The organism is Listeria goaensis, assembly GCF_900186125.1.
GTDB classification, from domain to species: domain Bacteria; phylum Bacillota; class Bacilli; order Lactobacillales; family Listeriaceae; genus Listeria; species Listeria goaensis.
Genome location: NZ_FYBQ01000001.1, coordinates 288,357 through 403,699, shown reverse-complemented (window position 1 = coordinate 403,699; position 115,343 = coordinate 288,357). Strand labels below are relative to the sequence as shown.

110 protein-coding genes and 6 other annotated features (2 of these 116 cut by a window edge) are annotated in these 115,343 nt (G+C 40.4%); of the genes, 14 read left to right on the top strand and 96 right to left on the bottom strand.

Going from position 1 to position 115,343, the window contains the following annotated elements; all coding sequences use genetic code 11:
• The 47 genes from mutL to CFT42_RS01715 form a co-directional block, all read right to left on the bottom strand.
• A protein-coding gene (gene mutL, locus CFT42_RS01945; RefSeq protein WP_088808917.1) for a DNA mismatch repair endonuclease MutL crosses the window boundary here: on the bottom strand, positions 1 to 229 show its 5' end (the start). The gene continues 1,574 nt to the left of window position 1, outside the view; the window shows 229 of its 1,803 coding nt (coding positions 1-229); it begins with the start codon at positions 227 to 229; its stop codon lies beyond the left edge, outside the window.
• A 14-nt stretch (positions 230 to 243) separates the two neighbouring features.
• Positions 244 to 2,829, bottom strand: a complete 2,586-nt coding sequence (mutS, locus tag CFT42_RS01940; RefSeq protein WP_088808916.1) for a DNA mismatch repair protein MutS — start codon at positions 2,827 to 2,829, stop codon at positions 244 to 246.
• 103 nt (positions 2,830 to 2,932) lie between these two features.
• Complete coding sequence (locus tag CFT42_RS01935) at positions 2,933 to 3,286, bottom strand: YlbF/YmcA family competence regulator (RefSeq protein WP_088808915.1); 354 nt, start codon at positions 3,284 to 3,286, stop codon at positions 2,933 to 2,935.
• 15 nt (positions 3,287 to 3,301) lie between these two features.
• Positions 3,302 to 4,102, bottom strand: coding sequence for a TIGR00282 family metallophosphoesterase (locus CFT42_RS01930; protein ID WP_088808914.1), 801 nt, complete (start codon positions 4,100 to 4,102; stop codon positions 3,302 to 3,304).
• A 32-nt stretch (positions 4,103 to 4,134) separates the two neighbouring features.
• Positions 4,135 to 4,623, bottom strand: a complete 489-nt coding sequence (locus tag CFT42_RS01925) for a GNAT family N-acetyltransferase (RefSeq protein ID WP_240310276.1) — start codon at positions 4,621 to 4,623, stop codon at positions 4,135 to 4,137.
• Positions 4,624 to 4,639: 16 nt separating this feature from the next.
• Positions 4,640 to 5,485 (bottom strand): prephenate dehydratase, encoded by an 846-nt coding sequence (gene pheA, locus CFT42_RS01920; protein WP_088808913.1) that lies wholly within the window; start codon positions 5,483 to 5,485, stop codon positions 4,640 to 4,642.
• A gap of 88 nt (positions 5,486 to 5,573) precedes the next feature.
• Complete coding sequence (obgE, locus tag CFT42_RS01915) at positions 5,574 to 6,863, bottom strand: GTPase ObgE (RefSeq protein ID WP_088808912.1); 1,290 nt, start codon at positions 6,861 to 6,863, stop codon at positions 5,574 to 5,576.
• 127 nt (positions 6,864 to 6,990) lie between these two features.
• The gene (gene glpK, locus CFT42_RS01910) at positions 6,991 to 8,484 is read right to left on the bottom strand and encodes a glycerol kinase GlpK (RefSeq protein WP_088808911.1); all 1,494 of its coding nucleotides are present in this window, start codon (positions 8,482 to 8,484) and stop codon (positions 6,991 to 6,993) included.
• A 60-nt stretch (positions 8,485 to 8,544) separates the two neighbouring features.
• Entirely contained in the window at positions 8,545 to 9,363 is an 819-nt protein-coding gene (locus tag CFT42_RS01905) for an MIP/aquaporin family protein (RefSeq protein WP_088808910.1), read from the bottom strand.
• 332 nt (positions 9,364 to 9,695) lie between these two features.
• Positions 9,696 to 9,986: a 50S ribosomal protein L27 gene (rpmA, locus tag CFT42_RS01900; RefSeq protein WP_007475125.1), complete on the bottom strand. Its 291-nt coding sequence runs from the start codon at positions 9,984 to 9,986 to the stop codon at positions 9,696 to 9,698.
• Positions 9,987 to 9,998: 12 nt separating this feature from the next.
• Entirely contained in the window at positions 9,999 to 10,316 is a 318-nt protein-coding gene (locus CFT42_RS01895) for a ribosomal-processing cysteine protease Prp (RefSeq protein WP_088808909.1), read from the bottom strand.
• A gap of 17 nt (positions 10,317 to 10,333) precedes the next feature.
• Positions 10,334 to 10,642 carry a 50S ribosomal protein L21 gene (gene rplU / locus CFT42_RS01890; protein WP_088808908.1) on the bottom strand — a complete coding sequence of 103 codons (309 nt, stop codon included), beginning with the start codon at positions 10,640 to 10,642 and terminating at the stop codon, positions 10,334 to 10,336.
• 10 nt (positions 10,643 to 10,652) lie between these two features.
• Positions 10,653 to 10,724 (bottom strand) — a sequence feature (ribosomal protein L21 leader region).
• A 54-nt stretch (positions 10,725 to 10,778) separates the two neighbouring features.
• Positions 10,779 to 12,110, bottom strand: a complete 1,332-nt coding sequence (locus CFT42_RS01885; RefSeq protein WP_088815256.1) for a ribonuclease E/G — start codon at positions 12,108 to 12,110, stop codon at positions 10,779 to 10,781.
• Between the two features lie 56 nt (positions 12,111 to 12,166).
• Complete coding sequence (gene minD, locus CFT42_RS01880) at positions 12,167 to 12,967, bottom strand: septum site-determining protein MinD (protein ID WP_088808906.1); 801 nt, start codon at positions 12,965 to 12,967, stop codon at positions 12,167 to 12,169.
• 2 nt (positions 12,968 to 12,969) lie between these two features.
• Positions 12,970 to 13,644 carry a septum site-determining protein MinC gene (gene minC, locus CFT42_RS01875; RefSeq protein ID WP_088815255.1) on the bottom strand — a complete coding sequence of 225 codons (675 nt, stop codon included), beginning with the start codon at positions 13,642 to 13,644 and terminating at the stop codon, positions 12,970 to 12,972.
• Between the two features lie 160 nt (positions 13,645 to 13,804).
• Entirely contained in the window at positions 13,805 to 14,326 is a 522-nt protein-coding gene (gene mreD, locus CFT42_RS01870; RefSeq protein ID WP_088815254.1) for a rod shape-determining protein MreD, read from the bottom strand.
• Between the two features lie 2 nt (positions 14,327 to 14,328).
• Positions 14,329 to 15,210 (bottom strand): rod shape-determining protein MreC, encoded by an 882-nt coding sequence (mreC, locus tag CFT42_RS01865; RefSeq protein WP_088808903.1) that lies wholly within the window; start codon positions 15,208 to 15,210, stop codon positions 14,329 to 14,331.
• Positions 15,211 to 15,289: 79 nt separating this feature from the next.
• On the bottom strand, positions 15,290 to 16,303 hold the full coding sequence (locus CFT42_RS01860) for a rod shape-determining protein (protein ID WP_088808902.1): 1,014 nt from the start codon (positions 16,301 to 16,303) through the stop codon (positions 15,290 to 15,292).
• A gap of 205 nt (positions 16,304 to 16,508) precedes the next feature.
• Positions 16,509 to 17,174 (bottom strand): RadC family protein, encoded by a 666-nt coding sequence (radC, locus tag CFT42_RS01855; RefSeq protein ID WP_088808901.1) that lies wholly within the window; start codon positions 17,172 to 17,174, stop codon positions 16,509 to 16,511.
• On the bottom strand, positions 17,171 to 17,881 hold the full coding sequence (locus CFT42_RS01850) for a prepilin peptidase (RefSeq protein WP_088815253.1): 711 nt from the start codon (positions 17,879 to 17,881) through the stop codon (positions 17,171 to 17,173). Before CFT42_RS01850 ends, radC begins: the two co-directional genes overlap by 4 nt.
• A 241-nt stretch (positions 17,882 to 18,122) precedes the next feature.
• Positions 18,123 to 19,403, bottom strand: coding sequence for a bifunctional folylpolyglutamate synthase/dihydrofolate synthase (locus CFT42_RS01845; protein ID WP_088815252.1), 1,281 nt, complete (start codon positions 19,401 to 19,403; stop codon positions 18,123 to 18,125).
• Between the two features lie 57 nt (positions 19,404 to 19,460).
• On the bottom strand, positions 19,461 to 22,112 hold the full coding sequence (locus CFT42_RS01840) for a valine--tRNA ligase (RefSeq protein WP_088815251.1): 2,652 nt from the start codon (positions 22,110 to 22,112) through the stop codon (positions 19,461 to 19,463).
• A 48-nt stretch (positions 22,113 to 22,160) separates the two neighbouring features.
• Positions 22,161 to 22,380 (bottom strand) — a binding site (T-box leader).
• 40 nt (positions 22,381 to 22,420) lie between these two features.
• Positions 22,421 to 23,710 carry a glutamate-1-semialdehyde 2,1-aminomutase gene (gene hemL, locus CFT42_RS01835; RefSeq protein ID WP_088808897.1) on the bottom strand — a complete coding sequence of 430 codons (1,290 nt, stop codon included), beginning with the start codon at positions 23,708 to 23,710 and terminating at the stop codon, positions 22,421 to 22,423.
• A gap of 2 nt (positions 23,711 to 23,712) precedes the next feature.
• Positions 23,713 to 24,690 carry a porphobilinogen synthase gene (gene hemB, locus CFT42_RS01830; protein ID WP_369821457.1) on the bottom strand — a complete coding sequence of 326 codons (978 nt, stop codon included), beginning with the start codon at positions 24,688 to 24,690 and terminating at the stop codon, positions 23,713 to 23,715.
• On the bottom strand, positions 24,680 to 25,396 hold the full coding sequence (locus tag CFT42_RS01825; protein WP_088815250.1) for a uroporphyrinogen-III synthase: 717 nt from the start codon (positions 25,394 to 25,396) through the stop codon (positions 24,680 to 24,682). Before CFT42_RS01825 ends, hemB begins: the two co-directional genes overlap by 11 nt.
• The gene (gene hemC, locus CFT42_RS01820) at positions 25,393 to 26,325 is read right to left on the bottom strand and encodes a hydroxymethylbilane synthase (protein ID WP_088815249.1); all 933 of its coding nucleotides are present in this window, start codon (positions 26,323 to 26,325) and stop codon (positions 25,393 to 25,395) included. Before hemC ends, CFT42_RS01825 begins: the two co-directional genes overlap by 4 nt.
• Positions 26,315 to 27,625 (bottom strand): glutamyl-tRNA reductase, encoded by a 1,311-nt coding sequence (gene hemA, locus CFT42_RS01815; RefSeq protein WP_088815248.1) that lies wholly within the window; start codon positions 27,623 to 27,625, stop codon positions 26,315 to 26,317. Before hemA ends, hemC begins: the two co-directional genes overlap by 11 nt.
• A 120-nt stretch (positions 27,626 to 27,745) precedes the next feature.
• Complete coding sequence (gene yihA, locus CFT42_RS01810; RefSeq protein WP_088808892.1) at positions 27,746 to 28,330, bottom strand: ribosome biogenesis GTP-binding protein YihA/YsxC; 585 nt, start codon at positions 28,328 to 28,330, stop codon at positions 27,746 to 27,748.
• Positions 28,331 to 28,418: 88 nt separating this feature from the next.
• Positions 28,419 to 30,341: a threonine--tRNA ligase gene (thrS, locus tag CFT42_RS01805; RefSeq protein ID WP_088808891.1), complete on the bottom strand. Its 1,923-nt coding sequence runs from the start codon at positions 30,339 to 30,341 to the stop codon at positions 28,419 to 28,421.
• A 67-nt stretch (positions 30,342 to 30,408) separates the two neighbouring features.
• Positions 30,409 to 30,634, bottom strand: a binding site (T-box leader).
• A gap of 59 nt (positions 30,635 to 30,693) precedes the next feature.
• Entirely contained in the window at positions 30,694 to 31,614 is a 921-nt protein-coding gene (gene dnaI, locus CFT42_RS01800) for a primosomal protein DnaI (RefSeq protein ID WP_088808890.1), read from the bottom strand.
• 9 nt (positions 31,615 to 31,623) lie between these two features.
• Positions 31,624 to 32,988 (bottom strand): replication initiation and membrane attachment family protein, encoded by a 1,365-nt coding sequence (locus CFT42_RS01795; protein WP_088815247.1) that lies wholly within the window; start codon positions 32,986 to 32,988, stop codon positions 31,624 to 31,626.
• A 6-nt stretch (positions 32,989 to 32,994) separates the two neighbouring features.
• Positions 32,995 to 33,459 (bottom strand): transcriptional regulator NrdR, encoded by a 465-nt coding sequence (gene nrdR / locus CFT42_RS01790; protein WP_088808888.1) that lies wholly within the window; start codon positions 33,457 to 33,459, stop codon positions 32,995 to 32,997.
• Positions 33,460 to 33,492: 33 nt separating this feature from the next.
• Entirely contained in the window at positions 33,493 to 34,101 is a 609-nt protein-coding gene (gene coaE, locus CFT42_RS01785; protein ID WP_088808887.1) for a dephospho-CoA kinase, read from the bottom strand.
• Between the two features lie 9 nt (positions 34,102 to 34,110).
• The gene (gene mutM, locus CFT42_RS01780) at positions 34,111 to 34,932 is read right to left on the bottom strand and encodes a DNA-formamidopyrimidine glycosylase (RefSeq protein WP_088808886.1); all 822 of its coding nucleotides are present in this window, start codon (positions 34,930 to 34,932) and stop codon (positions 34,111 to 34,113) included.
• A 9-nt stretch (positions 34,933 to 34,941) separates the two neighbouring features.
• A complete protein-coding gene (gene polA / locus CFT42_RS01775; protein WP_088815246.1) occupies positions 34,942 to 37,569 on the bottom strand; it encodes a DNA polymerase I in 2,628 nt (875 codons plus the stop codon).
• Positions 37,570 to 37,713: 144 nt separating this feature from the next.
• Positions 37,714 to 38,976: an NADP-dependent isocitrate dehydrogenase gene (gene icd, locus CFT42_RS01770; RefSeq protein ID WP_088815245.1), complete on the bottom strand. Its 1,263-nt coding sequence runs from the start codon at positions 38,974 to 38,976 to the stop codon at positions 37,714 to 37,716.
• 13 nt (positions 38,977 to 38,989) lie between these two features.
• Positions 38,990 to 40,114 carry a citrate synthase gene (citZ, locus tag CFT42_RS01765; RefSeq protein ID WP_088808883.1) on the bottom strand — a complete coding sequence of 375 codons (1,125 nt, stop codon included), beginning with the start codon at positions 40,112 to 40,114 and terminating at the stop codon, positions 38,990 to 38,992.
• Between the two features lie 21 nt (positions 40,115 to 40,135).
• Positions 40,136 to 40,600, bottom strand: coding sequence for a DUF441 domain-containing protein (locus CFT42_RS01760; protein ID WP_088808882.1), 465 nt, complete (start codon positions 40,598 to 40,600; stop codon positions 40,136 to 40,138).
• Positions 40,601 to 40,764: 164 nt separating this feature from the next.
• Positions 40,765 to 41,139, bottom strand: a complete 375-nt coding sequence (locus CFT42_RS01755; protein ID WP_088809076.1) for an FxsA family protein — start codon at positions 41,137 to 41,139, stop codon at positions 40,765 to 40,767.
• Between the two features lie 122 nt (positions 41,140 to 41,261).
• Complete coding sequence (gene pyk / locus CFT42_RS01750) at positions 41,262 to 43,019, bottom strand: pyruvate kinase (protein ID WP_088808881.1); 1,758 nt, start codon at positions 43,017 to 43,019, stop codon at positions 41,262 to 41,264.
• 230 nt (positions 43,020 to 43,249) lie between these two features.
• Positions 43,250 to 44,209: a 6-phosphofructokinase gene (gene pfkA, locus CFT42_RS01745; RefSeq protein ID WP_088808880.1), complete on the bottom strand. Its 960-nt coding sequence runs from the start codon at positions 44,207 to 44,209 to the stop codon at positions 43,250 to 43,252.
• A 255-nt stretch (positions 44,210 to 44,464) separates the two neighbouring features.
• Positions 44,465 to 45,421, bottom strand: a complete 957-nt coding sequence (accA, locus tag CFT42_RS01740; RefSeq protein ID WP_088808879.1) for an acetyl-CoA carboxylase carboxyl transferase subunit alpha — start codon at positions 45,419 to 45,421, stop codon at positions 44,465 to 44,467.
• Positions 45,411 to 46,295, bottom strand: a complete 885-nt coding sequence (gene accD / locus CFT42_RS01735; protein ID WP_088808878.1) for an acetyl-CoA carboxylase, carboxyltransferase subunit beta — start codon at positions 46,293 to 46,295, stop codon at positions 45,411 to 45,413. Before accD ends, accA begins: the two co-directional genes overlap by 11 nt.
• A gap of 207 nt (positions 46,296 to 46,502) precedes the next feature.
• Positions 46,503 to 49,832: a DNA polymerase III subunit alpha gene (gene dnaE / locus CFT42_RS01730; RefSeq protein WP_088815244.1), complete on the bottom strand. Its 3,330-nt coding sequence runs from the start codon at positions 49,830 to 49,832 to the stop codon at positions 46,503 to 46,505.
• A 107-nt stretch (positions 49,833 to 49,939) separates the two neighbouring features.
• Positions 49,940 to 50,875: a DHH family phosphoesterase gene (locus CFT42_RS01725; protein ID WP_088815243.1), complete on the bottom strand. Its 936-nt coding sequence runs from the start codon at positions 50,873 to 50,875 to the stop codon at positions 49,940 to 49,942.
• 18 nt (positions 50,876 to 50,893) lie between these two features.
• Entirely contained in the window at positions 50,894 to 52,207 is a 1,314-nt protein-coding gene (gene ytoI, locus CFT42_RS01720; protein ID WP_088809075.1) for a CBS-HotDog domain-containing transcription factor YtoI, read from the bottom strand.
• Positions 52,208 to 52,224: 17 nt separating this feature from the next.
• The gene (locus CFT42_RS01715) at positions 52,225 to 52,908 is read right to left on the bottom strand and encodes a metal-dependent hydrolase (RefSeq protein WP_088815242.1); all 684 of its coding nucleotides are present in this window, start codon (positions 52,906 to 52,908) and stop codon (positions 52,225 to 52,227) included.
• Between the two features lie 215 nt (positions 52,909 to 53,123).
• Here CFT42_RS01715 and CFT42_RS01710 point away from each other — a divergent pair, with 215 nt between their 5' ends.
• Positions 53,124 to 54,221, top strand: coding sequence for a M24 family metallopeptidase (locus CFT42_RS01710; RefSeq protein ID WP_088815241.1), 1,098 nt, complete (start codon positions 53,124 to 53,126; stop codon positions 54,219 to 54,221).
• A gap of 50 nt (positions 54,222 to 54,271) precedes the next feature.
• Here CFT42_RS01710 and ald read toward each other — a convergent pair whose 3' ends face one another.
• Complete coding sequence (gene ald, locus CFT42_RS01705) at positions 54,272 to 55,402, bottom strand: alanine dehydrogenase (protein WP_088815240.1); 1,131 nt, start codon at positions 55,400 to 55,402, stop codon at positions 54,272 to 54,274.
• A gap of 286 nt (positions 55,403 to 55,688) precedes the next feature.
• Here ald and CFT42_RS01700 point away from each other — a divergent pair, with 286 nt between their 5' ends.
• Complete coding sequence (locus tag CFT42_RS01700) at positions 55,689 to 56,147, top strand: universal stress protein (RefSeq protein WP_088808872.1); 459 nt, start codon at positions 55,689 to 55,691, stop codon at positions 56,145 to 56,147.
• Between the two features lie 63 nt (positions 56,148 to 56,210).
• Here the strand turns inward: CFT42_RS01700 and CFT42_RS01695 are convergent, their stop codons facing one another.
• From CFT42_RS01695 to sppA, 6 genes are all read right to left on the bottom strand, one after another.
• A complete protein-coding gene (locus CFT42_RS01695) occupies positions 56,211 to 57,779 on the bottom strand; it encodes a restriction endonuclease (RefSeq protein WP_088815239.1) in 1,569 nt (522 codons plus the stop codon).
• 148 nt (positions 57,780 to 57,927) lie between these two features.
• Positions 57,928 to 59,124 (bottom strand): acetate kinase, encoded by a 1,197-nt coding sequence (locus tag CFT42_RS01690; protein ID WP_088809074.1) that lies wholly within the window; start codon positions 59,122 to 59,124, stop codon positions 57,928 to 57,930.
• Positions 59,125 to 59,134: 10 nt separating this feature from the next.
• Positions 59,135 to 60,145, bottom strand: a complete 1,011-nt coding sequence (locus CFT42_RS01685) for a class I SAM-dependent methyltransferase (RefSeq protein ID WP_088808870.1) — start codon at positions 60,143 to 60,145, stop codon at positions 59,135 to 59,137.
• A 208-nt stretch (positions 60,146 to 60,353) separates the two neighbouring features.
• A complete protein-coding gene (tpx, locus tag CFT42_RS01680; protein WP_088815238.1) occupies positions 60,354 to 60,851 on the bottom strand; it encodes a thiol peroxidase in 498 nt (165 codons plus the stop codon).
• Between the two features lie 53 nt (positions 60,852 to 60,904).
• Positions 60,905 to 61,420, bottom strand: coding sequence for an RDD family protein (locus CFT42_RS01675; protein ID WP_244169918.1), 516 nt, complete (start codon positions 61,418 to 61,420; stop codon positions 60,905 to 60,907).
• Between the two features lie 7 nt (positions 61,421 to 61,427).
• Entirely contained in the window at positions 61,428 to 62,444 is a 1,017-nt protein-coding gene (sppA, locus tag CFT42_RS01670) for a signal peptide peptidase SppA (protein WP_088815236.1), read from the bottom strand.
• 165 nt (positions 62,445 to 62,609) lie between these two features.
• Between sppA and CFT42_RS01665 the strand changes: the two genes are divergently transcribed.
• Positions 62,610 to 63,410, top strand: a complete 801-nt coding sequence (locus CFT42_RS01665; RefSeq protein WP_088808866.1) for an NAD kinase — start codon at positions 62,610 to 62,612, stop codon at positions 63,408 to 63,410.
• A gap of 46 nt (positions 63,411 to 63,456) precedes the next feature.
• Here the strand turns inward: CFT42_RS01665 and argF are convergent, their stop codons facing one another.
• The 9 genes from argF to CFT42_RS01620 all read right to left on the bottom strand — a co-directional run bounded on the left by argF (position 63,457) and on the right by CFT42_RS01620 (position 73,338).
• Positions 63,457 to 64,413 carry an ornithine carbamoyltransferase gene (gene argF / locus CFT42_RS01660; RefSeq protein ID WP_088815235.1) on the bottom strand — a complete coding sequence of 319 codons (957 nt, stop codon included), beginning with the start codon at positions 64,411 to 64,413 and terminating at the stop codon, positions 63,457 to 63,459.
• A gap of 4 nt (positions 64,414 to 64,417) precedes the next feature.
• Positions 64,418 to 65,554 carry an acetylornithine transaminase gene (locus CFT42_RS01655; protein WP_088815234.1) on the bottom strand — a complete coding sequence of 379 codons (1,137 nt, stop codon included), beginning with the start codon at positions 65,552 to 65,554 and terminating at the stop codon, positions 64,418 to 64,420.
• Positions 65,551 to 66,303, bottom strand: a complete 753-nt coding sequence (argB, locus tag CFT42_RS01650) for an acetylglutamate kinase (RefSeq protein ID WP_088808863.1) — start codon at positions 66,301 to 66,303, stop codon at positions 65,551 to 65,553. The genes CFT42_RS01655 and argB overlap by 4 nt, the downstream gene beginning before the upstream one ends.
• A 13-nt stretch (positions 66,304 to 66,316) precedes the next feature.
• Positions 66,317 to 67,516, bottom strand: coding sequence for a bifunctional glutamate N-acetyltransferase/amino-acid acetyltransferase ArgJ (gene argJ / locus CFT42_RS01645; protein WP_088815233.1), 1,200 nt, complete (start codon positions 67,514 to 67,516; stop codon positions 66,317 to 66,319).
• 16 nt (positions 67,517 to 67,532) lie between these two features.
• Positions 67,533 to 68,555: an N-acetyl-gamma-glutamyl-phosphate reductase gene (gene argC, locus CFT42_RS01640; protein ID WP_088815232.1), complete on the bottom strand. Its 1,023-nt coding sequence runs from the start codon at positions 68,553 to 68,555 to the stop codon at positions 67,533 to 67,535.
• 135 nt (positions 68,556 to 68,690) lie between these two features.
• Positions 68,691 to 69,137: a GtrA family protein gene (locus tag CFT42_RS01635; RefSeq protein ID WP_088808860.1), complete on the bottom strand. Its 447-nt coding sequence runs from the start codon at positions 69,135 to 69,137 to the stop codon at positions 68,691 to 68,693.
• A 20-nt stretch (positions 69,138 to 69,157) separates the two neighbouring features.
• Positions 69,158 to 70,369: a tRNA uracil 4-sulfurtransferase ThiI gene (gene thiI / locus CFT42_RS01630; protein WP_088815231.1), complete on the bottom strand. Its 1,212-nt coding sequence runs from the start codon at positions 70,367 to 70,369 to the stop codon at positions 69,158 to 69,160.
• The gene (locus tag CFT42_RS01625) at positions 70,369 to 71,505 is read right to left on the bottom strand and encodes a cysteine desulfurase family protein (RefSeq protein ID WP_088815230.1); all 1,137 of its coding nucleotides are present in this window, start codon (positions 71,503 to 71,505) and stop codon (positions 70,369 to 70,371) included. The genes thiI and CFT42_RS01625 overlap by 1 nt, the downstream gene beginning before the upstream one ends.
• 135 nt (positions 71,506 to 71,640) lie before the next feature.
• On the bottom strand, positions 71,641 to 73,338 hold the full coding sequence (locus CFT42_RS01620; protein ID WP_088815229.1) for a septation ring formation regulator EzrA: 1,698 nt from the start codon (positions 73,336 to 73,338) through the stop codon (positions 71,641 to 71,643).
• A gap of 218 nt (positions 73,339 to 73,556) precedes the next feature.
• On the opposite strand from CFT42_RS01620, the gene CFT42_RS01615 reads away from it, so the two are divergent.
• The 3 genes from CFT42_RS01615 to CFT42_RS01605 all read left to right on the top strand — a co-directional run bounded on the left by CFT42_RS01615 (position 73,557) and on the right by CFT42_RS01605 (position 75,384).
• Positions 73,557 to 74,045: a GAF domain-containing protein gene (locus tag CFT42_RS01615; RefSeq protein WP_088808856.1), complete on the top strand. Its 489-nt coding sequence runs from the start codon at positions 73,557 to 73,559 to the stop codon at positions 74,043 to 74,045.
• 209 nt (positions 74,046 to 74,254) lie between these two features.
• Entirely contained in the window at positions 74,255 to 74,857 is a 603-nt protein-coding gene (rpsD, locus tag CFT42_RS01610; RefSeq protein ID WP_088808855.1) for a 30S ribosomal protein S4, read from the top strand.
• A gap of 179 nt (positions 74,858 to 75,036) precedes the next feature.
• Positions 75,037 to 75,384 (top strand): YxeA family protein, encoded by a 348-nt coding sequence (locus CFT42_RS01605; RefSeq protein WP_088815228.1) that lies wholly within the window; start codon positions 75,037 to 75,039, stop codon positions 75,382 to 75,384.
• A gap of 43 nt (positions 75,385 to 75,427) precedes the next feature.
• Here CFT42_RS01605 and tyrS read toward each other — a convergent pair whose 3' ends face one another.
• The 5 genes from tyrS to CFT42_RS01580 form a co-directional block, all read right to left on the bottom strand.
• Positions 75,428 to 76,687 carry a tyrosine--tRNA ligase gene (gene tyrS / locus CFT42_RS01600; RefSeq protein ID WP_088815309.1) on the bottom strand — a complete coding sequence of 420 codons (1,260 nt, stop codon included), beginning with the start codon at positions 76,685 to 76,687 and terminating at the stop codon, positions 75,428 to 75,430.
• A gap of 55 nt (positions 76,688 to 76,742) precedes the next feature.
• Positions 76,743 to 76,927 (bottom strand) — a binding site (T-box leader).
• Between the two features lie 58 nt (positions 76,928 to 76,985).
• Entirely contained in the window at positions 76,986 to 77,984 is a 999-nt protein-coding gene (gene ccpA / locus CFT42_RS01595; protein WP_088808853.1) for a catabolite control protein A, read from the bottom strand.
• A 246-nt stretch (positions 77,985 to 78,230) separates the two neighbouring features.
• Positions 78,231 to 79,316, bottom strand: coding sequence for a bifunctional 3-deoxy-7-phosphoheptulonate synthase/chorismate mutase (locus CFT42_RS01590; protein ID WP_088808852.1), 1,086 nt, complete (start codon positions 79,314 to 79,316; stop codon positions 78,231 to 78,233).
• Positions 79,317 to 79,516: 200 nt separating this feature from the next.
• Positions 79,517 to 80,023 carry a YtxH domain-containing protein gene (locus CFT42_RS01585; protein WP_088808851.1) on the bottom strand — a complete coding sequence of 169 codons (507 nt, stop codon included), beginning with the start codon at positions 80,021 to 80,023 and terminating at the stop codon, positions 79,517 to 79,519.
• A gap of 14 nt (positions 80,024 to 80,037) precedes the next feature.
• Positions 80,038 to 80,493: a DUF948 domain-containing protein gene (locus tag CFT42_RS01580; RefSeq protein ID WP_088808850.1), complete on the bottom strand. Its 456-nt coding sequence runs from the start codon at positions 80,491 to 80,493 to the stop codon at positions 80,038 to 80,040.
• 188 nt (positions 80,494 to 80,681) lie between these two features.
• Between CFT42_RS01580 and CFT42_RS01575 the strand changes: the two genes are divergently transcribed.
• Positions 80,682 to 81,794, top strand: coding sequence for an aminopeptidase (locus CFT42_RS01575; protein ID WP_088815227.1), 1,113 nt, complete (start codon positions 80,682 to 80,684; stop codon positions 81,792 to 81,794).
• A 109-nt stretch (positions 81,795 to 81,903) separates the two neighbouring features.
• On the opposite strand, the gene CFT42_RS01570 is transcribed toward CFT42_RS01575, so the two are convergent.
• The 6 genes from CFT42_RS01570 to CFT42_RS01545 all read right to left on the bottom strand — a co-directional run bounded on the left by CFT42_RS01570 (position 81,904) and on the right by CFT42_RS01545 (position 88,368).
• Entirely contained in the window at positions 81,904 to 82,425 is a 522-nt protein-coding gene (locus CFT42_RS01570; protein WP_088808848.1) for a peroxiredoxin, read from the bottom strand.
• Between the two features lie 80 nt (positions 82,426 to 82,505).
• Positions 82,506 to 83,852 (bottom strand): UDP-N-acetylmuramate--L-alanine ligase, encoded by a 1,347-nt coding sequence (gene murC / locus CFT42_RS01565; protein WP_088808847.1) that lies wholly within the window; start codon positions 83,850 to 83,852, stop codon positions 82,506 to 82,508.
• Between the two features lie 258 nt (positions 83,853 to 84,110).
• Positions 84,111 to 86,303 carry a DNA translocase FtsK gene (locus CFT42_RS01560; protein WP_088815226.1) on the bottom strand — a complete coding sequence of 731 codons (2,193 nt, stop codon included), beginning with the start codon at positions 86,301 to 86,303 and terminating at the stop codon, positions 84,111 to 84,113.
• A 254-nt stretch (positions 86,304 to 86,557) separates the two neighbouring features.
• Complete coding sequence (gene ytpR, locus CFT42_RS01555; protein ID WP_088808845.1) at positions 86,558 to 87,175, bottom strand: YtpR family tRNA-binding protein; 618 nt, start codon at positions 87,173 to 87,175, stop codon at positions 86,558 to 86,560.
• 6 nt (positions 87,176 to 87,181) lie between these two features.
• Positions 87,182 to 87,958 carry a DUF1444 domain-containing protein gene (locus CFT42_RS01550; RefSeq protein WP_088809072.1) on the bottom strand — a complete coding sequence of 259 codons (777 nt, stop codon included), beginning with the start codon at positions 87,956 to 87,958 and terminating at the stop codon, positions 87,182 to 87,184.
• Positions 87,959 to 87,993: 35 nt separating this feature from the next.
• Positions 87,994 to 88,368, bottom strand: coding sequence for a thioredoxin family protein (locus tag CFT42_RS01545; RefSeq protein ID WP_088808844.1), 375 nt, complete (start codon positions 88,366 to 88,368; stop codon positions 87,994 to 87,996).
• A 75-nt stretch (positions 88,369 to 88,443) separates the two neighbouring features.
• On the opposite strand from CFT42_RS01545, the gene CFT42_RS01540 reads away from it, so the two are divergent.
• Positions 88,444 to 88,887, top strand: a complete 444-nt coding sequence (locus CFT42_RS01540) for a YtoQ family protein (protein ID WP_088808843.1) — start codon at positions 88,444 to 88,446, stop codon at positions 88,885 to 88,887.
• Between the two features lie 19 nt (positions 88,888 to 88,906).
• Here CFT42_RS01540 and CFT42_RS01535 read toward each other — a convergent pair whose 3' ends face one another.
• Positions 88,907 to 89,107 carry a hypothetical protein gene (locus tag CFT42_RS01535; protein ID WP_240310277.1) on the bottom strand — a complete coding sequence of 67 codons (201 nt, stop codon included), beginning with the start codon at positions 89,105 to 89,107 and terminating at the stop codon, positions 88,907 to 88,909.
• 4 nt (positions 89,108 to 89,111) lie between these two features.
• Positions 89,112 to 90,185: a M42 family metallopeptidase gene (locus CFT42_RS01530; RefSeq protein WP_088808841.1), complete on the bottom strand. Its 1,074-nt coding sequence runs from the start codon at positions 90,183 to 90,185 to the stop codon at positions 89,112 to 89,114.
• 156 nt (positions 90,186 to 90,341) lie between these two features.
• On the opposite strand from CFT42_RS01530, the gene CFT42_RS01525 reads away from it, so the two are divergent.
• Positions 90,342 to 90,653, top strand: coding sequence for a PepSY domain-containing protein (locus CFT42_RS01525; RefSeq protein ID WP_088808840.1), 312 nt, complete (start codon positions 90,342 to 90,344; stop codon positions 90,651 to 90,653).
• A 123-nt stretch (positions 90,654 to 90,776) separates the two neighbouring features.
• On the opposite strand, the gene CFT42_RS01520 is transcribed toward CFT42_RS01525, so the two are convergent.
• The 8 genes from CFT42_RS01520 to CFT42_RS01485 form a co-directional block, all read right to left on the bottom strand.
• A complete protein-coding gene (locus CFT42_RS01520; protein WP_088815225.1) occupies positions 90,777 to 91,616 on the bottom strand; it encodes a YtnP family quorum-quenching lactonase in 840 nt (279 codons plus the stop codon).
• Positions 91,617 to 91,684: 68 nt separating this feature from the next.
• Complete coding sequence (gene trmB, locus CFT42_RS01515; RefSeq protein WP_088808838.1) at positions 91,685 to 92,323, bottom strand: tRNA (guanosine(46)-N7)-methyltransferase TrmB; 639 nt, start codon at positions 92,321 to 92,323, stop codon at positions 91,685 to 91,687.
• Between the two features lie 7 nt (positions 92,324 to 92,330).
• Positions 92,331 to 93,107: a phosphotransferase family protein gene (locus tag CFT42_RS01510; RefSeq protein ID WP_088815224.1), complete on the bottom strand. Its 777-nt coding sequence runs from the start codon at positions 93,105 to 93,107 to the stop codon at positions 92,331 to 92,333.
• A gap of 164 nt (positions 93,108 to 93,271) precedes the next feature.
• Positions 93,272 to 94,732: a multidrug efflux MFS transporter MdrM gene (mdrM, locus tag CFT42_RS01505; protein ID WP_088808836.1), complete on the bottom strand. Its 1,461-nt coding sequence runs from the start codon at positions 94,730 to 94,732 to the stop codon at positions 93,272 to 93,274.
• Positions 94,729 to 95,166, bottom strand: coding sequence for a MarR family winged helix-turn-helix transcriptional regulator (locus tag CFT42_RS01500; RefSeq protein ID WP_088808835.1), 438 nt, complete (start codon positions 95,164 to 95,166; stop codon positions 94,729 to 94,731). The genes mdrM and CFT42_RS01500 overlap by 4 nt, the downstream gene beginning before the upstream one ends.
• Before the next feature lie 213 nt (positions 95,167 to 95,379).
• On the bottom strand, positions 95,380 to 96,252 hold the full coding sequence (gene dat, locus CFT42_RS01495) for a D-amino-acid transaminase (protein ID WP_088815223.1): 873 nt from the start codon (positions 96,250 to 96,252) through the stop codon (positions 95,380 to 95,382).
• A gap of 75 nt (positions 96,253 to 96,327) precedes the next feature.
• A complete protein-coding gene (pepV, locus tag CFT42_RS01490) occupies positions 96,328 to 97,740 on the bottom strand; it encodes a dipeptidase PepV (RefSeq protein ID WP_088815222.1) in 1,413 nt (470 codons plus the stop codon).
• A gap of 92 nt (positions 97,741 to 97,832) precedes the next feature.
• A complete protein-coding gene (locus CFT42_RS01485; protein ID WP_088808832.1) occupies positions 97,833 to 98,240 on the bottom strand; it encodes an NUDIX hydrolase in 408 nt (135 codons plus the stop codon).
• Positions 98,241 to 98,346: 106 nt separating this feature from the next.
• Between CFT42_RS01485 and CFT42_RS01480 the strand changes: the two genes are divergently transcribed.
• A complete protein-coding gene (locus CFT42_RS01480) occupies positions 98,347 to 99,177 on the top strand; it encodes an NAD(P)H-hydrate dehydratase (RefSeq protein ID WP_088815221.1) in 831 nt (276 codons plus the stop codon).
• Positions 99,178 to 99,244: 67 nt separating this feature from the next.
• Positions 99,245 to 99,766: a P-loop NTPase family protein gene (locus tag CFT42_RS01475; RefSeq protein ID WP_088815220.1), complete on the top strand. Its 522-nt coding sequence runs from the start codon at positions 99,245 to 99,247 to the stop codon at positions 99,764 to 99,766.
• Positions 99,767 to 99,783: 17 nt separating this feature from the next.
• Here the strand turns inward: CFT42_RS01475 and CFT42_RS01470 are convergent, their stop codons facing one another.
• From CFT42_RS01470 to trpE, 9 genes are all read right to left on the bottom strand, one after another.
• Positions 99,784 to 101,397 (bottom strand): putative polysaccharide biosynthesis protein, encoded by a 1,614-nt coding sequence (locus CFT42_RS01470; RefSeq protein WP_088815219.1) that lies wholly within the window; start codon positions 101,395 to 101,397, stop codon positions 99,784 to 99,786.
• Between the two features lie 172 nt (positions 101,398 to 101,569).
• A complete protein-coding gene (locus CFT42_RS01465) occupies positions 101,570 to 101,995 on the bottom strand; it encodes a hypothetical protein (RefSeq protein WP_088808828.1) in 426 nt (141 codons plus the stop codon).
• Between the two features lie 58 nt (positions 101,996 to 102,053).
• Positions 102,054 to 102,821 carry a tryptophan synthase subunit alpha gene (gene trpA / locus CFT42_RS01460; protein WP_088808827.1) on the bottom strand — a complete coding sequence of 256 codons (768 nt, stop codon included), beginning with the start codon at positions 102,819 to 102,821 and terminating at the stop codon, positions 102,054 to 102,056.
• Positions 102,818 to 104,017 carry a tryptophan synthase subunit beta gene (trpB, locus tag CFT42_RS01455; RefSeq protein WP_088815218.1) on the bottom strand — a complete coding sequence of 400 codons (1,200 nt, stop codon included), beginning with the start codon at positions 104,015 to 104,017 and terminating at the stop codon, positions 102,818 to 102,820. Before trpB ends, trpA begins: the two co-directional genes overlap by 4 nt.
• Positions 103,995 to 104,624 carry a phosphoribosylanthranilate isomerase gene (locus CFT42_RS01450; protein ID WP_088815217.1) on the bottom strand — a complete coding sequence of 210 codons (630 nt, stop codon included), beginning with the start codon at positions 104,622 to 104,624 and terminating at the stop codon, positions 103,995 to 103,997. The genes trpB and CFT42_RS01450 overlap by 23 nt, the downstream gene beginning before the upstream one ends.
• Positions 104,621 to 105,385: an indole-3-glycerol phosphate synthase TrpC gene (trpC, locus tag CFT42_RS01445; RefSeq protein WP_088808824.1), complete on the bottom strand. Its 765-nt coding sequence runs from the start codon at positions 105,383 to 105,385 to the stop codon at positions 104,621 to 104,623. The genes CFT42_RS01450 and trpC overlap by 4 nt, the downstream gene beginning before the upstream one ends.
• The gene (trpD, locus tag CFT42_RS01440; protein ID WP_088815216.1) at positions 105,382 to 106,401 is read right to left on the bottom strand and encodes an anthranilate phosphoribosyltransferase; all 1,020 of its coding nucleotides are present in this window, start codon (positions 106,399 to 106,401) and stop codon (positions 105,382 to 105,384) included. The genes trpC and trpD overlap by 4 nt, the downstream gene beginning before the upstream one ends.
• Positions 106,394 to 106,984 carry an anthranilate synthase component II gene (locus CFT42_RS01435; RefSeq protein ID WP_088808822.1) on the bottom strand — a complete coding sequence of 197 codons (591 nt, stop codon included), beginning with the start codon at positions 106,982 to 106,984 and terminating at the stop codon, positions 106,394 to 106,396. Before CFT42_RS01435 ends, trpD begins: the two co-directional genes overlap by 8 nt.
• Entirely contained in the window at positions 106,981 to 108,339 is a 1,359-nt protein-coding gene (gene trpE / locus CFT42_RS01430) for an anthranilate synthase component I (RefSeq protein ID WP_088815215.1), read from the bottom strand. The genes CFT42_RS01435 and trpE overlap by 4 nt, the downstream gene beginning before the upstream one ends.
• Before the next feature lie 53 nt (positions 108,340 to 108,392).
• Positions 108,393 to 108,604: a binding site (T-box leader), on the bottom strand.
• A 41-nt stretch (positions 108,605 to 108,645) separates the two neighbouring features.
• Positions 108,646 to 108,895, bottom strand: a binding site (T-box leader).
• 312 nt (positions 108,896 to 109,207) lie between these two features.
• Here trpE and adhE point away from each other — a divergent pair.
• The 3 genes from adhE (at position 109,208) to CFT42_RS01415 (ending at position 114,000) form a co-directional block, all read left to right on the top strand.
• Positions 109,208 to 111,808 (top strand): bifunctional acetaldehyde-CoA/alcohol dehydrogenase, encoded by a 2,601-nt coding sequence (adhE, locus tag CFT42_RS01425; protein WP_088815214.1) that lies wholly within the window; start codon positions 109,208 to 109,210, stop codon positions 111,806 to 111,808.
• Positions 111,809 to 112,033: 225 nt separating this feature from the next.
• Positions 112,034 to 112,948, top strand: coding sequence for an ABC transporter ATP-binding protein (locus CFT42_RS01420; protein WP_088808819.1), 915 nt, complete (start codon positions 112,034 to 112,036; stop codon positions 112,946 to 112,948).
• The gene (locus tag CFT42_RS01415) at positions 112,948 to 114,000 is read left to right on the top strand and encodes an ABC transporter permease subunit (protein ID WP_088815213.1); all 1,053 of its coding nucleotides are present in this window, start codon (positions 112,948 to 112,950) and stop codon (positions 113,998 to 114,000) included. Before CFT42_RS01420 ends, CFT42_RS01415 begins: the two co-directional genes overlap by 1 nt.
• Before the next feature lie 97 nt (positions 114,001 to 114,097).
• Here the strand turns inward: CFT42_RS01415 and CFT42_RS01410 are convergent, their stop codons facing one another.
• From CFT42_RS01410 to acnA, 3 genes are all read right to left on the bottom strand, one after another.
• Positions 114,098 to 114,664, bottom strand: coding sequence for a DNA-3-methyladenine glycosylase I (locus tag CFT42_RS01410; RefSeq protein WP_088815212.1), 567 nt, complete (start codon positions 114,662 to 114,664; stop codon positions 114,098 to 114,100).
• A 6-nt stretch (positions 114,665 to 114,670) separates the two neighbouring features.
• Complete coding sequence (locus tag CFT42_RS01405) at positions 114,671 to 114,901, bottom strand: hypothetical protein (protein ID WP_240310278.1); 231 nt, start codon at positions 114,899 to 114,901, stop codon at positions 114,671 to 114,673.
• 88 nt (positions 114,902 to 114,989) lie between these two features.
• Positions 114,990 to 115,343, bottom strand: the 3' portion of a protein-coding gene (gene acnA, locus CFT42_RS01400; protein WP_088808815.1) for an aconitate hydratase AcnA. It continues 2,343 nt past the right edge of the window; 354 of the gene's 2,697 nt are visible here — the last part of the coding sequence; its start codon lies beyond the right edge, outside the window; its stop codon occupies positions 114,990 to 114,992.

Here is a 115,343-nt window from a genome sequence, read left to right as displayed (position 1 = left end):
CATGGCGCAAAAAGGCTGTTGAAACGTCTTCTGGATCAATGCCTGCACCGTTATCGATGACCGTCATTTTTGTCAGACCAGCTTCTTCTATTAAGATGTCAATGACAGTGCTTCCCGCATCAATCGCGTTTTCTACGAGTTCCTTGATGACCGAAGCAGGTCGTTCAACCACTTCACCTGCAGCAATTTTGTTCGATAGGTCGTCTGTTAATTCAATAATTTTGGCCATAAAATCACAACCCTTTATAATTTGCTTTGTAGTTCATACAATTTGTTCATTGCGTCCATTGGCGTCATCTGCATCAAATTCAATTTTTTAATTTCTTTTTCAACCAAACTACTTGCTGCCTGCTGCTTAACCGGCGTTTCCATTTCAAACAGCGGCAACTGCATATCGTCAGATACATCAGTCTTAGTTTCTTCTTTTGGAGCAGCGACCAGTTGATTCCCTTCCGCTTCAAGCGTTGCCAAAATCTCGGAAGCACGCTTAATTAAAGGGGCCGGCAATTCCGCAAGCTCCGCTACATGAATCCCGTAACTCTTATCTGCTGGACCTTCATTAATCTTATGAAGAAAAACGACTTTTCCATTTTCCTCTACCGCACTAACATGAATATTGCGCAGTTTTGGTAATTCGTCATCTAAAACCGTCAGTTCGTGGTAGTGGGTTGAAAATAACGTTTTGGCATGGACTTCACTGTGAATGTACTCAATAATCGCCTGAGCGAGCGCCATACCATCGTAAGTTGCCGTCCCGCGACCAATTTCATCGAATAAAATTAAGCTATTTGCTGTTGCATGCACAATCGCATTGCGCGCTTCAAGCATTTCCACCATAAAGGTACTCTGGCCAGCGATTAAATCGTCTGCCGCCCCAATTCGTGTGAAGACTTGATCGAAAATAGGAAGTGTCGCACGCTCTGCAGGAACAAAACAGCCAATTTGCGCGCAGATTGCCGTTAGCGCGACTTGACGCATATACGTACTTTTCCCCGACATGTTCGGTCCTGTAATGAGCAGGATTTCGCGATTCTCGTTCATCAGGCAATCATTGGCGACATAGCTCTGTGCACCCATTACTTTTTCAACGACCGGATGGCGACCTTGAACAATTTCGAGCTTGCCGTCTGCGCTTAACTCCGGGCGAATAAAGCGATTTTTTTCGCTAATTTCAGCAAAGCTTTGCAAGCAATCAATTTCACTTACCGCCTTTGCAAGCGCTTGAAGCCGCTCGATGTAGTCTTTGACAAATTCCCGAACTTCCGTAAACAATTTGTACTCAAGCTCAACACTTTTTTCTTCCGCATCTAAAATCAGTTTTTCCTTCTCTTTTAGCTCTGGAGTAATATAACGTTCGGCATTCGTCAGCGTTTGTTTTCGCTCATAACGCCCCTCTTGTAATAAATGCGTATTGGCGCGAGTCACTTCAATATAGTAGCCGAACACCCGATTGAAGCCCACTTTAAGCGATTTAATCCCCGTGAGTTCGCGCTCCTGCCGTTCCAGTTCAGCAATCCAAGTCTTCCCGTTTCGGCTGGCATCGCGGTATGTATCAAGTTCATCGTTGTAGCCATCGCGAATAATGCCCCCTTCACGAATCGAAATCGGCGGGGAATCAATTACAGCTTTTTCAAGTAAGTCAGTAAGGTCCTCACATGGATCAAGTTTTTCACCTAAACTATTTAAATGTTTGGCGCCTTCCATGTTCGTAAGTACAGCTTTAATCTTCGGAATTTGAAACAGTGAATTGCGGAGCTGAACTAGGTCGCGAGCATTGACATTTCCGTATGCAACCCGGCCAGATAAGCGTTCCAAGTCATAGACATTTTTTAAGTTTTCAACAAGTTCAACGCGCTCGAAGAAATGTTTCATCAATTCTTCTACATCATTTTGACGCCCAGTAATCATTTCATGATCAATAAGCGGGCGGTCAATCCATTGTTTGAGTAAGCGTCCGCCCATTGCTGTTTTTGTATGGTCTAGCAACCATAAAAGCGTCCCCACGCGTCCTTTGCCACGAATCGATTCCGAGAGTTCCAAGTTGCGCTTAGAATAGTAGTCCATTTTCATGAAGTGGCTCGTTTCGTAGTGAACAGCTTTTTGAAGGTGCCCTAAATCGCGTTTTTGTGTATCAGAAAGGTAGTTCAGTAATAAGGCAATCGCTTTTTTCTCCGAAAGAGCAGTGATGCGGTCAATAAGTTTATTCGCGAGCTCACAGCCTTCCGTTTCTTCATGATTTGAGATAAGCAGCCCCATTTGTTTAGTCAGTTCCTCAGATAAAAGGAGCGCGTCATCTTTACGAGCCACAAGTTCTTTTGCAGAAAGCGTTGTGAGTTCATTTAATAAACGATCTTCGCGTGATTCTAAAACGGTCGATTTGAGTTCCCCGGTTGATAGGTCACAGTAGGCAAAGCCAAATTCTTTATCCTCGTATAAATAAAAAGCCGCGATGTAGTTGTTTTCCTTCTCTTTCAACCCTTTTTCGTCCATCACGGTCCCGGGAGAAATCAGCTGAACAACTTCTCGTTTTACCATGCCTTTTGTCGTTTTTGGGTCTTCTACTTGTTCGCATATCGCTACTTTATAACCTTTTTCAATCAATGTATCAATATAGCCACTTGCTGAATGATAAGGTACACCACACATTGGGATTTTACCTTCTCCTCCGCCTTCACGCCCAGTTAGTGTAATTTCTAAAATTTGCGACGCATTTAACGCATCTTCAAAAAACATTTCATAAAAATCACCTAAGCGAAAGAAAAGGAAAGCATCTTGATAGTTCTCCTTAATACTCAAGTATTGTTGCATCATTGGTGTGTACGTTGTCATTTTCTACATCATCCCTTACTTCATCGCGTTTTTTTCATCTTTATATTATACCATAAATTTTTTATCGATTAAAAAATAAACAGACTGATGACGTTTTTTATCATCAGTCTAGATCTTTTTTCAATTCACTGTAAATCGAATCCGTAATCGTTTGGAGCAAATCATTGGCGTCGCTTTGGGCACGTCTAAATTCCCTCACAACAGGCAAATCATCAATTTCTTTTTTTAACTCTTCAATTTTTGCTTCTGACTGTTTCATTGCTTCATACTTTCCGTAATGTTCAAGGTTGACGGATTGCTTTTGCAGCTGTTTAATCTCCGCGATTTTAGCCTGCACTTTTTGGTTCGCATTAATTTGCTCTTCCGCTTTTTTATAAAATTCGATTTCCTCTGTATGTTCAAGCGCTTCTTTTAATTCCGCCGCTTTTTTCAAAATGTCTTCTTTCTTATACGGCATGCTTACACCCCTCTTTTATTCATAAAATGGATGATCATCATTGATTAAAATACGTTCAATTTTGGAAGCACGTCCTGTTTTTTCGTCTAAAGTTATTAAGCAACCAGATAATACGCCGCGTCCTTCTTTTGGTACTTCAAATCGCGTTGGCAGCTGTGTTTTAAAGCGGCGCAGCACAGCTTCTTTATTCATACCAAGAATCGCATCATACGGTCCAGTCATTCCCGCATCTGTTAAATAGGCCGTGCCTTCTGGCAAAATGCGATTATCCGCAGTTTGCACATGCGTATGTGTACCAACAACAGCTGAAACACGTCCATCTAAATGCCAACCCATCGCTTCTTTTTCACTCGTTGTTTCCGCGTGGAAATCAACAAAAATGACATTCGTTTTTTTAGTGGCTTCAGTAACGAGCGTATCAATCATTTCAAATGGATCTTTCAAATCTTGCCCCATAAACGTGCGCCCCTGCAAGTTAATCACCGCAACAAGCGTTTCATTTACTTTTACATACACAATGCCCGTTCCAGGCGTACCTGCCGGGTAGTTTGCTGGGCGCGCTAAATATTTCGCCTCATCAATAAACTCAAACACATCACGATTATCAAAACCATGATTGCCAAGCGTAACGGCATTCGCCCCTTGCTCTAAAAAGGTTTTATAAATTTTTTCTGTGATACCACGACCAGATGCAGAATTTTCACCATTCACAATCGTCACAGTAGGTTTGTATTTCTGCTTTAATTTCGGCAAATATTCCGTAATCATCTCACGACCAATCGAACCGACACAATCACCTATGAATAAAATTTTCATTTTTTGTTTCTCCGTTTCCTTCAAAAATTCGCTTAAAAAGCTTGATTTCGGCGTTCTAAAAGAGCAACATCCCGAAAAACACCATCCATCTTCCCTAAATTCTTATGTATACAAAGAGTTTCAAAACCAAATTTGTGATGGAGCGCAATGCTCGCCTGATTCTCCGGAAAAACAAGCGATGTCAGCGTCCAAAAGCCCGCTTTTTCACTCTCCGTAATCAAGCTTCTCATAAGCGCCTTGCCAACGCCCATTCCTTGTGCAGCCTTCGCAATATAAATACTTATTTCAGCAACACCACGGTAACTTGGCATGCTTGAAAAAGGCAAAAGTGCTGCCCAGCCAATGACTTCCCCCGCTTTTTTCGCAACGAAGCGGCAGTCCTTGAGGTATTTTGCATCCCATTCATAAAAGGTGAGCGGCTCAGTGAGAAACGTGGCATTTTTTGATTTAATGCCTTCTAAATGAATGGCCGCAACCTCTACATAATCATCTTGCTGCATCTTCTCAATTAAAATTTCCATCTCACATTGCCTCCCTTCAATTTAAAATCCGATACACGTTATAAATCCCCAAAACACTTGCCTTCCCGCCTAGCAAGCGAATTTCTTCGAGTGCATTTTGAACGAGCTCCGCCTTGTCTTCCGATAACAAGTCAATTAAAAAGAAATATTCCCCAAGCGCCGTTTTCAACGGACGCGATTCGATTTTGCTCATATCAATATTCCGCCAAGCAAACGTCGATAAAATTTTATGTAAGGCACCGGGAATATTGTTTGGTAGAAGAACGCTCACGGACGTTTTTTCCTCTTCTTTTTTTAAAGGAATCGACATCTTTTCCCTACTTAAAACGACAAAACGCGTTTGGTTTAACTCGATATCTTGCGCATTTTCCTTCACAATTTGAAGTCCGTATTCTAAAGCCGCCATACGCGGTGCAATAGCCGCCACAAGCTCATTTTCATGTTCACTCACCCATTTAGCAGCATAAGCCGTAGAAGGAGTTGCTTCGCGCACCGCGCCGTATAATTCTTCTTTCAAAAAAGTCTCACATTGTGCGAGCCCTTGTGGGTGACTCATGACTTTTTGAACAGACTGCCAAGAAGCCGCATTCATTTTATGTACCATAATATGTTGGGCAATGGGCAAAACAAGTTCCGCCTGAATAGGCACATTTGAAAAGTGAAACAAGTAATCAAGCGTAATATTTACGCCACCTTCAATCGTGTTTTCAACAGGAACGACAGCCGCATCGACTTCGTTATTTTGAATCGTCATAATGCACTCTGGAATAGAGGTAGCAGGAATTAAATCAGCCGTAGGAAAAGCACTCTTCGCCGCACTATGCGTAAAAGAAGCCGCAGGTCCAAGATAAGCAATTTTCATAAGGTAAACGCTCCTTTCTAACCAAGTATCAGGCTGATAAACATGTTTATCAGCCTGATTTTAGTTTTCTACGCCAAAACGGCGCCGGTTACTCTTGGAATTCGAATTCAAAATCAAGCAGGCGAACCGTGTCGCCATCTTCCGCACCGCGCTTACGGAGTTCCTCATCAACGCCCATCGCACGGAGCTGTCTTGCAAAGCGATTAATCGAAGCATCTCTTTCGAAGTTTGTCATCGCAAATAGTCGCTCTACTTTTTCACCACTTAACACAAAAGCGCCGTCTGGGTCACGTGAAATGACAAAATCAGGTTCTTCTGCTTCAAATTTATATAACACCGTATTTTCTTCTTCTTTTTCGAGCAGTTCATCGAGCGGGAATTCAGGCGTTGTTTCCAGCTTGTCAGCGATAGCGAGTAGGAGAGCATTCAACCCTGTTTTAGTTAAAGCTGAGATTGGAAAAACGGGAATATCCTCGTCTAGTTTTTCTTTGAATTTTTGCAAATTAAGTTCAGCATCCGGCATATCCATCTTGTTCGCCACGACGATTTGCGGACGCTCTAAAAGGCGTAAATTGTATTCTTCAAGCTCCTTATTTATCGTCACGAAATCTTCATAAGGTTCGCGGCCTTCCGCACCAGACATATCTACGACGTGTACAATGACACGCGTCCGTTCAATGTGGCGTAAAAATTGGTGTCCTAAACCAACACCTTGGCTCGCGCCTTCAATGAGCCCCGGCAAGTCAGCCATTACAAAACTACGACCATCGCCTGTATCCACCATACCTAAGTTTGGAACAAGCGTCGTAAAATGATACGCAGCAATTTTTGGGCGCGCCGCAGAAACAATTGAAAGTAGTGTTGATTTCCCAACGCTTGGGAATCCAACTAGCCCCACATCAGCAAGCACTTTTAATTCAAGCTGAATATTGCGTTCTTGTCCCGGTTCTCCGTTTTCAGATAGCTCTGGTGCAGGATTCGCTGGTGTTGCAAAACGTTTATTTCCGCGTCCCCCGCGTCCCCCTTTGGCGATAATAGCACGCTGTCCGTGTGCCACTAAATCTGCAATCGTTTCGTCCGTATCAAGATCTTTCACAAGCGTACCAGGCGGGACAGGAATAACTAAATCGCTTGCACCACGTCCATGCATACTTTTACTCATTCCGTTTTCTCCGTGCTCCGCTTTAAATTTACGTTTAAAACGAAAATCGACTAAAGTACGCAATCCTTCATCTACTTGAAAAACAACATTGGCCCCTTTGCCACCGTCGCCACCAGCAGGTCCACCATTTGGAACGAATTTCTCGCGACGAAAAGCAACCATACCATCGCCGCCATTCCCTGCTTTTACATTTATCTTAACCTGATCTACAAACATATCGTTTTAATCTCCCGTTCTTTAAAAGTCTTATTTAACATTATATCAATAAAATTGCCAATCACACAACATTTTATTTACGCGCACAAAAAAAGGTGCTAGAAACATCCTAACACCTCTTCTTTTTTTATTTAAATGCTTGCGCCGCTTTAACAGCTTTGTGCCAGCCTTCATATAGCGTTTCGCGTTCATCGTCCTTCATTTCAACTTCAAATTTCTTGTCGAGTTTCCAACGTTTGACGATTTCGTTTTTGTCTTCCCAAACACCAACCGCAAGACCCGCCAAATACGCAGCGCCTAAAACGGTCGTCTCCAAATTGTCTGGCCGCTCAACTGGAACATTCAAAATGTCCGCCTGGAACTGCATCAGAAAATCGTTTGCGGAAGCACCTCCGTCAACACGAAGGGCTTTAAGCTTAATCTTCGAGTCTTCCTCCATCGCATGAAGCACATCACGTGTTTGATACGCCAGTGATTCAAGAGTCGCCCGAACAAATTGCTCTTTCTCTGTGCCGCGCGTTAAGCCGAAAACAGCACCACGCACATCTGAATCCCAATATGGTGCGCCTAGTCCAACAAACGCCGGTACGACATAAACACCATCAGAGGACTCAATCTTTTCTGCATAGCCTTGTGAGTCGCTTGATTGACGTAACATACGTAAACCATCGCGTAACCACTGAATAGCTGATCCAGCAACGAAAATACTACCTTCTAGCGCATACTCCACTTTTCCATCTAATCCCCATGCAAGTGTTGTCAGCAAGCCATTTTCAGACCGAACTGCCTTTTCTCCAGTATTCATGAGCAAGAAGCAACCCGTTCCATACGTATTTTTCGCCATACCACTTTCAAAACAACCTTGTCCGAATAAAGCAGATTGCTGGTCACCGGCAATGCCTGCCACTGGGACTTCCTCGCCAAAGAAATGGTAAGGTACGGTTGTTTCATAAACCTCAGAAGAAGGACGAACTTCAGGAAGCATCGATTTTGGAATATTTAACATATCCAGTAGTTCATCGTCCCATTTCAAATCATAAATATTGTAGAGCAGTGTACGTGATGCGTTAGAATAATCTGTGACATGAGCTTTTCCGCCAGTTAATTTCCAAACAAGCCAACTATCAATCGTTCCAAATAGTAATTCCCCATTTTCAGCGCGTTCTTGTGCGCCTTCCACATTGTCTAAAATCCACCGAACTTTCGTACCTGAAAAATAAGCGTCAATTAAAAGACCCGTTTTTTCACGAACCATATCTTCCTTGCCTGCTTCTTTTAGCTCCTTACAAATGTCTGCCGTTTGGCGCGATTGCCAAACAATTGCATTATAGATTGGATTTCCAGTTTCCTTATCCCAAACAACAGCTGTTTCACGTTGGTTAGTAATCCCGATACCCGCAATTTGTTTAGAGGAAATATTCGTTTTCAACAGAACGCCTGCAATGACGGCTAGTATGGAAGCCCAAATTTCGTTTGCATTATGTTCCACCCAACCTGGCTTTGGGAAAATTTGTTCAAATTCTTCTTGTTCTACCCCAATAACTTCGCCGTCACTATCAATAATCATTGCCCGTGAACTGGTTGTCCCTTGATCGAGCGCTAAAATGTATTTTTTTTCCACTACAATTGCCTCCTTTAAGTATTTTGGGGATACGCTCATCCCCAGATTATCTTATGTGTATTATACTAAATCTTTTTTCTTGTCGATTGTCATTGCAAAAATTAAAACGAGTACGAATAATGCCGCAAAAACCCATAACCAGACACCCATGTCTTTATTTACGACAGCGTTATAAACAAGTGCTCCAAGTCCTCCGCCTAAAATTGGTCCAAGGACTGGGACCCAAGAATAAGACCAATCTGAGCCACCTTTTCCCGAAATTGGCCAAACAAAGTGAGCAATACGCGGTCCTAAATCACGAGCGGGATTAATGGCATAACCTGTCGTTCCACCTAGACTCATACCAATTACAACGATTAGTCCGCCAACAGCAAGTGGATTCAAGCCGTTAGCAAATTGGTTCGCTCCTAAAGATAATAACCCAAAAACTAAAATAAAAGTACCTAATGCTTCACCAAAAAAGTTAGATGTATAATGCCGAATTGCTGGTGCAGTTGAGAAAACGCCTAATTTTGTCGCTTTATCTTCTGTTTTTTTCCAGTGCGGGTAGTAGTGTAACCAGACGAGTGTTGCCCCAATAAATGCGCCGATAAACTGAGCGGCAATATACGGGAGAACATAGTCCCAAGGGAATGCTCCTGCAAGCGCCATTCCAACGGTTACAGCAGGATTTAAGTGCGCCATGCTCATGTAACCGGAAACATAAACGCCCATTGTAACGGCGAGTCCCCAGGCAATCGCAACAACGACCCAGCCTGCATTCTCAGCTTTAGACCATTTGAGTGAAACGCCAGCTACAACGCCTCCCCCAAAAAGTACCAGTACAGCAGTCCCCAGTAACTCTCCTAAGAACTGTGTGCCTAAACTAGTGTCAATCATTTAGAACATCTCCTTTTTATCCTTAAGTTTGGTCCGTCTTTCTTTTATTCCCCTTAACGAACAAGCCAAACTTCATTTTATTTCAAAAAAAGAATGACAACCAAAACATTGGCAAATTATGAAAATTGCCGTTCTGATTGTCATCTCTTCTCCTGACAAGTTGATTAACTTGGTTCTATTAAATCACACTAGGAAAGCGCTGTCAACGAATGAACTTGCTATATTTTTCACATGTGGGAAGGATATATTTCATTCTTATGTAACGATTTTCAGCTATGACAGAAATATTTTCACATAAAAAAACCAAGGTGATAAACACCTCGGTTTTGATTTTACGCTTCTTGCGCAGCAGGATAAACACTAACTTTTTTCTTGTCACGACCCATACGTTCAAAACGTACGACGCCGTCAGTTTTAGCGAAAAGTGTATCATCGCCTCCACGACCAACGTTAGTTCCTGGATAAATTTTTGTTCCACGTTGACGATAAAGGATGGAACCGCCAGTAACGAATTGACCGTCTGCACGTTTCGCTCCTAGACGTTTAGACTCGGAATCACGACCATTGGAAGTGGAACCACCGCCTTTTTTGTGGGCAAAATGTTGAATATCAAATTTTAACATGAAATACACCTCCTATTTGGAGTTTATTTTAATATGATCAGGATAGCTGTACGCTAATGACCTAAGTTGATTCACCATTCCATTTAATAGGATTTGAACATTACTGTTTGCTACAAATTCTTCTGGAACTGTGTAAAAAAGATAACCGGATTCCTCTTCAAAAATCGGGGGAACACCTTCCATATCTTCTAAAGCACCAATCATTCCAAAAACAATGGATGACGCCCCTGCACAAACAAGATCTCTCCCATTTTCCGCAAAATCAGCATGTCCACTCATTGTAAACGAAACAATTTGTTCATTTTTCCAATTAATATTGACTTGAATCATGGTTTCGTCCTTTCAAATTAAGCATTGATTGCATCAATCGTTAATTTTGTGTAAGGTTGACGATGACCTTGTTTTTTGTGGTAGTTCTTCTTAGGTTTATATTTATAAACCGTAAGTTTCTTAGCGCGACCTTGTTTTGTAAGCTTAGCCGTAACAGTTGCTCCTTCAACAAAAGGAACACCCACCTTAGCTGCATCGCCGCCTACGAAAAGAACTTTATCAAAAGTTACCACATCACCAACTTCTCCTGCTAATTTCTCAACATAGATTTCTTGGCCAGCTTCAACTTTGATTTGTTTCCCACCAGTTTCAATAATTGCGTACATACTTGCACCTCCTCATACTCAGACTCGCCATCGTTGGGGGCAAAAATGCACTTGACCCAATTCTGTGCGGTTGTAGCGTGGTGCGCTACAAACATAACAGTAAAATAATATCATACAGAGTCTCTAGTGTCAATCTTTATTCTACTCGCGCAATTTGATAAAAAGGTACCGTTTCATCTGCAATTTCCCAGTCAATTGGTGCGTCAGCTAAAACGCCTAGATCTAAAAAAGCAGATAAAACAGCTTCCGTTGTGATGATTAAAATAAAATTAAGCGAACTAAGGTTATATGTTTTGAGCTCTCGTTCGAGTTCATACGCAAGTGAATTGGCAGATTTCACATGCCCTATCCCTTTGCAACTTGGACAGACATCAGAAGTGATTTCAAGAAGAGAGGCCTCTTTTTTTCGCCGTGTTAGTTGCATAAGCCCTGTTTTCGAAAAACCAGCAACTTGTGTTGTCACGAGCTCTTCTCTCACCAAACGTTCCATTTCCTCCAAAAGTTTTGCATGATCAACATCAGACATACCACCAATAAAGTCAATCACAATAAACCCACTAATTTGTCGCAGGCGCATTTGACGTAAAATTTCAGGAATAGCTTCAAAATTCACTTTTGATACTGTTTTTTCCTTCGTGAAATCACCTGAAAAGCTCCCTGAATTCACATCAATCACCCACATTGCTTCGGTTTTTTCAATAAACAAGGAAGACCCGTTTTTTAGATGAACGATAGGCTGCAACAATTTGACAAGGCTCCCGCTCAGCTTAAACGTATCGAAAATATCATCGTCTGCCACTAACTTTGTAGCAAACGGAAAGGAAACATCAGAAAAAACTTCTTTCACCTGATAAGCCTCGATAAAACGTGTGATTTTTTCAAAAAATAAATCTTCTGATGCATGAATAAGTCCCGGACGCTTTTGTTTCGCCGCTTTCTGCTCAAGCAAAGCGAATTCCCCGCGCAATTCTTCCAAGTGCGAAAAAAGCTCCGCTTCCGCCAAATTTTCCGCATCAGAACGGATAATAACCGCTTCTTCTGGCTTTAAAATATTGGTCACTGTGTCCCGTAACCTCGTTTTCTCATTTTCAGTTATGCGCTTTGAAACCGATACATATGATTTTCCTTTCATATAAACCAAATAAGAATTTGAAACCTCGACAATCCCCGTAACAAGAGGCAATTTTGTTTTCGACCCCATTCGAACAACTTGTACAAGCAAACGTGCGCCTTGCGTTGCGGCAACGTATTCAGGCAAGTCTTTTAAATGTAGGAAGCCCTTTTCAAACCCAAGATTCAAAAAAGCAGCATCTAATTTTTTATCAATCTTTTCAATTTGCGCTAAAAAAATATGACCTACTTGAGCATTTTGGCTCGGCCGAAAAAGTTGAAAATCAACCAATTGTTTATTATGAGTGACAGCAATTCGTTTTTCCGTATTTTTTGCATTAATAATAAGTTGCGGCATTAAAATCCCCACCTTCTTTAAAAAAAGCCCCCTTTTCAGAGGGCCTGTCTCATCTATTATTTACCACTAAAAAGTTTTTTTAACCGTGCAAAAAAGCCTTCTTTTTTAGTTTCAATCGACATAAGTGGAATGGATTCGCCTAAAATGCGGCGTACAATGTTTCTATAGCCTTGTGATGCCCGATTATTCGGTAACATTGCAACTGGATCGCCACTATTTGAAGAACGAATAACCTCATCGTCATCAATAATAATACCTAGAAGTTCGATGGACAAATGCGTTGTAATTTCATCAATATCCATAACATCCCCATTTTGCATCATTTGTGTACGGATACGATTAATAATTAATTTTGGTGGCTCGATATCTTCATTTTCGAGTAAACCAATAATTCTATCTGCATCACGAACCGCAGAAATTTCAGGTGTTGTAACAACAATGGCTTTATCAGCTCCAGCTACAGCATTTTTATATCCAGTTTCTATACCTGCAGGTGAATCAATTAAAATATATTCGTAATCCGGTTTTAGCTCATCGATTAACGTTTTCATTTGATCAGCACTTACAGCTGTTTTATCCGTAGTTTGCGCAGCTGGTAAAAGAAACAGTAAATCATCAAAACGCTTATCTTTAATTAAAGCTTGATGAATCTTGCATCTCCCTTCAATTACATCTACTAAATCGTAAATAATTCGGTTTTCCAGTCCAAGTACTACATCTAAGTTTCGAAGGCCAATATCCATATCAACCAAGCAGACTTTTTTGCCTTGAAGTGCAAGTGCTGTTCCTAGATTGGCAGTTGAAGTTGTTTTTCCAACGCCACCTTTCCCAGAAGTAATGACTATAGCCTCACCCATGTTTATCGTCCTCCCTCAAAATTCGAAATTTCAGGTCTAATTTTTCTAATTTTATGTATGTCATCAATTATGATTTCATCTTCGCGAATATAGGCTGAAAATAGTTCCGTATCCGCGATATCCTTATAATCTTCACTATCAAAGCCAAAAAACTTTTCCGCAATACGCACTTGCGAAGGATATAAGAATTTACCAGCAATGACCGAATCTTTAGCGCCTTCAAAACCAGCGTGTACAATTCCTTTAATCTGCCCTAAGACAAAAATATTTCCAGTTGACCGTATTTGCCCACCAGGATTAATGTCACCAATAAGAAGCACATCACCTGTAACTTGAATAACCTGCCCAGACCGAATGATTGTTGCGAGCGAATAGATTTGATCTGCTTCTTTCCACTTTTTCGCATCCGCCTTCGTCATCACGTTACTATAAAAAGCACCAATCTTCATTTGGCTATTTTGAACAATAATTTTCGCAATTCTAGCCTCTTCCTCTTCTGAAAAAAGCCGGTTCCCAATTTGGACTTGGACCGAAAGTTTCTCGCCAGAATAAGGTGCTGTTTTTTGTTCTTTTAAAAGGCTAATCAATTCTGCTTCTAGTTCGTTAATACTTGCAGTGTCGCTTAAGAAAATTTGAATACCTTCTTTTGTTCCTTTCATTTGGACATTCTTTTTCATTCCCATATCACCCCGCTAAACTCATTTTCTTAAAACCGATTGCTTGTTTTATTATAGCAGAACTTTTATCTCTTTAACATAAAAAACAGCTTAATCGTGCTTATCAAGCATAGCAACCTTCCATACTTGATAATGACTCACACGATTTTAGCTGTTTTTATTAGGATTCAGATTTTTTTAATTTGAATAAGAAATATCGGAACGGAAAGAAAACAACTAAATAAAAAGCAAAATTCAATATAAGCGTTGTCCACAATCTATAATCAATGAATTCCGGGAAACTCATTGTCGTTGTTCCAATTAAATAATAAAACGCATAAACAAGTACTTCACATAATATAACATTAAAAACAGCTATCAAGCCAACTAGAACGATATTATTCTGCAAAACCTTCAAGAACTTATCTGTTATATAAACGATGAATGGGAAAATAGCAAAGTAAATACCCATAACACCCGTATAATAAATATCAAATAAAATCCCTAAAGTAAATGCATAAATAAGCGTCATATTTCGTCTGTAAAAAGCTGTCATAATGACTAACATAATAAGAAGAAAATGAGGAATAAACAATCTCTCTTCTCCAAATAATACGTGTCCAAATTGAAGACTAACGACACCTTCTAAAATAAAAGTACCAATCATGATTGCCGGAAGCCAAATGATTTTCTTGACATTCATGACTAATTGCCTCCAGACGAATCAGTATTTTCATCACCAGACGTAGAAGTTTCCGCAGTACGTTTTAAAATCGTCACATGATTTAAATCATACATATCAGCACCTGGCTTTACATAAGCAGTTTGTGACAATCCCATTTTATCTGTTTCAACTTTTTCAATGGTTCCAATAAAAATGCCAGATGGGAATTTCCCACCAAGTCCCGACGTCACAATCTTTTGGCCTTTCGTAAACTTCATATCATAAGGTAATTGTTTTAATTCCAATAACTTATCATCACTATTATAACCATTAATAATCCCATAAGCCGAGGCGCTACCTTGAACCATCGCCGAAACACGATTACGCGTGTCAGACGATGTCAATAGCTCAACAGTTGATGACTTTGCACCAGTTGTCGTTATTCGCCCAACTAGCCCACCTGATGTAACAACCGCCATATCAGGTTTCACGCCATCTCTTGAACCTTTATCAATCTCAACTTGCTCATTCCAATTTGTCGGATTACGTGAAATGACAGAACCGTTTATAGGATCATAATCGCTTAAACTCGATTGAATATTAAGTGAGTCCTTTAATTCTTTATTCTCTTTTCGTAAATCTGCAACATCACTTTCCAGTTGCGCCAATTCTTCTAAACGTTCTTTTAAATGCTCATTCTCTGTATAAGTATTTTTTAAATCTTGCGCGCCACTTATAACACCAGAAACAAAGCTTGCTGGTTTCGAAACAACATTTTCTCCAAAACCAACAACATCTTTTACAAATTGTTCAGGCCACGATGCATTTTCTCTGTCTCTGAGAGAAAAACCGACAAGGGCCACAAGAACAATGATAGCTATCAGCATAATAATTAAACGCTTATTTAAAAAAAATTGTGGCATAATGAACACCTCATCTCGTTAATCCTCTTTTTTCGATTTGAAGCTAACACTTTCTAGTTGAAATAAATGAGTGTTCCATTTAGTTCATTTTTTTCTTTTTATACAAGTCCATATTTTCAAGTGCTTTCCCTGTCCCAATTGCCACACAATCAAGCGGCTCATCCGCAATAATTACAGGCATTTTTGTTTCTTCAGAAATGACAGAGTCTAAATTGCGCAGTAACGCACCTCCGCCAGTAAGTACAATACCTTTATCCATAATATCAGCTGACAATTCAGGTGGTGTATTTTCAAGTGTACTCTTAACTGCATCAATAATAGCTGAAATGGTATCGGATAGTGCTTCGCTAACTTCTTCAGGTGTTACTTCGATTGTTTTTGGTAAGCCTGTTACCAAATCACGACCACGTATACTGAAAGGTTCTAAATTGAGATTTGTAGCATCGGCAGAACCAATTTCCATTTTAATGGACTCAGCAGTACGATCGCCAATAAGTAAGTTATATTTTTTACGAATGTAATTAATAATAGATTCATCAAGGTCATCACCTGCAGTACGTACTGAACGGCTTGTGACAATACCTCCTAGAGAAATAACAGCAACTTCAGTAGTTCCCCCACCAATATCGACAACCATGCTACCAGTCGGATCCCATACAGGAAGCCCAGCACCAATTGCTGCAGCGAATGGTTCTTCAATTGTATAAGCATCTTTTGCCCCAGCTTGTCTTGTTGCATCAATAACTGCTCGTTTTTCTACGCCAGTGATGCCAGAAGGAACACAAATCATTACAAATGGTTTGCTAGCGCTCATTCCTTTGCTAGCTTTTTGGATATAATACTTCATCATTGCTGCTGTTGTATCATAATCCGCGATTACCCCGTCCTTCATTGGACGAATAGCTACAATATTGCCTGGTGTTCTACCAATCATATTTTTAGCTTCATTACCAACTGCCACTATTTCTTGCGTGTCTTTCTTCATTGCAACAACGGAAGGCTCTCTTAAAACAATGCTCTTTCCTTTCATGTATACAAGTGTATTCGCAGTTCCTAAGTCAATGCCGATATCTTTGTTTCCAAATCCAAACATCTGTATTCTCCTTTTCTTTCAAAAATTAACTTTTGTATAAGTAATCAATGAAGCTGACACATTTGCACAGTTCAAAAATTAAGTTTACCTTATCCCTCGAGTGCCACTATTTCTATCTAAACACATATACAACCATTACATTATAACATAACTGTTTCATCACGGCATTAATTTTTAATAAGAAGAAATAAAATTAAAGTTTTCTTTAGAAATACTTTTTTTCTTTCATACTAAGATGGCTGTTTTTGCCTATAATAATGTGGTCTAGCAGGCGAATACCTAATAGCTCACCAGAATTTGCAAGCCGTTTTGTGACTCTGATATCTTCTTGTGAAGGCGTTGGATCACCAGATGGATGATTATGAAAACAAATAAGCGAAGCAGCAGATAATTTTAGTGCAATTCGAAAAACTTCACGTGGGTGCACAACACTAATGTTTAAACTACCGATAAACACTGTTTCGCGATGAATAATTTGATTTTTAACATTTAAAAAGACACAGTGAAAATGTTCTTGATATAAAAAACTAAGTTCCGGCTGCACAATTGAAACTGCATCAAACGGTGTTTTTATCACATAAGTTGTGCTTTTTTCGTTTTGATTTAGCCTTTTTCCCATTTCAAGTGCTGCAACAATTTTCGCAGCTTTTGCAATGCCGATACCATTTATTTTTTGAAATTCTTCGATTGTAGCGTGTTGAACGCTATCCAGTTCCCTAAAGCGCATAACAATCCGATTCGCCACAGAAAGGACAGACTCGTTTTTTGTTCCTGTTTCAATAATTAAAGCCATCAATTCAGAGAGAGTTAGTGCATCAGGGCCATGCCTTACTAATTTTTCCCTAGGCGGGTCGTCCAATTTTAAATTCATTCAAATCCACCGACTTTCAAACATAAATAACTTAAATACCCAAGAAATATAAATGGGACAAAAGGAATCATTTTTTTTCGCGAAATTTTATGGGTTAAACAGGCTACACCTAAAGAAATGGCAGCAATTGTCAGCGCGTAGATAAATATTTTATAACTTGTTGCAAATCCAACTGCAGTACCTAGAATAATCAATATTTTAATATCCCCTAGTCCAAATCCTTTTTTGACAAAATAATAACAGGCACTATAAGCGATAAAGCTAATTATAAGTTGTATAGTAGCGAATAAAACCGCTTGATTTAAAAATTGAAAAATGAGTATTATTGTTAGAAAAAAGCCCAATGCAAGGTTAGGAACATGCAGAAAATAAATATCTGTTAAAAGAAAATAATACAAAAAGAGAAATACAATGAAATGAACCATACCGATATGATGCATAAGATAAAATTGATACAGGACAAGCATTAAAATTGGAAAAGTAATTTCTTGCCAAAAATACATCTTGTGTAGCGCTTTTTGACAGCAAATTGTTTTCCCTTTTTGGACGATATATGAAACAATTGGAATCATGTGTTTTAATGAGATTTCCTGTTTGCAGTAATCGCAATGAGAATGGCGAAATAGAAATGGTTTCTTTTGTGGTGAATTTTGCGCGCAAACGTGTAAAAAAGAACCAAAGATCGAACTGTAAATAAAAACAAACATATAGCACAATTTATTTGAACCTCCATTTTTTCTAGATTCTATCAGTATTTTTTAAGAAAGTCATATTGATAAAAATCTATTTTGGAAATGAATTACATTTAAATTCGTAAAGTTTGCTTAGTTAAAAATGCAATTTTCTAGGCAGACTTTCTTCGTAAAATCTTTTTTTCACCGTTTGCATTTTAGTTTGCGATAAACTATATTAAAAAAACTCCCCCATCTAGGAGGAGAAAATCAAACACTACTTTCTTAATAAAAATTTTCGAACTTCCGAAATAAAATAGAGCGAGCCTGAAATATATATAGTCGTCGTCAATTTAGCCGATTGTTTTTCCTGTATAAATTCTTTCCAATCTAGTACAGCGTTTATTCCGTTTTCTTTTGAAATTCGTTTCACATCGTCCTTCGAAAGAGATCTTGGAAAATCAAAAGTTGTTAGATAGAGCTGTACATGTTGAAGTTTTTTTAGAGATTGAATCATACTCGTATAATCTTTATCACTTAAAATGCTAATTAGAAGTTCTATATTATCTTCGTGTTGTAAATTATTAATAAGCGATTGAATGCCTTCAGGGTTGTGTGCGCCGTCCAAGACAAAATTAGGCAGCCCTTGAATTTTTTCTAATCTTCCCGGCCAAAAAGCCTCTTTTAAGCCTTGATAAATAGATTTCGTAGTTAGAGAAATATCACCTATTTCCCGTAAAATGAATAACGTTTGAATGGCAACAGAAGCGTTTTGAATTTGGTGATCACCATTTAAACCTGTTTCAAGATTAGGAAGTTCTTGATTTTTTGTATGAAAAACAAAACTATTTTTTGAAACTTTTTTAGAATTAAAATCCTTGCCGTAAAAATAAATAGTAGAATTTTGCTTATTGGCTAATTTTTGCAATACATCTATCACGCTTGGTTGAACTACACCTGAAACGGTTGGGACGTTTTGCTTGATAATACCACCTTTTTCAAGCGCAATTTCTTCAATAGAATTACCTAGAAACTCCATATGATCAAGGCCTATTGTTGTAATAACAGAAATAAGTGGCGTTAACACATTCGTTGAATCAAGGCGGCCACCTAACCCAACTTCAATGATTCCAAAATCGATTTGATCATATTCTGCAAAGTAAAGAAACATCATTGTCGTGATAATTTCAAATTCTGATGGAGGGCCAAGATCGGTTTTGGCGATTTCGGAAGCTATAGGAGCAACACGATTAGCTAACGTTACAATCATCTCATCTGAAACCGGTTCATTATTGACAGAAATGCGCTCATTAAACCGTTCGATATATGGGGATGTGAAAGTCCCAATTCGATATCCTTCTGCTTCAAGAACGGAGCGAATAAATGTTAATGTAGAACCCTTTCCGTTAGTTCCAGCAACGTGAATCCATTTTGCTTTTTTCTCTGGATTTCCTAGCGTTTCTAACATTTTTTCCATTCGCGAAAGCCCTGGTTTAATTCCTAGGCGTAACGTTCCATGAATCCAATCTAAAGCTTCATCATATGAAGTGAATTTCAAATATACCAGCTCCCTTAAAAAACAGCCCTATCTTATTCAATAAGGCTGTCATTTAGATTAGTTTTTCTTCAAATTAGCAATACGTTCTTCAACGGATGCTTTTTTAGCTAAATAATCTTGTTCTTTCGCTTTTTCTTCTGCAACAACTTTTTCCGGAGCTTTTGAAATAAAGCGTTCATTGGATAGTTTGCCTTGAACTCTTGCCACTTCTTTGTTCCACTTCTCAAGTTCTTTCTCTAAGCGAGCAATTTCTTCCTCAATATTAATTAAACCTTCTAATGGTAAATAGATTTCTACACCGGATATGACTGCGGTCATTGCTGAATCAGATGGTGTCAAATCAAAAGAAATTGTCAACGTTTCTGGATTACAGAAGCGTTCAAGGTAAGAAATATTTTCTTCCAAAATGGTTTTGAATTTTTCATTGGCTGGTTTAAGTTCAATTTTAATTTGTTTACTTAAAGGTGTGTTAACTTCAGCTCGGATGTTACGCACTGCGCGAATAATATCAACCAAAGTTTTCATTGCTTCAGATGATGCACAATCAATCTGACTTTCATCTACTTGCGGCCATGCAGCAACAGTAATAGACTCGCCTTTATGCGGTAAATTTTGCCAAATTTCTTCTGTAACAAATGGCATAAATGGGTGAAGTAATCGCATTGTATTATCCAGTACAAAAGCAAGAACTGAACGAGTAGTTTTCTTCGCTTCTTGATCTTCACCGTACAAGGAAATTTTTGCAATTTCAATATACCAATCACAAAACTCATCCCAAATAAAATTGTACAATGTCCGTCCCACTTCTCCAAACTCGTATTTTTCAGAAAGTGCAGTAACAGTTTCAATGGTTTCATTTAAACGAGTTAATATCCATTTATCACTTACTTCAATAATTTTTGATAAATCAATTTCATCGTATTGTAAGCCATCCATATTAATAAGCGCAAATCGTGAAGCGTTCCAGATTTTATTAATAAAATTCCAAGATGCTTCAACTTTTTCAAAGCTAAATTTCAAATCTTGCCCTGGTGAGGTTCCTGTTGATAGTGTGTAACGCAATGAATCAGCGCCATATTTATCAATAACATCAATTGGATCTACGCCATTGCCTAGAGATTTTGACATTTTACGTCCTTCTGCATCACGTACAAGTCCATGAATAAGTGTATCTTTGAATGGACGTTCTCCTGTGAATTCCACGGATTGGAAAATCATTCGTGAAACCCAAAAATAAATGATGTCGTATCCTGTTACTAATGTGTGATTCGGGAAGAAATGCTTATAATCAGAAGCATCAGTATCTGGCCAACCCATAGTTGAAAAAGGCCAAAGTGCAGAACTAAACCACGTATCTAAGACATCTTCATCTTGTTCCCATTCAGAAATATTTTCTGGTGCTTTCTCACCAACATAAATCTCGCCAGTTTCTTTGTGATACCAAGCAGGAATGCGATGCCCCCACCATAGTTGTCTTGATACACACCAATCGTGAATGTTTTCCATCCAAGTGGTATACGTCTTCTCAAAGCGATTTGGAACGAAATTAACTTTTGTTTCTTCTTCTTTTTGTATCGCAATAGCAGCTTCTGCTAAAGGTCCCATTTTGACGAACCATTGCATAGATAAATATGGCTCTACGACAGCATCAGTACGTTCTGAATGCCCTACTGCATGCATATGAGGTTCTTGTTTAATAAATAAATCAAGCTCTTTAAAATCTTGAATGATAGCTTTACGTGCTTCAAAACGATCCATGCCGTTGTACTTACCAGAAGCTTCGTTCATTGTACCGTCTTCATTCATAATAATAATCCGTGGTAAATCATGACGGTTCCCAACTTCAAAATCATTAGGGTCATGAGCGGGTGTGATTTTAACAGCGCCAGAGCCAAAGTCGCGTTCCACATACTCATCTGCAACAATTGGGATTTCGCGATTTAAGATGGGAAGTAAAATAGTTTTCCCAATTAAATGTGTGTAGCGTTCGTCTTTTGGATGCACAGCAACCGCTGTATCGCCAGGAATGGTTTCAGGACGAGTTGTTGCCACTTCTAAAAAGCCAGAACCATCAGCTAGAGGGTATTTTAAATGGTAGAAGTTTCCTTCCACTTCTTTATGAATAACTTCAATATCGGAAAGCGCAGTTTTAGCAACCGGATCCCAGTTAATAATATATTGTCCGCGGTAGATTAAACCTTTTTCGTATAGAGAAACAAAAACTTTTTTTACAGCATCTGAAAGACCTGCGTCTAGCGTGAAGCGTTCTCTTGAATAGTCTAGACCTAACCCTAATTTTTCCCATTGTTCGCGAATAAAAGAGGCATATTCTTCTTTCCATTCCCAAGATTTCTCAAGAAATTTTTCGCGGCCAATGTCATGACGAGAAATATTTGATTCTTTTAATTTAGCTTCCACTTTTGCTTGAGTAGCGATTCCAGCATGATCCATACCCGGTAAATATAATGTATCGAAACCTTGCATGCGTTTCATACGGGTAATAATGTCTTGCAATGTAGTGTCCCAAGCGTGCCCTAAATGAAGTTTACCAGTCACGTTTGGCGGGGGAATTACAACGCTATAAGGCTCTTTTTCTAAATTCCCTTCTGCTTTAAAAAAGCCCTGTTCAAGCCACCAAGCATACTTACCTTCTTCTACGTTATTTGGTTCATATTTAGTTGGCATTTCAATTTCATTTTGGTTTTCCATCTTAAAACCTCCTATTTTTATCAAATAAAAAAACTCTTCTTGTCCTTATAAAAGGACGAAAAGAGTTTGGATTCGCGGTACCACCTTTTTACTCAAAAATTTTGAGCACTTCATTCGTTTAACGATGAGTTTCACCGGCTTCTCCTACTTTATTGTTCAGAAAAGCAGCTCCGAGGCTACCTTCAATTATTTCGAATGAAAGTTTTCACCAACCACTTTCTCTCTAAAAAAACGAAAATAATTTACTCTTCCTCTTCAAAGCTTTTTATCAATATATATTTGTAGTTTACCAAAATGAGGCTATTTCGTCAATTGGCTTTCAATGTTTTACACGTTTGTTCAAAAGCTTCAAGCGTCTTATCGATTTCCTTTTCTGTATGAGCTGTAGAAATGAAAATGCCTTCAAATTGAGATGGTGGCAAGAAAATGCCTTGATTTAACATTTCGCGATAGTAAGCATTAAAGAAATTCAAATCGCTCGTCTTAGCTTCTTCAAAATTCGTCACTTTTTTGTCTGTGAAGAAAAAGCCAAACATGGAACCCGCCTTATTGATAGATAGCGGCACTTCATATTTTGCTGAAATACTTGTGAGGCCTTCTTCCATACGTTTAATTAAGCTGCGAAACTGGTCATAGTGATGTGGCGTTAGCTGAGAAATCGTTTCATAGCCAGCGGTCATAGCTAATGGGTTACCCGACAATGTACCGGCCTGATAAATAGGCCCAGCTGGAGCAATTTGTTCCATAATTTCTCGTTTTCCGCCATAAGCGCCAACGGGCATTCCCCCGCCAATCACTTTCCCAAGACACGTTAAGTCTGGCGTCACAACATAGTAGCCTTGAGCAGAATAATAATCGACGCGGAAACCTGTCATTACTTCATCGAAAATAAGCAGACTACCATATTCAGTAGTGAGCTTGCGAAGTCCTTCTAAAAAGCCGGCAATTGGTGGAACCACACCCATATTCCCAGCAACGGGTTCAACGATGACGCATGCAATTTGCTCGCCGTAATGACTGAAAGCTAGACGCGCACTCTCTAAATCGTTATAAGGGACGGTAATAGTATCTTGTGCAAGTCCGCTCGTGACACCGGGAGAGTCAGGTAAACCAAGCGTTGCGACACCAGACCCTGCTTTAATTAAAAGAGAGTCACCATGACCGTGATAGCTGCCCTCAAATTTTAAAATCTTGTCGCGTTTTGTGTAGCCTCTTGCTAGGCGAATGGCGCTCATCGTTGCTTCCGTACCTGAAGAAACCATACGCACAATATCAATTGATGGCACACGGTCAATGACCAGTTTAGCTAATTCATTTTCAATTTCTGTGGGCGTCCCGAAACTTGTGCCCTTTTGGATAGTTTTTGTCAGGGCCTCCACCACATTTGGATTTGCATGGCCTAAAATGAGTGGCCCCCAAGATAAAACATAATCAATATAGTTGTTGCCATCGATGTCAGTTAAATAGGCACCAGTTCCGTGGTCCATAAAGACGGGTGCTGCGTCGACCGATTTAAATGCCCGAACAGGGCTGTTGACCCCACCAGGCATGAGCTTTATTGCTTCAGAAAAAGCTTTTTTTGAGTTTGAAAAATCCAATGTTATCCCTCCTGCTTGTTTAGATAAGTCGCAACATCTTTCGCAAAGTAAGTGATGATTAAGTCAGCCCCTGCGCGCTTCATGCTGAGGAGCATTTCCATCACGATTTTTTCTTCATCAATCCAACCGTTTTGGCTAGCGGCTTTAACCATTGCGTATTCGCCACTTACGTTATAGGCGACAACGGGTAGATGTGTTTCGTTTCGGACATCGCGAACAATGTCTAAATACGCTAAAGCGGGTTTGACGATAATAAAGTCTGCGCCTTCTTTTTCGTCGCTTTTAGCTTCTAAAAAGGCTTCATGGCGATTGGCTGGATCCATTTGATACGTCTTCCGGTCGCCAAATTGCGGCGCGCCATCTGCGGCATCACGAAACGGGCCATAGAAAGCTGACGCATATTTCACGGCATATGACATGATGGGGATATTTTCAAAACCTGCTTCGTCAAGGCCACGGCGGATAGCTTGGACAAAGCCGTCCATCATGTTGGACGGCGCAATAATATCAGCTCCGGCACTCGCTTGGCTGACAGCGGTTTGAACGAGAATGTCAAGCGATTCATCATTTAAGATGCGTTCACCTTGAACAAGCCCGCAATGCCCGTGGTCAGTAAATTCGCATAGGCACGTATCAGCGACTACAAGAAGATTGGGATATGTTTCTTTAATTAGTTGCGTCGCTCTTTGAATGATACCGTGCGAATGAAAGGCACCTGTTCCGATTGCATCTTTTTCAGAAGGAATTCCGAACAAAATGACTGCTTGGATACCGCACGCAACAACGCTTTCTATCTCTTGCTTTAATGCAGATAGAGGGTATTGGTACACGCCCGGCATAGAAGCAACTTCTGTCACCTCATCGCCTTCTTCTTTAATAAAAAGTGGGTATATGAAGTCGTTCATTGTTAAGGTATTTTCACGAACTAAGTCACGCATTGCGCCAGATGACCTTAGTCGGCGATGTCTATCAAAATTCATCATTTTCTATCTCCTTTAGTAAATTATCCATCGTAAATATTGTCGGCTGAACATCGACTTTAAAGCCATCTCGCTCGATTGCTTCACTTGTAACAGAGCCAATCGAAGCAATTTTAACTGATTTACAAACAGCCTTTTTTTTAATAATTTTCTTAAAATTTTCCCATGCAGAAGGGCTCGCAAAAGCGATGTAAAAGTTGTCTTCTGCTTCCATGAAAGCGCGCAACTGACTAGGTGCAACTTCCGGCATAAACGTGTCATATAAAAACACTCGGTTCACCAAAATCCCTTTTTCTTCTAGTAAAGTGGGGATAACGCTTCGCCCCTTCAAGCTTTGCGGAAAAAGGACCGCCGGATTTCCACTTATAAATTGTAACCACTCAAAAACAAAAGCCTCCGTTTCGAATTCGCTCGGAATAAAATCAGCATGCAAATTATATTTTTTTAAGGCATCTGCTGTTTTTGAACCAATGACAGCTATTTTGAGTGTAGGTGGACATTTTTTGAAACGCTTGAAAAAATAGTGCACAGCATTTTGGCTTGTAAAAAAAAGCCAGTCATACGTATCAAGAATTATTTCTTGTTCTAACGGGAGTGGGCGTGTTTCAATTAGTGGTATCGAAATAGCGCGAATAGCCTTTTTTTCTAGATTTCGAATGGCCTCGTGATTTTTCGCTACTTCACGCGTTAAAACGACCGTCTTCATAGCGAACGAAGCGCATCAATTAGTTCTTTTGCGCCCTGCTTTAAAAGGATATTGGCCGCTTCAATGCCAATTGTTTCTGGGGTGTCGCCACTTGTTTGCACGTCTAAGCGTGTCATGCCATCAACGCTTCCAACGAATCCAGTGAAGACAAGTCCGCCGTCAGCTTCTTTTTGGGCAAAACCAGCAATTGGGATTTCACAGCCGCCGTTTAGCGTTTTTAAAAAGGCGCGTTCAGCACGTACACAAAAAGCCGTTTCTGTATCATGGATTTCGCTAAGCATCGCGAGTACTTCTGCGTCATCATTTCGGCATTCAATTGCGAGGGCACCTTGTCCGACTGCCGGTAAGCAAGTTGTGGCATCGAGGGTTTGCCGTCTTAACGTTTCATCAGAAAGCCAGCCCATACGCGATAAACCAGCTTCTGCCAGAAGGATAGCATCGAAATCTTCCGCATACAATTTTTTTAAGCGCGTATCGATGTTGCCGCGAATTGACTTGATTTGAAAATCTGCGCGATAGCGTTTTAACATCGAAGCACGACGTAAACTACTCGTTCCAATGACAGCGCCTTGCGGAAGCTCATCCAAGTTGGTTTTTTCTGCAAAAACAACGCAATCATAAGGAGATTCTCTTTTTGGGATAGCGCCAATTGTTAAACCTTCTTGCAGTTCGGAAGGCACGTCTTTCATACTATGAACAGCGAAATCAATTTTTTTATCAACTAAAGCCTGCTCAACTTCTGAAACGAAAAGTCCTTTTCCACCAACTTTACTTAACGTGACGTCTAAGATTCGGTCGCCTTTTGTCACGATTTCATGAATTTTAAACGTAACATCTGGAAATTTTGCTTGCAATGCGCTGATGACATGCCCCGTCTGCGTTAAAGCTAGTTTGCTCTTTCTTGAGCCAACAATTATTTCACGTTTCATAGGTTTTCCTCATTTCTTTAGCGTTCTGCGAAGATTCAGTTACCTGCAGTCCAAAAATTTCTTTAAATAATTGGATTTTCATTTCAGAATCGGCGTCAATGGACATTTCCTTGATTTCTGAAACCGGATTTTTTAAAAGTTGGTTAATAATGCTCTTCATATGTTTGCCAATCAGCACATACTCACGCTCCGTCAAGCCCGGCAGCTTGTTCTCTAGACTTTTCATCGTTTCAGATTGAATGCATAGCGCCTTTTCTCTAAGTTCACGAATTAAAGGAACAACACCTAACTGCTTCTCCCATTCAAAAAAGGCAGCAGTTTCGGCTTCAATTTCAAATTCTAAGGCCTTAACGATTTGTTTGCGTTCTTCCGTATTTGCCGAAATAATACCGTCCAGATCATCTAAATCATATAAGAATACATTGGCTAATTGTGCGCATGCAGGTTCGACATTACGTGGCAGAGCAATATCGATAATGAGCAGTGGCTTTGACCGTTTTAAAACGGCATTTTTTGCCATGCTTTCCGTAATAACGAATTCATTTGCCCCAGTTGAAACGATAATGATGTCCGCTTGTTCCATTTCCACTTGTAATTTTTGCATCGGTGAAAACGACGCATGAAAATGACGTGCGAGCTCAAAACCAGTCTGCTCGGTTCGGTTCATAATTGTAACGTTTTGCACACCGCTGCCAGTTAAATTTTTTAATGCGAGTTCGCTCATTTTGCCAGCGCCAAGTAATAAGACGGATTGCTTATCTAAGTTTGTATGAATTGATTTTGCGACTTCAACGGCTGCGTAGCTCACTGAAACCGCATTTTCATTTATGCGTGTATCATGGTGTGTCTTTTTTGCAAATCGAATCGCTTCAGGAAAAAGCTGGTTTAATAGCGTTCCGGTTGTTCCAACTGATTGCGCCAATTGGAAAGCTTGTTTGACTTGACCTAAAATTTGCGTTTCCCCCAAAACGAGTGAATCCAGCCCGGCAGCAACTTCAAAGAGATGCTTAACGGCCTGTTTTTCCTCGTAAAAAAAGAGGTAATTCGCGAGTGTATCCATATCTTCTTGAAACCATTCTGCAAGAAAGCGTTTCATATAATAACGCGCTGTGTGAAGCTGATCCACAACAGCGAAAATTTCGGTTCGATTGCATGTTGAAATAATCACATTTTCAAGGATGCTTTTTTCCTTGTTTAATGTGCTCAGTGCCAGTTCTGCTGCTGATGTTTGGAAGACGAGCTTCTCCCTAATCTCGATGGGTGCCGTTTTATGGTTAAGCCCGACAGACAATATGTACATCTAAAAGTCCCCCTACAATTGAGATAATTTTATTTTAGCATTTTACTAGGTCGAAGTTCAATTAGCTAGTTTGTAAAAATTATAATCTGCCACAAAAAAATGAGCTTGAATGGTCGTCATTCAGCTCATCTTTTGTTCAATGAATTCCCATGCCTCTTCTTTCCCCATACCTGTTTCCGAAGAGAACATGACGAAATTATCATCTTTATCAAAATCGAGTGTTTCGCGTACGATTTTAGCATGTTTCTGCCATTTACTACGCGGGATTTTATCTGCCTTTGTCGCAATAATAATGACAGGAATTTGATAGTATTTAAGAAATTCGTACATCATTACATCATCATTTGTTGGTTTGTGTCTTAAATCAACAATTTGAATGACTGCCCGCAATTGTTCGCGTGAAGTAATATACGTTTCAATCATTTCGCCCCACTTTTCACGCTCACGCTTAGAAACTTTAGCAAAACCGTAGCCTGGAACATCGACAAAATAAAATTTTTCTTCTATTTTATAAAAATTAAGTGTCTGCGTTTTGCCAGGTTTTTGTGAGATTCGCGCCATGCTTTTTCTGCGAATCATTTTATTGATAAATGAAGATTTCCCAACGTTAGAGCGTCCTGCTAGCGCAAATTCAGGCAAAGAGTCTGCCGGATATTGCTCTTGCCAAACCGCACTAATGACAAGTTCTACATGATTTACATCCATAATTTAAGCCCTCGCTTTTCTAATCTCGTTCTAGTATAACGGAAAAACGCTTTTCTCACAACAACTATTGCAAGAAAAGCGCATTTGCTTAATATTTATTCACTTCTTGAAGCACTTTTTGGATAAAGTCTTCTAGTTTTATTGTTTCGGAGTCTTTTGAACCGTACTTACGGACATTTACTTCGCCGCTTTCTGCTTCCTGATCCCCAAGAACGAGTGCGTAAGGGATTTTTTGAGTTTGCGCTTCGCGGATTTTATACCCGAGTTTCTCATTGCGGTCATCAATTTCTACACGTAGACCAGCGCGTTGCAATTTGTCTTGCACATCTTTTGCATAGGCTAAATGTGCATCTGCATTAACTGGGATAATTTCCATTTGCACGGGCGCAAGCCAAGTTGGGAAAGCCCCTTTATACTCTTCAATTAGGTAGGCAACAAAACGTTCCATCGTCGAAACTACACCGCGGTGAATCACGACTGGGCGATGTTTTTCCCCGTCTTCCCCGATATAAGTTAAATCAAAGCGTTCAGGGAGCAAGAAGTCCAGTTGTACTGTCGAAAGTGTTTCTTCCTTGCCAATCGCAGTTTTAACTTGCACGTCGAGTTTCGGTCCGTAGAAAGCAGCTTCACCTTCTGCTTCGAAATAATCCATGCCCATTTCGTCCATCGCTTCTTTTAACATAGTTTGCGCTTTTTCCCACATCGCATCATCATCAAAGTATTTTTCAGTGTTTTCAGGATCGCGGTAGCTTAGACGGAAATTAAAGTCGTTGATATTGAAGTCTTTATACACTTCTAAAATAAGTTCCAACACGCGTTTAAACTCATCTTTAATTTGGTCAGGACGAACGAAAACGTGTGCGTCGTTTAAAGTCATGCCTCGAACACGTTGTAAGCCAGAAAGTGCGCCACTCATTTCGTAGCGGTGCATAAGACCAAGTTCCGCGATACGAATTGGTAATTCTCTGTAACTATGAATGTCATTTTTATAAATCATCATGTGGTGCGGGCAGTTCATTGGGCGAAGAACTAGCTCTTCATTATCCATTTTCATAGTTGGGAACATATCTTCATGATAGTGATCCCAGTGACCACTTGTTTTATACAACTCAACATTCGCCATTACTGGAGTGTAGACGTGATTATAACCTAAACGTTCTTCTTTATCTACAATGTAACGCTCAATCACGCGGCGAATTGTTGCGCCTTTCGGTAACCATAGTGGCAACCCTTGACCAACTTCAGCTGAGTTTGCAAATAAATCGAGCTCTTTTCCAAGTTTACGATGGTCACGTTCACGAGCTTCTTCTTGCATTTTTAAAAAGTTCGCCAAGTCTTTTTTATCGAAAAAGGCAGTTCCGTAAATCCGTTGAAGCATTTTATTATTGCTGTCACCACGCCAATATGCCCCAGCAACACTCAACAATTTGAAAATTTGGATTTTGCCTGTAGATGGCACGTGAATTCCGCGGCATAAGTCGAAAAACTCGCCTTGCGTATAAATTGTGACGTTCTCATCTTCAGGAATGGCATCAATTAATTCAATTTTATAAGGATCATTGATAGCCTTAAACCGTTTAATTGCTTCGTCACGAGAAACCACTTCGCGAGAAATAGGTAAGTTTTCGCGCACAATACTTTGCATTTCTTTTTCAATCGCAGCAAATGATTCTTCACTAATCACGCTGTCTGTATCAATGTCATAGTAAAATCCTGTGTCAATCGCTGGTCCAACGCCAAATTTAGCATCTGGATATAATCGTTTTACCGCTTGAGCTAAAAGGTGAGCGGAGCTGTGACGTAAAATGCCAAGCGCATCCGCGTGGTCAGGAGTCACAATTTCAATTGCCCCGTCTTCTTCAATTGGTGTCACTAAGTCAACCAATGTGCCATTTATTTTTCCTGCTAATGCTTTCTTTTTAAGACTTGGGCTGATTGATTCTGCGATGTCTGCAGTTGAAACGCCCTTATCAAATTCTTTTACTGCGCCATCTGGGAATGAAATTTTCATGTGATCTACTCCTTTATTTAGATTACAACTAATGAATAAAGAACAACAAAAAAACTCGCCCCTCTAAACAAGGGACGAGTTTGTATACTCGTGGTTCCACCCAAGATTTGGAATAAGACGAGCTTACTCCCTCTTGTCGCCGTTAACGTGAGCGAATCGTCTATCTTTACTAGCTAAGCGTTCCAGATAGAAGTTCAAAGGTGGTCCAACTTAATTTACTGTTAGGAGGTTCTCAGCTACCCCTCCATCTCTGAAACATGCCATTAAGCGGTTGTCCTTATCATTACTTGTGATTTATTAGTACTCATTATACGCATAAAGAAATTTTTTTGCAAGCTTTTCTTTAAAAATTTTAATTTCGGCGATTGGTGCCGTTCAATTCGATTTCTTTGGCTAAAAAGCGAATGCGCTCCATGATGCGTCGTGCTTTTAGCTGCTCTTCCATCCCGTTTTGTGAAAAAGTAAGGTGGTTTTCGAGTTGTGCCATGTTGTAGTTCGATGAGAAAAATGTTGGCAGTTGCTCTTGCATGCGGAATTGTAAAATCGCGCCGAGCACTTCATCGCGCGTCCAAGCTGTCATCGCTTCTGCCCCAATATCATCGAGCATAAGGACTTCTGTTTCTTTGGCAAACTGGATTTTTTCGCCTACGGTATTATCGGAAATCGATTGCTTAATTTCACGCATGAACTCAGGTAAATAAACAAGCGTTGTCGAAACGCCGCGTAGCGCGAGTTCTCTTGCAATGGCTCCTAGCAAATAGGACTTTCCTGTACCAAAACTACCATGAATATATAAGCCTTTTACCATGCCAGCATCAGCTTCATATTCTTTCAAAAAATTAAAAGCTTCCACGAGCGCATATTGCCGCGCATCCTCATCTGTGTAAAATTGGTCGAGCGAGGCTTCGACAACTTGTTTCGGCATATAAAGCGAGCGAATCCGTCTTTCTACAGCACGGCGCTTGTCTTGTTCGATTTTTTCTGGTGTTGGATAGTATGTCACCGTCATAAATTCACCGTTTAAAACAAGTTTTGGCGCGTATCCAGGCATAAGCGTTTCTTTCTTTTCTTTAAAATTTCGGTCTTGCGTCATAAATTCATAAAGGTTAGAAATATTTTGATTGATCATTTGTTCGGAAATATCCGTCTTGTTTTCCGCCAAAAATGCGCGAATAGGTTCATACGACAGGACTTGTTCTTTCACTTGTTGGTATTCCTTTTCAAAGTCCCGTCCTTCAAATAACTGGCCTAGCGTACGTTCGATTTTATCCACTTGTTTCACCTACCTTTTCAATTGTTCTTTTATTTTTTGAACTTGCTCTTCAAGTGCTGTTTTCTCTTTATCCGAGAGCTTACTGTCTGCTGGTTTGGTTTCTTCTTTATCGAACCAATCTGGCAGCACTTCTTTTCTTTTATTTTGGGAAAAATGACGATTTCGTTTTGTGTTATTTTCCGGTTCTTCCTTCAAACGTTTATATTTCTCATGTTCAGAAAGCGCCAGCTCCATTGCTTCCTTTGCCGTCTTCACATTTTTACGCTTCCAATGAGCCGCAATCGTCATCATGTAGTTCTTCGAAAGCTTGCGGTCAAGCCGTAAAAGGACGTATTCAATGAGCACATTCATGACGGGTTCTGGTAAATTTTGTTGTGTCATCACGTCCTCGACAACGCGTAAATCCGTTTCAGCAGGCGTTGCTCCGTCCGCAATATCGACTAAAAGTTGGAACGGGGTCACACGTTCAAGGTAGAGTTGTAACGCTGTTTCGTCATTCATTTCGAGCGGAGGCGCTGCGTCTACATTTTCCTGCTTCGTCTGCAAAGTCGGCAGAGCGCGGTGCTCAATTTGATAGCTGTCCCGAATGATTTTCCGCAAAAGTTCGCAATTGATGGAGCCGTCTGTATTTAATGCGCGATATAAAAAGCTCGTCATTTCCTTTTCAGCGGTGCCGTAAATGCTATTCATATTTAAAATCGTCTGCTCCACTTCTTTTGTGATGGCAGAACGGCGAATTAAATTCGGCGACAAAATTTGGTAGAACGTCTTGAAATCAAAATTTTTCGCGTCCAGTTCAATTTCTTTCGGCCGATTTTTAGCAAACAACTCTTCGTTTTCCACTTCTGGACTCGCCACTTCATTCAAGCGAAATGCTTCAAACACGTCTTGGAAGGCACGCGTCACTTCTTGAAAATCGGACTCATGAAAGGCATCATCAGCAAAAAATTGACGTAGCCGGTTGTACTGGCGCGCCCCGATTTTACTATACAAATAAATATTTAATAAACCATCGTTGAAGAATTGCGCAGGACTTAGCGGTGGCAAGACTTCATACACATAACGACGGTCTTCATTTTCTGTCTGCACGTAGGTTTTTAGGAGTCCCAAACCTTCAAGTTTTATGCGCGCATCAAAAAAATCCTTTAAGCTTAAAGAAAGCATATTTAGAAGTTGTGTATGCGCGTGTTCTTTGCTCCACAAGCGATTCTCCTCGACTTCAGCAAGAAGCGTCTGATAAATAGCAAGACAATTCGCGCCCATAAGCGGCTGATAAAGCATTGTCGCCACTTTTTGATCGAAATGTGTGATGACGCCGTTCATTTTGACACGATAAGCATCGACGGGTCTTAGTTCCATCCAGAATTCACTCAACTGCTATCATCCTTTTTTATTTTTATCCATAAGTTCTTTTAATTCATCTACAAACACATTAATATCTTTAAACTGACGATATACCGAAGCAAAGCGCACATAGGCAACTTCATCAAGCTTCGCAAGTTTATTCATCACTTTTTCGCCGATGAGGTCAGAAGGAACTTCGCTATCTCCGATATTTCGAAGTTCGCGCTCAATTTCCGTTACAATTTCTTCTAGTTGTTCCATGCTAACAGGACGCTTTTCACAAGCGCGAATTAGACCACGGCGCACTTTCTCACGAGCAAATTCCTCGCGTGCCCCGTCTTTCTTTACGACAACAAGCGGACTTTCTTCCACTTTTTCAAAGGTTGTAAAACGAAAACCGCATTTCTCACATTCACGTCTTCTACGAATGGAGTTTCCATCATCAGCTGGTCTTGAATCCACAACACGTGTACCATTATATTTGCACGTAGGACATTTCATTCATTCGTTCAACTCCTAAGACTCATTTCTTTTTTATTCATTATACCATGACTTTAGTCGCTGTAAAAACTCATCCACTTGTTTTCTTGTTGTAGCAAGCGAATCATCATTATCAATGACGATATCTGCATAAAGTCGTTTTTCGGCGATGGGCATTTGACTTTCTATTCTAAGCCGCGCTTCTTTTTCAGTTAAATGATTGCGTTTCTTGAGCCGCGCTAACTGCGTTTCTTCGCTCGTTGCCACGACAAGCGTAATATCGACTAAATCTGTCAATTTACTTTCAAACAAGAGCGGAATATCAAACACAACCCACTTTTCCCCTTTAGAAAAAAGGATTCGTCGTTTAGCGAGCATATCGGCACGTACAAGTGGATGGACAATTTGATTCAGCAATTCTCGTTTCGCCGCGTCTTCAAAAATGATTTCGCCAAGTTTGGCGCGATTAAGCGTCCCATCTGCTTGTAAAATATCCGTCCCAAAAGCCTCAGCAATTTGCTTGAGCCCAGTTGTACCCGGCATGACGACTTCGCGCGCTGAAATATCCGCATCAACCACTGGAACACCAGCATCTTGCAGCATTTTGCTAACCGTCGATTTTCCCGTTGCAATGCTTCCCGTAAGTCCGATTGTCATTCCCATCATTTCCACCTACTTTTGGCATTTTGGACAAAAATGCGTCCCGCGTCCATTTAATTTTATTTTTTCAATTTCCGTCCCGCAAATCGGGCAAGGCTCGCCGCTTTGACCATACACAACCAGTTTTTCCTGATAACGACCGAGTTTTCCTTCTGAATTCACATAGGTGCGAATCGTGGAGCCGCCCAGTTCAACAGCCTCTGCCATAATCGTTTTTGTCGCCTCATAAATGCGCGTAATTTCAGTATTTGTCAAGGAATTCGCCGGCCGAGTTGGCATCACTTTCGCCATAAAACAAATTTCGTCCGCGTAAATATTTCCAACCCCTGCAACTAACTTTTGGTCTAAAAGCACAGTTTTAATCGCACGTGTTGTTTTCTTTAAGCCAGCCGCAAATGGCGCTTTCAAAAACTGCGCATCAAGCGGTTCAGGACCCAATTTTTGAATGGAACGCGTTTTTGCTTCACCAAATTTTTCAATCAGTTCAAGCGTGCCAAATTTACGAACATCTAAAAAGCGCAATTCCGTTTGATCAGTAAAATGGAAAATAACATGCGTATGCTTCGAAACTTCATCGGTTTCGTGATGCAATCGAAATTTCCCTTCCATGCGTAAATGTGCCAAGATGGAACAATTCGTTAAATCAAAAATGAGAAATTTGCCACGGCGTCTGACCGCTTCGAATTTTTCTCCCACAAGCAAATGAACGAATTCATCCGCTTCAGGCTGTACAATCATTTTCGGTACATTTACCGTCACTTGGTCGATTTTTTTCGAGATAATAAGGTCTGAAAGTGTACTTCGAACGTTTTCAACTTCTGGTAATTCTGGCATAATAGCTCCTTACTTCGCGTCATACCAAGTGTTTCCAAATGCCGTATCCACTTTTAGCGGAACGTTTAACAGAGCTGCATTTTCCATAACATCCGGAACTATTTTTTCTAAAATCTCAATTTCGTGTTCAGGAGCTTCAAAAATCAGTTCATCATGCACTTGAAGTAGTAAGCGCGCTTCTAATTTCTCTTTCTCTAAACGATCTTGCATCAAAATCATCGCTTTTTTAATAATATCAGCAGCACTACCTTGAATAGGCGTATTCATCGCCGTCCGTTCAGCAAAACTACGAACATTGAAGTTTCGACTCGTAATTTCAGGAATGTAGCGTCTGCGATGTAAAATCGTTTCCACGTATCCTTTTTCTTTTGCAAAACGTACGATAGAATGCATGTATTCTTGCACATCAGGATAGCTCGCAAAATAGCGGTCAATAAAATCCTTCGCTTCTTTTCGCGTAATCCCAAGATTTTGTGACAAACCATAATCGCTAATTCCGTAAACAATCCCAAAATTAACCGCCTTCGCTTGCCGACGCATGAGCGAATCCACTTCGCCCTCACTCACATGAAAAACGTCCATCGCCGTTTTCGTATGAATATCGTAATCATGCTGGAAGGCATAAATTAAGTTCTCATCACCCGAAATATGTGCCAATACACGAAGTTCCACCTGCGAATAATCGGCCGAAAAAATCTTCCAACCCGCGACACTCGGCACAAACGCCTGTCGAATTTTCCGCCCTTCCTCCAGACGAATTGGGATATTTTGAAGATTCGGATCCACCGAGCTTAAACGACCCGTTTGAGCTAAAGTCTGATTGAAACGCGTGTGCACCTTTTGCGTTTCCTTGTCGATCACTTTTAGCAAGCCTTCAATATAAGTTGACTGAATTTTTCCAAGCTGGCGATACACTAAAATTTCATCGATAATCGCATGACTGCCCGATAAAGCTTCCAAAACATCAGCAGCGGTTGAATAACCCGTTTTAGTTTTCTTAATAACAGGCAAATTCAGCTTTTCAAATAAAACGACACCAAGTTGTTTCGGTGAATTAATATTAAATTCATAACCAGCGAGCGAATGAATCGATTTTTCAAGCGTCGCAATTCGTTCGGAAAGCTCCGCCTTCATTTCCAGCAACCGCTTCGAATCCACACGAACGCCCTGCATTTCCATGTCTGCCAAAACAATTGAAAGCGGCAGTTCTAGGTCAGTCATAAGCGCTAATTGTTCATTGTTTTCAAGTTCACGAATGAGCGGCTTTTCAAGCTCAAATGTAGCAACCGCCTTATAAGCTAAATGTTTTGCGACAATTTCTTCTTCCGGAATAGCGCGCTTAGCTCCTTTACCGTAAATCGCCTCGTCCGTTTGCACATTATCATAATCATGGCGCACCACAACGCTCGCAAAATCATCAATGTTGTCTGACGGATTAAGCAAATACGAAGCAAGCATAATATCGAAAGTCAGCCCTTCCGAGAGAATTCCAAGGCGACTCGCCGCCACCTTTGTTTTTTTCGCGTCGTACACAATCTTTTGACTTTTTTCTGAGGAAAGCCAGTTTTTAAACGCTTCACTTGCTTGAGCAGTCTTTTCATTAAAGAAAAATGTCCCTTTTGACGAATGAACGGCAAAACCAACAAAACCAGCCGTATGATAATTTTCATTTTCTAATTCAATGTAAAGGGCCGTCTTATCCGCATAATGCGCGCTCGTAAACTCAGTTATCGTTTCAAATTCAATTTCAGCAAGCGGCTGTTTCTCGGTTGCTTCATCATCAAAATTTTTCAAAATGGATTTAAAATCCATCTCCTTTAAAAATGGAACTACTTTGTCCGCCTGGAATCCAGCGTATTTCGTATCAGCAAGCGACGTTTCAATCGGTGAATCCGTATTAATTGTCGCCAGTTCCTTACTTAAAATCGCCATCTCTTTATTGTCTAGCACTTTTTCTTTCAGCTTTTTGCCAGAAATTTCATCAGCGCGCGCTAAAACGCCTTCGACCGTCCCACCAAATTCATGCAGCAATTTAAGCGCCGTTTTTTCCCCAACGCCCGGAATCCCTGGAATATTATCCGAAGAATCCCCCATTAAACCTTTCATGTCAATAATTTGCTCCGGTGTAAGACCATATTTTTCCTGCAAAGTCTCCGGCGTATTTTTTTCCATATCTGTAATGCCTTTTTTAGTAATATAAACCGTTACTTTTTCGCTTGCAAGCTGTGTTAAATCCCGGTCACCTGTAATGATAACCGTTTCCATATTTTCGCTTTCTGCTTTTTTTGCAAGCGTGCCAATAATATCATCGGCTTCATAATCTTTTAGCTCATAACGTGGAATATCATAAGCATCTAAAAGCTCACGAATAAACGGAAATTGTTCCGAAAGTTCACTTGGCGTTTTTTGTCGTCCACCTTTATATTCTTTAAACGTTTTATGCCGAAAAGTTGTTTTTCCTGCATCAAAAGCAACTAACACATGGTCAGGCTTTTCATTATCGATGACATTGTTTAACATCATTGCAAAACCATACACCGCATTCGTATAAATTCCTTTGTCATTTGTTAATAATGGCAACGCATAAAATGCGCGATTTGCAATACTATTCCCGTCGATTAATACTAATTTACTCACAGGAAAACCTCCTTCTATTCAAGTTCTCACTTATGACCATTTTACCATATATATTGGCTAAAAGAAAAAGCTGGAGATTATCTCCAACTTTTCCGAACGTTTTTTTATCATTTCACAAATACAGCCCAGTAAAACTGTACATTTTTATAGATTTCCAATTAATTCATCCGCAAATTCCGAACATTTAACTTCGGTCGCGCCATCCATTAGACGAGCGAAATCGTATGTGACCGTTTTGCTAGCAATGGTTTTTTCCATGGAATCAGTAATTTTCTTAGCCGCTTCTCCCCAGCCAATATGCTCTAAAAGAAGTGTCCCTGAAAGAATAACAGAAGATGGATTTACTTTATCTAAACCAGCATATTTCGGTGCCGTCCCGTGTGTTGCTTCAAAGATGGCATGTCCTGTGTCGTAATTAATATTCGCACCAGGAGCAATTCCAATCCCACCAACTTGGGCAGCTAGCGCATCAGAAATGTAATCACCATTCAAGTTCATTGTCGCCACAACATCAAATTCAGCTGGACGCGTTAAAATTTGCTGCAAGAAAATATCCGCAATCGAATCTTTAATTAAAATTTTTCCTGCCTGAAGCGCTTCTTTTTGTTGTTTATCAGCTTCCGCCGCGCCGTGCTCTTCCTTGATGCGGTCGTATTGATTCCACGTAAACACTTGATCCTTAAACTCGCGTTCAGCAAGCTCATAACCCCAGTTTTTAAACGCCCCTTCGGTAAATTTCATAATGTTTCCTTTATGGACAAGTGTCACCGACTCGCGTTTTTCACTAATCGCATATTCAATAGCCGCACGAACAAGGCGCTCAGTCCCTTCTTTAGAAACTGGTTTAACGCCAATTCCAGACGTTTCAGGAAAACGAATTTTATCAACGCCAAATTCAGCTTTTAAGAATGAAATGAGTTTTTCAGCTTCTGCACTACCTTCTTTAAACTCAATGCCTGCATAAATGTCTTCCGTATTTTCTCGGAAAATGACCATATCAGTGTCCTCCGGTCGTTTAACAGGCGAAGGTACACCGTTAAAATAGCGAACTGGACGAAGGCAAACGTATAAGTCTAATTCTTGACGAAGTGCAACGTTTAACGAACGAATTCCGCCACCAATTGGTGTTGTAAGTGGGCCTTTAATCGCAATGAAGTATTCACGAATTGTGTCAAGCGTTTCTTGTGGCAGCCATTCGCCTGTTTGATCGAATGCTTTTTCACCAGCAAGCACTTCTTTCCATTCGATTTTACGAGTTCCTGCATAAGCTTCTTTGACAGCAGCATCGAGGACACGACGTGCAGCACGCCAAATATCTGGTCCAGTCCCGTCTCCTTCAATAAAAGGGATAATCGGTTCATTTGGTGTATTTAAAACGCCATTTTGTACAGTGATTTTTTCAGCCATTCCATTTTCCTCCTTAAACTCTCTTTTCAATTGGTTGATAAACGCGCGCTTCTGGCCCTACGTAAATCGCACGCGGGCGAATTAAGCGATTATCACGATATTGTTCAAAAATATGTGCCAGCCAGCCTGAAACTCGGCTTACTGAGAAGACAAGCGTAAATAAATCTGCATCAATTCCAAGCGCATGATAGACTGACGCCGAATAAAAGTCAACGTTTGGACGCAAATGCTTTAATTCCCAAACAGCTTCTTCTACCTGGCTAGACAGTTCAAACCATTTTTCCTCGTTTTTTTCTTTTGTAAGACGCTCAGACATTTCTTTTAAATGTTTCGCACGTGGGTCGCCGCCGCGGTAAACACGGTGCCCGAAGCCCATAATTTTTTGTTTTTGATCGATTTTATATTGAATATAGTCGCGCACATTACTAGAAGCACTATCAATTTCTACAAGCATATCAAAAACTCGTTCATTTGCTCCCCCGTGGAGAGGTCCTTTTAGAGCACCAATCGCTGCAGTAACCCCAGAGTAAACATCTGATAAGGTCGCGACGCAAACACGCGCTGTGAAAGTTGAAGCGTTAAATTCATGGTCAGCGTGTAGCACAAGCGCCTTATTCATCGCCTCAACAGATAGAGGATCAGCTTCTTCCCCTGTCATCATATACAGGAAATTAGCTGCAACACTGAGCCCAGGCTTTGGTGAAATTGGATCAAGTCCTCTACGAATGCGCGCAAAAGCAGCAACAATTGTCGGCATTTTCGCCTGTAAACGCAACCCTTTTTTATAAATGGACTCACCGTCATCAAGCTCCGATTCTGTATCAAACACACCCAGCATGGAAACCGTTGTCCGGAGCACACTCATCGGGTGTAATTTTTGATGATTTTGCATGCGTAAGCTCGTAATAATCGTGTCAGATATAGCCATATGCTCATTAATTTCATCTTTAAACTTAATCAACTCTTCCTTATTCGGAAGTCTAAGATGCCAGAGCAAGTAAACAACTTCCTCAAAGCTCACATTATTTTCGACTAAATCATCAATCGAGTAGCCCACATATTTTAATGTATCGTCTATAATCGAACTAATAGACGTTTCTGCTACGTAAACATTTTCTAATCCTTTTGAAACTGTCATAGAAATCCTCCTTCACGCTTCTTATTTTGTAAAGAAAGTAACCAGTTGCATGGCCATGTAGGCAATCCCTGCCGCAATAACAGGGCCAGCTGCAATGCCTCGAAATAACACAACAGCTAATATCGTCCCAAAAACGAGCGAAACCGTAATTTGCGGATCCGCAGCCATATAACTAACACCTTTTCTAGATAAAATGGATACTAAGATACCCGCCGATAAGCCAATCCAACCAGCTGGTGACTTAAACGATTCAATCAGGTCTTTAAAGCCAATTTGTCCTGTCGCAATCGGAATCAAGATGGCAATCGTAATAATGGTAACCCCCCAATTGATCCCTTTTGCTTGAACCACTTCCATAATCTTTGTATTTCCCGCAAAAAGTTTTAGTAAAATGACAACCGCCACGCCAATAATTAATGAGTTGTTTTTGGCGATAATCCCTAGTAATAAAAATAAGAGTAAAAATAGCATGCTTTCTGTAAACATTTTTGACACCCTTCTTGCTACCTTGAAAACACACAAGATAGAAAATATTATAGCATAAAATGGAGAAATAGTATAAAACAAACCTATCTTATTTTGAAAACAACATAAGAAAATGCTATTAAAGTTTTTTCAAAAAGAAGCGAGCTTTTCACAGCCCGCACTTTTTACATATCAAAATAGTAGTCTGTTTTATGTTTTTTAGTCGTAAACCATTTCGCGAGCCTTGGTTTTATGAGGTTCCGTATAAAAGGAATGAAAAGCAGCAAACCAAGAATCGTTGTTAAAATACCCGGAATGGTCAATAAGAGCGCAGAAATAAAGAAACAAATTGTATCTAGCAAATACGGCGCCACCGTTCGACCATCACGAATATTTCTAAAAATATTCCGCCCTACTTTTTTAAACATATAAACGCCAAGTGTCGTTGAAGCAATTTGAACAAAAACAAGCGGCCAAAAACCAATTGCCTTAAACAGCCACACATAAATAAGAAGTTCAACAAAGCCGTATAAAATCCAATATAAAAATACATTTTTCAAGCTATCAACTCCAATGATAATCATATTTTTATTATAACGCATTTTGCTTTGATAAAAAAACAAAAGGCTAAGACACTCTTAGCGTCTTAGCCTTTTGTTAGTTATTTTTAGATTATTTCATTTTAGTGTGTTGCTGTTTTACCGTTATATACGCTGCCTTGGCGTGCGTCAACTGTAACAGTTTCACCGTCGTTGATTAAAGATGTCGCATCTTTTGCACCCACAACGACTGGAATGCCTAAATTAATTCCTACAACAGCAGCATGGCTAGTTAAGCCACCTTCTTCGACGATAACTGCGGCACTCTTCTCAAATGCTGCCATCATGTCTTTATCTGTTGTCTTCACAACTAGAATTCCGCCTTCTTCAGCTTTAGCTAGCGCTTCTTCATTTGTTTTCGCTACAATCGCTTTTCCACTTACAGAACTACGTCCGATTCCGTGGCCTTTTACGACTTTTTCACCGATTAGTTGGATCTTCATCAAGTTTGTTGTACCACTTTCAGTTACTGGTACACCAGCTGTGATGATGATTAAATCGCCTTGTTGTGCTAATCCAGAAGCAATGGATTCTTTAACAGCAAGATCAAACATATCATCTGTATTTTGAACTGGTTCTGCTAGACGCGCATATACGCCCCATGAAAGTGCCAATGCACGACAAACATGTTCGTTAAATGTGACCGCTAAAATATGAGATTTTGGACGGTATTTCGAAATCATGCGTGCGGTATGACCACTTTGTGTCGCAGCAACAATTGTTTGAACATCTAAATTACGAGCAGTGTGTCCTACTGCTTGACCAATTGCTTCAGTCATATCCGTATTAGCATGCATTTTAAGCGCAAATTTGTCTTGCGCGATAAGTGCTTCTTCAGTGCGAAGTGCGATTTTTGCCATCATTTGAACGGATTCAACTGGATAATCCCCAGCAGCTGTTTCACCTGAAAGCATGATGGCATCAGTACCATCAAAGATAGCATTCGCTACGTCTGACGCTTCCGCACGTGTTGGGCGCGGGTTACGTTGCATAGAATCAAGCATTTGAGTAGCTGTTACAACTGGTTTTCCTAATTTATTACATTTACGGATTAATTCTTTTTGTACAATTGGAACTTCCTCAGCCGGAATTTCAACACCAAGGTCACCACGTGCAACCATTAAACCTTGAGAAACTTGAAGGATTTCATCGATATTGTCGACACCTTCTTGGTTTTCGATTTTAGGAATAATTTGAACGTGAGTTGCATCGTTATCTTCTAAGATTTTAGTAATTTCTAACACGTCAGAAGCACGACGAACAAATGAAGCCGCAATAAAATCAATACCTTGTTCTAAACCAAAACGGATGTCATTCGCATCTTTTTCGGTAATTCCAGGTAAGTTAATAGAAACGTTAGGAACGTTAACACCTTTTTTATTTTTTAAAACACCTGCGTTTAAAACTTTTGTAACTAATTCGCGGTTGCTTGCGTCTTTTTCTGTAACTTCTAAGCCGATTAGACCATCATCTAAAAGAATGCTAGAACCAATTTCAACATCGTCAAAAAGTTCACCGTAAGTAACAGAGAATTTTTCTTTTGTACCTTCAACTGGAGTCATGGAGATACGAACAACGTCTCCTGTTGTAAATTCAAGTTTTCCACCGACCATGTCATTCGTACGGATTTCTGGACCTTTTGTGTCAAGTAACAAAGCAACTGGTTTCCCAGTTTTTTTCGCTGCTTCACGGATATTTTGAATACGTGCGCCGTGCTCCTCGTAATCACCGTGTGAGAAATTCAAACGTGCAACGTTCATTCCTGATTCGATTAATTTTACTAGTGTTTCTACTGATTCACTAGCAGGTCCGATTGTACAAACAATTTTCGTTTTTTTCATTTTCCTATTCCTCCTAGAAACTACCATTCATACTTTTCATTATAAACACATCTTACTCATTTTACCAGTAACAGCTATAGGACACAAGCTGTTTGTGAACTTTTATGCAAGTTGCTATCATTCCTCATACTTTTTTGTGCAACTTGACAATCTCCACATTTTCATGAATTATTTTCATAAATCTTCGCGAAAAAAGGCCACCAAAGTTCGTCCCGGTGACCGAATTTCAATTAAATCGAAAGAATCGATGCCAGTTTAAACATGTCATCATCCAATTTATGTTTTTCTTTTAAAATTTCTGTAATGTCGTTTTCCACGATTTTATTTTCACGGATTCCGACTGCCAGACCACCGCGATTTTCAATCAATAAATCAACCGCACGTGACCCTAAACGGCTTGCTAAAACACGGTCAAAGGCTGTTGGGCTACCACCACGTTGTACGTGTCCAAGAACTGTTACACGTGCGTGATAATCGCCGTATTCAGCAAGGCGGTTCGCAAATTCATTACCAGACATTACGCCTTCAGCAACAACAATAATACTATGTTTTTTACCGCGTTCACGCCCTTTATTTAAGCGAGCAACAATTTCGTCCATTTTAAATTCTTCTTCTGGTACGATAATAGCTTCTGCTCCGCCTGCAAGACCAGACCAAAGTGCGATATCACCAGCATCACGGCCCATAACTTCAATAATGAAAGTACGTTCATGACTTGTCGCTGTGTCGCGAATTTTATCGAGCGCATCCAATACCGTATTAAGCGCAGTATCAAACCCAATCGTAAAATCAGTTCCAGAAATATCGTTATCAATCGTTCCAGGAATTCCAATGGTTGGGAAGCCGCGTTTTGTGAGCGCTTCAGCCCCGTGATAGGAACCATCTCCACCAATTACAACAAGACCATCAATTTGATGTTTTTTCAGTTGTTCGATTCCTTTCAACTGACCTTCTTCTGTAGCAAACTCCGGATAGCGAGCTGAATACAAGAAGGTACCACCACGTTGTACTTTATCGCCAACAGAGCCAAGTTCAAGTTTATGAATATTACCGTTCACTAAACCAAGAAAACCATAATTAATTCCGTAAACTTCTAACCCTGCATAAATAGCCTTACGAACAACAGCACGGGCTGCAGCATTCATACCTGGCGCGTCCCCGCCACTTGTTAAAATTGCAATACGTTTCATCTTTTACTACCACCTCAGAAAATGATATTTTTCCATTACACGCTCTTATTTTACATGAAAATACATAAAATGAAAAGTATGAATACAGACTTTTTACAAATCTTTTCCTGTTTGAAAAATATTGGTTAAGTATGCGCAAACAATTAGTTTCGCGATTCCAAGTTAATTGGTCTATACAAAAACAAGCTTGCTAAAAAGCTCACAACATAAAAAGAAGCATGATACGTTTTGCAACAAAACATACCACGCCCAATTTTACATATCGGCATATACGCCAATTTTTTTAAATTTTGTATAGCGTTGTTCTATTAATTGTTCTTTCGTAAAGGATGTTAATGTGCGAATTGATTTGGCTAGCGTTTCATCAATCCGTTTCGCCTGTTCCTTAACATTTTGATGCGCACCGCCTAGAACTTCTGGAATGATACCATCTGTAATGCCTAAGTCAAATAAATCTTCTGCCGTAATGCGCATCGATTCTGCCGCTTTTTTCGCCATGCTCGCATCTTTCCATAAAATCGCAGCAGCGCCTTCTGGTGAAATAACGGAAAAAACCGCATTTTCTAACATGAAAATTTGGTTACCTAAACCAAGCGCAAGCGCCCCTCCGCTACCACCTTCACCAATTACAATGGAAATAACGGGAACTTCTAAATCGCTCATTTCATAAAGATTGCGCGCAATAGCTTCACTTTGTCCGCGTTCCTCAGCAGCGCGTCCAGGATATGCCCCTTTCGTATCAATAAAACAAATAATCGGCCGCCCAAACTTATTGGCTTGCTTCATAAGACGCAGGGATTTTCTAAAACCTTCTGGGTGAGGCATACCGAAATTACGATATAAATTATCTTTCGTATCTTTCCCGCGCTGATGTCCAATGACCGTGACCGGAATGCCGCGGTATTTAGCCACGCCACCAACAATCGCTGGATCATCGCCAAAATAACGATCACCGTGCAGCTCCATAAAATCTTCAAACAAAAGATTGATATAATCAAGCGTTGTCGGACGCTCAGGATGTCTCGCTACTTGAAACTTATCCCACGCAGACATGTTGCTATAAATATCATCTTCAAGTTTCGCTAAACGATGTTCAAGTTTTTCAATTTCCTTTGTAAGGTCCACATCTGACTTTTCATTGTACTCTTTTAAGTCAGCAATTTTTGTTCGCAGTTCGAGTACTGGCTGTTCAAAATCCATTTCATTCGCCATTTGATTCGGTCGCCTCCTCACCTGGTTTTTGGTGAAACTCTAGCAGAAAACGCAGTTTCTCTCTTAGTTCCAGTCTTGAAATGACCGCATCAAGTTGCCCATGTTTTAATAAAAATTCTGCGGTTTGAAAATCTTCTGGAAGTTCTTCGCGCACTGTCTGTTCAATGACTCGTCTACCGGCAAAACCGATTAGCGCACCTGGTTCCGCAAAGTTAAAATCGCCTAGTGAGGCAAAACTTGCCGAAACGCCGCCTGTCGTCGGATGCGTCATCACCGTAATAATGAGCCCTTTATGATTGCTGAATCGTTTGAACGCCGCCGATGTTTTCGCCATTTGCATAAGGGAAAGCATTCCTTCTTGCATGCGCGCACCACCTGATGCCGTAAAGATGACAAAAGGCTCTCCTGTGCGGTCCGCTTCTTCTACCGCTAACAAAATCTTCTCCCCAACAACAGATCCCATACTCGCCATACGGAAACGTGAATCCATGACAGCAACAACAAGCGGCTGCCCATCAATTTCTGCATGCCCCGTTAAAATGGCTTCATTTAAATCGGTTGTTTCTTTATCTTTCTCGATTTTTTCCATGTAATTTTCAAACCCAAGAGGATTTGCTGCTGTTAGTTCTGGATTCAGTTCACGAAAAGAATTCTCATCTACCAACATTTCAATTCTTTTTCTGGCTCCGATAGGATGATGAAAACCACAATGACTACACACCATCAAATTTTTCTCGAGCTCTTTGGTGTACATAATTTTTTTGCATTTTGGACATTTGGTCATAATCCCTTCAGGAACATCGCGTTTCGCTCCTTCAGTAGGAATGGCCGCATATTTTTTCTTCTTTGGCTTCGTAAATAAATCTCCTAACAAAGATGAAACCTCCCCTATCTATGCTTTTTAAATTATCCATAACGAAAATAAAAATATATAAGTGCTTAAAATAACTGCTACGGATAGGAAAATTATTTCTTTTAAAGAAACAGCAGCCCACTAAAATGCGTTAGCAGACTGCAAGCATCGTTTTCCACTCTAAACTATACCATATTTTTATATCGTATAGGAAATGAAAAAATTATTTTACTTGAACACAACATTTTGTTCTCCTAGCCAATCTTTTAATTCTTTTTCTAATTTGGTTGAAAAGGTTACGTTTAATTTCGCGGGGAGCGCCATCGTTTCGCGCGTTCCTGAAAGATGGACGACAACAACCGATGGCCCTGGATTCGCTTTTGCAAGTTGACGTATTTTTTCAAGTGCTGATTTCTCTTCCACTTTTAAAAACAACCGTTTTGGAAACTCCAAAGAATCCAGTGTTTGCACGTGTTGCACAACCGCCTGAAGTTCCCCGTTCCGCTCGTCCATTTTAACTTGCAACGCAACTAAACTCCCTTTTTCAGTGAGCGCCGCAAATTGCCGATATGCTTCGGGGAATAACACAGCACTCAATTCTTTACTATCATCACTGATGGTCAAGAAGCACATGTTTTCCCCTTTTTTCGTACGAATGATTTTTTGATTTAAAATATAGGCCCCAATTGTAGCTTTCTGTCCTTTTTTTAGTTCATGAAGAGCTGGCATGTTTAGTTTCTGCATTTTATCTTGATAGCGTGAAATCGGGTGTGAGGACACATATTGCCCCGTATATTCTTTCTCAAGCTCTAGCATTTCCTGCTCAGTTAAAGGCGGCACTTCGCGGTACCGCGGCTTGATGGATTTTAGGAAATCATCATCTTCCGTAAATAAATTCATACCTTTTTCATCATTTCCAAGTAAATTCGTAAATTGAAGCGCCCCGTCAATGGACGCGATGAGCGTTGCGCGCTCTTTACCAAACTCATCAAAACAGCCCGCATAAATGAGCGCTTCTAAAATGATTCGCGTCATCATTTTGCTTGGCATGCGCTCACAAAAATCAAAGAAATCTTGGAACGGCTTTATTTTACGCTCTTCGATGAAAGCCAAAATAAATTTATTCGGCACTTTTCGAATGACGCGAAAACTATAACGAATGGCGTCTCCTTCTACTTGGAAATAATAATGACTTTTGTTGATACTAGGCGGAAGCATCGAAATGCCGTATTTTTTCACTTCCGTTACATATTGACTGATTTTCGCATCATTTCCGAAAACCGAACTAAGTAAGGCGGACATAAATTCTGCGGGGAAATGGGCCTTTAAGTAGGCAAGCTGAAACGCGATTTTGGAATAGGCTGCGGCATGACTGCGGTTAAAGCCGTAATTGGCGAAGCGCACAATCATATCGTAAACTTCATTTGCACTCGATTCCAAATAGCCTTTTTTGACGGATCCAAGCACAAAATGTTGGCGCTGCTCGTTTAAAACGTCGGCTTTCTTCTTGCTGACTGCACGGCGAAGTAAATCGGCCTCACCAAGCGAGAACCCTGCCATTTGATTCGCCACTTGAATAATTTGTTCTTGATACACGATAACGCCATACGTGACTTCTAAAATCGGCTTTAAATCGGGATGTGGGTATTGGGCGGCTTGTTTGCCATGTTTTCGCGCAATAAACGTGTCGATTTGCTCCATTGGTCCTGGACGGTAAAGCGCATCAACCGCCACAATGTCTTCAAAGGAAGTCGGCTGCAAATTGCGGAGCACACGCCTGATGCCGTCTGATTCAAATTGGAACACACCCGTTGTATCACCGCGTCTAAACAATTCAAGCGTTTTTTTATCGTCTAAAGGAATGTCTTGAATGGTTAAAGACAATTTGCGATTGTAGTTTACTGAACGCAAAACGCGATCTAATAAACTTAAGTTACGCAAACCTAGAAAATCCATTTTAAGCAAACCAATAGCTTCTAAATCATTCATCGGGTATTGCGTCAAAAGGGCATCGTTACTGCCCGCCTGTAGCGGTACTTGGCTCACTAGCGGCTTGTCCGAGATGACGATGCCGGCTGCGTGCGTTGAAATATGGCGCGGCAAGCCTTCAAGCTGACAAGCGACGTCCCATATCATTTCATTTTCTTTTGTGCTCGCAATATGTCGGTCAAGGCGGTCGTTTAGCTCACGTGCTTTCGCAAGCGTAATACCAAGCTGATTCGGAATTAATTTCGCCCACTCCGCAAGTTGTACAGTGTTTAAACCAAATGTTCGTGCCGTATCACGAATCGCCGCTTTCGCCGCAAGCGTTCCAAACGTGCCGATTTGCGCAACATGTTTCTCACCGTATTTGTGAACGACATAAGAAATAACGTCATCGCGTTTATTATCTGGGAAATCCAAGTCAATATCGGGCATCGTCACCCGCTCAGGATTTAAAAAGCGCTCAAATAGTAAATTGTACAAAATCGGATCGACATCGGTAATCTGCAAGGCATACGAAACGAGCGAACCCGCAGCAGAGCCACGCCCCGGTCCCGTTAAAATATCGTGTTCCCGTGCATATTTCATCACGTCCCACACAATCAAAAAGTAATCCGCAAAACCCATTCGAACAATGACATCAAGTTCGTAGGAAAGCCGCTCCTCGTATTCAGGACGGCCGTCAAGCCCGCGCGAGACGAGCCCAGCTCTTGCCACTTCTTGCAAAACGTCTGGCGCAAGTTCCCCTTTTTCTAAAGGAAAGCGAGGTAAAAGATGTTGGTGCATAGCGACTTCTGCGTTACACCGGTCCGCTATTTCGCCAGCCCGCATTAAGGCCTCCTGCTCAAAACTAGACGTGTAGTCGCGTGCCATTTCATCAGGACTTGCAAAATAAGTTGGCCCAACGAGTTCGAGTGATGTCCAATCGACCGTTTGATTATCGCGAATAGCCTGCAAAACCGTGGTCGCTTGTATGTCTTTTGGCCGCATGTAACGCACATTTTTCGATGCGACAACGAAAAGCCCATTGGACTGCGCAAATTCGGCAACAGCCTGTGCCATATTTGCCTGATGCTTCTGAAGCGTCAAATAAAAATTAGTCTCACCAAATATACTTTGCCATTCTGAAACAACTTCTAGTGCGGCAACTTGATTTCCGTCTAAAAGTAGCTGTTCAATCTCACCTGTTCGTCCGGGCGAAAGCGCAATAATCCCATCGCAATAAGAGCGCAGCCATTTTAGTGGCATCTCCTCGCCTTCTTCTCGCGTTTTAATTGCACTAGCTATTTTTAAAAGGTTGTAATAGCCTTCTGTCGTTTCGGCAAGTAAAACAAGTTCGTATGTGTTTCCGGGATTTATGACACCTTCAATATCAATGGTCATCCCAATTATCGGCTTAATCCCTTCTTTTTTGCAGGTCGTATAAAATTCAATCGCTCCGTAAAGCGCATTTTTATCTGTAATTGCTAACGCAGAATAATGGTAATCTTTCGCCGTTTGGACGAGTTCTGAAATTCGCGCTGTGCTCGACAGCAAATGATAGGCGCTCGCCACTTGTAAATGAACAAATCCCACTATCCTCGCTCCTTTCGAGTTGTTCTCCTTTTATTATAGCTTTTGCATGCAAAAAAAGAAAGTATGTTCGTAAAAAAAGGGGGTGTCAATTTGACAGCCCCTTTTGGTCATGCGCGTTCACAAATTTGATCAAGTTTTTGTTCCATTTCCGAAACTTCCTCTTGCGTATAAACAGTTGCACCAGATGCAAGTGGATGTCCGCCGCCCCGATATTCTTTGGCAAGCCCGTTAATAATTGGTCCTTTTGAACGGAGGCGAGCGCGAATTTCTTCACCATCCTCAACGAACATTATCCACGCCTTTAAACCTTCAATGTTTTCAATAGAACTGACTAAATCAGAAGCTTCTTTTGCGGAAACATCAAATTTCTTCAAAATTTCTTTGGAAATATAAATGGTTGCGGCCCCGTTTTGATGCATGTTGAGATTTTCGAAGATATAGCCGGATAGTTTCACGGTTTTAAGCGGTCGCTGATAAAGGTTTTGAAATAGCATGAATCGATCAAACGGAAAGGTGACAAGTTTTGCGGCTAGGCGCAAAGTCTCTTCTGTTGTACTTTGATATAAAAATCTGCCCGTATCGCCAACTATGCCAGCAAAAAGGAGTCTTGCCGCAGTTTCATTCAAAACAAGCTCTTCCGAGAAGCTTTCGTAAAAAGAAGTGATCATTTCGCTGCACGAAGAAGCGCTCGTATCAACCCATAGTAAGTCGCCGTAAGCGTCGTCGTTTGGATGGTGGTCTATTTTGATTAATTTCGCGCCGCTTGAATAACGCGCATCATCAATCCGTTCAGTATTGGCTGTATCGCAAACGATAACAAGTGCACTCGCGTATACTTCGTCTGGAATCTCGTCCAGTTCGCCTAAAAAAGATAGCGTCGGTTCAGGAGTACCAACTGCAAAAACCTTCTTTTTTGGAAAAGTAGCGCGAATGATTTCCGCTAGTCCCATTTGTGAACCGTAGGCATCTGGATCGGGGCGTACATGTCGATGTAAAATAATGGTTTCATACGCTTTGATTTCATCTAAAATTTTCTTTTTCATTTCTACACCTCTTTTAAGTTAGCGCTCCATCATTTGGCAAGCGACAATGGCTTTTCCGGTTAAAATACCTTCTAAGTATAATTCAACGTCAAGTTTCCCCGCTTTTCGTCCCATTTCAAGAACACGCGGCTTAATGGAAAGAGTCGCATCCATTTGAACCGGTTTTAAAAAGTACATCGTGACGTTTTCGATAGCGACATTTCTTTTTTTCATCGTAAATAATTTTTGTTGCACGACATCGCAAACGAGCTGCGTGAACACACCGTATGACAACGTTCCAAGTGAGTTGGTCATTTGCGGTGTCACTTTAAATTCATACGTATGTTCTTGGTCGTCCGTTTCTTTTTCATCAAGTTGTTTTGCAATGGTATCATCAATTGTTTCACCAATTTGAGGTTGTTTTTGAATCATTTGCATCGATTTTAAAATGTCTTGGCGGCTAACAATGCCAAGTAAAGTTAAATCATCTTTTACAACAGGGATAACTTCAATGCTTTCCCATACCATCATATGCGCCACAGAGGCTACGCTCATTTTTGATCCAACCGTCAGCGGGTTCTTTGTCATGACGCGTTCAATTGAGATAGCTTGATTTTTATCAATCACATCTTTATTTGTAACCATGCCAACAAGACGATTCGCTTTATTGACAACTGGAAAGCGACTGTGCCCTGTTTTTTCTTGCAATTTATGCCAATCAGCAACTTTTCCAGATGTGTCTAAATAAGCAATGTCTTCAAGCGGTGTTGAAATATCTTCCACGAGAACGACTTCTTTTTTGATTAATTGGTCATAAATGGCGCGGTTAATCATCGTTGCGACTGTAAACGTATCGTAAGAAGTTGAAAGAATCGGTAATTCTTTTTCATCTGCTAAACGTTTCACTTCATCGTTTGTATCAAAACCACCTGTAATCAAAACGGCAGCGCCTCTATGTAGTGCCAGTTCATGTGCACGTTCGCGATTTCCGACAATGACTAAATTTCCAGCGTCGGTATAGCGTTCCATCGCTTCAACCGTCATCGCACCAATGACGAATTTATTCAGTGATTTATATAAGCCTTCCCGTCCACCGAGCACTTGACCATCAATCATATTGACTATTTCAGCAAATGTTAATTTTTCAATACTATCTTTTTGCTTCCGTTCAATTCGGAGTGTTCCAACTCTTTTTATCGTTGACACGAAACCGATAATTTCTGCGTCTTTAATGGCCCGATAAGCGGTACCCTCACTAACAGATAGATTTTTTGCGATTTTTCGCACCGAAATTTTTTCGCCAACAGCAAGATTTTCAATGTATTTTAATATTTGTTCATGTTTAGTAGCCAATTTTTTCACCTATTCCTTTAAACTTCGATTTCGTCTCCTATTTCCATCACTTTTCCAGTAATATTCGCAGATAGTGAATTTACAAACGCTTCGGCATTTTGTTCGATAAGTGGAAATGTATTGTAATGTATTGGAATAACTGTTTTCGCCTGTAAAAAGTCAGCCGCAATTTTGGCATCATCTGGTCCCATCGTAAAATTATCACCAATTGGCAAAAAGGCTAATTCAAGCGAATTTCGTTCGCCAATTAGTTTCATATCGGAGAAAAGGCCCGTATCGCCAGCATGGTAAACAGATTTTCCTTCCAAAGTAAAAACAAATCCATTTGGCAAACCTAAGTTGACAATTTGACCGTCTACAACGGTAGAAGAACCATGGAAGGCTTGTGTCAATTTAACCGTTCCAAAGTCAAACTCCCTTTTTCCCCCAATGTGCATGGGTGCAATATTTTGGACGCCTTGTAAACTGAAAAAAGCAGCGAGTTCTGCGTTACAAATTATCGTTGCACCTGATTGTTTGGCGATTTCCACTGTGTCCCCAACATGATCATCATGTCCGTGAGTTACCGCGATATAATCTGGTTTTTGTTCCGCTACAACTAAATCACATGCTGGATTGCCTGAAATAAAAGGATCAACGAGTATTGTCCGTTCGCCCGTTGTCATTTTGATACATGACTGCCCGTGAAATGAAATTTTCACATTCAAAACTTCCCTTCGCATTTTTTGTGTTATAAACTGCTATAGTATAGATGACAAAGCTACAGCAAAAATAAAACGAACCACTGATATACATAGCTTTATCTGTACCACTCTAATTTTATATTTATTAGAATAGAAAAGCAACTGAAAGCGTGCGAAAAGCTAAAAATCGTGCTATGATGAAGAGGAACTCGCTTCGGAAAGAAGGTAAAAAAATGGAGAAAAATATTGATGTTTTAGAAAATTGGTTAAAAGAGCAAAATGCCTCGGCTGCCTTTATTACCGAGCCAGAAAACATTGCGTACTTCACAGGCTATCACAGCGATCCACACGAACGCGTACTCGGATTAATTGTTTTTGCAGACCATCCGCCGTTTCTATTCACGCCCGGTCTTGAAGTCGAAGATGCTAAGACGAGCGGCTGGAAACACGATGTTTACGGCTACAGCGACACCGAAGATCCTTTTAAAATCATTGCCGAACAAATTCAAGCTCGGGTTAAAAATCCGACCAAGATTGCGCTTGAGAAAAACCACATTACTTTGGACCGTTTTGAGCAACTTTCAGGCAAATTCAGCTCCACTTCTTTTGTGCCAATTGAGCATAAAATCCAAATGATTCGCCTTGTCAAAACACCAGACGAACTTAAAATTTTAAAAGAAGCCGCACTCCTTGCTGATTATGCCGTTCAAGTTGGCATTGATGAAATTGCTGAGGGGAAAACGGAAGCCGAGATTGTGGCCAAAATCGAATACGAAATGAAGAAAAAAGGCGTTTCTAAAATGAGTTTTGATACGATGGTTTTGACCGGCAAGAATGGCGCACTTCCACATGGAACACCGGGTGACACAAAAATCAAAAAAGGCGATTTAGTCCTATTTGATTTAGGGGTTGTTCATAAAGGTTATTGTTCGGATATTACGCGCACAGTTGCGTTTGGTGAGATTTCCGCGGAGCAAAAGAACATCTACGATACGGTTTTAGATGCGCAGCAAAAAGCGATTGCGAAAGTTCGCGCTGGTGCGCCGGCTAAAGAGCTCGATTTGACGGCTCGAAACACGATTCGTGACGCTGGATACGGCGATTATTTCCCGCACCGGCTTGGACACGGTTTGGGTGCTAGCGTTCATGAATTCCCTTCTATTACGGAAACAAATGATATGCCGCTTGCGGAAAATATGGTCTTTACAATCGAGCCAGGTATTTATGTTCCGGGTATTGCAGGCGTTCGGATTGAAGATGATATTGTGGTGACAAAAGAGGGATATGAAATTTTAACGGAGTTCCCGAAAGAATTATTAGTGATTCATTAAGAAACAAAAAACGAACTTTTCAAGAAACGAAAAGTTCGTTTTTTGTTTGCCTATTTCGCTGTTGTATTATTTAAGAGTGTGCTTAGCTCCTTATAATCATAGCCTAAATCGCGGGCTACTGCTTGATAAGTGACGTTTCCTTCAAAGGTATTGACACCTTTATAGAGATGGAAATCGTTCGTCACGGCTTGAATAAGACCTTGGTTCGCCAGTTTTAAGCCATATTGTAATGTTGCGTTTGTAAGTGCCATTGTTGATGTACGCGGCACGGCACCTGGCATGTTTGCTACTGCGTAATGAACAACACCATATTTTTCATAGGTTGGATTGTCATGAGTTGTCACGCGGTCGCTCGTTTCAAAGATGCCACCTTGATCGATGGCGATATCTACTAAAACAGAGCCTGGTTTCATTTGTTTAACCATATGTTCTTTCACGAGTTTCGGTGCTCTTGCTCCGGGAATTAAAACGGCGCCGATGACGAGATCGGAATTTTTCACGGACTCTTCAATGTTGAAATCGTTACTCATTAACGTCGTAACATCATTGCCAAAAATGTCGTCTAATTCGCGAAGACGATGCAAATTTAAATCTAAAATCGTGACTTTGGCACCTAAACCAATTGCAATTTTAGCAGCATTGGTTCCTGCCATACCTCCGCCAATAATGGTGACATTGCTCCGCTCAACCCCGGGCACACCGCTAAGTAAAACGCCCATGCCACCGTGGATTTTTTGGAGAAACTGCGCACCAATTTGGGTCGCCATTCGTCCTGCCACTTCACTCATTGGACTTAGAAGTGGTAACGAGCGGTCATCGAGTTCTACGGTTTCATACGCCACACTGTTTACTTTATTTTTAACTAAAGCTTCGGTTAGTTCTGGTTCGTTCGCTAAATGTAAATATGTGAAAAGAAGCAAGCCTTCACGGAAATATTGATATTCAGAAACAATCGGTTCTTTTACTTTTACGACCATTTCAGCAGCCCAAACTTCTTTTGCTGTGTCTACGATTTTCGCCCCTGCACTCGCGTAATCAGCATCATGAAAATTCGAACCTAAACCCGCATTTTTTTCGACTAAAACATGGTGTCCAGCATTAACGTAAGAAAGTACGCTAGCTGGTGTCATTGCAACTCGGTTTTCATTGTTTTTTATTTCTTTCGGTACACCTATAATCATTTAAAACCTCTCCTTTTGTAGTGAAATATACCCACAGTTAACCGCTTACATTTAAATTCTAACACAATATTCCTAAATTGAGCAATAATAAAACTTCAATTTTAACAAATTTATTCATCACGTCATGCCCTGCCTTTATGCGCTTTTTATCACAATCTTTTCCTATGCAAAAGGATGAATAAACTTACCTCTTCTTATTCAAAAATTTTCGCCATTTTTGTGGTTGTTTTTTCCAAAAAGGGGTAAAATATAAAGTATAGAAAAAATTATCTTGGGAGGTTATTTTATGTTACAACAATACAAACGAATTCTAGTAGCGGTGGATGGATCAAAAGAAGCGGAGCGCGCGTTCCAAAAAGCGATTCAAGTGGCAAAACGAAATGATGGTTCCCTTGGACTTGTTCATGTTATCGATACACGTGCTTTTTCATCAGTGGCGAATTATGACACGAGCATGGCGGATAAAGCGACAGAATATGCGGATGAACTTTTAAGTGGTTATAAAGAAGATGCTTTAAAAGCTGGCGTAACAAACGTAGAAACTTACATTGAATATGGCTCCCCGAAAACAGCGATTACTAAAGAAGCTGCAAAAGCATTCCAAGCTGATTTAATTATGTGTGGTGCAACCGGTTTGAATGCGGTTGAACGTTTACTTATTGGTAGTGTTTCTGAGTACATTATTCGTCACTCCCCTTGCGACGTGCTTGTTGTGAGAAATGATGAACCTGAGTATGTAGAGTAAAAAAAAACGACTAGGATAACCATAGTCGCCAATGACCTTAGATGAAATTGTCTAGGGTCTTTCTTATTTTTCTTTTAAATCAATTCGAATATTTTCATATCCATGCTCTGATAACATGCTTAATAAATTATTCCCATTTAACAAAGAAATAGGCTTGTTTCTAGCGAATTCATAGGAATCAGGGCCATAGTCAGAAGTTGTTACTAAAATCCCTTTTGTAGCACCTTCGTTCATGATAGTTCCATACAAATCTCTAACTGCAGAAACACCAACTAAATTTGTATACCTTTTAGCTTGAACAATAAACTTCCCACCTGTTATAGGGTCTGAATCAAACATTACTGCATCAACACCACCATCTTTAGAAGAACGAGTAGTTTTGATTTCAATTCCTTTTTCCGTAAATACTCTTTCAAACAACTCTCGAACAAGATGTTCAAATTCCTCCCAATTCATCGTAGCGAGGTTTGTACCATTAATTTTTTCTCCAATAGATTTTGATTCTACAAATCTTTCATCTTCCCGATTTAATGTAAGAATCGGAACAACTGGAACTAAATCATTTAGATTCGATTTGGCAACACCTTTTAATTTTCTAAAGCATTCTTTCGGTTCAACTCTGCTTAAGTTTAGTTCTTGAAAATCTTCCTTGTTAGTTTGTAGACTCATAAGACAAAAATTCTCTAGATTTCCTGTTGCTTGATTGATATCCTCTAACCAACCGTTTATTACAACAGAATCGATATGCGCGTTTTCATCAGCTTTATAGATAACATTTGTCACCTCTAAAATAAGGCTATATAGCAAGTTATTGTATACATCATTTATTTGTTTTTCAGAAATTTGTGATTCAGTAAACTCTTTTCTAGATTGGACATACTTCATTAACTTAAGTCTAGGAATAATTTCTCGGGTTGGTAAATAATAATCAACGAGAAGTATTTTACCTGTTTCTCTGTATTCTATGTTAGATAATGTTTCTAAATCAAAATCATATATCAAGCTTTCAAATACACGGTTATAATATAATTCAATGCTTTCCTGCTTGCCCATTATTAAACCATCTTCTAATTCTTGAATATATTTATTATGCTCATCTTGTTTTTTTAGAAATTCCTCTTCGCCTTTCAAATATACAGTTAAATCTGCTTCATATTTTTTATATAAACTTGCATTGTACTCTTCAACTTTTTTGAGCTCACTATCCCATTTAATTAATGCATTATCATAGGCTTCCTTTTTCTTTAATTGCCTATTATTCGATAATTTATCTACAAAATTATATTTTAAAACAGGTTTTTCTGGATTATTCTTAGTAACAGGTGGAACAGGTTTTTCATTTAAAAATGGTGTTACTTCTTTTAAATCTTGAAAATTCGACGCCTCACTGTCAAATTGAATCGTATCAATGACATTGTTCAACGCCTCTCTTTCAGATTGTACTTCTTCAGTGGTTGATTTTGCATATTCTATTGCACGTTCTTTTTCATAAGCTAACTGTTGTTTTTCATACTCCTTTTGCCTTTTGATTTCTTCTTTACGTCGTCGTTCTACTTCTCTAGCGTTTGCTCTCGATTGACGATCGACTTCTCTACCTATTTTCTTCATTGTACTGTAAAAGCTTTTTGCCATGTTGCTTCCTCCCCATTTGTAGTTAATTCATTTTAATATAATTATATCAAATTAACTGACTAAAAAACAAAGATATATAGGGGAAAATAAAAGAAGTGGAGTCAAGCACTAATACTCTGCTTGAATTCCACTTCTATAAATCTATTCATTATGCGCGCTCAGCTTTAATCCGTTCAACATCACGTGCAATCATTAATTCTTCATTTGTTGGGATAACAATAACTTTAACTGGCGAATGCGGGTAGTTTAGGAATGCTTCTTCGCCGTGAACTTGGTTAAGTGCTGGATCCCAGTAAACGCCCATGAATTCTAAGCCGCGTAAAACACGTTCACGAATGAAAGAACTGTTTTCACCGATTCCAGCTGTAAAGATGATAGCATCAACACCGTTCATGCGCGCTGCATAAGAACCGATATATTTATGGATACGGTCAACAAAAACTTCCAGCGCCAAATCAGCGCGTTCGTTTCCTTTTGAAGCTTCTTGCTCAAGGTCACGAAGGTCGCTTGAAATACCAGATACCCCAAGCATGCCTGATTCTTTATTCAAAACGTCTAAAACTTGTTCAGCCGTTTTTCCCGTTTTTTCCATAATGAAAGGAATAAGTGCTGGGTCAATGTTTCCTGAACGAGTTCCCATGGAAACCCCTGCAAGTGGCGTGAAGCCCATTGAAGTATCCATCGATTTACCACCTTCGATAGCAGCGATACTTGCGCCATTTCCGAGGTGACATGTTAATAGGCGTAATTCTTCTACAGGACGACCTAGAAGCTCTGCCGCACGTTCCGATACATATTTATGACTTGTACCGTGGAAACCATATTTACGAATGCCATAATCCTCATAATAGCTATACGGCAAGCTGTATAAGTAGCTCGCTTCTGGCATCGTTTGATGGAATGCTGTATCAAATACAGCAACCGAAATAATATTAGGTAAGATTTTTTTGAAAGCTTTAATTCCGGTTACGTTCGCAGGATTATGAAGCGGCGCAAGCTCGGAAAGCTCTTCAATATCTTGAATAACTTGTTCATCAATAAAAATAGAATCAGGGAATTTTTCTCCACCATGTACAACACGATGACCAACACCTGTAATTTCATCATAAGATGCGATAATGTTGTTAGAAATTAATTTTTCTAGTAGCATTTGAACGGCTACTTCATGATCCGGAATATCTGTTGTTTCGGTGATTTTCTCTCCGTCTACAGAAATCGTGAAGATTGAATCCTTTAAGCCAATACGTTCGACAATACCTTTCGTAATGACTTCCTCAGAGGGCATGTCATAAAGTTGAAATTTGAGTGATGAGCTTCCAGCGTTAATCGCAATTGTTTTTTCCATTTTGTTTTGTTCAATTCCCTTCTCGTTTATTTTCACGGAACCAATCTTCAATCTGTGCCAAGATCGGCGCAGTAATGCGCGGATCAGAAAGTGAAGATAGATTGGCCAGTAAAACTTCTTTTGGTTTACGGACATTGTCTCCGTCTTTTTGTAACATTAAAATGCTTTTTCGTGCTTCTTCTGACTTAAATAGAGAATCAGGTAACTTGATGATTCCTTGCATATAGCCATATTTTTTTACAAAGCGATCTAGTTTTGCAAAATCGGCTGTGCTAAACATGGCATCTGGCACAAGGAAAAATAAATAGCCGCCTGGTTTTGTGTAACGCATCCCTTGCTCGATAAATAAATAGTGAGCAAATGAATGTCCGTCTGTTCGGTGTAACTCAAAATCTTCCGCACGTGTATCATTCGGATAGTAGCCAATAGGCAAATCGCTGATCACAACATCTACTGGATCAACTAATAAATTGCTAAGACCATCCTGATGAATCAAATTGACTGGTACACCTTGCAAATCAGCACTCACAAGGGCAAGCGAAATAAGCAAATCATCCACTTCGACACCAGTAGCCGCAACCGAAACGTTATCTTTTAATGTCAGTTGGTTCATCATCGTTGTTAACAAGTTGGCCGTTCCAACAGCTGGATCAAGCACAGTGATTTGTTCTCTTGATTTCATAGCCTTTTCCACTAAATACGTTAAAATAAAACCAATCGAATCCGGCGTCATTTGATGATTCATTTGAATTCCATGCTTCATGCCTTTTAAAAGCGCGAGTTGAAAACTTTTACGAATATCTTCTGCGGCAAAATCCGCTAATTGAATGGTGTCATATTGCGCCATCAATTTTTTGACTTGCTCATCGGATAATTCGTCTTTTTGCAAAACTTCATGTTGAAATAAATTCTCGCTAGTTTCATAAACGGCTTCCAAATAGCTCATTTCAAGTGCATTTTGCAAAATAATTGCCGTTTCATCAAGCACTTGGAATATTTCCGGAGTTGCTGTATTTCCCAAAAATAACACCTCGAATTTTTTTCATTACTAACACCACAAAATATTATACAGCATTTCCTACCAACTTAAAAGCATTTTCTTTTAAAGAAAAATGCTCTTTTAATACAGTTTCTAGGCAAAATTGATACAGGAAAACAGCTCCCTATCACAAGACAGAGAGCTGTTAAACAAGAAGCTTTACTATTTGCCATCAAGGCGACTGGTTTTATTAGGCTTGTTTAGCACTTTCAATCGCTTTTTCATAGTTTGGATGATTCGTTCCCTCTGGCACATACTCCGCATAAACAATTTTACCTGATGCGTCTACAACAAAAACGGCACGGGCAAGCAAGCGTAACTCCTTCATAACAACCCCGTAAGCTTCTCCAAACGACAAGTCGCGGTGATCAGAAAGTGTAATCACGTCTTCAAGTCCGGAAGAAGCACACCATTTCTTTTGGGCAAAAGGTAGGTCAACCGAAATCGTTAACACAACCGTATTTTCTAACCCACTCGCCTCTTCATTAAAACGGCGAGTTTGTTGTGAGCAGACACTCGTATCAATCGATGGTATGACGCTAATGATGCGCACTTTGCCGTCAAAATCATGTAGCGTGACTGGTTCTAAATCCCGATTTAACACCGTGAAATCAGGCGCCAATACTCCAACTTTTTGTTCGCTACCTAGAAGTGTTACCGGATTCCCTTTAAATGTAACATTTGCCATAAAAATCTCCTCCTTTAGCTTTCCACTTCTCTATTGTAGGGAAAATTTGTCCTTCAAGCCATTAATCTGCTTTCAGAAAGCGCCATTAAATTTTCATGGACAACGGCTGTTTTTTCCATCAAATCTGCAACACCTTGCTTGTGCGGCGTAAAGGCAACAACGAAGTAAAGCGGCAAAATGGTTTTTTGGATAAATCTCAAGGCACCTTCGCGAAATAAAACGTTGAGCCATGTTAATTTTTCGCCGTCTTCTCGAATGACTTTTAACCCAAAAATTATTTTCCCAAGTGTTTGCGCGAAAAACTTTGTCATTAGAATAAAATACAGCAAGAAAAGAATGGTTTTGACGAAACCAACCAAACTAAAAAGTCCGCCTGACATGTCAACTTGTAATACGCGCAAAATCGGATTGACAATTATCCCATTTAAAGCGGCAATCACAATTAAATCCACGATATAGGCAAAAAAGCGAATCCAAAATCCGGCGAAATAGGGTTTTGGTATTTTCCGAAAAGGTGAACTTGGCGCTTCGTAATGATAAACTTGTCGTTCTTTTTCTTCCAAAATAATCCCCTCCTTATTCTCCGTAAAGATACATCATGCGTGGTGCTTCAAGCGTGCCGGTTTGTTTCATAATCGCGATTAAATCAGCGTTTTTTCCGCTTAGCGAAGTAGCGGCGCTTGAGAAGAAACTGCTAAAGCCTGTTGGTGTATCATATTTAAAAACCGTTGCGTCTTGTAGATCATAATCTTTTTGTAAAGCGGCGAGAGCGGTTTCTTGATAGCCGAATTCATCAATCAAGCCGTTTTCCTTTGCTTGGCGACCATCATAAATCCGACCGTCGGCGATTTTTTTCACTTCTGCTTCTGTCATGTCGCGTCCTTCTGCGACAACTTGAACGAATTCATTATAGGAATCATCAATCATACGTTGCATAATTTGCTTCTCTTCAGAGGTCATCGGTCTTGAGCCACTCATGATATCTTTATATTCACCACTTTTAATGGTATTGTCAGAAATTCCTACTTTTTTCATCAATTCACTATAATCATAGCCACGCATAATAACGCCGAGCGACCCAGTTAACGTTTCTTTACTTGCGAAAATTTTGTCGGCCGGTGCCGAAATATAATAACCGCCTGATGCGGCCATACTTCCCATCGAAACGTAAAATGGAATTTTTCGTTCAGCTTTAATTTGCAAGATTTTATCACGAATTTGTGCGGATTCCATCACTCCACCACCAGGTGAATTGACATAAAGCAATACAGCTTTCACTTTGGTGTCTTTTCGAACAGCTTCAAGCTCTTCCATAAATGTAACATGATTATAACCTGTTGAACTAAATAACGATGCGTCTTCTCCCGTGTTTTGAATGGTGCCATCTACAGATAAAATCGCTACCTTATCGGCATCTCCGGTTTTAATTTCTTCTTCTGTTAATTCATTGTTAGAAAGTAGCGAACTCACAACGCTTTTTGTACGCTGTTCTTCCTTGTCACTCGTTAAAAATGTAGAGGTGATTTTTGCAACCCCTGAGATGATGACGATAACAAAAACAAGTAACAGTGCAATCCATCGTTTAGCATTCATTATTTTCTCTCCTTTTTTATTTACAGATAATGTAAGTGTATCAAGAGAAAAACATCTCGACAACTAAAAATTTTCAGTTTTAAAAAGCAATCTTTTGAAAAGCATGATATGATAATAAAGAAGATTTTCTACTAAAATTTTGAAATTGCCACTGGAGGGACAAACATGTCAAAACAAATTTTCCACTTTTCTTACCGGAAAACCGAAGAACTGCATAAAATCGCGAAAGATTTAAAGAAAATCACAACAGATTATGGTTTTGAACTAACAGAAGACTATCAAAAAGCAACCGTTATTATTAGTATCGGTGGTGATGGTGCTTTTCTAAAATCCGTTCGTGAAACAAATTATCGTCAAGATTGCTTATACGCTGGGATTGCTCTAACTGAACAGCTTGGTCAATATTGCGACTTCCATATCCATCAATTAGATGAAATCATCAAAGCGGCTTCTGAGGAACGCTGGCTCGTTAGAAGATATCCAACGATTTACGGAACCGTGAACAATACGAAAGCTTTTTATGTACTAAATGAGTTTAACATTCGTTCTTCAATTATCCGAACGCTAACCATGGACCTTTACATTAACGGTAGCCACTTTGAAACATTCCGTGGCGATGGCATGGTTATTTCAACGCCAACTGGAAGTACGGCTTACAATAAGTCTGTTAATGGCTCTATTGTTGACCCTTTACTCCCTTCTATGCAAGTTAGTGAACTAGCATCACTCAACAACAATCGTTTCAGAACGCTCGGTTCATCGTTCATTTTAAGTCCAAAACGCAAACTTAAAATCGTCCTAGGTTCTGAAGGAAACAATGAATTCCCTCTTATCGGCATGGACAGCGAAGCACTAAGTATTCAACACGTCCACGAAATCAACTTAGAAGTCGGCGACCGTTTCATCAACATTATTAAACTTCCAGACAACTCTTTCTGGGACAAAGTAAAACGCAATTTCTTATAATGAATAAAAGAACCTGCCAAATGGTAGGTTCTTTACTTATTAAAAATCAGCGTACAGATTCTTTTAAAACGGCAACTAGCAAAGCTTTTTGCGCATGCAGCCGATTACCCGCTTGCTGATAAATAAGCGAATGCAGCGGATTATCAATGACCTCACTACTCACTTCTTCGCCGCGGTGTGCAGGTAAACAATGCAGGAAGTGATAATCTGGTTTTGCGTGGCTTGCTAGCGTTTCATTTACTTGATAATTTTCCCCAAAAGTTTGTAATCGTACTTGATTTTCCTCTTCTTGCCCCATGCTCGTCCACACATCTGTGTAGATGAAATCGGCATTGTTTACTGCTGTAACTGGATCGGCAGTGTGCTCTATACTTGCCCCACTATTTGCCGCGAGTTGCTTCGCGAGCGCCAGAATGTCAGGACTTACAGCGAAATTTTCTGGCGTTGCAAACGTCATATCAAGCCCCACCTTCGCACAGGCAAGGAGTAGCGAATGACAAACATTATTTCCGTCGCCAACATAAGCCAGCTTTACGCCATCAAACCGATCTTTCACTTCAAAAATGGTGAGTAAATCCGCTAGCGCTTGGCACGGGTGATGCAGATCGGTCAGCCCATTTATAACCGGGATTTTAGCGTGCGTCGCAAGTTCTTCAACATTTTCATGACTGAACGTTCGAATCATTATAGCGTCCAAATATTCATCAAGCACGTTAGCCGTATCGATAATCGGCTCGCCCCGCCCAATTTGAAGCTCTTTTGCGTTCATCACAATCGCTTGTCCACCAAGTTGCAAAATCCCCGCCTCAAACGAAACACGCGTCCGCGTTGAAGGCTTATCGAAAATCATGCCAAGAATTTTCCCGCTAAGCGCGTGGCTATAATCGGCAGGGTTTGTTTTCATATCAAGTGCGACCGTAAGCAAATCCAAAATCTCCTCTTTTTCCCATTCCAAAAGTGTCAATAAATCTTTCCCAACTGTTTTCTCCGCTTTTATTTGCATGTTTTCACCCTTCTTTCAAAATTTTTTGTAGAACTAAAAATGCAGCATCGAGCTCCTGCCGTGAAACCGTGAGTGGTGGCATAATTCGCACAACCTTTTCTCCCGCGCTTAAAAGCAACAAACCGTTCTTCCTTGCCTTTTGAAGGATACCTCCTGCATTCGTTTGAAGTTCAATGCCTAGCAAGAAACCTTCGCCGCGGACTTCCTTCACGACCTCGTATTCTGTAAGCGTAGCTAACTTCCCTCTGAAATAAGCTGCCTTTTCTCTAACCTCTGCTAGAAAAGCAGCATTTGAAATTTGCGTCACGACCGTTTCAGCCGCTGCCAGCACAACTTGATTCCCACCAAAAGTTGAGCCATGCGTTCCATTTGAAAAAGTAGCAAACAATTTCGCGTCACCAACTATCGCACCAATTGGTAAGCCATTCCCGAGCCCTTTTGCAAGCGTTATAATATCTGGTTCAATTCCAGCCTGTTCATACGCGTACATCGTTCCAGTGCGCCCCATTCCCGTTTGTACTTCATCTACAATGAGGAGCGTTCCGTTTTGCTTACATAACCCCGAAACTTTCTGCAAAAATTCATGACTCGCCGGGTGGACACCACCTTCACCTTGCACAATTTCAAGCATTACCGCGGCCACATCTTTATCCAATAAATTTTGAAAAGTAGCGAAGTCATTGTAAGGCGTATAAATGAAACCTTCTAGCATCTTTCCAAAACCAGTTTTCACCTTTTCTTGTCCCGTCGCCGCCATTGCGCCAAATGTTCGCCCGTGAAAAGACTGCTCAAATGTAATCATTTTCGTACGTCCTGTATGCTTTCTAGCAAGCTTGATTGCCGCTTCATTTGCCTCGGCACCACTGTTGCAGAAAAAAGCATATGTTAAATTCCCCTTCGCAAGTAGCGCCGCCACACGTTCTTGCTTTTGGTTTAAAAATAAATTAGATGTGTGCCAAATTTGGTCTAGTTGCGCGCTAACCGCCTGATGTACTAAAGGATTAACATGCCCCAGATTGCAAACCCCAATTCCACTCGTAAAATCTAAATAATGTTTGCCTTGTTCATCGTATACCACCGTACCGCTTCCTGAAACTAGCTCAATTGGCAAGCGTTGATAGGTTGGGAATAAATGTGTCATGATGTCGTTACCTCCTGTTTTATTTGCGTTCCTGCTATACCAATTTGGCTTGTGATGAAAACATTTTCGACGCCACTTTGAATAGCGAGCTTGGCACTTTCAAGTTTGGGAATCATGCCACCACTAACATCTCCATTTTCAATCAAAAAATTAATTTTATTTGTCGTCATATCGCGTAAAACAACATTATTTTGTTTAACACCCGGAACATCTGTTAGCAGGTAAAAGGTACGCGCTTGCAGAGCTGACGCTACAGCGCAAGCAGCCGAATCAGCGTTCACATTCCACCACTGTTGGTTTTCGTCAATGCCGAGCGGTGCGAGTAGGAGAACCGAATTGACCGCTAACAGTTCCATCAGCAGTCCCGCATTTACCCGCTTTATTTCGCCAACAAATCCTAGCCCCGCCTCATTTGCCGGCATCGCTTCAAGCAAACTCGCATCGCCTGCATTTAGACCAAGGAGCGGAATATTTTCTTTTTGAAACTTTGCAGAAATTTCCGGTTGTACTTGCCCAATCAACACCATTTTCGTAATCTCAAGCGTTTCTTTCGTCGTCACCCGTCGCCCATTTTTCATCTCAACCGGCATGTTTAGGCGCGCCATCATTTCGCTAATGTATTTCCCACCACCGTGAACCATCACAATTTTCTTGTTTTCCAGACGCCATTTTTGAATTTGACCAAAAAACTGTTCATCTAACGCCTGACTCGCCAGTCCACCAAGTTTCACAACAATGATATCTTCCATCAACACAACTCCTTCACGTCCGGTAACAGGCGTTAATTTTGACATATTCATAACTCAAATCACAGCCCCAAGCAAGACCCGTTTCAAGTCCCACATGCAGATCCACTTCAATCCGAATCAGCTCCGCTTCCCGCAAATAATCTTGTAGCTCCGCTTCCGAATACTTACAAGCTTCACTCTTGTTTAAAATAAGGTGTGGCCCTACGCGAATCGAAATGTAGTCAGGCGAAAACCTGCCGCCAGAATACCCAATCGCACAAATGATGCGCCCCCAGTTCGCGTCACCGCCAAACATTGCCGTCTTCACCAAACTCGAAGAAACAATTTTTTTCGCAATCATCCTCGCGTCAAGTTCGCTCGTCGCCCCATTAACAGCCACCTCAATAAGTTTCGTTGCACCTTCACCGTCACGAGCAATCGCCTTTGCCAAATGTTCAAAGACCACATATAACATATCCGAAAATTTTTTAAATTCAGGATTTTCTTCTGTCAATGCTTCGTGTTCGGCAAGACCATTCGCGAGTACAATTACCATGTCATTTGTTGATGTATCTCCATCAACTGTAATTTGATTAAACGTTTCATTCACTAATTGTTTCACTAGCACTTGCAAAATTTCACTTGAAATATTGGCGTCAGTCGTCAAAAATGCCAGCATCGTTGCCATATTCGGATGAATCATTCCAGATCCTTTCGCAACACCGCTCAGCGTCACAAGTTGTCCGCCAATCGTGTCCTGCACTACTATTTGTTTTTCTCGCGTATCTGTAGTTAAAATGGCTTCCTCGAAATCACTTGCCTGACCATGTTTTAACCGCAACATTTTAATCCCATTCGTGATTTTATCGAGCTCCAAAAACTCCCCAATTACGCCCGTTGAACAGACAGCGACCGCCTCATTCGCGACACCCAATTGCTTCGCCGCACAGTCTTGCATATAAAAAGCATCTTCGAGTCCCCGTTTTCCCGTGCATGCATTAGCATTACCGCTGTTTACGACAACCGCTTGGAGCGTGTCACTTACTTTCATCGCCTGTTTCGTCACTTGAATTGGTGCCGCCTGAATTTGATTGGTCGTATAAACAACCGCCGCACTTGCTGGAACTTCCGAAAAAATCCAACCTATATCTTTCCTCTTCCGTTTTAATCCCGCATGCTTTCCGTCTGCATAAAAGCCTTTTGGCGATGCAATGCTCCCTTTGATTACTTCCATGTAAAAGCTCCCCTTTCTAAGGAAAAATCGGCGAATGAAGGAGCCCAGTACTTTCCTCCAAACCGAACATCAAATTTAAATTTTGAACAGCCTGCCCAGAAGCCCCTTTTACTAAATTATCCAGCACAGAAACGACAGTTAAAATTCCTGTTTCAGTATTATACGCCAGCCCAATATCACAGAAATTTGAGCCAATAACATGTTTAATATTTGGCAGCTTGCCGAGCGGCTGAATCCGAACAAACTTTTTCTGTGCAAAAGTAGTTTGCAAAATCGCTTCGCAACGCCTAGCCTCCACTTCATCAAGTGCAAGATAAATCGTCGATAAAATGCCCCGCGCAACTGGCAAAAGCGACGTTGAAAATTGAATTTTAGGGCTCAACTGATTTCGCTGCTTTAAAATTCGCATGATTTCTGGAATATGCTGATGCTCGTTCAATTTATAGACACTCAGATTGTCATGAACATGAACAAAATGATTCGCCTCACTTGGCACCTTCCCCGCTCCTGAAGCGCCTGATTTCGCATCAATCACAATCGGACTAGAAAGCTTCACTTCTGAAATGAGCGGCAATAGCGGTAATAAAACAGACGTGGCATAACACCCAGGATTCGCGACCCATTTCGCCGTCAAGTTTTGCCTAAATTCCGCCAAGCCATATGCCGTTTTTTCTAAATAAACGGCATTCGCCGGCGCTTTGTTATACCATTTTTCATAGCTTTCTGCCCCTAACCGAAAGTCGCCTGATAAATCAATCACCGGAAAACCAGCTTTCATAAAAGGAATTGCTGCCGTGCTCGAAACACCAGCTGGAGTTGCAAAAAAAACGCAATCAGCTTGTGCCATAATGCGTTCTGGGATGACTTCTTCTAAAATGCCGCTGTATATCGATTTTAAATGTGGAAAAAGCGTCGTAATTTCTATACCGACATTTGAATAATTATGTATAGAAACGATATCAAAGTTCGGATGATTATGCAAAATCCGAATCAGCTCTAAACCGCTATAACCTGTTGCTCCTACAATAGAAACTTTCATTCACATCACCCCATATCTGATTTTCAAAATATTAATACTCATTATAATATTGTATATTTATAATGTCAAATGGTTTTTTATAAAAAAATAAAAAACCTTAAATCAAAGTGCTATCACTTCAATTTAAGGTTTTCGTTAATTTGGCTTTCTTATTTTAAAAATTATCCATTTGCTAAATACGTAATTCAGTACGAGAACCACGATATTTACCAATATTTTCGCCCACGTTTCGTTCATGTAGAAAACGTCAATGAACACGACCATTAGGGCCATATCGATTAGAAAAGTAATAAATCGAAATCCTACAAATGACGTAAATTCAGCTAATTTTTCTCTAAAACCAGGTGTATAGCTTTCGAATACATACTTTTTATTTGAAAAATAAGCAAACAGCACAGATAAAATCCACGCTATCGTATTGGCAAGTCGGTAATCCCACTCCAAGAAAGAAGCAAAGAACCAAAAGGAAACAACATTGATAACCGTTGCAAATCCTCCCATAACAAGATACATAAAAATACTATGAATCTTCTCCGTATACCACGGGAACGTTTGAATTAACCAATTTTTCAGCTTTTCCATCTAGCAGCCTCTCTTTCTAGTTAAAATAAGTCTGCAAACTCATCTTTGATTTCAGCCTCTTCCGCTACTTCCACAGAAAATGTTTCAATTCCTGCTAAAGCTTTGTCGATAAGCGCATCGAAATCAATGAAACTTTCATAGTGCAAGACTTTCTCTAATTTTGGCTTTGTTTTTGGTGCTGCTGGCGTAAAAATCGTACAACAGTCTTCAAACGGTTGAATGGAAAGCTCAAATGTATCAATGTCTTGCGCAATTTTAATGATTTCATTTTTATCCATCGATACAACCGGTCGAATAATCGGCGTTGTCGTCACTGCATTAATAGCTAGCATACTTTCTAGCGTTTGACTCGCCACTTGGCCCAAACTCTCGCCATTTACAATGGCAAGACCATTTCGCTTTTGCCTAAGCAGATCCGTAATTCGGAGCATCAGACGCCGCGTGACGGTCATGATATAGCTTTCCGGCACTTGTTTCTTAATGGTTTCTTGAATTTCTGTAAACGGCACCACATGCATTTGAATTTGCCCGCTATATTTCGCAATCTTACGCGCCAAATCAATCGCTTTTTGCTTCGCCTGTTCGCTCGTGTACGGTGGACTATGGAAATGCACCGCTTCTACCTCAACACCGCGTTTCATCGCCAGATAACCCGCAACAGGACTATCAATTCCACCAGATAACATGAGCATCGCACGCCCCGAAGAACTAACTGGCAAACCACCAGCCCCTAAAATCGTTTCGCAGGATAAAAACACGCCGTCTGAACGGACTTCAACGTTTAGTTTCAAGTCTGGCTTTTTGACATTAACCGATAAATCTTCTAGGTTTCGAAGCACAAAAGCACCGACTTCTTGATTGAGCTCGTTTGAATCGAGCGGGAAGTCACGAAAACTCCGTCTAGCCGCCACTTTAAACGTGCCACCCGCTTGATGATGTGCCTTCACAAGTTCGTAAGCCGCTTCGTTTATTTTAGCCACATCAAGTTCAGCTTTCACGACGGGACTAAATGATTGAATCCCAAAAATCGGCTTTAAACGTTCCATCGCAAGCTTATAATCCGCGCCGTTCAAATAGAGCTGCATCCGGTCGCGTTCGCCGTGCACTTTAATTTCTGGCATATCCTTTAAAACGCGCTTAACATTCGTCGCCAGGCGCGCCACAAATTGTTTGCGATTTTTTCCTTTTGTCGATAATTCGCCGTAACGAATTAAAATACGTTCGAATTTCATTATTTCACCACTTCATTAATTTTTTGTAAAATATCTTTTAAAATTCCAATAAATTGTTCCGCTTCATAGCTTGTGTTTTCATAAGATAAGCTTAGCCGAATGGCCCCCGTCGCCTGGTTTTCCGGGACTTTCATTGCGTGGAGCGTACTGCTTTCAAGCTTAGCGCGCGAGGAGCAGGCACTTGTGGTCGAAACGAAAACCTCCTTTTCCTCCAAAGCGTGAACAAGCACTTCGCCGCGTTGCTTTTTAACGGAAAAACAAATGATGTGCGGCGCGGAACTAGCTGCATCAGTATGAATCGTGACACCGTCAAGCTTGCTAATTTCTGCTAGTAGGAAGTCGCGTAAATTGGTCAAATTAGAAACTTTCTTCTGGAAATCTTCGAGCGATAAACGCATTGCTTTGGCGAGCGCTACTATGCCTGCTGTATTCTCTGTGCCGCTCCTTACCCCCAGCTCCTGACCACCGCCAAGCATTTCTGGTTGGAGGTTTAGCTTGTTTTTCTTGTATAAGACGCCTGTACCACGCAAACCGTGCAATTTATGCCCAGAGATGGACATCGCATCAATTTTCGCAAGGTCAAGCTCCATTTTTGCGAATCCTTGTACGTTATCAACATGGAAAAGCGGCATTTCTGTTTCTGCTAAAAGATCGGCCACTTCTTGAATGGGCTGAACCGCACCAACTTCATTATTAACATGCATAATCGACACTAAAATCGTATCTTTACGTAATGCTTTTTTTAAATCTTCAAGGCGAATTTGCCCGGTTTCTGTCACTGGTAAATAAGTCACGTTAAAGCCGTTTTGTTCGAGCTCTTGCATCACATTTTTAACCGAAGGGTGTTCGACTTGTGTTGTAATAAGATGTTTACCGCGATTTTGATATGCATGAGCAATACCTTTAATGGCTAAATTATTACTTTCTGTTCCACCTGATGTGAAAATAATTTCTTCAGTGCGAGCCGACATGAGTGTCGCAATTTGTTTCCTCGCTTCCTCGTGAAGCTCCCGCACTTTTTGTCCAAATTTATGCAAAGAAGAAGGGTTAGCGAAATAATGGCTCGCCACTTTTGTATATGTTTCAAGTGCTGCTGCATAAGGCTTTGTCGTAGCACTATTATCAAAATAAATCATTTGGGACATGCGCCTCCTAAAAGTTATCCTTCACTATTTTACCACACATGTCAAGAAAAAGAAGTACAGACTGAAGGCAAACGACGAAGAGTGCCGTTTGTCATCAGTCTGATTGTCTTTGATAAACAAAATTGATTACACCTCAGAAAATGCTTTTTCGATTTTCTTAAATGCACCGACTTCCACTTTTTCAAGTGCGGTGACAGCAATTTCAAGTGCTTTTTTGTATTGGAAATCTTCGTAGAAATGCTGTTCTGCTTTTTTGAGTTCCGCATCAAGCTCTTGACTTTCAAAGCGATAACGGTTCGCGTATTGAATAACCGACTCAACAAGCGCCGCATTTTCAATAATCTCAGCGACCTTGCCCGAAATATGTTCTAAATCTTCTTTCGCAGTTTGCCAGTTTTTCGAAACTGTTTTCATTTTAAGCGGGCGATCACTCAAACTTTCTTCCATTTTTTCAAGCGCTTCATACATATGTGCTTCAAGTTCATCATATTCAGCTGGAACACCAGGCAGGCGCGCTCGGTCAATTTGGCGCTTCAGTTGTACCGTTTGACGCTTCATACGCTCCATATCTTCACGCGCTTCAAGTTCATCTTTTCTAAGCGAGCGTAAATCCTCGCCAATTTTATCTTGCTCAACTGCAATAGTTAACAGTTTATCGTCAATCTCTTTTAATGCATCTTGAATGACAGAATAGGCCATCTTTTGCTCGCTAAGCTTCGCAAGTGTTTGGCTGAAAATCTCTTTTTGATCCGCGAGATTTGCTGAAGTGGCAAGATAAGTCGCAAGCTCTTCTTCAGAAACATGGTACGTTTCTTTCACTTCCGCAATTTGTTCAGCAAGTTTCGCTGAAAGTTCAATTTGCGCCTCAAGTTTATCAGAAACTGCAGCGCGGTTTTCACTAACAAAATTTTTCGCATGAACTTCGCCTTCAAGCGCATCATAAAACAAATTAATTTCCGTATGTATTTCAGCAATTAACGTTTCCGCATCAGAAAGTTCCCCCTTTAGCACGAGGTCATTGGCTTTCTTCACTTGATCCGTCAATCTCGCATGTTCTTTATCAAACTCAAGTTGTTCCAAAAAGTAGCCAGCCTGTATCATTTCCGCATAGCCCTCTTTAAGCTGCTCTAAATCGCCCGCTAACACTGTTTCGGTTTCATGTAGCAGTTTCGGCGTCTTCTCCATTTCTTCTTCTAAAACCTGTAAATCTTTTTTGGCTAAAATAATAATTTCGCGAGCCTCTAAATAATCCCCTTGATCCGTGTAGTCATCATAGCGGTTAATTTTTTCACCCGCTTCATTAAGTGCCGCCTCATAACGTTCAAGCGTTCCACCAAGCTTAAAACCTTGTGTTAAAATCACGCGACGCATTTCCGCTAACTTTTCCTTCGTCGCCCGGCTTTCCTGCGCATTTTTTTCCTCGCTCGTTAGAAGTTCCTTTAAGCCGTTTAAAATTTGATTCATCTGCCGGTCAATCATAACTAGCATCTGCTCTAAATCATTTTCATTTTGGGTCGCCGAGCCAAAACGGTACTTATCCGTATTCATCTCTGCTTCCATCAATACTTCTTCAACATCAGGGAAAAGTCGCGTTTCAATTTCATCCCATGACCTTCTCCAAGATTCAAATAATTCTTCCGTTTGCCCCGTCAATTTTAATTTTTTCACTTTTGAAAGCTCATCAATTACTGGACGATCCCTAAGCGCCAATTTTTGCTCCTCAAGTGAATTAATTCTCGTATAATGTTTCTTTTTTAGTAAATAGCCAGCGCCGAAAAGGGCAATAGCAACAAGTATTATCCCTATTAAAATATAAAAAAACATCCAAAATCCTCCATTTCCACAAATGCTGTCCTTAGCTTTCTTACAAAGCCCTAATTAAAGTGCTAGGCACGACCTAATTCATCCTTTATTCTACCATGATTTAGAAAATTTTACTCCCGTTAACTTCATTTTTTTGAAAAAAAGTCATTCTGCTAGAAGCTACTTTTTAAATTATGCTATACTTCTTGCATAAATGAACATAGAAATGTGGTGAAATTATGATTGAAATCCCAAAATTTCAAGGCTCAAAAGAACAAAATTACGAACTAGCCTTTAAACAAGTGGCTGCACTCATTCAAGGTGAATCAAACATGATTGCGAATTTAAGTAATGTATCCGCCCTTTTAAATCAAGCTTTAGACACTATTAATTGGGTTGGTTTTTATTTATATGAAGAAGAGAGCGATCAACTTGTTCTCGGTCCATTTCAAGGTCTCCCAGCCTGCATTCGTATTCCGAACGGTCGAGGCGTTTGTGGAAGCGCATTGAAAGACCAGAAAACGTATATCGTTGAAGATGTTAACGCCTTTCCTGGACACATTGCTTGTGATGCGGCGAGTCAATCCGAAATTGTGATTCCTCTTTCAAAAAACGGCAAAATGATTGGCGTGTTAGATATCGATAGCCCTATCACATCGCGTTTTGATGCAACTGATCAAAAATGGCTTGAGAAAATGAGAGACTTAATCATCGCTGAAATCAGTTGACAATACTGGTGTTTTTATACTATACTAGAAGGCGTGTAAAATGCAGCTTGTTTGATGAGCTCTAGTAAGTTGTTTACCCCCAGATTTCTGTGGTATATTGTGTAACCCTGCGGCTGCATAGGTGAAGATATATGAAGGTAAACTGCCCTAGCTGTGATGCAAACTCGTTTGTTTTATGCCAAAAAACAAATTAAAAGGAGGAGTCTTTAATGGCTCGATACACTGGTCCAAGCTGGAAAATTTCCCGTCGTCTTGGGATTTCACTTTCCGGTACTGGTAAAGAATTAGAGCGTCGTCCGTACGCTCCAGGACAACATGGTCCTAACCAACGTAAAAAAATGTCTGAATATGGTTTGCAACAAGCTGAAAAGCAAAAATTGCGTCATATGTATGGACTAACTGAACGTCAATTCAAAAACACGTTCAACAAAGCAGGCAAACTTCAAGGTAAACATGGTGAAAACTTCATGATTTTACTTGAACAACGCCTTGACAACTTGGTTTACCGCATGGGTCTTGCGCGCACTCGTCGTGCAGCTCGTCAACTTGTAAACCATGGTCACATTCTAGTAGACGGAAAACGTGTTGATATTCCTTCCTACCAAGTTTCTGTAGGTCAAGCAATCAGCATTCGTGAAAAATCTGCTAAAAACTCTGCAATTGCTGAAAGCTTAGAAGTATCTAGCTTCGTACCTGAGTACGTAACATTTGATGCTGATAAATTAGAAGGTTCTTTAAACCGCCTTCCTGAGCGTTCTGAACTTGCTGCTGAAATTAATGAAGCGTTTATCGTTGAGTTCTACTCTCGTTAATCGTCTAATGACACTTCAGTCAAAACCCTTTGCTTCTTGCAAAGGGTTTTTTTATATGACAATCACACTTTCAAAACTGTAAGCCAAACATTCCACTTTGTCATCTACATCGAGGGAATCCCCTACTTTCGCTTGCTATACTACATTTATACAATAACAAAAGAAAGTTGGTATTTTTTATGAAAGCATTATGGGGTACAATTATTACAGTGGCTGTTTTAGCCTTACTTATTGGTGGAGGTTACTATTTTATGAATTATAATCACATCGGGGCAGACACTTACTATACAAAAATCACGACAGATGGCGAAAAAGAAAATGAACATGCCCAATCGACACGTTATAACTACTCGCTTCCAGGCTTTAATGAAGACGGTGAGAAAAAAGAGCTTGATTTTTCTGCCATTAAAAACTTGCGCAAAGGCGCCTACTTGAAAATCTATACCAAACCGATAAAAGGCGTTACTTCCTATGAAGAAGTTCAAAAAGCAGACATTCCAAAAGAAGCACAAGAAAAAGTTAATTAAAAAAAGGAATTTCACTGGTTAAAGTGAAATTCCTTTTTTTGATTTACGCGTAACGGACTAAGAAATACTTTTTCTTTCCGCGTCTAACAATCGTAAATTGTCCTTCAATGCGGTCAGAAGCACCAATTACTTTTTCAAGGTCTTGCGTCCGCTCTCCGTTAATATAGATGGCACCATTAGAAATATCCTCGCGCGACTGGCGTTTAGAAGGCTCGATACCAAGATCAACTAGCCAATCAACTAATTTCGCTTCATCTGTTCCCGCTTCAAAAGTTGGCACATCTTTAAAACCTTGTTCAATTTCTGCTGCCGTCAAACTCGCTACATCGCCACTGAAAAGCGCCGTCGAAATTTTTATCGCCTGACTAAGAGCCGCCTCATCATGAATGAATTTTGTCATTTCTGCCGCAAGCGTTTTTTGTGCCGCACGCAAATGAGGCTCTTCTTCTACTTGACGTGCTAAATCGTTAATTTCTGTCTCAGACAAGAATGTAAAGTATTTTAAGTATTTCACGACATCACGGTCATCTGTATTAATCCAAAATTGATAAAATTCATATGGCGTTGTTTTTTCTGCGTTTAACCAAATTGCGCCGCCTTCTGTTTTCCCGAATTTCGTTCCGTCTGCTTTCGTTAAAAGTGGAATCGTTAAGCCGAATGCTTTCGCGTTTTCACCTTGTTTTTTGCGGATTAAGTCGAGGCCTGCCGTAATATTTCCCCACTGGTCGGAACCGCCGATTTGCAAGCGGCAATTGTTGTGTTCATATAGATGATTGTAATCCATCGCCTGTAAGATTTGGTAAGCAAACTCCGTAAACGAAATACCGACCTCTAGACGGCTTGCTACGATATCCTTGGCAAGCATTGTATTCACGTTAAAGTTTTTCCCGTAATCACGAAGAAAATCAAGTACGGATAAATCCTTTGTCCAGTCATAGTTATTCACCATGGTTGCAGCACTATTTCCCTCGAAGTCAAAAATTTGACCAAGTTGGGCGCGTAAACTTGCGACGTTTTGATTAATTTGTTCAAGCGATTGCAGCTTGCGCTCTTCTTTTTTGCCACTTGGGTCTCCAATCGTTCCTGTAGCGCCGCCAACTAAAATAATCGGACGGTGACCAGCGTCTTGAAAGCGACGCAAAATCATAAAGGGAATTAAATGTCCAATATGCATGGAATCTCCTGTTGGGTCAATGCCGCAATATAATGAAATGGACTCTTTTGCGGTTAATTCGCGCAAGCCAGCCTCATCTGTCTGCTGATAAATTGCTCCGCGCCATTCTAGTTCATCGATAATATTCATTTTAAAACCTTCTTTCTCGTTTTTAGTCAATAAAAAAGCCCTCCGCTAAAAATAGCGAAGGGACGTGTTAACGTGGTACCACCCAACTTTGAACTTCATTGTTTAACGGTTTTTAACCGGCTGCACTGCTGCAACGTGACTCCAGGATGTAATTCATTCCTTATTTGTACCAGTTTACAGCAACCACTGGTTCTCTTGTAACAGGGATAAGAAACTACTTCGTCCGTTCATTGTCATTTACATATTCAAATTATAGTTTTAGTTATACCATTATTAAAATCGTTCGTCAAGATTTGTTTTACTTTGTCGTACCGCGAAGTTTTTCGCTATGCGGTAAAACAACTGTTTTTTCTTCGACATCTTCATTTGTCATGAGCTTCGTTAAAAGACGCATGGCTACGGCACCAATATCATAAAGCGGTTGAACAATTGTCGATAATTGTGGGCGCGCCATAAGTGTTAGTTTCGTATTATTGCTTGTCATCACTTCTAGCTCATCAGGAACGCTGACACCAGCATCTAGTGCGGCATTTAAGACGCCGATAGCCAGTTCATCATCGGTCACGATAGCCGCATTTGGTCTCGATTTTAATCCAGAAAGTTTTTCCCAAGCTTTTACCCCAGCATCGTAGTTATAATCCGCTTCGATAACATAGGTTTCGTCGTACTTAATTTTAGCTTCTTTAAGCGCATCTTTATACCCTTCTAGCTTAAACTCGCGGTTAACTGGCTCATCTAAAGAACCCGTGATAAACGCGATTTGTTTGTGCCCGTTTGCTATAAAGCGCGCGACAGCCGATTTTGTAGCTTCCCGGTAATCAATATTGACAGAAGCAAGTTTCTGTTCCATATCGACAGCTCCAGCGAGTACTACAGGTGCTGGCGAGCGATCAAACTCCTCTTGCAATTGCGCCGTGATTTTTTCACCCATATAGATGATGCCATCCACTTGCTTTCCTAATAAAGTATTCAAAACTTGCAGTTCTTTATCTTCGTTTTCGTCCGAGCTACTTAGAATAATATTGTATTTATACATCGTCGCAATATCTTCAATCCCTCGTGCAAGCTCCGCATAAAAAACGTTGGAAATATCAGGAATAATAACGCCAACTGTTGTTGTTCGTTTGCTAGCAAGCCCTCGTGCGACAGCATTTGGACGATAGCCTAACTGATTAATGACATCTAAAACTTTTTTTCTTGTTACGGGTTTAACATTTGGATTTCCGTTCACGACACGTGATACCGTTGCCATTGACACATTCGCTTCACGTGCAACATCATAAATGGTCACATTCATCTCAATTCACACTCCAAAAAAATATTTAAAGAAGCAAGTTGCTTCCAATGTAAACGTAAACATGCTTACCTTCACTTTATCATACAGCAAACATTTGTGTTATGCAATTGTTTTCATCTCTGTTTTTCATTTATTTTCATATTAAAATAGCATGGATACACCATGAATATACATTTTCCGATATGAAAAGGCTTACTTTTTGAATGGAAAATAGTAGCTCTCCGCATGCAGAAAGCTACTCCTTTTTTATTTTACTCGATGAGCCATTAATTTTGATGCTAAAATTTCTTCCCAGAAAGCATCAAACTCTGGAATGTTCATTTGCTGTGCAGAATCAGAAAGCGCAACAGCAGGATCTGGATGAACTTCCGCCATCACACCATCCGCTTCAATCGCAAGCGCCGCCTTCGCACATGGCAAGAGTAAATCTTTACGGCCAGTGGAATGCGTCACATCAACCATAACAGGCAAATGCGTTTCTTTCTTTAAAATCGGAACAGCAGAAATGTCTAACGTATTCCGAGTTGCCTTCTCATACGTTCTAATTCCGCGCTCGCATAAAATAATTTGACCATTTCCTTGGGACATAATATATTCTGCCGCCCCAATGAATTCCTCAATTGTAGCCGACAAACCACGTTTTAAAAGAATAGGTTTATTCACACGACCAGCTTCTTTTAATAGTTCGAAGTTTTGCATGTTGCGTGCGCCAATTTGAATAACATCCACATAATCAAGTGCCGTTTCAATATCAGCAGGCGTCACAATTTCGCTAATCACGCCTAAACCATACTCATCTGAAATGCGCTTTAAAATTTGCAAGCCTTCAAGACCAAGACCTTGGAAGTCATACGGACTTGTGCGCGGTTTAAACGCTCCGCCACGAATTAATTTGAGGCCTTTATCGCGAATAGAAGCTGCCACTGCTGCCACTTGGTCGTAGGATTCAACCGAACATGGTCCAAAAACAAAAACCGGTTCCCCGTTTCCAATTGGAAGGCCATTGACATTGACAATGGTATCTTCTTTTTTATTTTTACGAGAAACAAGAAGCGCTTTGGAATGGTCCTCTTCTTGTAATTCGAGTCCAGCTTTAAAGATTTCTTTAAACAAATGTTCAATTGTTGAATCCTCAAATGGTCCATTATTGCTTTCAACAATTTGATTTAACATTTCTCTTTCGCGGAGTGGATCAAATCGTAGCGAACCTTGCACTCCTTTAATTTTACCAATTTCTTGCACTAAATTTGCGCGCTTGTTAATCACATTTAGCAATTCAAGGTTGAGCTCGTCCACTTGATTGCGAAGCGCATCTAAGTCTTTGTTCACCATCAGTATTCCACCCTTCTGTTACCTTATATAAAGATTACCATTCATTATAGAGGATAACTCGTTCTTTGTCATCATTCTTTTACGCTTAATCGCTTTTAAGTGATAAAGAGTTATACCAGTTATATTATCATTCCTCACATGATTTGGCAACCTTTTCGACAAAAAAACATTGCACCAAATTAGTGCAATGTTTTTAAGCTTTATTTTTTAATTATTTTTTCAGCTTCCTCTTTGCCTGACTCGATTGTTTTTTTAGCATCGGATTTAGCTTTATCAGCAGCTTTTTGTACGCCTTTAGAAGCGCTTTCCACTTCTTCTTTCACGTTTTCAGCAGCTTCAGACGCAGCCTCAATATCTTCTTCTTTATTTTTTAAAACGACATCTTTTACTGATTTACCTTGTTTAGCAACTGTATCTGCTAATTGCTGTGACTTGTCTCTTACCACTTCTACAAAACCACCTGCGGAATCTTTTAATTGGCTTGTTTTGTCTTTAGCAACACCGCCAATTTCAATACCTTTTTCGTAGGCAACATCTTTCCATTCGTTACCTTTTTCTTTAAGTACATCCACATGTTCATTTAAATCACTACGCAATTCTTTTCCTGACTTAGGCGCTAAAAGCAAAGCCGTTACTGAACCGACAATCCCGCCGATTAAACCACCAATTAGAAAATCTTTTACATTTAAACCATCTTTATCTGCCATTTTTTTCCCCTCCATCAAGATATTGTTTCGTTCGTAGCTTCTTTTGCGGCTTCCTTAGCTCTTTTGCTTGCTTTCATTTTGTCTTTAAAAGCAAGGATTGAGTTGCTGATCGAAACTGCTTGAGCAATTTTTTTATCGTTTGCAGAAACTTTGTTCGTCGCTAATGTTGCAAGTTCACGAACAGATTGACTTAAGCCAAGTAGAGAAGTTCCAACATCACCAATAGCATCAAAAACTGGGTCGACTTTCGCAACTTTTCCGTTCACATCTTCAAGTAAATCATTTGTTTTGTCGAGTATTTTTTGCGTTTCCCCCGAAATTCCTTGTAGCTCTGTCGCCATCTTGTCTACTGTTTTTGCTACTTCATCAAGTGTTTGTGATGTTGATTTCAACGTCTTGCTTAAGTAAATTGCAATAACAAATAAGCCAATTGCCGCGATGAGTGCTGCAATATATAGAATGACAATCATGTACTCACACCTCCATATTCTACTTCTTTACCCTATCGTTAATTATGTAAAACTAAAACGATTTCACGTGTTACATATCTATTTTAGCAATTTCAAACGAAAAAATAAAATAAAATGAATTTTTATGCGTTCCCATTCCTTCTTTTTTCATGTAAAATAAGAGAGAAAACTTTTAGGGAGGCATTTAAATGAAAGATCCACGTATCCAAAAATTAGCCTATAATCTCATCAACTATTCCATCAAACTTCAAAAAGGCGAAAAAGTATTAATTGAAAACTTTGGTTTGCAAACAGAACTTGTTCAAGCTTTGGTGAAGGAAGCCTATGACGCTGGCGGTTGCCCATTTGTTTCTATCAAAGAACCTAAAATCGACCGCGCCCTTTTACTCGGAGCAAATAAAGAGCAGTACGAACTTATGGCTTCTTTTGAAGGGGCTGTGATGAAAGAAATGGACGCTTACATCGGTCTTCGTTCCGGCGACAACATTAACGAATTATCTGACGTTCCTGCTGAAAAAATGAAAATTTCTGGTGGTACGCTTGGAAAAATGCACACGGATATTCGTGTAAAACAAACGAGGTGGGTTGTTTTACGTTATCCAACTTCTTCAATGGCGCAACTGTCCGGTATGAGTACGGAAGGTTTTGAGGACTTCTATTTTGATGTCTGTACACTCGACTACGCGAAAATGAGTGCTGCCATGGATAGTTTAGTTGCTTTAATGAATAAAACTGATAAGGTGCATCTCGTGGGCCCTGGGACTGATTTGCGTTTTTCGATTAAGCATATTCCTGCTGTTAAATGTGCAGGCGAACTAAATATTCCTGATGGCGAAGTCTATACGGCACCGGTGCGTGACTCTGTACAAGGAACATTAAGCTACAACGCGCCAAGTCCCTACCAAGGCTTTGTTTTTGAAAATGTGTCGTTTACATTTGAAAACGGTCAAATTATTGAAGCTACAGCTAATGATACCGAACGCATCAATGAAATTTTAAACACAGATGACGGAGCCCGTTTCATCGGCGAATTCGCAATTGGTGTGAATCCATTCATTCATGAACCGATGGGCGACATTTTATTTGATGAAAAAATCGAAGGTAGTTTCCATTTCACGCCGGGACAATGCTATGACGAGGCGTATAACGGCAACACTTCTGCAATTCACTGGGATTTAGTTAACATTCAGCGCAAGGAATACGGCGGCGGGGAAATTTATTTTGACGATGTTTTAATTCGTAAAGATGGTTTGTTCGTGTTACCTGAATTAGAAATTTTAAATCCCGCAAATTTAGTTTAAAAGATACAGATAATTAGATAGCGGAAAAACAAAGAAGCATAAATCCAGTAATAATGCCATCGGGCTTTACTGAGTTTATGCTTCTTTTCATTTATGTCACGGACTCTTTTTACCACTCTATTTCGCACAGTCCACCGGTTTGCAAAGTTGTAAGTACTCGTAAAATTTCATCGACTTCGCGTGATACGGTGTTCACATGAATCGTTTCGTATTGAATTTTTCCAGTTGGGTCGATAATAAAAAGTCCGCGCAAGGCTTCTTCATTTTCTTCGTCAAAAACACCATAATTCAGCGCTACAGTGCGCGATACATCTTCAAGTAAAGGATAGGTGAGTTGACCAATTCCGCCTTTTGAAATGGGCGTTTGTATCCACTCTAAGTGCGTTTGAACACTATCTGTTGAGATGCCGACAATTTCCGTGTTCAGTTTTTGGAATTCCTTTACTCTAGCCGAAATCGCGTTGATTTCTGCCGGACAAATGAACGTAAAATCTTTCGGATAAAAAAACAGCACGAGCCATTTATCAGATGTTAAAAAATCTGCTAGACTTCGCTTTTTGATGGTCGAATCCGGCATTACTGCCAGTTCACAGAAATCTGGCGCCTTATTGCCTACTAAACGAATAGCCACGTCAAAATTCCCTCCTAGTTGCTTTTTAGTGTCATATTTAGAAAAGAGCTGATACAAAAGTACCAGCTTAATCGTTCAAATTAAAATGCAGCTTTTTCTCCTAATGCTTGTGTTTTCGATTGGTTATCTAGTACTTTTTCATAAGCGGCTTGGAATTTTTGAACATCTCCAGCCCCCATAAATAAAATGACAGCATTATCGTAAGCAAGAAGTGCATCAGTATGCTCTTCTTTAATAACATGATTTCCTTTTGTTTTTTTGGCCAAATCATAGATGGTTAAATTCCCAGTTTTTTCCCGGGCTGAACCAAAAATATCGCACAGATAAACTTCATCTGCTAAATTCAAACTATCAGCAAAACCTTGTAAAAATGCTTTTGTGCGTGTAAAAGTATGTGGTTGAAAAACCGCAACTACTTGTTTATCAGGGTATTTTTGTCGCGCCGCATTCACTGTTGCACGAATTTCAGATGGGTGATGTGCATAATCATCCACTAAAATTTGATTCGCTTTTTCCGTAATGCTAAAACGTCTTTTTACACCTTCGAATGTAAGTAACTCTTTTTTCACTTCTTCCATGCTTAACTGGTCATAATGAGCAAGCGAAATAACGCTAAGAGCATTTAAAACATTATGATCCCCGTAAGTTGGAATTTCGAAGTTCCCTAAAAGTTTGTCTTCATGGTAAACATCGAATAAAGTGCCTGTTGTTTTTTTAACAACATTTTTTGCGATGTATTCATTTTCACTGCCAAAGCCAAAATAAACAACTGGAATAGTTAACACGTCTTCTAAGCGACGAAGTTGAACGTCATCACCTAAAGCAAAGACAGCTTTTTTTACCTGCTTGCCAAAAGATTCAAACGCGTTAAAAACATCATCGACACTTTTAAAGTAATCAGGATGATCCCAGTCAATATTTGTCATGATCGCATATGTAGGCTTATATGCAAGGAAATGACGTTGATATTCACATGCTTCTATAGCAAAATATTCCGCGTTTTTATCCCCTTTACCAGTACCGTCACCAATTAAATAAGACGTTGGTTTGATGGCTTCTAATACATGCGAAAGTAAACCCGTTGTTGATGTTTTGCCATGAGAACCTGTCACCGCCACACTAGTATAACCATCTAACAATTGGCCTAAGAACTTATGGTAACGAATAACTGGCAAATCCATTTCTAATGCTTTTGAAATTTCCTCATGCGTATCTGGAAAAGCATTACCAGCCACAATAGTTAAACCTTCTTTGATGTTTTCTGCACCAAATGGGAAAATTGGAATAGATTTATCTTCTAATACTTTTTGTGTAAAGAAATACTTCTCAACATCGCTGCCCTGCACTTTGTATCCTTTATCATGTAAAATTTGAGCTAACGCACTCATTCCCGCGCCTTTAATCCCAACAAAATGATAAGTTGTCATTGTTTCGAACCCCCGTATTTTCAACTTGAAGAGGGTGTCTAAAAAGATATATATCCTGTAATTTTAGACATCATCTTATTTCCTGTTCATAATAGTGTTTAATGTAAAATAGTTTATGCACTCGTTCACTCGTTATATTATAGCATTTATCGCCTGTTTAGAACAACGATTCTTCTAAATCACGGAAAAAGGCTTAGATAATCAAGTAAGAAAACGTTTTAATTTATTCATTATCTGCGCTTTCATATGAATTTAGCCCTAGTTTGCCGTATCTTTATTCCGCAACTTTTCAAGCTGCTCATGTGTGATAATTACATCTCGTGGCTTAGAACCATTCGTACCTGAAACAATATTATAGTTTTCTAATGTTTCCATCAGTCTCGCCGCGCGATTATAGCCAATTCTAAAATGACGTTGTAGAAGCGAAGTTGAAGCGGCTTTTTGATTCATCACAAAATCGCAAGCTTCATCAAAAAGTTCATCTTCCTCCTCACGTAGCGTTTCTTTCGCAAGGAGCTCTTCTTCCACAAATAAATAGCTTGGCTCTCCTTGGTTACGTACATGACTAACAACTGCATCAATTTCTTCATCACTTACAAACGTTCCTTGCAGTCTGACTGGTTTACTTACGCCACTTGGTAAAAAGAGCATATCCCCTTTTCCAAGCAACTTCTCAGCACCAGTGGCGTCAAGAATCGTTCGTGAATCAATCGAACTCGATACGGAAAAGGAAACACGTGTTGGAATATTTGCTTTAATAAGTCCCGTAATAACATCAACAGACGGACGTTGTGTCGCCACAATCATATGAATACCACAAGCTCTAGCTTTTTGAGCAATGCGGCTAATTGACTCTTCCACATCATTTGGAGCGACCATCATTAAGTCGGCTAATTCGTCAATTACGATTAAAATATACGGGAGTTTTTCCCCAGAGTGCCCTTCTGCTTCTGATAATTGATTATAACGCTCCATATTGCGAACCCCTGTATGCGAGAATAGCTGGTAGCGTCTTTCCATCTCTTCAACAGCCCATTTTAACGCTGCTGTGGCAGCTTTTGCATCAGTAATAACCGGACTCACGAGGTGTGGAATACGATTATACGGTGCTAGCTCGACCATTTTCGGATCAATTAAAAGTAGTTTTAGTTGATCTGGTCGCGCTTTATAAAGCAAGCTAACTAAGAGCGAGTTAATACACACACTTTTCCCTGAACCCGTTGCCCCTGCAATAAGTCCGTGTGGCATTTTTTGCAAATCCGTCACGATAGGCGCTCCTGAAATATCGAGCCCAAGCGCGGCGGTTAGCGGAGAATGGTTCTCTTGGAAAATCGATGTATTCATAATTTCAGAAATCATCACTGGCCGGCTAGAAGGATTGGGAATTTCAATACCGATTGTGCTTTTCCCTGGAATCGGTGCTTCAATTCGAATATCTTTTGCCGCCAAGCTCAATTTAATATCATCAGTTAAATTCGTAATTTTGCTTACTTTAACACCTTTTTCAGGTTGCACTTCAAAACGCGTCACTGATGGACCTTGCGTTCGGTTCACAACATGCGCTTCCACATTAAAGTTTTTTAGCGTTTCATTCAAAAGCTCTTCCTGATAATCAAGCCAGCCCTCATCCTTGTTCGATGAAACTGGAGGACTTAATAGGCGCAGCGAAGGAAGATAGTAAGAAGACGGTTGCTCCCCCTCTTCTCGCACTTTTTTCTCAGGAACGGTCACAACTTGCTCCGTTTGCGCCAAATAGGAATCCGCTTCCTCTTTTGACTCGTCTTTCTGATCGTTATTTACCATCATGACATTAAACGGAATATGCGATTTCGTTGCTGTTTTTTTCTGCGAAAACGTTTTTTCTGTTTTTTTCACTTGAGGTTCTTTCACTTCTTCGCTTTTTTGGAAAACTGGTTCTTCCGTGACTACAGCTGTATTTAAATCCTCAATAACTTCCGGTTTTTCCTCCACAAACTGCTCCACTTCTTCAGTAATTAACGAAATGCGTTCTTGTGTTGGCTTTTCAGATGTTTGGTCATCTAAATCAAATTCAAAATGGCTTGGCCGTTTATGGAAAGCAAAAACTGGCGACGGAACATCTGTCGGCGTGAATTTTTCTTTCGCTACAACTTTAGTTTCTACAGTAGTGTGCGTTTGTGCCACTTTATCGATTGTATTATTTCTCGTTTGCACAACTGGTACCCTTTCTGCCTGCGCTTTGTCAGGTATAACTGGAAAGCGAAAATTACCTTTTGGGTATTCATATACCATTTTCGTTGCGACTGTCCGTTTTTTTTGCCCTATATTTACTGGACGTTTTGCGGTCCTTTTCATATTCACTTTTGGTTGTTCTCGTTTTATTTTGGTTTCTACGACTGCCGTCTGCTGTTTCGGCACTTCTTCTTTTGAATCTTCAAAATCCCCAAAGAAAAAATCTTTTAACCATCCCATATCTATCACACCTAATTTTGATTTTCTTTTTTGATTCTAACAGAGAAAAATAATTAAAGCTATACATGACCATCGTAATTTCGTCATTAATATTTCAGAACCTACTTTAACCGTTGCTGTATAAAGCTTCAAAGGGGTCATAATATAATCTTATATCCCAATTCTTAGGTAAAAAAAGAACATTTCGAAGCAGTATTGTACACACTTTTATTTACAAAAAAACTAGCTAGACGATGCTAGCTAGTTTGATTGGATTAAAAAGAAACTGGAAAAGCTGCGCCGACTTCATTGTCGGCCTCTAAAACTAAAATACCTTTTTCTTGTGGCGCATCTGGAATCGCTAATTCTCGCGCAGCGCATAACATCCCGAAAGAATCGACACCACGTAAGTTAGATGGTTTGATGACCAGTCCGCTTGGCATCACTGCACCAATTTTTGCAACAACTACTTTTTGGCCTGCATCAACATTTGGTGCGCCGCAAACAATTTGTAATTGCTCGTTTTTAACACTCACTTGGCAAATGCGAAGTTTATCGGCATTTGGATGTTTTTCGATACTTTCAACGTAACCCACGACAAATTTTGGTGATAAATCGATATCTAAATTGTCAGCAAAGCCGGCGTTTTTAATCACCTCTTGCATTTTTGCGACAAATTCTTCCGTCAATTTGACTTTTCCATTTGCTTGTAGTGCGAAATAATTGGAAGCGTTGAAAATGTTAAAGCCGCTTAAATCGCCTGTTTCAGTGTCAAAAATTCGTACTACATCGCCTTTTTTCTCAAAAGAACGTGTGTATCGATTAATGTCTTTGATGGCAACAATTAGGGTGTCGCCGATTCCTTTTTCATTGTAAAATACGTTTGCTATCAAGTTCCCCTACTCCTTTGGTCTATTTTTCGCCATAATAAATATCGGTTCCAGTTTACCATTATTATACACAAATGGCAAAGAGGTAACTGGAACAATTCCTTCTGAAAAAAATTGCATCGTCATGTGTGCCAACACATCATAGCCAGTATTGTTTTTGATGTCGGCTAAAATCAGTACATCTTGATGTGGTATCGCAAGGACCATTTCACCCGTGAACTTGGCACGCATCTCCGCTAAAAAGGCGTCATTGCAAACGCGACTGGCGTCATAACCATCATTCGTTCTTAAAAAATAAAAGTCATTGCCGGAAACTGTATCCTTCTTCAGTGGCGTATCTAGTTTTCTTACATTTTGCATGGCGCTGTTACGCAAATCATTTGGTGAAATGTTCGCCGCTTCTAAATCATTTTCCGTTAAAAATTTGTAGGCTTTTCCTGTATCAAAAACATAAAAAATGTTTGTTTCGGCTGTATGTTTCTCGCAAAATAATTTTTCTCCCGCTTTTGTTTTTTGCGGAAAAGAGCCAGCACGAATGACAGGCAAAATTTTGTCGCTATTTCCACTTAAATTGACTTTTTGACGGCTCGCCTGAAAGCCTTCATTGACGTAATACACGACTTTTTGAAAGGAGGCCTCCCCTTCTTCTTCAAATCGTGCAATGATTTGCGGAACGGATAGCGTTATCGTATGCTCATTTTCTGAAACTTTTAAACGTTCTTTTTCCCTATCGAAAGAAAACGTTCTTCCATCTTTTCGTAACATGTCTTCTAATTTTGCTTTCATGGCAAGTGTCGTGATTTTCAAAGAGCTTCCTCCTTTTAAAGCGCAGCTAAAAAGTCATTGATTTCTTCTTTTGTTTTACGATCTTTGCTGACAAAGCGGCCAATTTCTTCCCCGTCTTCAAATGCTAAAAAACTTGGAATACCGAAAATCGCTAGTTCTGCGCATAAATCGATAAATTCATCACGGTCAACATGATAAAAAGCAAAGTCTTCATTTTCTGCTTCGATTTCTGGCATGACAGGCTCGATAAAACGGCAATCGCCACACCAATCCGCACTAAACATAAAAACGGTTTTTCCTTGTTCTTTTACTTGTTGAAACTGCTCAACAGATTCTAAATTTTTCATTTTAAAACGCTCCTTTAAGTTCTTCCTTGTTAAATCGTACCTAAAGTTGTGCCATTCGTCCAGAAATCCGCTTTCTGTAAAACATTTGAAGCGTTTTCTTTTTTTCGTTATGATAAATGAGAAAGGAGTGTTATAAAAATGAACTATAACATTTATTTAGCTGGCGAAATCCATTCTGATTGGCGAAACGAATTGCGTCATGCAATTAGCAACATACAAGGCGTTTCATTCACATTCACTGGTCCAGAAGAAAACCATGAAAAATCAGATTCTATCGGCGAAGTTATCCTAGGCGAGCAACCAAACGCGCTATATCGCGACATCCAAGCTTCCAAAATCAACAATCTCCGAACACAGCTTTTTTTAAATAAAGCCGATCTTGTGGTGGCCTATTTTGGGGAAGAATTTAAGCAGTGGAATACGGCATCGGACGCCTCGTTCGCTGTTGCGAGCGGAAAACCGCTCATCTTAATTCGCCCGGAAAAATTGCATCACCCGTTAAAAGAATTGTCAGAACGCGCGAACGTGACTGTTGCAACCATTGAAGCTGCGGCAAAAGTGCTTCATTATACATTTGGCTAGTCGCAAAAAAGCACGAAAATCAGCGATTTGATTTTCGTGCTTTTTTGCGTTCTGCGATATAAAATTGCAAGCCTTCATAAATGAGTATCATCACCCCTGCTACAAAAGCGGTGAGCGCCCAGCCTTGCTCGAAGTTTCCAATCTTTAGCGCACTTAAAATGAAACAGATGACGCCACTCATGAGAAGAGCCACACCGATTAAAACCGTCGCTTTTTTCAAAAACCTAAGCATTTTCACGTATGGTGTTGTATGTTGTTTGGTCGAGACTTCGAATGATGGTTGTAATCATTTCTTTGGCAGCAGCGTAGTCATCGACGTGCAAAATAGAATTGCTGGAATGAATATATCTTGATGGGATACCGATAACCGCGCTTGGAATGCCGCTTAACGAAGTATGTACTTTCCCAGCGTCTGTGCCGCCTGGTGATGTGAAATATTGATACGGAATTTGATTGCTTTCGGCTGTATCGAGTAAAAATTCGCGCATGCCTCGGTGCATAATCATCGTTCGATCAAAAATCCGCATTAAGAAGCCTTTACCAAGTTGACCAAACTGTGTTTTGTCTCCTGTTGTGTCGTTTGCAGGGCTAGCATCTAAAGCGAAGAACAAGTCTGGTTGAATCATATTAGCACTTACGCCAGCGCCTCTAAGTCCGACTTCTTCTTGGACGTTAGCTCCTGAAAACAATGTATTAGGGAGTGCTTCGCCTTTAAGCTCTTTTAAAAGTTCAATTGCGAGCCCGACACCATAACGGTTGTCCCAAGCTTTTGCTAAAATTTTCTTCGGATTTGCGAGCGGTGTAAATTCAGATACTGGCACGATAAATTGCCCCGGTTTAAGTCCGAGTTCTTTTGCTTCTTCATTGGAGTCGGCGCCAATATCAATCAGGAGGTTTTTTGGATCCGTTGGTTTATTTCGTTCTGCATCGGACATTAAATGTGGCGGTACAGACGCGATGACGCCAATGACTGGGCCGCTCTCTGTCATAACCTGAACGCGCTGCGCTTGCATGACTTGCGGATTCCAACCACCAATTGTTTGAAAGCGGAGCATACCGGCTTTTGTAATCTGTGTCACCATAAAGCCTACTTCATCCATATGTCCAGCAACTAAAATGCGCGGGCCAGCTGCGTCGCCGTGTCGCACACCAAAAATGCCGCCTAACCCGTCTTGAATGACCTCGTCTGAAACTGGTTCAATTTCTTTTCGTACAAAATCCCGCACTCGAAATTCATCACCGGATGTTCCTTGTAACTCGGTCAATGTTTTAAACAATTTTAATGTTTCTTCTTTCACTGTTAACCACCCTTTCGCTCTAACTCTTTTAGTATAGCAAGATTACGTGTGTTTTGAAAGCGTCATTAAAAATACTTTCCATTTTCCGAAAGTGTAGTATAATGAGTACGTGAGTAAATTTCGCACATAGAGGGAAATTATTGAGGGAGGAAAAACATGGACTGGAAAGCTTTTATTGCAGGTGCTGCTTTTGGCGCTGCTGCTGGTCATTTACTGAACCATTACTGTCTTTCGGATAAATCGATATCTGGTGATGTTATTTTAGAAAATGTCAAAGATGCTTTTAAAAAGGAAGGACCTATTGAAGGCTCTTGGATTCAACTAAAAAAACAGCATTATAAAAAATATGCGATTGATACTTTCGTATATCACGGCGGAATTACGGCAATTCGCGAAGGCGAAAAGAAACAGTTTGAATTTATTGCAGATGCAAAAACGGGTACGATTATTGACGTATACCTTACATAAGAGAGCATGCCCCTTTTACATGAAGGGGCATTTTTATGCAATTTTCTAATACCCCCTACAAGTATCCAGATGAACATACCCCTGCCCCCTATGTTAATTTTGAGCGCAAAAAAAAGAAGCTTATCAGCCCCTTTTCTTTTCCATTTTATTCGTTATCTCGCCAGCGCGATTGAGTTGAATCGCTTCATAAAATGCATCATGGTAAAATAAAAACCATGTTTGCTCATCCATCCATTTGGCAAACAATTTTTCTTTCGCAAAAATGCTGTCCATTGGATAGTCATCATAGGCAGTCACCCATAGTGGATTTAAATGCGCGTGTGTTGGGAAAATGTCGCCTAAATGAACGGCGTGCATCCCGTCAGAAGAAATTTCAACGATACCGTGTCCCGCACTGTGCCCCCCCGTATGGTGCATCGTTACGCCAGGAAGAACCTCCATTTTTTCCGAATAAGTATGTATTTGGGCTTCAATTTTTTGCCAATTTTCCGGCCAGTACGTCGCTTTTGAGCGAATATTTGGGGCGCGCATCTCGTCCCATTCCGTTTCAGAAGCAATAATTTTTGCATTCGGAAAAACCGATGTGAGTGTTCCGTCCTCAGCAGTTCCCGTCAACCCTGTCACATGATCGAAGTGCAAGTGCGTCATGAGCACAAAGTCAATTTCTTCAGGCGTCACACCTAAACGAGCTAAATCCTGAACGATAAAAGATTCTTCTTCTACGGAAAAATTCCTTTTTTGTTTTTCTGTAAGTCGGTTTACCCCCAGTCCTGCATCAATTAGGACATGTTTGCCTGCGACTTTTAAGTATATTGGATCGGCATATGCCGCAATTTGGTTGGCTTCATTGACCGGATATTTTTTCTTCCAAAGCGCTTTTGGTACAACGCCAAACATCGCCCCACCATCAAACGCCAATTTTCCGCCTCTTAACCAATGAATTTCAATTTTGCCAATTTTCATAAGAGCACCCCTTGTTTACATAATATTATTATAGAAAAGAAGTCGCGCTGAGCAACTTCTTGTTTCGTTTATTTAAATGATGCTTCTAAACGGTAAATTGGAAAGCCTTTTTGTGAAAATTTCTCTTCGTATTCCGTCATCACATTGTCGCTGATTTCGTCGGCATGCAAATCGAGTGACACATAGCTTAGTTGCAAGCCATAGTCAGAAAATGCAACGAGCGAATATTCAAACAATCCACGATTATCCGTTTTAAAATGGATTTCACCATCAGTTGGCAAAAGCGCTTTATAAATATCTAAAAAGGTCGGGTTCGTCAAGCGCCGCTTCGTATGCCGTTTTTTTGGCCATGGATCAGAAAAATTCAAATAAATTCGCGCCACTTCGCCCGGTTCAAAATATTCAAGTAGTGCTGCACCGTCAACAGACAATAGACGTGCGTTTGAAACGCCCGCATTTAATACTTTATCAAGCGCAACAACAAGTACGCTTTCAACGACTTCAATGCCGATATAATTGATTTCCGGATTTTGTTTAGCCATGCCGCTTACAAATTGGCCTTTTCCTGAGCCGATTTCAATGTGAATGGGATTTTGATTGCCAAAAAGCTCTTGCCACTTCCCTTTAAAGTCAGCCGGATTTGCGACGCAAACTTCAGGATGGCTTAGCAATTTATCTTTCGCCCATGGTTTATGCTTTACACGCATGAATTGGTTACACCTCATTATCTTCTAAGATTACTTTTAAAAGCTCGCTCGCTTTTGAACGTTCTTGCTCGGCTAGATTAGCCGCATAAATACGTGTTAATGCCTGACATAAACCGTACCATTTTAACTTGTGGTGCAGTTTTTCCGAGTATGCTTCTCCGTATGCACTTAGCCACTCGCCCCACTTATTTCGTGAGATATATTGATAAAGGAGCATCGCTAAATCGCTTGCGTGATCGGCAAGCATCGCGGAATCCCAATCAACTAAATAGAGCTCGTCTTTTAAGGAAATCATCCAGTTGCTATGGTTCATATCCCCGTGACAAACGACCAGCTCATCTGAATTTATTTGCTCAGCATGATCTAAAAGGTATGTATAGGCCACATTTTCTGCGTCGTTAAACTGTTCCTTAAAGCTGTTTAAATTCGCGAGCATTTTTTCAGAAGATAAAGAACTGTTCTCGATTTTCCGCAACATTTTTTTTAGTGGCTTCGAGCGATGAATTTTACTTAAAAGTTGTGCCACGCGTTTATCCATCATTTCATCTGCGTCTAAAATATGAGCTTCGACCCATTTTTGCGCTGTAATAACATCTCCATTTTCAACACGTCTTGTCCATACAAGTTTAGGAACAATGTTCTCAGCAGAGAGCGCAGCTAAAAAAGGCGAAGAATTCCTCTTTAAAAAGAATTTTTCGTCTTCCTTTCTCGCAACAAAAGCTTGACCGGTTTCTCCGCCGGCAGAACTTATTTCATATTCAGCCCCAAAAAAATAATCCTTCATCTTGAAACACACCTTTTTAGTAAATGATTCATTACTTCGCAAATAAATCATGTCTAAAATTGATTGTACTTCTCCAACGGAAGTAAGTCAAGTCAACATATGTTCGGGCTTTCATTTTTTTGAAGTGAAAAATCCGCCTACTGGTTTTTTAGGCGGATTTCAAATTAATTTTTATGGACAACTGGATTTAGTCCAGAAGGATTTTTACGAATGAATAACGTTAGAACGCACGCAATAACGCTTGAGAGTGCGGCAATCAAAAAGGCTGTATCAATCCCGTGAATCAGAACGTGATTCGCAAGCTGTTCTTTCGTCTTTCCAACGACATCAGTTGCGCTGAGTGAATTTGCGAAGCTGCTAGCACTTTTAGACATTACAGTGATGAGCGCTGCTGTTCCAATTGACCCGGCAACTTGTCGCATTGTATTAAACATTGCAGAGCCGTGTGACGCCATCTCAAGCGGAAGAGAGTTGAGCGCCGCTGTTTGAAGTGGCATCATGACCATGGCCATTCCACCCGCACGAATCGTTTGGACTATAACAATATAAGTAAGTGTTGTCGATTCACCAATGTTCGAAAACATAAACGTCGCTCCAGTCATAATAATAAGACCTACTAACGACAAATATTTCGCACCAAATCGGTCAAACATCATCCCCGTAACTGGCGATAAAACAGCCGTTATAAGCGCTCCTGGAAGCAGAACTAAACCAGAATCTAGCGGTGAAAAGCCGCGCACATTTTGCAAGAATATTGGCAGTAACAGCATGCCTCCAAAAAGACCCATAAAAACAAAGAAACTAATAATCGTGGTTAAAGCAAAGGTTGGATTTTTAAAAACCTTAAAGTTAAGAAGTGGCGTTTTGGCTCTCCCTTGGTACCAAATGAATAGCGAAAGAACAACAAGCCCAATCGCGATAAAACCAACGACTTTAAACGTAAGCCAGTCATGGTCTCCAGCATTACTAAATCCGAGTAATAAGCTCCCGAAACCAACTGTTGACATGACGACGCCAAGAACATCCAATTTAGGAAATGAACGTTTCCCAACATTTCGCAGTAAGAAAATGGCTACGATAATATCGACAATCGCAAATGGAATGATGATGAAAAATAAATCGCGCCAAGCATATTCTTGGACAATCCACCCTGAAAGCGTCGGACCAATTGCGGGTGCAAAGTTCATGGCAAGGCCAATAAGTCCCATCGCACGGCCACGTCGTTCAATTGGAAATAGATTTAAAACAACCACCGTTAAAAGTGGCATAACAATTCCGGCACCAACCGCTTGAACCATACGCCCAGCAATAAGCATCGTATAATTTTGCGCAAATCCCCCAATTGCGGTCCCAATTGCAAAGGTAATCATCGCAAATAAATAAAGCTGTCTAGTTGTAAATCGCTCTATCAAAAATGCGGTCATTGGAATCATGACACCATTTACAAGCATGAAACCTGTAGATAGCCACTGTCCTTGACTCGCTGTAATGTTAAAATCTTTCATAATACTCGGTAAAGCTACATTCATTAGTGTCTGATTTAAAATTGTTACAAAAGCACCCATCAGCATAACTATTAAAATACCGTTTCTTTTTACCGAGGTCGTCTTCGCCTGTACATTCATTCTTGCATCCCTCTTTCTAAAATTTGAATCATTTGCTGATGTGTTGCAAGCATTTCCGTAAGTTCGCGCTCACCAATTTCAAGTATTGGTTCAAGTCGTTTAAAGAAAACATCATATGTAGTGGACGCCTTCTCTTCGCCAAGTTCTGTCAAGGCTAAATTTAACGTCCGGCGGTTTAGCTCCACCCGATTTCGTGTTAAAAATCCAGCTTTAACAAGACGATCAACGATTCCTGATGTCGTACTTTTACTTAATTTCATTCGGTCTGCTAACTCACCAAGCGTAAGATGAGGCTCACGTTTTAATGAACTTAGAGCAAGTAATTGTGTCGTTGTGATACCACGTTTGTCTGCCTCTTCAGCTAGATATTGATGCGTTTTTCGAGACACTTCACGAAAAGACAAAATAACTTCTCTTACTAACTTCTCATCCACAAAATCTTACCCCCTTTTACAATTGTTTGCATAGGAATAATTCGTATGCGAACAATTAGCAAAATGAATTATACGCCTTTATTCTAATCAGGTCAAGGCGGTTTTTTCGCCTCTCCCTAAGAGAAAGCGTTATCAATCCTTATATACGAGCGTTTAGGTCATATATGTAATTTTTTACATATAAAAAACAGGGAGTGTTCCTCCCTGTCATAATTAAATATTTTCTTTCACAAAAGCGCCGCAAGCTGCGACAATTTCTTCTTCAAATAATTGATGTAACTGTGCAGTAACCGGTCCACGTTCTCCGTTTCCAATGACTGTTTCATCAATTTTTGTGATGGGGGTTACTTCAAGCGTTGTACTCGAAATGAAAACTTCGTCGGCATTCAATAATTCTTGTACTGTAAAATCGCGTTCTTCATAAGGGATTGCCCCTTTTTCTGCGGCTTTTAAAATCACTTGTCTTGTAATCCCGTTTAAAATTAAATTATCCGCGGCATGCGTAATTAATGTACCATCTTTAATAATTGAAACATTGGAAGCTGAACATTCTGTGACTAAATCACCACGATGGAGAATAGCTTCTAGCGCCCCTTTTTGATGGGCTTTATTTTTGGCTAAAATATTGCCAAGTAAGCTAATGCTCTTAATATCACAGCGTAACCAGCGTACATCTTCTTCCGTTATTGCCGTTCCGCCAGTGACAAATTGTGCTTCATTTCGTGGCACTTCTCGGGCTGCTGCCGTCAAAATTCCTTCAAGGGGAAACTCGTCGGGAATAATATGGTTTCTCGGTTGCTGTATGCCTCGTGTTACTTGTAAGTATACATTTCCTGTCGAAATTTGATTTGCTTTTGCAAGCTCTAAAAGAGAATTATAGAGCTTTTCTTTAGGGAAAGGAATGACTAAATCAATTTTTGACGCACTCGCATATAAGCGATCAATATGTTCTTCGGCGGTGAAAAATTTCCCGTTATACATACGTACCACTTCATAAACACCGTCACCAAATTGATACCCGCGGTCCTCAATATCAACGTAGGCATCTTCTCGGTCTACGATTTTATCTCCAACTAATACTTTCAAGTAACTCACTCCTTTATTAAAGTAAAAGCTGCCACGAAACTAACGCAGCAGCTAGAATTTTTTCAATTATACTCCTTATTTTGCTAATTTGTAAAGAGCTTCAGCGTAAATAGCTGTCGCTTTTAATAAATCATCAAAATAGCTAAACTCATCTTTTTGGTGCATTGTGTCTTCACGTCCTGGGAAGAGAGCTCCAAATGCGACACCTGTTTCTAAATGGCGCGCGTAAGTCCCACCACCAATAGCAAGAAGAGTTGCTTCTTCGCCTGTTTGGTTCGTGTATACTTCTTGCAGCGTTTGAATAAGCGGGTGGTCTTGTGGTACGAACAATGGTTTGGAATCATCATAGTGCGTATAGCGACCGTTATATTCAAATACAACTGTTTCCATCTTCGTTTTAAGACGGTCCATGTTTGCTGTTACTGGATAGCGGAAGTTAAGACCATAACGTCCACCTTCCTCTAAGCTGTAGCGAATGATGCCGACGTTCATCGTCAAGTCGCCACTTTCTTTATCTTCATAGTTGATACCAAGTTTAACTGCGCGCGAATCATTGTATAAATAATCGCGACCGAACGTGACAAAATCATTTGCCGTTCCAGTCAACTCGAATTTACCTAAAAAGGCAACTAGGTGGAGTCCTGCATTGACGCCGTTATTCGGTTCCATCGCATGCGCAGATTTACCTACAACGGAAAGTGTAACGGACTTCGCACTCACGTCAAATTCCCCTGTTACATCATGGCTTGAAAGGAAATTATGAAATTCTTGTTTTAACAAATCAACGTCTTTTACTTCTTCTAAAACAGCACTCGCATGATCTGGCACCATATTATAACGCGCACCTGATTCAAAGCTTACCAATTGGAAAGCTTGATAACTGTCTGATTTGCTGTCTTTAAACGAAACGTCAAGTTCAGAAATCCCTTTTTCAGCATGAATGATTGGGAACTCAGCATCTGGAACGAACGCAACAGTCGGCTGTTCTTCTGTTTCAAAATAACGCTCAACACAGCTCATACCACTTTCTTCATCTGAACCCACAATAATGCGAATTCTTTTTGAAATCGGTAAATCTAACTCTTTTAAGATTTTTAGTGCATAATAACCGGCAATTGTTGGTCCTTTATCGTCGGCTACGCCGCGTGCATAAAGTTTGCCATCTTTCAGTACTGGTTCAAAAGGTCCATTTGTCCAGCCATCTCCAACTGGTACGACGTCAACATGTCCAAGAACACCAACAAGTTCATCGCCTGCTCCGTACTCAATATGTCCAGCAACATTGCCTACTTCTTTTGTTGTAAAACCATCTTTTTCACCTAAAGCAATCATATAATCTAGTGCTTGTTTTACATCTGGTCCAAAAGGAGCTTCAGTGGTTGCTTTTGCGTCATCACGTACACTTGGAATCCGGAGTAGCCCTTCTAAATCCTTTAAGAAAGCGTCTTTTCTACTTTCTACTTCTTTTTGCCAATTGATTTCCGTCATTTTCTTCATTCCTTCCAAAATAAACTCTGCACTACCATTGTAAACCCTTTTTCCTACATAAGAAAGTAGAAACCTAGGTTTTCATAAAATAATTACATGATCCCTTTTATCGCATCAAAATCCCAACGATTCATTCGCGAACTAAAGACAACATCTAAATCTTCTATACCCGCTTTTGAAAGCGGCAACCATTTGTAAGCTTTATGTTCATCCGACAAGTTAATTTCGCCGTCATTTGGCATTGACACTAAGTAAATCACGCCTGTAATTTGGTAATCTGTATGAAAAAATTCCCACGTATCATACAAAATAAATGGTTGCACTTGTAAAGCTGTTTCTTCATAAACCTCACGAAAAAGACATTCAGCATGCGTTTCACCGTAGTTCATTCTCCCTCCTGGTAAATCGTATACCTCTTCTTCTTGCTCCGATCGTTTTAAAGCTAAAAAATGCCCGTCCTGTACGATAACGGCTTTTACGGCTGGAAATACAGGTTTCATTTTACAAACACCCCTATCCTTCGATAAAATTAAAATAAATTATCCGCCACCTATTTTATCTTCTTTGGCGAATAAAATCCAATTTTTATAAAAGGATGTGGCATTTATGAAAAAAATAACGCCAAAAGCGATTTGCAGCTTTATTCCAAAACGTGAAGATGAAGGATATAAAAATCAATACGGCAAAGTTCTCATAGTTGCTGGCAACGAAATGTACGGCGGAGCAGCCATTCTAGCAGCAGAGGGAAGCGTGTATAGCGGCGCTGGATTAACAACACTCGCCTCGCACCGCGTCAATCGTTCTAGTTTACATAGCCGCTTACCAGAATGCATGTTTTTAGATTACGCAAAATTAGTTGAATTAAAACGCTTGTTGCCAACTTTTGATACCATTCTAATTGGTCCGGGACTTGGTCTTGATGATGAAGCGTATACGCTAATGGAATTTATATTACAACATGCTGAAAATCACCAAAACATCATTATTGATGGTGACGGGATTACACTTTATGCGAAAGGCAATTTACCTAAAACAAATTGCGCGCTTTATTTCACTCCACATGCTGGTGAATGGGAGCGCTTAAAAAAACTGGCACCCCAAGAAGAAGCGACACCAGATGAAGTTCGCCATTCACTTGACGCCACGATTGTTTTAAAAGGGCATCGAACGAAAGTGCTGACTGCGGAGGAAAATTGGCAAAATATATACGGTTCGCCTGCCATGGCGACTGGTGGAATGGGCGATACGCTAAGTGGTATCATTGCCGGTTTGATGAAACAAACGACCATACCGCTACACGGTGTTTTAGCTGGCGTTTTCTTCCATAGTTATATTGGCGATATTTTAGCGAAAAAAAACTTCGTTGTGCTTCCGACACAAATTTCACGAGAGTTACCAACTTATTTGAAGATTTTTAGCGAAATGCAAGATGAATAAGAAAATTGACAGTTGTGCTGTAAAATGAGAGAATAGCTATCCATTTCAGCACTGATTGGGGGAAAATATGTATCGCATTAACATTATTGGTCCTTCTGGGGCCGGAAAATCAACATTGGCTAGAGAACTTGGTTATGCGCTCGAAATTCCCGTTATTCACTTAGATACTTTATTTTTCAAGCCTAACTGGGAGCCTATTCCTAAAGATGAATTTCTGAAACAAGTGGAAGAACTCACCTCCTTAGCGGAAAACTGGATTATCGAAGGCAATTATACGGATACATGGAAAACAAGATTTCCGCCGTCCAATTGCATCATCTTTTTAGATTATCCGAGGCGCATTTATTTTTTTCGCGTCCTAAAACGGTTAATTCAAAATTATGGCAAAACGCGACCAGATGCTGCAATTGGTTGTCCAGAACGACTAGACGGCGAATTTTTGAAATTCGTTTGGGATTTTCCGAAAAGACGCAATGAGCTTCTCAAGCGGCTTAAGCAAGAAACAACACCTGTGAAAATTTTCAAATCACCTAAGGAAATCTCTGCTTTTCTAAAAAAAAGTAAAAGAAAAACGCCTTGCATGATGTAAGCAAGACGTTTTTTCTTTTATTTAATGCCTAATTTTTGGCGCAATCTCGTTCCTCGTGGGCCAAATAATTTATCTGCAAGATGCAATTTAAAGGCAAGATAGGCATATACAACAGCTCCGATACCGCCGCAAATGATGACTAAAATAGTGGCAGTCATTTTGTGGTCCGGACTTAAAACGAATGATAGTGGGAAGTAGACTGCTAAAACGGCTGCCGACATGATGAGCGTTAAAAAGATAAATAGAATCACCCTTCGGAAGACAAGTCCGAATGAAAAACGCACGTATTTTTTAATAATAATGAGCATGAATACGCATGAAACGGCATAGCCGATACCAGTTGCTAGAATGGAACCTTTCGCTTCCCAAACCATGATAAGCGGCATTTGTAAGACTGATTTTGCGAGCAGGCCGAGAAGTAATCCTAAAACGGTGAAACGCTGTTCGTCAATCCCTTGAAGAACCGCAGCTGTTACTCCGAATAAGGAAAATAAGACGGCGATTGGCGCAAAAAATTGCAGCAAGTCAGTCCCTACTTCATTCGCTTTAAAGAAAACCGTAAATAAAGGTCTTGCAAGTAAAGCGATACCGATGCAAGCTGGAATGGTTAAAAAGAGCAAGATTTGGAAGACGTCATTTAATTGGCGTTTTACTTGTTCTTTTTCGTTGCGTACGTAAGCGGCTGTTACGAGTGGAACGAGCGCCATGGAGAAGGCTATCGCGAGTGTTCCGGGAATCATGATTAATTTTTGAACGTCGAAGTTAATAACCGCCACATATTCTTTTACTTGGTTGGCTGTTACGCCGATATATTGTAAAACTCGCCCCATCGTAAACTGATCGATTAATTGGTAAAGTGAAGTGGCTGAGCCAACAATGATAAAAGGAATCGCCGATAAAATGATTTGTTTATATAAGGTTGGAATCGATACTTTAAGCTCATTTCGGCTGTCTACTAACATGCGGTCAAGCCCAGGTTTACGTTTAAAGTAATACCAAACTAATAGGGCAAAACTAGCTAGCGCACCGACAAAGGCAGAAAACGTCGCCATACTAATGGCTGTTACGATACTGCCATCTAATACGTAAAGTACTACAAATGTGCTGGCAAGCAAGAACAAAATGCGCACAAGTTGTTCGACGACTTGCGATACTGCAGACGGTCCCATGGAATTGTATCCTTGGAAAAAACCGCGAAGTAAGCTCATGACTGGAATGATAAGAAGAGCAAAACTAACTGCTCGAATGACTTGGATACCATCTGCCAGACTGTAGCCACCTTCTAGCTGTTGTAAGCTAGCAAGAAATGGTGCAAGTGAGTACATTGCGATGAAGCAAATAATACCTGAAACAATCATTAGATAAATCCCCGTTCGGAACAAGCGGCGACCAATTTCATATTCTTCCATCGCATTATATTTCGCTATGTATTTTGCAACAGCAAGTGGAATCCCAGCAGTTGCCACACTTAAAAACAATTGGTACGGGACATAACCAAAGTTGTAAAGAAGCATCGGATCGTCGCCCCCGACAATCGCGTAAAAAGGTATGACATACAAAATCCCGAGCACCTTGGAAAGAAGCGTACCAAGTGTCAGGATAAACGTTCCTCTAAGCAGTTTTGAACCCATCTTCAAACTTCCTTTACTAAAAATTAGAATATTCTTCAAACAGATGACAGGTATTGCCAACCGTTTAGTCTCTTGTTAACTTTACCACTTTATTCTCCAAAAAAAAAGAACAAACTTAAAAAGAACTGTAAGTAGCAAGCTAAAGCCCTTTTTCAAAGTTCATTCCTTTTATTCATTCTACCTTCTCGCTCATTCCCTTACGCAGTGAAGAAATCGCAATCACGCTGAGTAGAATTAACATTCCCGGTATAAGTAAACTGCTCAAATTAAATCCGCCATTCACCATGCCAAGAATGATAGAAAGAATCATGAATACAATATAAAACATATAGAGTCTTACACGAACGAGAAGCCCTTTTCTTAAACGGCGATACGCAAGCAAGAATAAAACCGAAAAAAGCACGAAAAAGATCACGTTGATTGACGTATTCACAAGTGCCGTACGAATCACTGCTTGCGTCAGCTTTAATTCTTCCTGATTAGGAATCACGAGCACCACTGTGACTAAGCCTACGATCGCAAGAATCGCTTGCAAAATGGAAACAAGCGCAATAATAATCGTTGTCGTTTTTGCTTGTTTTAAATAAATTTCAGGCATACAAACACCACGCTTTCTCACTGACTTTACCATACCGCAAGCGACCCGTCAAACCGAGCTAAACCTCACTGACTTTGGTTAAAAAATCAGCCAATTCCGCGTGCTTCGCCTCATGGAGAAGCGACACAATTTTACTCCCGATGACAACCCCGTCCGCGACTTGCATAAATTGTTCGACATGTTCCACTTTTGATACACCGAAGCCAGCTAAAACAGGAATGTCCGTTTGCGCTTTTAAGTTTTGCAAATGAGAACCAATATTTTCTCCAAACGTTTGTCTTGTTCCTGTCGTTCCGTTCACCGTTACAGCATAAATGAAGCCTTCTGCATCTTTTACAATCTGCTCAATTCGCTGTTTGGAACTAGTTAAGGAAACGAGTGGCACGAGGGCGATATCTGCATCGTCAAGGTATGGCGTCAGTAAATCTTGATGCTCATACGGCAAATCGGGAATGATTAAGCCTTTTACGTTTGTTCCGCGCAAACTTTCGATAAATGTCGGGACACCAATTTGGAAGATGGGATTAAAATAGGTCATCATGACGAGTGGCACGTTTGATTGTGTGTGTTGCAGCGTCTTCACAATGTCTCTTAAGCTTATTTGCTCGTTTAAAGCGCGTAGTCCCGCTTGCTGTATAATTGGTCCGTCTGCAACTGGGTCGGAAAACGGGATACCAATTTCGATGGCAGCGACTCCGTTTTCCTCCAAAAAAGAAATGGTTTCAGGTAGTGTATCGAGTCCACCGTCCCCCGCCATAATGTAGGGCACAATAAGTGGTTTATGTTGAGCTTTTCGTTCGTTTAGTACGCGCGTCAAAGTTTTCATTCTGCTTCCCCCTTTAATCTCGCCTTCATTTGATCGACATCTTTGTCCCCGCGGCCTGACAAACAAACGATGATGCTTGCATCTTTTGGAAGCGTCTTTGCAAGTTTAACGGCATAACTAATTGCATGGGAACTTTCTAACGCGGGAATAATCCCTTCTGTTTGGCAAAGTAGCTGGAATGCTTGAACCGCTTCATCATCAGTAACGGACGTATAGCTCGCTCTCCCCAATTGATTAAAATAAGAATGTTCCGGTCCAATCCCTGGATAATCTAATCCGGCAGAAATCGAAAAGGCTTCTAAAATTTGGCCATTTTCATCTTGCAACACGTCCATCATCGCACCGTGTAGCACCCCTTTTTTCCCGTTTGTAATCGATGCAGCTTGGAAATTTGTTTCTAATCCTAATCCCGCGGCCTCAACGCCAATCATTGCGACAGCTTCATCTGCCACAAATGGATAGAATAATCCCATGGCGTTACTGCCGCCGCCAACACAGGCTACGACTGCATCTGGCAGTTTTCCTTCTGCCGCTAAATGTTGCGCTCGCGCTTCTTTTCCGATGACACTTTGGAAATCGCGAACAATTTGCGGAAAAGGGTGCGGTCCGAGCACAGAACCCATAATATAATGTGTATCCTCAATGTGTTCCACCCAGTAACGTAACGTTTCATTCACCGCATCTTTTAGCGTTCTACTCCCAGAAGTGACGCTCACGACTTTCGCACCTAGAAGCTCCATGCGAAACACGTTTAGTGACTGCCTTTTAATATCCTCCTCGCCCATAAAAATGGTGCATTCCATATTGAACAGCGCTGCAACCGTTGCCGTTGCGACACCATGTTGACCCGCTCCTGTTTCTGCGACCACCTTTTTCTTGCCCATCGACTTCGCAAGGAGCGCCTGCCCAATTGTATTGTTGATTTTATGCGCACCCGTGTGATTCAAATCTTCACGCTTCAAATAAATTTTCGCCCCGCCAGCATAATCCGTTAGTTGTTGGGCTAAATAAAGCGGCGTTTCGCGCCCCACATATTGTTTTAAATAATCCGCCAGTTCTTCCTTAAATTCCTTCGTTTCAGACAGCTTTTGATACGCTTCTTCTAATTCTAAAACCGCACGCATCAGTGATTCTGGAACGAAGCGTCCGCCGTAACTCCCGTAAAAACCTTTTTCATTCGGTGCCTCGTAGTGCATGATTATCCGCTCCTTTTGTATGTTTAATAAATGCTTTGATTTTCATTTGGTCTTTCACATCATTTGTTTCTACGCCAGACGAAACATCCACGCCAAACGGCTCGAAAATTTGAATGGCTTCTGTGACGTTTTGCGGGTTTAGCCCGCCGGCAATGATAAGGCGGCTTTTTGGCAAATCGCCCATACCTATTTTCTCCCAATCAAAGGTCTCGCCTGAACCGCCTTCAAATTCTTTAGGTGGTGCATCGAGCAAAATTAGGCTATCCTGATACGCAGAAACATCGCCAATTATTTCGCCGTCCCGCACTTTAAAAGCCTTGATTGTTGGGCCAACTTTCGCCGCAAATTCCGGTGTCTCACTCCCGTGAAGTTGAACGATATCGAGCGGCACATTTTCTTTTAAAAATAAAACTTCCTCCAAATCAGGATTCACAAAAACGCCTACTTTTAAAACATTATCTGGTAAGACTGCTGCCATTTTGCGTGCTTCTTCGACTTGCACTTGGCGCTTGCTTTTAGCGAAAACGAAGCCGATCATGTCTGCCCCCATTTCGGCTGCGAATTTCGCATCAGCTACTGTTTTCAAACCACAAATCTTCACTTTCATCGTAGAACACGCAACCTTTCTGCTGCCTCGCGCGGATTTTTTTCACGCATTAACGCTTCGCCAACGAGAACAGCACGATAATTTTTCCGCACGCGCTGAACGTCTTCTGCCGTCTTAAATCCTGATTCACTTATATAAAATGCGGATTGATTGACCATTTCTTTTGCAAGTGATTCACTCACCGCAATATCTACTTCAAAGGTACTTAAATTTCGATTATTCACACCAATTAATTTAGCGCCTATCCACTCAGCAATTTTTAATTCCTCGAGGTCATGCACTTCAACAAGTGGCAACAAGCCGATTTCAACAGCCTTTTCATATAAGCTTTTAAGTTGTGGCTCACTAAGCGCCGCCACAATAAGTAAAATAACTGACGCACCGCAATTTTTCGCACGAATCATCTGCTTTTCACTAATAATAAAGTCTTTGCATAAAACGGGGACAGAAACCGCCTGCGCAACAGCTTGTAAATCCGCCATGGAACCTTTAAAAAAGATTTCATCTGTTAGAACAGAAATGAGACCAGCACCCGCTTGCTCATAGGCTTTTGCTTGCTTAACTGGGTCCACGTTCAAATTAATCGCTCCCTTAGACGGTGAAGCTCGCTTCACTTCTGCAATTAGTTGCATTCTTTCAGGATTGTTCGCTAAAAACGTTAGAAAATTTGGCTTGTCAGGCTGAACTTGCAGCACTTGTTCTTCCATTTTCGCCACTTCTTTGCGTTTTTCCATTAATATTTTATCTAAAAATGTTGTCATCCTACTAAAACCTCCTTTTGTGCAGCTAACAATTCCTGCAATTTGTACTTCGCTTCACCGCTTGCAACAATTTTTCGAGCCATGAGAACACCCTCTTCTATCGTCGTGACTTTCCCGTACGCATAAAAACCAAGTCCTGCATTCAGTAAAACCGTATCCAAACAAGGTCCTTCTTCATTGTCTAAAACACGTGTTAAAATTTGGCTATTTCGTTTCGCATCGCCACCTTGAATTTGTTCACGCGTCGTCTTTTTTAATCCCACATCATCAGGCGAAAACGTCAACTCTTGGAGGCTTCCGTCCGCATACACGGCGATATGATTTTCCCCAAGTAAAGTGGCTTCGTCCATATAACCCGCGCCATTGACTACAACCGCACGCTTGCGACCAAGTTTTCCGAGCGCTAGTGCGGTTTCGCGTAAAAGATCTCGCCGGTAACTCCCCATGAGCTGCGCCTCGAGTGGTACGGGATTCGTCATCGGTCCAATTAAGTTGAAAATGGTCGGTGTTTTAAGTGTTTGGCGGACGTGCATCACGTATTTCATTGCGGGATGAATGTTTGGCGCAAACAAAAAGGCGATTCCGACATTTTCGAGCAGATAAGCCATTTTGTCAGGCGTTAAAGCAATTTCAATACCTAGCTCCGAACAAACATCAGCGCTTCCAGAGCGACTCGATACACTACGATTGCCGTGTTTGGCCATTTTGATTCCCCCTGCCGCAAGTACAAATGCGCTTGTTGTACTAATGTTAAATGTATTCGATTTATCTCCACCTGTGCCGCAATTGTCCATCGCATCGCCTTTTGCGTACGGGATTTTCATAGCCAATTTTTGCATAGTGCTTGCTAAACCGGAAATTTCATCTAGTGTCTCGCCTTTTATTTTCAAAGCCATTAAGACTGCGGAAATTTCAATCTCGGATAGTTTTCCTTGGAACATGTCTGTCGCTAAACTGCTCATTTCTAGTTCTGACAAATTTTCTTTCGCGTATAATTTTTCCATCGTCCTATCCATTTTTCACTCCACCTTCCTTTTTTGTAATTTCAATAAAATTCCCAATAATCTGTTTTCCAAAAGGCGTGCCAATTGATTCAGGGTGGAATTGCAAACCGAACACCGGCTTACCGCGAACTTGCATCGCCATCATTTCCTTGTCATCAAGTGCTTCCCCAAGCGAGCAAAGTTCTGCACCCAAACTGTTTTTTTGAACAATTAGTGAGTGATAGCGCATTACTTCAAACGTTGTTGGCAAGCCTTGAAATAGTTCCGATTCGGCGCATGTCATCTGCGAAATTTTCCCGTGGCGAATTTCATTTGCTTGGCTGACATTCGCGCCAAAAACCTCACCAATTGCCTGATGCCCTAAACAAATTCCTAAAATCGGCGTTTCATTCGCCTTCTTCTGAATAAGCGCTTCTAAATTTCCAGCAGCAGAAGGTTTTCCCGGTCCCGGTGATAAAATAATGCCACTCGCCATCTCTGCTCGTTGGAACAAGTTGTCCGCATCATTTCGAATAACTTCAACTTCGGCAAACTCCTGAATAAATTGCGCCAAGTTATACGTGAACGAATCATAATTATCGACCAAAAGAATCATTTTCCCACCTCCAGTAACGCTTTCGCCTTTTGTAACGTTTCATCATATTCACTTTCTGGGTCAGAATCATAAACAATTCCAGCCCCCGCTTGAACATAAACATGCTCTTTATGGATGACTGCCATCCGAATAGCAAGCGCAAAATCGGCGTTTCCCCGTTTCGTCACATAGCCTACCGCACCACCGTACGGGCCACGTTTCACATCTTCCCATTCATAAAGTCGCTGCATCGCTCGAATTTTCGGGGCACCGCTTACAGTTCCAGCAGGCAAAACAGATTTCAGAGCATCAAAGGCATGCAATTCCGGCAATAGTCGTCCTTCCACAACAGATACGAGATGCATCACGAAACGATAGCGTTCGATAGTTAAATAGATGGGAACTGAAACGGAGCCAACCGCGCTCACACGCCCGATATCATTTCTCCCCAAGTCGACCAACATACGGTGCTCTGCAAGCTCTTTTTCATCAGCCAACAGTTCGGCGGCTAACATTTTATCTTCAGCTGCTGACTGACCTCGTTTTCTAGTGCCAGCAATTGGATTGGTTTGCACAAAGTCGCCGTTTACGCTAACTAAGCTTTCTGGCGATGAACCAATTAGCTTCGTTTCTCCAAAGTCGATAAAAAATAAATACGGAGATGGATTAAGGAGGCGGAGCTTGCGATAAAACGAAAAGGCATCGCCCGTGAACTTTGCTTCGAGCCGCTGCGACAAGACAACTTGGAAAAAGTCCCCCGCTTCAATAAATGCTTTCGCACGCGCTACTTTTTCCATAAAAGCTGCCTTCTCAAGTCGACTTTTAAAGGCGAACGATTCAAGCTGAGCCGGATCTGCTTCCCCTTTTTTGGGGGTGAAAATTTCATGTTCCAAGTCTACAAGCGCCGCCTGCAATTCCGTGTCCTCACGCTTAGAATAGGCATTATCCTCAACTAGCGTCAAGCGCTCCAATTTATGATCATAAATGACGTAGGAATCGTATAAAAAGAAGTGCGCATCTGGCAGGTTTAAATCATCGCATTTTGGTTCTCCGATATTTTCATAAAGGCGCACCATATCATAGCCAACATAACCAATGGCCCCTGCTTCAAATGGAAGTGGTAATTTTTCTCTTTCCATAAATACAATTTGTTCGTACAATTTTTCAAGCGGATCTTCTGCCAATGTTTCGATGCCGTCCAAAATGAACGTGTTGCCAAAAATTTGAATTTCATGTACGGGATTAAACGCGATAATCGAATATCTGCCTGCCTCAGCATCTTTTGCCGTCCCTTCCAGCAAGCTTTTATTTTTTCCACTTAATCGCTTATAAATTAGCGGAATCGTCAATGTATCTGCTTCAATTGTTTTTTGCATCACACATCTCTCCTTTTTCAAAATAAAAAGCCCTCTAAAGAACAAATTGTCCTTTAGAGGGCGAACGTGTCGCGGTACCACCTCTTGTTTAAGAAAATGCTTTCTTAATCTCTTGTTTTTAACGGTAACAAACCGTCAATCCCTACTATATAGTTCAAGATTGAACGCGCAAGGCCCATTCCTTTATTTTTCCAGACAAGCTTCCACCAACCGCTTGCTCTCTATACTTTCCAAATAAAGTACTCTTCCTGCTTCGTGCTTTTTCATATAAAACGAAAAGGGTCTCCCGTCCATGTCTAATTACTAGACAAGGACGGAAGACCCGTGGTGCCACCTTGATTAACTTAAAAATTTAAGTTCACTTTATTCCATCTGCCAAAAGCTAAATGGTGCCTTGTATAACGATAAGGCTTAATCGCTAAATCCTACTTGGTTACCCCGTTCAGTTTAGAGCTAGAAAGTCCATTCACACTAATCATTGTTACCGGCTCACACCAACCGCAGGCTCTCTTGAAACAATTTTTTAGGTTACTTACTCTTTCATTCACGCTGTTATTTTAAGTTGTTCTCATCTTAACAAAATTAAATTTAAATTGCAAGCCTAATTTTTCATTCCCCTTTTTTCTAAAACAAAAGAACCAGAAAACGCTTTCGAAATAGACCTTAAGACTTAATTTTAATATTTTGTGAATCTTTTCACGTGAAACTATTTACAAACTTTTTATGCTGAGGTATACTAACGGTGTAATCAAGTCACACCTTAAAAAAGCTGGTAAAAGTCGACTGCCAAATTTTTTTAAACACATAGGGACGTTTTAAGTCTTTGTTGGACATTTTAAGTCCCTTATAATTCTAGGAGGTTGTAAAAATGGCAATTAAAGAAGAAGCTACTCGCGAAGTTTTAGAAGTTCAAAAAGTGATTGATAAGTTAGCAAACAACGGTGCAGAAGCGCTAAAAGCCTTTGAAAATTACACGCAGGAACAAATTGATTCCATCGTGCATGCAATGGCTGTTGCAGGACTTGACCAACATATGCCACTTGCAAAAATGGCTGTAGAAGAAACTGGTCGTGGATTATATGAAGATAAATGTATCAAAAATATTTTCGCAACGGAATATATTTGGAATAACATTAAAGCAAATAAAACGGTAGGCATCATTAACGAAGATAAACAAACTGGTGTTATCGAAATTGCTGAGCCAGTTGGCGTTGTTGCTGGTGTTACACCCGTAACCAATCCAACTTCAACAACTTTATTTAAAGCGATTATTGCCATTAAAACGCGTAATCCTATTATCTTTGCTTTCCACCCAAGTGCTCAAAAATGTTCGTCTGAAGCGGCACGTGTCGTATATGAAGCAGCTGTAAAAGCTGGCGCACCTGAAAACTGTATTCAATGGGTTGAAAAGCCATCTCTTGAGGCAACAAAACAACTTATGAATCATGATAAAGTTGCATTAGTTCTTGCTACAGGTGGAGCTGGAATGGTTAAATCCGCTTACTCAACTGGTAAACCGGCACTAGGCGTTGGTCCTGGTAACGTTCCTGCTTACATCGATAAAACAGCAAAAATTAAACGCGCTGTTAACGACATCATTCTTTCTAAATCATTTGACCAAGGTATGATTTGTGCGTCTGAGCAAGCTGTCATCGTTGACAAAGAAATTGTGAAAGAAGTGAAAGAAGAATTCGCTGCTAACGATTGCTATTTTGTAAAAGGCGCTGAATTCAAAAAACTTGAAAGCTATGTTATCAACCCTGAAAAAGGCACATTAAACCCTGACGTTGTTGGTAAATCCCCTGCTTGGATTGCTGAACAAGCTGGCTTTAAAGTTCCAGAAACAACGAAAATTTTAATCGCTGAAATTAAAGGCGTGGGTGATAAATATCCGCTTTCTCATGAAAAATTAAGCCCAGTTCTTGCTTTCATTGAAGCGAAAAATCAAGCAGAAGCTTTCGACCGCGCAGAAGAAATGCTTGAATATGGCGGTTTAGGTCACTCGGCTGTTATTCATTCAACAGATAGTGAAGCGCAAAAACAATTTGGTATTCGTATGAAAGCTTGCCGTATTATCGTGAATGCACCATCTGCTCAAGGCGGTATCGGAGACATTTATAACGGCTTTATCCCTTCCCTTACACTTGGATGTGGTTCTTACGGTAAAAACTCTGTTTCGCAAAACGTTAGTGCAACGAACCTTTTAAATGTAAAGCGTATCGCAGATCGGAGAAATAATATGCAATGGTTTAAATTACCACCGAAAGTATTCTTTGAAAAATATTCCACGCAATACTTGCAAAAAATGGAAGGTTTAAATCGCGTATTTATCGTGACTGACCCTGGAATGGTACAATTTAAGTACGTTGACGTTGTTATCGACCACTTAAAACGTCGTTCAAACGATGTGGATTATCAAGTGTTTGCTGACGTTGAACCAGATCCGTCTGATGTCACCGTTTATAAAGGTGCAGAACTTATGAAAGACTTTAAACCAGATTGCATTATCGCGCTCGGTGGTGGTTCCGCTATGGACGCGGCAAAAGGTATGTGGTTGTTTTATGAGCATCCTGAAGCTTCGTTCTTTGGCTTAAAACAAAAATTCTTGGATATTCGTAAACGTACGTTCAAATACCCTAAACTTGGGGAAAAAGCTAAATTTGTTGCTATCCCAACTACAAGTGGTACTGGATCTGAAGTAACGCCATTTGCAGTTATTACTGACAAAGAAAACAACATTAAATATCCGCTTGCTGATTATGAACTTACGCCAGATGTTGCTATTGTTGATGCACAGTATGTCACAACTGTTCCAGCACACATCACAGCTGATACTGGTATGGACGTGTTAACGCATGCTATTGAGTCTTACGTTTCTGTTATGGCAAGCGACTATACACGTGGTTTATCCATTCAAGCGATTGAATTAGTGTTCGCCAACTTACGCGATTCTGTTCTTAAAGGTGATGAGGATGCACGTGAGAAAATGCATAATGCCTCTGCCCTAGCTGGTATGGCTTTTGCGAATGCATTCCTTGGAATCAACCATAGTTTAGCACATAAAATCGGACCGGAATTCCACATTCCACACGGTCGTGCGAACGCTATCTTAATGCCACACGTTATTCGCTACAATGCGCTTAAACCTAGAAAACATGCTTTATTCCCTAAATATGAAAGCTTTACTGCTGACGAAGATTATGCTCGCATTGCTCGTATTCTTGGATTAAAAGCGAATACTGCGGCAGAAGGCGTTGCTTCCCTTGTTGATGCCATCATTAAGTTAGGTAAAGACATCGGAATTGATATGAGTCTTAAAGGACAAAATGTTGATAAGAAACAATTTGATGCCGTTGTAGACACATTAGCTGATCGCGCCTTTATGGACCAATGTACAACAGCGAATCCAAAACAACCTCTTGTCAGCGAATTGAAACAAATTTATGTTGAAGCTTACAAAGGCGTTTAATGAAGACTCACTCCCACCTTTAAAGAAATGAGTAGCGTAGATTGTTATCTTCATTCCCTAATATACAATCTCTAAAAACAACTTGCATGTAAGTATGCCAAGCTTACATAGCAAGTTGTTTTTTTCTACACCTAAAGACCTAATCGATGACCAATCTATAGATTCATGTTAATTGTGTAGATTTTGTGTATACTGATTATATTCTGTGAAAAAGGAAGTGAGCAAATGCCTGAAACGGTGTTACAACTTGAAAATATCTCGAAAAAAATTGGCAAAAAAGAAATCATACATAACATTAGTTTTGAAATTGAAAAAGGGGAAGTTTTCGGTTTACTTGGACCAAATGGTGCAGGAAAAACAACGATTATTCGCTCCATCGTTGGGTTAATCTCGAAAACAAATGGGCAAGTTTCCATCTGCGGGGTCAATTTAGACGAAAACTTCAAAGAAGCCATTCAAAATATTGGGGCTATCATTGAAAATCCTGAATTTTACATGTATATGTCTGGCTGGAAAAATTTAAAGCAATTTGCGCGTATGAGTCGAAAAGATATTTCAGATGAGGAAATTAGCGCGATTGTGGAAAAAGTAAAATTGAGTCATGCGATTCATAATAAAGTTAGAACGTATTCTCTTGGTATGCGCCAGCGTCTTGGCGTTGCACAAGCTTTAATTCATGAACCTGCCCTACTCATTCTCGATGAACCAACAAATGGGCTTGACCCACAAGGCATGGCGGAATTTCGAACGCTGATTAAAGAGCTCGCTGCAAATGGCACTTCTGTTTTAATTTCAAGTCATCTCTTAGCTGAAATTCAACAAATTACGGATCGCTTTGCCATTATTGACAAAGGGCATCTGACGCACATTGAGAAAATGACAGATTTAACTGCGGATAAAACGTTAAAAGTCACACTTGAGGTTTCAGACGGCGCTAGCGCTAAGCTCGTATTAGACACGCTTGACCTCGAAATCATTGAACAAAGAGAGAATCAGTTTGTGTTAAATGTGACGCGCGAAGTCCTTCCAGAAATCGCCCGCGCACTTATCCGGGCTAATTTGGACATTCTTGAATTATCCAAAGTTCAATTCTCACTCGAAGATCGCTTCTTAGCACTTACAAACGGGGGGGAAATCTAATGCGTTTAATTCAAAACGAGTTTCAAAAATTATTTCTAAAAAAATCAAGTTGGAGTATGCAAATTATTCTTGTTGTTCTGATTTTCTTGATGACTATGTTGATGTTCACGATTTCAAGAACAGACGGTGTGGAAGAAAAGCTGCAACCACAAGGAATTACATCTTATTATAATGCGGACGGACAACCTATTTCAGAAGATGACTACTGGAACGCACAAAATGAGAATAAAGCAACTGGTTATACAGAAAAGGTCCTTTCTCCTAAAGATTCTGTCGCTGCTTTAAAAGTTTCAAAGGAAGCAGCTCCAAAAGAAGATCAGGAAAACATCCAAAAACAAATAGATTATTATCAAGTTTATGCTGATGAAGGTAAAATACCAATGTCATCTGTAAGTTCTATGACTGGTGCAGAATTTTTTGCAAGTCTTGGTACTATGAATATGATTGCGAGCATTCTAGTTGCTGTCATAGCAAGTATTATAGTTGCTTCCGAATTTTCGGGTGGAACAATTAAATTGCTTTTAGCTCGGCCTTACTCGCGAAGTCAAATTCTTGCATCTAAGCTTGCGGTTGTCATTCTGTATGCTGTGATTACGAGCATTGTGCTATTTATTTCTGCATTCTTATTCTCATTCATTTTGCCTAGCGGGGCGTATCTCATGCCAGTATCACCAGATTCTGGGGCATTAAATGCGTTGCAATCTGCGCTACTTCTGCTCGGCTCTAATTTTATTATGATGATTGTTTATGCAAGTATTGCCTTCTTGTTCTCAGCCGTTGTTCGCTCTCAAGCACTTGCTGTTGGTGTAAGTTTAGGGGTATTGTTCTCTGGTTCTATTCTTTCAGCCCTCTTACCAATCGCAATCGAAAAATATGACTGGTTGAAATGGCTTATATTTAACTTGTTAAACTTGAACAGTGCTGTTACTGGAAACCCCATCGCTGGAGATTTAGCGATTTGGCAAATCATTTCGGGGCTTGCAGTCTATGTGCTGATATTTCTTGGCATCAGCTTTTATTTCTTTAGAAAACGAGATGTCGCACTTAGTTAATCTAAATTTGAAACGACAATAAAAAGAAGCATAATTCCAGAAAAACCATTTTTTAAAATGGTACTATTCCTGGATTTATGCTTCTTTTAATTTTAACTCATTGCTGGTTATAAGCACAAGTTACCGCATGATCATTAATCACACCGATTGCCTGTAGATAGGAATATACAATGACGGGGCCGACAAACTTAAAGCCGCGTTTTTTCATGTCTTTACTTACTCGTTCGGAGAGTTCATCTTTCGCCGGCATTTCCTGATTTTCACTAAGTTGATGATTCATCACTTTATCGTCTGTAAAATGCCACATATATTTTGAAAATGAACCAAATTCTGCCTGCACCTTTTGGGTAGCCTGCGCATTCGTTCTAACGGCATTCACTTTCGCTTTATTTCGGATAATGGCGGCATTACTCACGATGTCTGCCAACTCTTCGTCTGTCAGTTTGGCGCAAGCGTCAATATCAAATTGTAAAAAGGCTTCTTGGTACCCTGCTCGCTTATTCAATATCGTGCGCCAAGATAAGCCAGCTTGAGCCCCCTCTAAGTTTAAAAGCTCAAAAAGATATGTATCCTCGTAGCTCGGCTTGCACCATTCATCATCATGATACGCCAGCATGACAGCATCGCCATTCGCTGCCCAACTACATCGCTTTTGTTCACTCATAAACACTCATCCTCCTAAAATATACTGCATGCACAGAAATGCACCACAAAAAAACGCGACATACGCAAAATAAAAATGCTTTGCTCGCCACTCCATCAGCCCTAGTGCAAGACAGATTGCTGTGAAAATAACTAAAACAAGTGGTGGCAACGGAATTTTATAACCACTTATAGACGTGATTAAACTAAGCATCAAACTAATAATAATAAGTAAAATTAATAACGTGTTTTTTCGCATCTCATTTTCCTTTCTCCACCCATTATAGAACATTAGTTCGCTAAATGCAATTAAAAAAAGACCGCTTTCTGAAAAGCGGTCTTTCGGATTAATTTTCTAGTTTTCCGCGTAAAACCATTTGCAAAATACCACCGTGGCGGTAGTAGTCGATTTCAACTTCTGAATCAAAGCGGGCAATCGCTTCGAATGTCGTTACTTTACCGTTTGGTGAAGTAGCGGTCACTTCAACAAGACTTCTTGGTGTGACGGATTCATCAATGGCAACGTGGAATGTTTCTTCGCCTGTCAAGCCGAGTGCGTCAGCACCTTCACCTTGTTTAAATTGAAGTGGCAAGACGCCCATCATGACGAGGTTGGAACGGTGAATTCGCTCGTAGCTTTTCGCGATGACCGTTTTAATCCCAAGTAAATTTGTTCCTTTGGCTGCCCAGTCGCGTGAAGA

Bases quoted from the DNA above. Each gene is read 5' to 3' on its own strand.
- CFT42_RS01410 (WP_088815212.1), bottom strand. From the start codon at position 114,664: ATGAGTGAACAAAAGCGATGTAGTTGGGCAGCGAATGGCGATGCTGTC.
- CFT42_RS01925 (WP_240310276.1), bottom strand. From the start codon at position 4,623: ATGGAAATTTTAATTGAGAAGATGCAGCAAGATGATTATGTAGAGGTT.
- sppA (WP_088815236.1), bottom strand. From the start codon at position 62,444: ATGAATGCTAAACGATGGATTGCACTGTTACTTGTTTTTGTTATCGTC.
- argF (WP_088815235.1), bottom strand. From the start codon at position 64,413: ATGCAAATAAAAGCGGAGAAAACAGTTGGGAAAGATTTATTGACACTT.
- CFT42_RS01605 (WP_088815228.1), top strand. From the start codon at position 75,037: ATGAAAGCATTATGGGGTACAATTATTACAGTGGCTGTTTTAGCCTTA.
- CFT42_RS01575 (WP_088815227.1), top strand. From the start codon at position 80,682: ATGAAAGATCCACGTATCCAAAAATTAGCCTATAATCTCATCAACTAT.
- ccpA (WP_088808853.1), bottom strand. From the start codon at position 77,984: ATGAATGTGACCATTTATGATGTTGCACGTGAAGCGAATGTGTCAATG.
- CFT42_RS01585 (WP_088808851.1), bottom strand. From the start codon at position 80,023: ATGGCAGATAAAGATGGTTTAAATGTAAAAGATTTTCTAATTGGTGGT.
- argJ (WP_088815233.1), bottom strand. From the start codon at position 67,516: ATGGAAGTAATCAAAGGGAGCATTGCATCGCCAAAAGGCTTTTATGCA.
- CFT42_RS01905 (WP_088808910.1), bottom strand. From the start codon at position 9,363: ATGATTGACACTAGTTTAGGCACACAGTTCTTAGGAGAGTTACTGGGG.
- CFT42_RS01710 (WP_088815241.1), top strand. From the start codon at position 53,124: ATGGAGAAAAATATTGATGTTTTAGAAAATTGGTTAAAAGAGCAAAAT.
- coaE (WP_088808887.1), bottom strand. From the start codon at position 34,101: ATGGGAATGACAATCGGACTTACGGGAAGCATTGCAACGGGAAAATCG.
- pyk (WP_088808881.1), bottom strand. From the start codon at position 43,019: ATGAAAAAAACGAAAATTGTTTGTACAATCGGACCTGCTAGTGAATCA.
- CFT42_RS01420 (WP_088808819.1), top strand. From the start codon at position 112,034: ATGCCTGAAACGGTGTTACAACTTGAAAATATCTCGAAAAAAATTGGC.
- CFT42_RS01700 (WP_088808872.1), top strand. From the start codon at position 55,689: ATGTTACAACAATACAAACGAATTCTAGTAGCGGTGGATGGATCAAAA.
- pheA (WP_088808913.1), bottom strand. From the start codon at position 5,485: ATGAAAATTGCTTATCTTGGACCTGCGGCTTCTTTTACGCATAGTGCG.
- CFT42_RS01510 (WP_088815224.1), bottom strand. From the start codon at position 93,107: ATGAAGGATTATTTTTTTGGGGCTGAATATGAAATAAGTTCTGCCGGC.
- CFT42_RS01635 (WP_088808860.1), bottom strand. From the start codon at position 69,137: ATGGAAAAGCTGAAAAATTGGTTAATTCAAACGTTCCCGTGGTATACG.
- mreD (WP_088815254.1), bottom strand. From the start codon at position 14,326: ATGAATGTCAAGAAAATCATTTGGCTTCCGGCAATCATGATTGGTACT.
- mreC (WP_088808903.1), bottom strand. From the start codon at position 15,210: ATGCCACAATTTTTTTTAAATAAGCGTTTAATTATTATGCTGATAGCT.
- trpA (WP_088808827.1), bottom strand. From the start codon at position 102,821: ATGAAAACTTTGACGCGCGTACTAAACGAACGAAAAGCTCAACATAAA.
- adhE (WP_088815214.1), top strand. From the start codon at position 109,208: ATGGCAATTAAAGAAGAAGCTACTCGCGAAGTTTTAGAAGTTCAAAAA.
- CFT42_RS01840 (WP_088815251.1), bottom strand. From the start codon at position 22,112: ATGGAAAACCAAAATGAAATTGAAATGCCAACTAAATATGAACCAAAT.
- CFT42_RS01480 (WP_088815221.1), top strand. From the start codon at position 98,347: ATGAAAAAAATAACGCCAAAAGCGATTTGCAGCTTTATTCCAAAACGT.
- trpE (WP_088815215.1), bottom strand. From the start codon at position 108,339: ATGCAAAAAACAATTGAAGCAGATACATTGACGATTCCGCTAATTTAT.
- CFT42_RS01450 (WP_088815217.1), bottom strand. From the start codon at position 104,624: ATGAAAGTGAAGATTTGTGGTTTGAAAACAGTAGCTGATGCGAAATTC.
- CFT42_RS01690 (WP_088809074.1), bottom strand. From the start codon at position 59,124: ATGGAAAAAACAATTGCGATTAACGCTGGAAGCTCATCACTCAAATTT.
- CFT42_RS01520 (WP_088815225.1), bottom strand. From the start codon at position 91,616: ATGAAAATTGGCAAAATTGAAATTCATTGGTTAAGAGGCGGAAAATTG.
- ald (WP_088815240.1), bottom strand. From the start codon at position 55,402: ATGATTATAGGTGTACCGAAAGAAATAAAAAACAATGAAAACCGAGTT.
- accA (WP_088808879.1), bottom strand. From the start codon at position 45,421: ATGGCGAATGAAATGGATTTTGAACAGCCAGTACTCGAACTGCGAACA.
- icd (WP_088815245.1), bottom strand. From the start codon at position 38,976: ATGGCTGAAAAAATCACTGTACAAAATGGCGTTTTAAATACACCAAAT.
- rpsD (WP_088808855.1), top strand. From the start codon at position 74,255: ATGGCTCGATACACTGGTCCAAGCTGGAAAATTTCCCGTCGTCTTGGG.
- CFT42_RS01930 (WP_088808914.1), bottom strand. From the start codon at position 4,102: ATGAAAATTTTATTCATAGGTGATTGTGTCGGTTCGATTGGTCGTGAG.
- CFT42_RS01935 (WP_088808915.1), bottom strand. From the start codon at position 3,286: ATGCCGTATAAGAAAGAAGACATTTTGAAAAAAGCGGCGGAATTAAAA.
- CFT42_RS01590 (WP_088808852.1), bottom strand. From the start codon at position 79,316: ATGGTGAACAAAGACTTAGATGCGCTTCGCAATCAAGTGGACGAGCTC.
- CFT42_RS01405 (WP_240310278.1), bottom strand. From the start codon at position 114,901: ATGCGAAAAAACACGTTATTAATTTTACTTATTATTATTAGTTTGATG.
- trpC (WP_088808824.1), bottom strand. From the start codon at position 105,385: ATGACAACATTTTTAGATAAAATATTAATGGAAAAACGCAAAGAAGTG.
- hemC (WP_088815249.1), bottom strand. From the start codon at position 26,325: ATGAAACGTGAAATAATTGTTGGCTCAAGAAAGAGCAAACTAGCTTTA.
- CFT42_RS01655 (WP_088815234.1), bottom strand. From the start codon at position 65,554: ATGACACATTTATTCCCAACCTATCAACGCTTGCCAATTGAGCTAGTT.
- CFT42_RS01850 (WP_088815253.1), bottom strand. From the start codon at position 17,881: ATGTTTGTTTTTATTTACAGTTCGATCTTTGGTTCTTTTTTACACGTT.
- citZ (WP_088808883.1), bottom strand. From the start codon at position 40,114: ATGACAGTTTCAAAAGGATTAGAAAATGTTTACGTAGCAGAAACGTCT.
- CFT42_RS01725 (WP_088815243.1), bottom strand. From the start codon at position 50,875: ATGAAAAAGAAAATTTTAGATGAAATCAAAGCGTATGAAACCATTATT.
- argB (WP_088808863.1), bottom strand. From the start codon at position 66,303: ATGGAAGATATCATTGTTGTGAAACTTGGTGGACTGGCGAGTCAGGCG.
- CFT42_RS01485 (WP_088808832.1), bottom strand. From the start codon at position 98,240: ATGAAACCTGTATTTCCAGCCGTAAAAGCCGTTATCGTACAGGACGGG.
- CFT42_RS01615 (WP_088808856.1), top strand. From the start codon at position 73,557: ATGATTGAAATCCCAAAATTTCAAGGCTCAAAAGAACAAAATTACGAA.
- CFT42_RS01695 (WP_088815239.1), bottom strand. From the start codon at position 57,779: ATGGCAAAAAGCTTTTACAGTACAATGAAGAAAATAGGTAGAGAAGTC.
- murC (WP_088808847.1), bottom strand. From the start codon at position 83,852: ATGACAACTTATCATTTTGTTGGGATTAAAGGCGCGGGAATGAGTGCG.
- obgE (WP_088808912.1), bottom strand. From the start codon at position 6,863: ATGTTTGTAGATCAGGTTAAGATAAATGTAAAAGCAGGGAATGGCGGC.
- CFT42_RS01435 (WP_088808822.1), bottom strand. From the start codon at position 106,984: ATGATTCTTTTGGTCGATAATTATGATTCGTTCACGTATAACTTGGCG.
- tpx (WP_088815238.1), bottom strand. From the start codon at position 60,851: ATGGCAAATGTTACATTTAAAGGGAATCCGGTAACACTTCTAGGTAGC.
- CFT42_RS01525 (WP_088808840.1), top strand. From the start codon at position 90,342: ATGGACTGGAAAGCTTTTATTGCAGGTGCTGCTTTTGGCGCTGCTGCT.
- nrdR (WP_088808888.1), bottom strand. From the start codon at position 33,459: ATGAAATGTCCTACGTGCAAATATAATGGTACACGTGTTGTGGATTCA.
- CFT42_RS01895 (WP_088808909.1), bottom strand. From the start codon at position 10,316: ATGATTCAAGTCAATATTAATTGGAAAAATGAACAAATTGTTTCGTTT.
- radC (WP_088808901.1), bottom strand. From the start codon at position 17,174: ATGAATTTAAAATTGGACGACCCGCCTAGGGAAAAATTAGTAAGGCAT.
- minC (WP_088815255.1), bottom strand. From the start codon at position 13,644: ATGAAAAAGAATGTCCAAATGAAAGGAACAAAAGAAGGTATTCAAATT.
- trpB (WP_088815218.1), bottom strand. From the start codon at position 104,017: ATGCACTACGAGGCACCGAATGAAAAAGGTTTTTACGGGAGTTACGGC.
- CFT42_RS01825 (WP_088815250.1), bottom strand. From the start codon at position 25,396: ATGAAGACGGTCGTTTTAACGCGTGAAGTAGCGAAAAATCACGAGGCC.
- mutS (WP_088808916.1), bottom strand. From the start codon at position 2,829: ATGACAACGTACACACCAATGATGCAACAATACTTGAGTATTAAGGAG.
- CFT42_RS01540 (WP_088808843.1), top strand. From the start codon at position 88,444: ATGAACTATAACATTTATTTAGCTGGCGAAATCCATTCTGATTGGCGA.
- thrS (WP_088808891.1), bottom strand. From the start codon at position 30,341: ATGAAAATTTCATTCCCAGATGGCGCAGTAAAAGAATTTGATAAGGGC.
- trmB (WP_088808838.1), bottom strand. From the start codon at position 92,323: ATGCGTGTAAAGCATAAACCATGGGCGAAAGATAAATTGCTAAGCCAT.
- hemB (WP_369821457.1), bottom strand. From the start codon at position 24,690: ATGAATTTTGATAGACATCGCCGACTAAGGTCATCTGGCGCAATGCGT.
- CFT42_RS01625 (WP_088815230.1), bottom strand. From the start codon at position 71,505: ATGATTTATTTTGATAATAGTGCTACGACAAAGCCTTATGCAGCAGCA.
- trpD (WP_088815216.1), bottom strand. From the start codon at position 106,401: ATGGATAGGACGATGGAAAAATTATACGCGAAAGAAAATTTGTCAGAA.
- minD (WP_088808906.1), bottom strand. From the start codon at position 12,967: ATGGGTGAGGCTATAGTCATTACTTCTGGGAAAGGTGGCGTTGGAAAA.
- CFT42_RS01560 (WP_088815226.1), bottom strand. From the start codon at position 86,303: ATGGGATGGTTAAAAGATTTTTTCTTTGGGGATTTTGAAGATTCAAAA.
- CFT42_RS01415 (WP_088815213.1), top strand. From the start codon at position 112,948: ATGCGTTTAATTCAAAACGAGTTTCAAAAATTATTTCTAAAAAAATCA.
- CFT42_RS01475 (WP_088815220.1), top strand. From the start codon at position 99,245: ATGTATCGCATTAACATTATTGGTCCTTCTGGGGCCGGAAAATCAACA.
- thiI (WP_088815231.1), bottom strand. From the start codon at position 70,369: ATGAAATTCGAACGTATTTTAATTCGTTACGGCGAATTATCGACAAAA.
- CFT42_RS01665 (WP_088808866.1), top strand. From the start codon at position 62,610: ATGTCAAAACAAATTTTCCACTTTTCTTACCGGAAAACCGAAGAACTG.
- CFT42_RS01470 (WP_088815219.1), bottom strand. From the start codon at position 101,397: ATGGGTTCAAAACTGCTTAGAGGAACGTTTATCCTGACACTTGGTACG.
- mdrM (WP_088808836.1), bottom strand. From the start codon at position 94,732: ATGAATGTACAGGCGAAGACGACCTCGGTAAAAAGAAACGGTATTTTA.
- pfkA (WP_088808880.1), bottom strand. From the start codon at position 44,209: ATGAAACGTATTGCAATTTTAACAAGTGGCGGGGACGCGCCAGGTATG.
- CFT42_RS01620 (WP_088815229.1), bottom strand. From the start codon at position 73,338: ATGTTTTTTTATATTTTAATAGGGATAATACTTGTTGCTATTGCCCTT.
- yihA (WP_088808892.1), bottom strand. From the start codon at position 28,330: ATGGATGTAAATCATGTAGAACTTGTCATTAGTGCGGTTTGGCAAGAG.
- hemA (WP_088815248.1), bottom strand. From the start codon at position 27,625: ATGTACATATTGTCTGTCGGGCTTAACCATAAAACGGCACCCATCGAG.
- CFT42_RS01885 (WP_088815256.1), bottom strand. From the start codon at position 12,110: ATGCCGCAACTTATTATTAATGCAAAAAATACGGAAAAACGAATTGCT.
- pepV (WP_088815222.1), bottom strand. From the start codon at position 97,740: ATGACGGAAATCAATTGGCAAAAAGAAGTAGAAAGTAGAAAAGACGCT.
- rpmA (WP_007475125.1), bottom strand. From the start codon at position 9,986: ATGTTAAAATTTGATATTCAACATTTTGCCCACAAAAAAGGCGGTGGT.
- CFT42_RS01465 (WP_088808828.1), bottom strand. From the start codon at position 101,995: ATGCCTGAAATTTATTTAAAACAAGCAAAAACGACAACGATTATTATT.
- mutM (WP_088808886.1), bottom strand. From the start codon at position 34,932: ATGCCAGAATTACCAGAAGTTGAAAACGTTCGAAGTACACTTTCAGAC.
- rplU (WP_088808908.1), bottom strand. From the start codon at position 10,642: ATGTACGCAATTATTGAAACTGGTGGGAAACAAATCAAAGTTGAAGCT.
- CFT42_RS01760 (WP_088808882.1), bottom strand. From the start codon at position 40,600: ATGTTTACAGAAAGCATGCTATTTTTACTCTTATTTTTATTACTAGGG.
- CFT42_RS01860 (WP_088808902.1), bottom strand. From the start codon at position 16,303: ATGTTTGGATTTGGAAACAAAGATATCGGCATTGACTTAGGAACTGCG.
- tyrS (WP_088815309.1), bottom strand. From the start codon at position 76,687: ATGAATATTATCGATGAACTAGAATGGCGCGGAGCAATTTATCAGCAG.
- CFT42_RS01550 (WP_088809072.1), bottom strand. From the start codon at position 87,958: ATGAAAGCAAAATTAGAAGACATGTTACGAAAAGATGGAAGAACGTTT.
- argC (WP_088815232.1), bottom strand. From the start codon at position 68,555: ATGAAAGTTTCTATTGTAGGAGCAACAGGTTATAGCGGTTTAGAGCTG.
- CFT42_RS01580 (WP_088808850.1), bottom strand. From the start codon at position 80,493: ATGATTGTCATTCTATATATTGCAGCACTCATCGCGGCAATTGGCTTA.